We start from the raw sequence: 94,249 nt of genomic DNA, 5'->3' as shown, positions 1-94,249 counted from the left end.
AAAGTTGCACCCCCGATCTCTTTCCTGGCTCCAAAACCCTAAGCCAGCGGCCCTAAGTTCAACTCACTTCTAACGGCTACTTCTCTCCACGCACCAGTTCCACTGACCATCCTTCGAACGCTCGCCATCACCTGGCCGCAAGAAATGCTCAGCGAAGAAGAAAAGCTTACGGCGGCGGCTCAGGTGGATGGTGGTGTTAGCTGACCAGTGCCTTTACCTGGGGCGCTGGCGCACCTCGAAGCAGGCCATCCACACTTAAATCCTCATCGATATCTGGCCAGTGGATTCCGTAGCCAGCCCCAGCAATCTCCCAGTTGTCACGCTCCTGGGAAGTTGCATGAAGAAGCCGTGGGAACCAAGCCAACGGCACCGAGATAGATCGTCCATCCGCCAAGTCGACGATCAGCCTGTCCTCAGTCAAGGCAACGTCAGTGACCTGCTCACCAGGGTTAGCCATGAAACTCCTCCCATGCCTTCAGCAGGCTAGCTCTGTTCAAGCTGACCAGTCGTTCAATCTCTCGCTGCTCCCTGGCGCCAAAGCCAAGGCTCGATGCCAGTGCAACGGGAAAAAGCCAGACTTTGCATGACGCCTTATCTCTGTCAACATGAACATGGGGTGGCTCGTTTGGCTCGTGACTATAGAAGTAGATCCGGTAAGGTCCACTTCTGAGGATTGTGGGCATCCGAAATCGCTACCATCACCATGAGGATACCGACCACGGCCTTCCTGTGCAGCTAACGGCTGCCCCTGAGTGGCAGGCAAGGACTAATTGCGAAACGGGAAATGGGTGGTGGCCTGTCCACTCCAGGGGCTTGTTATCCGTTCCTTTATGCCGTGACACTTCTCTGGAGTGCTTCCTGCGCGAGCGTATTGAGACTCTTTCCCTGCACCTCCGCAGTCATCGCCAATTTCTCGTGTAGTTCAGGCGGAATCCGAAGATTGAATCTGCCAGAAAATTGTCTGCGGGGCTCGATTCCTTGCTCCTTGCAGACCTCAAGAAAGACATCCAATGACTTTTTGAACTCTCGGCGAAGCTCATCCGGACTGGATCCATAGAAGTCCGCTCCACCAGAAAGGCCAAGAATTTCCCCGCGAAACTGATTCGTTTCTTCGTCGTACTCAATTCTGGCGTGGTAGCCATCCACATTCATCAGGTTCATGGTGTCACTCCGTGTTCTTCAAACCATTTGCGGATTGAAGCAACAGCACCCTTGTCTGTATCAGGCGATGGGTGGGGTCTGTGAAAGACCCTGACTTCGCCAAACAGAACGACCGCGACTCGGCTGCCCGCCCGCTCACTGACATCCCCACCAAGCTCCTGAAACAGGGCTTCAATGTCCCTCCACGGCAAGCTGCCGCTTACGGGTCGGGAAAAGATCAGCTCAAGGGTGCGCTGGTGCTTCCGCTTCATCCATGCATGGTACTACCAATCGGTACCAGGTGCGACTTGCGGTCAACGGCTTGCTGGATACGGATAACTCTTTATTGGACGGTTCCGTGAACCGAGGCGCGCACATTGTGCCTTTCCGATAACCAAAGACGCCTAGCGTCGTTAATTCCCTGAGACTTTTTACCCTGCATAGGGTCTTTCAGAACTCCCTCCCAAGATAGCCGTGGTTCACGGGTCCGCGAACCAACTGTTCAGATGGTTACAGAGCGTCAGCGGGGCTGCGTACACCGTGAGGGCCTCTATTCAGGACGTGGGTATAGATCATGGTGGTACTGACGTCCTTGTGACCGAGCAGCTCCTGGATCGTGCGTATGTCCTGGCCCCTCTCCATTAGGTGAGTGGCAAAAGAGTGGCGGAAGGTGTGACAGCTGGCCGCCTTGGTCACACCAGCTTCAAGTAGTGCCCGCTTCACAGCCTTCTGTACCACGCTCGGATCGATGTGGTGTCGCCCCTGAGCACCAGAAACTTTGTCGCACCATCGCTTTTGCTGGGGAAACACCCACTGCCACGCCCATTCACGTTCCGCATTCGGATACTTGCGGGCCAAGGCATAGGGCATCAACACGCGGCCCCAACCCGCCGCCAAATCGCTCCGATACAGCTCGCGCACTTGCTCCAGATGCTCCTGGAGCCCAGGCACCAAGCTCTGGGGCACCATCGTCATCCGATCTTTGCCGCCTTTTCCATCGCGCACGGCGAGCTCCCGCCGCTGGAAATCCAGATCCTTCACCCGCAGCCTCAGTGCCTCCATTAGCCGGAGACCACTGCCGTACAACAACCCAACAACTAGCGCAGGCTCACCCTCCAGCCGTTCTCTCACCGCCCTCACCTCGCCTTCACTGAGCACCACCGGCACCCGCTGACGCGTCCGGGCACGCACCACCCCATCGAGCTCCAGCTCGCGCTCCAACAGATCTCGGTAGAGAAAAAGCAACGCCACCAGTGCCTGGTTCTGAGTGGAGGCACTCACCTGCTTCATATCTCCCGAGGGTGGCGCAGGTGATGAAAGCGCAGAAACCGCCGCAGCCACAGCTCATAGGTCTTCACCGTGCGGCGCGCGTAGTGGCGTGTCTGAAGTAATTCCCGATAGCGCTGTATCAGTCCAGGAGGTTTGACTACAGGGGCCATGGTTGTTGGTAGTGGGTTCTATACAGAGTTCCCCTACGCGACCATCAAGCTGCTTAGTCCCTTCCCCATCAACAGCACCCTGCTGGTGAACGGCAAGGCCTGGCTGGTAGGCAGGGATATTGAAGCCCCGACCGGTTTTATGGGGTACAACAGGTCAAAACCTAGCGAGTATCAATGCCCTCCTACTGGTGGGTGAATCACAAACAGACCTACCGGCAGGAGACCGACGGCGGCTACATCTGGTCGCCGAAGACCAATGCCAACGGCGCCCGCAATGTGACCTACGACAACCTCACCCGCTGCCAGCGGGGGGATGTGGTGTTCAGCTATGCGAATGGGCGCATTAGCCAGTTGGGCCTCGTGGAAACGGCGGCGGTCACGGCCACCAAGCCGCCGGAATTTGGCTCAGCAGGGGAGAACTGGAGCCAGGAGGGCTGGCTGGTGCGGGTGAACTGGCAGCCGCTGCGCCAGGCCCTGGTGCCGCAGACGTTCTTTGAGCTGCTGCAGCCCCTGCTGCCCGAACGCCACAGCCCAATCAGCACCAGCACGGGCCGAGGCAACCAGGGGGTGTACCTGGCAGGGCTGAACGAAACCCTGGGCCTGTTGCTGCTGAAGCTGATTGAAGACCACGCCGATCCGGCGGTGCGCGTGCACCTGGTGGTGCTGGCAGAAGAGGGCGCCTACACCGAGGCCCTGCTCGATGACATGCAGCTGCTGCGGGAGGTGCCCAGCAGCACCGAGCGCGATGCGCTCACCAAGGCGCGGCTAGGGCAGGGGTTGTTTCGCCATCGGGTGTCGGAACTGGAGCCGGCCTGCCGGGTTACGGGCCTGGCGCGGCAGGAGTTCCTGGTGGCGAGCCACATCAAACCCTGGCGATCCTGCGACAACAGCGAACGGCTCAGCGGCGCCAACGGCCTGCTGCTCTCCCCCCATGTGGACAAGCTGTTTGATCGCCATTGGATCAGCTTCGATTCAGGCGGAGAGCTGGTCTGGCAGCACGAGGCGGCAGGGGAGGCCTTGCGCTGCTGGGGCATCGAAGGGGCGAACCTGATCCGACCGTTTAGCCGGGAACAAGAGGCGTTCTTGAGTGCCCACCGGGATGCCTTGAGGCACTGAGTGTAATTAGGGCGCTGCTGCCAACATCGCCCGCGACCGCGCCACACCCGAGAGCCTTAGCCTGAAGATTGTCTTCGAATATTCCTTCAACTAACAGCTACTGGGCTAGATAAACAAGCCATTCTTCGCAACAGCATTGAGACAGGCAAGCGACAGCACAATAGGCTGAATTAAGCTGCTTCCAAGACGAGTGAAAATGCAGAACTGGGCGCTCAGCAGCTGGATGTTTCTCAAGCGGACGCCAACACTGGTGTTTGCCATGGCCGTGCTTGGACTCGGGCTCACCACCGCCAGTGGCGTCATGGTGAGGGGCATCCGCAACGCCAACGACACCATCACAGTTACTGGAGCCAGCACGGAGCGAATTACATCCGACTTCGTCGATTGGTCGGTGAAGGTCTCCCAGAGCGGGGCCAGCCAGCAAGCTTCTTACCAAGGGCTGCAGCCTGCAGTAGAGCAAACCGTGGCCTTCCTCAAGGCCCAAGGCATCGAGGCCGATGAGATGGAGCTCGACTCGGTCAAATCGGAAAGGCAGGAAGTGCGCGATCCCCGCACCGGGAACCTGCGCTCCACCACCTGGACCACCACGCAAGCAGTGCTGATCGGCAGCTGGAATGTCGCCAAGATCTATAAGATCTCCGGTCAGATTGGGCAGTTGATCGGCAAGGGCGTGCCTCTGGAGCGGGTCGACATGCTGGCAAAGGCCACAAAGGACACCCGGGCTAGGGCCGGCGCCGGCATCGGCGCGATCACAAACGCCGACAAAGGACATCACTGCGGTGATGGCCGTGACCTTCAGGGTTGAGTGAACCTGGCAAGATTTATTGGCTATCTGTGCATTGGCCAGGCTCACTCTCGGGGCCAAATGGGCGCCCGCAGGAGCTACAAATCCCCTTGTCTTCCCTACCACGCCGGATTTCTTCTTCATAGCCAGCTGCAATGATGCCAGCAGGTAGGGCAAAGATGGCAATCCCAAGCAGCTGAATTATACCGCCAAGGAATTTGCCAAGCGGTGTAACTGGAGCCATGTCACCGTAGCCAACAGTCGTAAGCGCCGAGATTCCCCACCACATCGCCGCAGGAATACTTGTGAATACCTCTGGCTGGCTTTCAACCTCAATAATGTAAATGGCGCTCGAAGCCAGGATGAGCATAACCACAACCAATGCGAGTGCCACACCAAGATCTCCGCGGCGTGCAGCGATCACGCGCTTCATGCGACCGATGGAATCCGAATAGCGACCCAACTTGAGCACCCGTGCGAATCTCAGTAGCCGGAGGACTCGGAGTATTCGCAGATCAATAGCGGAGGCAGGTAAGGCGAGCGTGATGTAGAATGGCAAAATCGCTAAAAAATCAACCACACCCAAGAAGCTGCTCACGTAGCGCAGCCGGCCAACAATCGGCTGCCGGTAGCGTGGATCAGCCGTACAGGACCAAATCCTGGCTGCGTATTCGACGCTGAAGACCGCTACCGAAAAGATCTCAAACGCCCAAAAAACCGTGCTGAAGCGCAGCTGCAGGCTCCGCACCGTTTCCAGGATGACGGCAAGCACATTCAAAAGGATCAGCACGAGCAGGGAAACGTCGACCCAATCCCACTCGGCCACCCCGCTTTGCTGATCCTCACTGACATCCAGGAGCTCCCAAACTCGCTGGCGCAGCTCTAAGCCAGTCATTTCCCTAATGCCCTTGAAACACGCTGAACCATAAGGAGAGGTGGCTGTGCCTGCCAAGGCGCGGCAGCAGGGTGCTGATACCTAAGGTCACATAGGCCTTTTCGGGGCCGTTTCCATTCCCCCTTGTCCTGCGGCAGCTTCATTGACTCCACCTGTTTCCCTGCCGTCCCTAGCCACCGCGCAGGTCGCCACGCCAGCAGCCACTTATCCCAGCAAAGCTGAGCTGCTTGCCTGCCTGCCCTCTGAGTTAACCAAGATCAACCCGGTTAAAGCCTGGGGAAGTCTGGCCATGTCCCTGGGCCTATCTGTTTTGGCCTATGGCCTGGGAACCCTGATCCCCCTGCAGTTCAGCGCTGCGCCCCTCTGGCTGCTCTATGCCGTAGTCACTGGAACGTTGGCGGGAGGTTGCTGGGTAATTGCCCATGAGTGCGGTCACCGTGCCTTCCATCCCAACCCCCGCGTCGAAGCGGTGGTGGGATTTGTGCTTCACAGCTTGCTTCTTGTGCCCTACTTCAGCTGGCAGCGCAGCCATGCGGTACATCACGCCAACTGCAACCACCTCGAAGCAGGTGAAACCCATGTGCCGCCTCGCTCCGATTCCAGCTCGGGACGCTTCGTGGCCGGAACAAGACGGCAGCTGGGCCAGGCCCTCTACGGCGTGGCCTCCCTGTTTACCCACCTGGTGTTGGGTTGGCCCCTTTACCTGATGTTTGGTGTTGCCAGCGGCGAAGAGTACGGCAGCCCCACCTCCCATTTCACTACGGCTGCACCCTTCCGCAACGGTGCCCGCCAGCTATTTCCCGACTCCTGCCGTCGCCTGATGGTGATCTCAAACCTCGGACTTCTGGCGATGGTTGCGGTACTGGTGTGGGCTTCCATCCACTTCTCCCCGGCGAGAGTGCTGCTGGTATACGGACTGCCCTATCTGGTGGTAAATGCTTGGTTGGTTGGCTACACCTGGCTGCAGCACACCGATACCGATATTCCCCACTTCTCCACCAGCGACTGGAATTGGGCAAAAGGTGCTCTACAGACGGTGGATCGTCCTTATGGCCCCCTGCTCAACCTGCTGCATCACGGCATCGGCTCAACCCATGTGTGCCATCACATCAACCCGAAAATTCCCCACTACAACGCTTGGCGGGCCAGCGCCTTGCTCAAGCAGCGTTTTCCCGAGCTAGTTCGCTACGACCCCACACCTATCCATCGCGCCTTGTGGCGGGTAGCAACTCGCTGCACCGTAGTTAGTCAGACTGGAGTGAATGGTGGCTTCTATTACAGTTCGAGGCCAGCCAGCCAAATCTAGCTAGATCTAGCTAGATCTAGACAACTGCCCATAAAAAAAGCCCGGAGTAAGAGCTTCGGGCTTTTATTTTAGGGATTAAAATCACTGGTAAAAACCAGAGATTATGAGCTCTAGCAATCAGCCTAGGCCCAGTTGAGCAGCGATGCTTTGACCGGTGAGCAGCTCGGTGCCAAGACCAATCACAAAGCCCATCATGGCCAAGCGGCCGTTCCAGGTCTCAGCAAAAGCAACAAATCCGAAGCGGGCGGTGGATTCGGTCATGAGTGTTGAGGAATGTTTCAACAACTATAACTGGTTGTAAAGACCTCGGCCAGCCCAGATGTTGAAAGCAAGAGAGGAGCTGCTGGTCCTGTTGCGTCGTGGCGCCAGGGGGGAAGCCCAACGCCAGGGGCCGCGGGTAAGGGAGCTGATTCTCGAGCTCGAGCGCACCTCTCCAGTAGATCTCGCCGCCCCAGGTGCCCTCGAACTGCTGGAGGGGGTATGGGAGTTGCGCTGGAGCAGCAGCAGCCAGCCCTATCTGCAGGCTGTGCCATGGCTGGAGAACCTGCAGATACTGGCTCCATCGCGGGGGCGCGCCCTGAATCTGTTGAGGCCGCCAGGGCAGCTGGCCGGCCTGGGTGGCATAGCTGTAGAGGCCAGCATCCAGCTCGAATCAAGCCCTGGCGATAACAGCTCAACTCCACAGCAGCGGGTGCAGGTGAGCTTCCAGAGCGGTGGCTGGCGCGGTCCTCTGCTGGGCACCACACGCTTACAGCTGCAACGGGAGGTGCAGCAAAGCTTTCCAGCCTGGCTCGACATCACCGTGCTCACCGAGGAGCTGAGGCTGTGCCGTGGCAACGCCGGCACCATCTTTGCCCTGCTGCGTCGCCCCGATCTAGCCGTTGCAGACTTTTTCGACAATCAATAAAAACGGTGCAAGACACCCCAAGCCTGAGCAGCTCCCTGGTGCTGGCTGCAGACAATCCCCCTGCCCTGGCAAGGTTTTACGCCGATTTGCTGGTGGTAGAGCCCCTGCAGGGGCTTGGGGCCAGCCATTGGCGGGTGCCCTGGCCCGCCGGTGGCTTCCTGGAGATCTACGCCCCATCCCAAAACCGGCCCCAAGCCAAACAACCAGGCCGGCTAGCAACGTGCCTGCAGCGCAGCGTGCCTGCCGGCAACGACCACGATGCTGCCATGGCCCTGCTGCAGGCCTGGCTGGCGAGCGCCATTGGGCTGGGCGCCACGCTTCTGGACGGTCCGCGCCAGGAGGCCTTCGGAGTGGAGGCCTGGCTGCTGGATCCGGAGGCAAACAGGCTGCTGCTGCTGGTGCAAAACCAGGTCAGTTAGAGCGGGCGTAGGGACCAAAGGCAACGGCGCACTCGGCACCGCAGCGGGCGCCCAGGTTGATTGCTGCGGCAGCGGTCCAACCAGCCGCCAGTCCCGCCATCACCCCGGCTGCAAAGCTGTCGCCGCAGCCATAACTGTCGACCGGCGGGGCCACCAGGGCCTGGGCAGCGAAGCGCCCGCCTGGTTCGCTCCAGCCACCAGCCGCCCCTTCGGTGGCAATTCGTAGTCGGGGGGGGCGCGATAGAGCGCCAGCGGGCACCTGCTCACCCGGGTCGAGGGCGCTGCCGATCAGGGCATCGCAGCTCACTCCGCTGGCCTCCAAGAGCGGCAAGCCAACCCGTGGCGTGGCGCCGAGCAGCCGGGCCCGGCGGCATTGCTGCAGAGCTGCCGCGTCGGCCGCGGTCACAAAGACGCAATCGCAGCAGGACAGATCAGCCCAGGGGAGTGGATCCCTAGCCAACGGGGCCAGTCGCTCGCCGATCACGGTGATGCTGCGGTCACCGGCCCGATCCACAAAGCTCACCCCCCGGCGGGTTGGGGCATCCCGCCAGGCCACCTGAAGATCAAGACCCAGCTCCGTGAGCCGCTCCGCTGAGCGCTCGCCGGTGGCGTCCCGGCCCAGGGAGGTGAAAAACCGCACCCGCTTGCCGCTGAGACGGGCCAGCTGCACCGCCACCACCGCCCCACCACCGGCGGGTTCCTCCAGAAAGGCGGTGGCCCGGTCGATCGAGCCAGCAACCGGCAGCTGCTCCACTGCCACAAAGCTCACCCACTCCACATGTCCCACCACCGCCAGGTTGAGGGCAGCGAGGGCGGAATCCGGGGCCATGGCAACAGGGCAACCTCACCAGCATGGGCCGGCGTAGCCTTGCACCCACCTATCTATATCTGCCATGCGTGCCGTGCCGCTGCACCTCGAAGCCGGCAGTGATGTGCGCCGCAGCCTGGAGCAGCTGGCCCTAGAGCACAACGCCGGCGGCTTTGTGCTGAGTGTGGTGGGCAACCTCTCCCAAGCCGCCTTTGCCTGCCCTGGCAAAAGCGCACCCACGGTTTTGGCTGGCGAGCTGGAAATCATCACCCTGCAGGGCACAATCAGCCCGGATGGGGTGCACCTGCACCTGAGCTTCTCCGATGCCAGCTGCCAGGTGTGGGGCGGCCACCTCGAGCCCGGCACCCTGGTGCTGCGCGGCGCCGATCTGCTGGTGGGCCTGCTCAGCACCGGCACCAGCCCAGCGCCTAGTGCATCGCCGACCACATCAGTCAACAGCGAACCGCGAGTTGAAATCGCCGGCCGGCCGGAATGCCCCTTTTCGCGCCGGGCCCTGCGCATGCTGCGCACCCTGGGCATTGCCTTCGTCGAAATCGAACCCGACGAGACGGGACCGGTGCCCCAGCTCTACATCGATGGCGTCGCCATTGGTGGCTACAACGAGCTGGCCGAACTGCACAGCCGCGGCGAATTAGACGCGCTGCGCAGCCTGTGAGCCCCGAGTTAGGGGTTGCCACGCTGCAGCTAGGCACCACTAAGGGCTGTGGCCTGGCCATCGGCGCCTATCCCCACTTCAGCTACGACGCCAGCGGCGGCGGCGGAACCGGTGAGCTCGGCCCCGGCCCAGCTGGCGGCCCGCAAACCGTGAGCTTCGAGCCCGCCAGCCTGTTGATTCCGCCACTCAACTGGCGCACCACCCGGGTGCTGGGGCTGCCCCTGCCCCCGGGCCTGGAGATCGCCATCGCCCCTGAGCAGCTGGCGGGCAGCATCGATTCAGCAACAGGTGCTGTTCAACTGCACTTCCAGGCCCGCTTTCGCTTCCGCATTGCTGGGCTCTACCGCGCCCCCGACCTGGTGATCGACACCCTGCTCAGCACGGGCGCAGCCCAGGGGCAACGCCACCGGGCCATGGGCCAGCCCCTCAGCGCCGATGGCACGGCCCTGCTGGTGGGAGTGGCAAGCGTGCCACCGTGCGGGGACCCCTGGCTGGATCGTCTGCTGGGCCTGCCTGATGAAGCCCTTGCCATGCTGCGCTGCAACTTCAAGTGCGAGCCGTGAGCGAATCTCTACCCCAACGTCTGGATCGCTTGATCGCCCGGGCCGGTTTCAATCTGCTGCTTCCGCCGCTGATTTTGCTGATTCCCTGGCTCCAGGAGCTGGTGGACCAGCTGGTTTTCGGTGGCAACTGGAACCTGCCGATGACGCCCGGAGGCTCCTTCCTCGGGGTGCTGACAGCTCCCTTCAGCCATAGCGGTTTTGGCCATCTCCTGGGCAATTCGCTCACCTTTCTGCCCCTCTCCTGGCTGGTATTGCTGCGCGGCCGCCGCGACTATCTGGCCGTTTGGTTGGGGGTTTATGCCACGGCTATTCCGGTATGGCTGCTCTGGCCCAACGGCAGTCACGGACTTTCCGGGGTCGTGTACGGGCTGCTGGGCTACCTGCTGCTGATCGGCTGGCTGGAGAAGCGGCCCCTCTCCCTGCTCCTTTCAGTGCTGGCCCTGGTCACCTATGCGGGGGTGCTGCCCAGCCTGCTGCCGATTTTTTCACCGCCAGGGGTGAGCTGGATCGGCCACCTCAGCGGTTTTGGCGGCGGCCTGCTGGCGGCCCTGGCCGTGGCTCGCGAGTCGCCATAGGTGACCAGGGCTAGCGGTTGAGCTGACGCATCTGCCAGGTAACCCAGGTGCCCACCGGGCTCCAGAGCAGGTAAGGCAGCAGCAAAGCAGCCGCCAGCAAGCTCTCGCTAGCCACAGCGAGGGTGAGGGCAATGCCCCACACCCAGCCAGAAAAGCCAATGACCGTGCCCCTGCCCAGGCTGCGGCTACGGCAAATCACAAGCGTGTAGCTCTGCACCAATACCAGCTGCACCAGGAAAGCCGCCATCCACAGGCCGCTCCAGCTGGCCTGCCAGGTGAGCCAAGCCGAGATGTAGAAGCAGGCGTAGATCAGCAGCCAAATCACGGGAATCAAGCCCTCAAACACCAGCCAGCGCGGGCGGCGCAGCCGCATAAACCAAGCAAAATCCTGCCGGCTTGGATTAAGGCCCCACGCCACCGCCACAATCACCAACAGAATCACCAGGGCGGCGAGCACTGCAAAAAGAATCAGCGGCACTCCAGCCTGCAGGTTCAACGCCCCCGATGCAGAAAACCAGGCCACGCCAACAATGACCCCAACCAGCAATTCAGATCAAGCCAGCGAAGTACCCAGCCAGGAAGTAATCCTTGCCGCCTCCAGCCCCTGGGTGGCTGTAGTGCTTAACCTGGTGCCTGGTTTAGGTACGGGATACATCTATCAACGCCGCTGGCGTGCCTACTGGATCAGCTCAGGCCTGGCAACGGCCTGGTTTGTGGCGGGAGGTGTCCTAAGCCAAAACGTGGACGAGGTGTTGATGCCCGATTTGGTGCAGCAAAATCAACTGATCGGTCTAGGCGGCCTGCTGCTGCTGGCTGTTGTTACTGCAACGGAGGCTGGCCTCGCCGCCCGCCGCGCTCAGCCCAGCTCCAGGCAGGCCAACCCGTAGACATCGCCCAGGGGAACCGCCGGCAGGATGCCCCGATACATCCTCAGCGTCTCGGCGACCACCGCAAAGCCCAACTGCAGCAGCAGGGGCCCGATCCGCCAACCCTCGCCTCGATGCAGCAGGCAAGTCCGGATCCGGCCAAAGCCGTGGCATGAGCCATCCGGGCCGATCAGGGCCAGCACCGTGCCGGCGGGATGGTGCAGCCAGTCGGCGAGGAAGTGGGGCCGGGGGCTGAGCTCCCGCTGGGCGTCGTAGGACTGCACGGCCCTGTCGGGTATGGCATTTCCCTCAAGCAGGCTGAGGCCCTCTGGAGTAGTGGCGGGCGGGAGGTTGCCATCACTGATCCGCTGCCAGCGCTGGGTTGGCGACGCCGGCGCAAAGCCCCAACTGGGGAAGTCACCGATGCGATCGGGGGCGGCCTCAATGCCGATGCAAGTAAGGCCCTCCAGATGCTGCAGGGCCCGCTGCCAAAGCTCACGGCCAAATCCCTGCCCCCGGTGCTCTGGTTGCACCAAAAACATGCTGATGAAACCGTATTCGGCGTTGTAACGGACCCCGGCAATACAGCCGATCGGACGACCGTTGAGGCAACCAACCCAAAGCCCCTGGCGGTCCGTATGGCGGTAGATGGCTAGGTCTCCCTGGCCCGGCGCGAAGTGTTCAGCGCGGGCCCAGGAGGTGACGTCAGCGAGATCGCCCTTATCCAGGGCCCGAATCCGCAAAAGGGATGGGGCCAGCCCGCTCAGTTGGAGCCGTAGGCGATGTGGCAGCTGGCATTGAGCACCTGGGCCTGGTCGGCCGTGGTCGGTGCCATGCCATTGATCAGCCCCTGCTTGCAATCGCTGGTGGCTGTCATCAGGGGCATACCGGCAACGCCGTAGGCAAACTGAACTCGATTAGGTGGCAGCGCTTGAACCGAGCCGTAGTCGAGCTGCAGGCTGGTTTGGGGCACCACGATCACGGTCGACTGCTGATACGTAGCTGCATTAACAGCACTGGTGATCGCAGCAGCCGTTGCCAAGCTGCCCACTCCCCAGGCCACTGAACTGGCTCGCCACCAGGGCCAGGCCGCTGGATAGGGCCGATACCAGCCGGTGCTCCAGGTGCGCGAGGACCAGTAACCCCCTTGGCGACCCCAGGCCGGATTCCAGGCAGAGGCCCCTGGGGCGCCGCGGGTAAGACCAGCGCCAGGGGCACCCCAGCCCACACCAGGGCGAGCTCCCGCTCCGGGCGCCCCTACTCCGGGTGCTCCCACACCAACGCCCGGTCTCGTTCCGGCGCCAGGAGCACCCCAGCCCGCCCCTGGACGCACCCCCGCACCGGAGCCCGCCCCACCAAAGCCGCCGCCGCCCATGGGGCGGGCCAGAGCGGTGAAGCTGCCCGCAGCTGCTACGACGAGCCCTAAGCCAATCGCCGTGATCAGGTCTGTCCGCTGGGCCATGGTGTTGCTGCTGCGTTCACTAAAGATGGTCTAACCGCGAACGGAGCCCACGGCACGGCAGCTAGTTGTATTCCCCAGGCAGGTCCTGCTTGGTAACCGTTACGCGGCCTACTTTTTTGCCTGAAAGCCGCAGCAGCTCGTCGCCGGAAAATTCAAAGCCCAGGCCTGCCCCGATCTTGGCCACATCATCCGCAGTAGCAGCGGCTTGCACGGCTTGCCGAAGCGACTGGTCATCCTGAACCTTGCCCAGGAAGGCCTTCAGCTGATCGAGGGACATGGGGTCTAGCCGACAGTGCGATCCAGGATTGCGACCACATCTGGATCGACCTGGGCCAGCCGCTCGAGCACTAGCTGCAGATCAAGGGCGGTGAGCTCGCCATCGGGCTGCCATTTGAGGCAGGTGCGTCCCAGGCAGCTGGTTGTCAAACCTTGGGTGGTATGGACCATGGCCCACCTCGGTTGTGTGTTCAATTCATCATCATCTGGATTGCTGCCCTTGTATGCCCCCATCTGGGGGTGATTTCCACAGAAACAAGCCAAGGGCTGGTCAAAATGGCGCTAAAGCCATCTCCTGCACCATGACCCTTGAAACCGGGCCCAGCAGCTCGCAGCGAGACCGTCAACTTGACCTGCTCAGGGTGGTTTGCTGCGTGGCCTGGGCCGATGGCGATGTTTCCGCAGACGAAAAGCGGCTGCTCGAGAAACTCGTGGCCAAGTACTTCCCCTCTGGAGATGGCTCGGGGGCAAACCAGGAAGCTGCGCTTCAGCTAGCTGCCTGGACAGTCGACTCGACCGTGCTGGACGAAGTGATTCCCAGGCTGAGTAGCGGGGAAGACCGGTCTCTGGCCCTGAAGCTCAGCTACATGATGGCCAAAGTGGGCCAACGACCTCAGGACAGTTCGCCGATCAACCCGGCAGAGAAGGTGCTTTACAGGCAGCTGGTGGAAGCTCTTGGCCTAAGCGAATCTGAAGTGGCTGAGGCCGAATGGGCCGCTGAACAGGAGCTGTCCAGCGGCAAGGGGCTATGGGCTGCCCTAGGGGCAGCCTTCGCAGGTCTCGGTGCCTGGCCCAGCCAGGAAATGCTGGAAACCCCGGGCATGCAGTGGCTTTGAAGCCAGCTGATCAGGCCCGATTGGTACTCAGCCCAGACCGATCTGGCTCAGGATGCCCTGGCCAGTAAGCAGCTCGGTGCCCAAACCGATCACGAAACCGAGCATGGCCAGGCGGCCATTCCAGGTTTCAGCAAAGGCAACGAAGCCAAAGCGGGTTGTGGAGTCAGCCATGAAAAGAATCCTTAAGGAAACATGAACTCAATGTAACGCCTCATGAAGCTGGCGTTTGTGTCCCCTGATGCAAAAGGGCAGCATCCAAGCTCGCCAGCAATGCCGCGCCATAGCGATCGAGCTTGGCCTGGCCCACACCGCCGATCCCAGCCAGCTGCTCCAGGGAGCGTGGCCGGCGGGCCACCACCTCCACCAGGGTGCGGTCGTGAAACACCACGTATGGCGGCACCCCCTGCTCCCGCGCCTGCTCGCGGCGCCAATCCTTCAGCGCCTGCAACACGGGCGCCTCATCAGGGTTCAGCTCTGCCGCAGCAGGAGCCGGGCTCACCCCAGGCTGGCGGCGGCGCTCACGCTTCGCTGGCGGCAGCCGCAGCAGTAGCTGGGTCTCACCCCGCAGCAACGGCTTGAGCCGCCCGTCCTCGCCGAATCCCAGAGCCCCATAGCGCTCGGAGTCGGCTTGGAGCAACCCCTGGGCCACCAGCTGGCGAAACAGGCTGCGCCACTGGCCGCGATCCAGCTCCTTGCCAATGCCATACACACCCAGCTGCTGGTGGCCGAGCTCGCGAATTCGGGCCGTATCTGCCCCCAGCAGCACATCCACCAAATGGGCGGCACCAAAGCGGCTGCCCGTGCGGTACACAGCCGATAGGGCCTTGCGCACCGACTCGGTGGCATCGACGGCCGTATCTGGCTCTAGGCAGAGATCGCAATTTCCACAGGGCTCGGGCAGGGTCTCGCCGAAGTGGCTGAGCAACACCTGACGGCGGCAGCCGCTCGCCTCGGTGAAGCCAATCAGGGCATCGAGCTTGCCGTGCTCAACCCGTTTTTGCTGCTGCTCCGCGTCGGAGTCGTCGATGAAGCGGCGCAACTGGGGCACATCGCCGCCGCCATGCACCATCCAGGCCAGGGCCGGCAGACCATCCCGGCCGGCGCGGCCGGTTTCCTGGTAGTAGGCCTCCAGGCTTTTGGGCAGGTCCACGTGGGCCACAAAGCGCACATCCGGCTTGTCGATGCCCATGCCAAAAGCGATCGTGGCAACCACCACCACGCCGCTATCGCGGCGGAAGCGCTCTAGGGCCACGCTGCGCACCGCCCCATCCAATCCGGCGTGATACGCAACGGCGTCATATCCAGCCGCCTGCAGGTCGCGGCAGAAGCCATCCACCCGGTTGCGGGAGCGGGCATACACAATTCCTGAAGCGCCGCGGTGATCGGCGAGCAGCTCAAGCAATTGGCGGCGGACGTCGTCCTTATCGCGCAGCAAATAGCGGATGTTGGGGCGATCAAAGCTGGCTAGGAACACCCGCCCCTGCTCCAACTGCAACCGGGCGCGGATCTCGTCTCTGGTGCGGGGATCGGCCGTAGCGGTGAGTGCCAGCCGGGGCACGGCGGGAAATCGCTGGGCCAGCACCGATAGCTGCAGGTATTCCGGGCGGAAGTCATGCCCCCACTGGGAAACGCAGTGGGCCTCATCAATGGCAAACAGGGCCAGGGGTAGGGCAGCAAGCCGCTCGAGGGTGTCCCCCGCCAGCAGGCGCTCGGGAGATAAATAGACCAAATCCAGTTGGCCCGCCCGCAGTAGGCGCCAGGTGTTGGCGGTTTCCTCAGCGCTACAGCCCGAGTGCAGCGCCGCAGCCCGCACCCCCGCCTGACGCAGCCCCTCAACCTGGTCTTGCATCAGGGCGATCAGGGGCGAAATCACCACCGCCGTTCCCGCTCGGCAGAGGGCCGGGATCTGGTAGCAAAGCGATTTGCCCCCACCGGTGGGCATCAGCACCAGGGCCGAGCCACCAGCCACCACATGCTCAACAATCTCCTGCTGGGGCCCCCGAAAAGCGCCGTAGCCAAAAACCTCGCGCAGCACCTGCCCGGGAGAGGCAGGGCTCGCCGCAACGAGCTCTGGCATGGGGATTTCCCTGATCAGACCTTGGCGAACTTCATCGCCGCCGGAGCACCCCAGTCACCAGTCACTTGATAGCCGCGGGGATTGGCGCAGAGGTGGCGCAGGATCCAGAACAGGCTCTCTGGGCTGTCCGTGCCCAGGGCCTGCTGCAACTCCTGCAAACTGCGCTCCTGGCCATCACTGAGCAGGGCTTCGAGCCGCTCCTGCAGGGCCAGGATCAGGGCTGCTGCCTTTTTGCCGGCCTCCACCCCAGGCTGGTCGTAGGCGTTGACATTTACCAGTTCGGCGTAGAGACCCACGGCGCGCTCAAACAGGGCGATCAGGGCACCTAGGGCTGTGGCATCAAAGCGGCGCAGAGTGATCGAGAGGCTCTGGCGCCCCCCCTCCATCAGGGCCGAACGGGTGCCCTGAAGGAAGCCATCGAGGAAGTCGCCAGGGATCTCATCACCGATGGGCGGGATATCGCTGGGCTCTTCTAAGGCCTCGATGAAGGTCACAAAGAAGTTGTCGATGCCATCGCGCAGCTGCTGCACATAGGCGTGCTGGTCGGTAGAGCCCTTGTTGCCGTATACGGCTATTCCTTGGTGCACCACCTCGCCGTCGCGGTCGTGCTTCTTACCAAGGCTCTCCATCACCAACTGCTGGAGATAGCGACTGAAGACCTCCAGCCGATCGCGATAGGGGAGCACAACCATGTCGCGTTTGCCCTGGCCATGGCCGGCGACAAACCATGCGGCAGCCATCAGGGCAGCCGGGTTATGGAGCAGATCTGACACCCGGGTCAGGGCGTCCATTCGGGCGGCGCCGGCCAGAAAGCCACGCAGATCGGCACCCACCAGGGCCGCCGGCAGCAGGCCAACCGCACTGGTGATGCTGGTGCGGCCACCCACCCAGTCGAACATGTCAAAGCGGCGCAACCACTGACCGGCGACGGCCACCTGGTCGAGCTTGCTGTCGAGCATGGTGACCGCCACAGCCTGGGCAGCCCATTGCCCGCCCCGGGCCTCGAGCCGAGCCTGGGCTTGCTCCATGCCGATATGGGGCTCAGGGGTGCCGCCCGACTTGCTCACCACCACCACCAAAGTGGTGGCTAGGCGGCCGTCCAGGCCCGCCAAGGTGCGGCTCATGCCCGCGGGATCGACGTTGTCGAAGAAGTGGAAGGGGAGACCCTGACCCTCTTCCTGTAGGGCGCGCACCATCAGCAGCGGGCCGAGGCCGGAACCGCCAATACCGATCCAAAGCACGTCGGTGAACGGCTGGCCATTGGGAGCACAAAGGCTGCCGTCGAGCACCTCACGGCCAAAGGTCTCGATCCGCTCCACCTCGGCATTGATGTGCGCGGTGGTGGCGGCGTCTGGTGCCAGCTCTGGGGTGCGCAGCCAGTAGTGGCCAACCTGGCGCTGTTCATCCGGATTGGCGATCGCACCACCCTCTAAGGCCGACATCGCCGCAAAGGCCAGCTCGAATCGGGGAGCCAAGGCATCGAGATCGGCCTGGCCGATCGCCATGCGACTCACATCGAGCCAGATACCAAGATCGCTCTCATACCAAAGCAAGTCGCAGAAGCGTTGCCATTGGATCTCGGCATTGGAGCCATCAAAGTTGGCAAGCATGGGCTTGCGGCTCAAGCCGCTCTCGTCGCCAGAACTTAGATCTGACCCCGCCCCAACACCAGCCCCAACACCACTACTAGCCCCAGCCCAAGCCCGAGGGACGGACGGAAGACCGTTCCGTAGTCAGGTGACTGGCCCAAAAAAATTCCGTAATATAAAACCAAATTAATAAGTGTTTGTGCCTAACCCCACCAGCTACCCGCGCTGGCTTGCCCTAGGCAAGCGGCTGGTAGGGGTCCGGCGTCTCACCGGCCTTACAGCAGCCCTACTGGCTGTTGCAAGCATCCCTCTCCTTAAGGGTCCAAAAACGCCCCTGCTGCTGCTAGATCCCGGGCTGAGCGGCAGTATCAGCTCCGCCCCTGGAGAAGGTCAACTTGGTGATCCACTGCAATTTTCCACAGACGAACTGAAGGAGCTGCAGCGCCGCTTTGGTGTCCACGGCCCCCAGCCCCGCTTGGCCCAGTTATTCACCAGTGGCATCGACCAATTAGAGCCGCTGCGCAGCCACACCCTGGGGCGCTTGGTAGAGCTTCGTCCCCTGATCCTGGCCGAATCCCAGCGCCAGAGGATCAATCCCGTGTTGGTGGCGGCAGTGTTGTTTGACGAAATGCGGCACGCCAAGCCGGGCGAAGATCTGCCCCTGGCGGCCCATTCCGGCTTATTCAGCACCCATGGCCCCGCCCAACTAAGCCTCGGCGAAATGGTGCACCAAGGCCTGCTGCCGCCCAATGCCTCCGAAGCCGAAATCACCGAGGCCCGCAACCAGCTGCTCGATCCCGAACGCAACGTGGTGTTGCTGGTGGGCAAATTCACCCGCCTCAGCCGCGCCCTCGAGCTGCCCCAGCGCCCCCTCCAGGCCAGCGGCAACCCCCGTGACGCCAAGGCCCTAGCCACCCTGGCTTACCTCCACAACGGCAAGCTCGACTATCCCCGCCGCATCCTGCGCACCATGCAGGATCCCGAACTCCATGCCCTGCTGTATGCCACCCGCAAACAGATCCCAGCACCACTGATCTAAATTAATTGCTTGACAATTCAATTAACTGTTTAATAATTTAATCAGCAGTTTAATTATTTAATCCATAGTTAAATAATTCAATCAAGGCTTGCAGAGCAGGCCGAGGTTTTGCATTCGGGTTTGCAACTCAGACCAACGGAAGCTGCGGGGATCAGCTCGCTCGCCGCCCAGGTCCACGGCCCGGTGGGTGGTGATGTGGGAGGCCGGTATGGGGAAACGCTGCATCCAGCCAGCTAACAGGGCCGCCAGGGCGTCGTATTGGGCTGAGGTGTAACCGCTATGGGCTGGTCCGTCGTCCTCGCCATCGAGGGGCGTTTCCAAGCTGATGTGCAGAGCGAAGTTATTGATCGAGCCGCCCACCTTGGCGTTCGTTACAACCCAGCGGCCGTTGAAGGCCGAATTGCCAGCACCGAAGGCCCGTTTGGAAGGGTCGAGCACCTGCACCACCGAGCCATCGCCACCAATCAAGGTGTGGTAACTCACCTGATCTTCATCGCGGGGATGGGGCGTCACAAAGGTGTTGATGGCTGAACCAATGCCATAAACCGTTTCGTGCAGCACCACCAGCTGGGGTGTGGGATCCACCGGATTGCCGTAGGCATCACGATTAGAGCGCTCGCCAAAGTTGGTGGGGTGGATCTGCACCCGCGCCGGGGAGGTTTGGACCCTTTCTGCCAATTGCTGCAGTCTTAAACGCTGGGCTGGATCGCCGGGAGCGCAACTCGCCTGCAGGGGGGATTGCCAAGCCGAGTGGGTGGGCGGCCCAGGTGCCGCCCGGCGGCCCGGCTCAGGTGCTGCCGGAGCTTGGCGCACCTCTTCCAGCAGCTCGAGCAGGCTGGGGCGCTTCTGGCCCCCACTCGGTTCGGCTGAGAGGTCCCTAGCCAGCCAGCCAAGCCCGCCCAGGGCGAGCATGGCGCCGGCGCCTAGGGCGATCCAGAGGGGCTGGCGGCTGGAACTCATGCAGCCTCAAGACCCAGCCAGCGGCGGCGGCGCTCAGCACAGCCGGAATCAGTAGTGGCGGGATCGAGCTGGAGCTGCCAGCTCTCCACTGCTGGTGCTGTTGGCAGCAGCACGGTGCTGCGCACCAAACCATCCCGGCAGAACAGTAGCTGGTGGGGAATCAGGGGAGCCTCCGGCCGCAGATGCACCATGAAATCGTCAATGCTGCGCAGGCGCAGGTCATCGAGGGCAATCCATTCATCGCCCACTACCAGCCCCGCCCGTTGGGCCGGTCCATCGCGACCCACCCGCTGCACAACTAAACCGCCGCTGCCTAGCTCCAAGCGGCAGCCCAGCTCCTGGCTACCGGCCAGCCGGGGTTCAAGCCGCAGGCCCATATCGGCCAGATAGCCATATAGGGGCGGATCCTCACAGGAGCTGAGCCAGCGGGGCAACAGCTCAGCTAAATCGGGCGCCTGGCTGGCAAAGGCAGCAATCAGGTCTGCCTCCTGGTAACCCCGGCCCACGGCGCCATGGCTGGCCCAAAGCTGCCGCAGCACCACGGGCAGACCGCTGCCGGCGCGGCGTAGGTGCAGGTCCAGCACCAGGGCCAGCACCGCGCCCTTGAGGTAGTAGCTCACCTGGCTATTGGGGGAGTAGGCATCTGGGCGGTAGAGCTTTACCCAGGCCTCCTCACTGCTGGCGCGCAGGCTCTGCAACCGCCGCCCAGCACTAAGCAGGTAGCGGCTCAGATCCGCGCCCAGATCCTCAAGCAGCTCCGCCTCGCTGCTGCAGCCAACGCTATGGGGCAAAAGCTGATCCACATAGCTGGTGATTCCCTCGGCAAACCAGAGGGTGGGCACCACCACCGCCTGGTCGTAGCGATAAGGGCTCAGCTCGGCGGGCCGCAGCCGGCGCACGTTCCACTGGTGCAGGTATTCATGGGCGGCTAGCTGCAGCAACTTGCGGCGGCCACCAGGCTTGGCCAGGGCCAGACGGCCAAACTGCAACACGGTGCTGCAATCGTGCTCCAGGCCGCCATAACCGCCTTCGGTGAGGTGCAGCACAAACAGGTAGTGGTCGGCCGCAGGTCGCTCCACGCCCATCAACCGGCAGCAGGCCAGGCAAACCTTTTCGAGATCGCTGAGCAGCTGGGGATCACTGTCAAGCAGATCGGCGCCTTGGAGATCGCGGCCCCAACTCACCCAGCGGTGGGGCACACCGGCGACGCTGAAGTGATGGGAGCGATGGGGACCAACCTCAATCGGCGTATCGATAAGTTGGTCGAAATCGACGGCAAGCCAGCCCTTCGCCGGGCCCGGCAGCTCTGGCAGGGGCACGAAGGCATCCCAGCTGGGCGGAAGGCTGAGCTGCAGCCGGTGGGGCGACCAACGCTCCCCCTCCAGCTCCAGAACCACGGCTGCTAAGGCCAGAAAGCCGTGGTCGCCATCGAGATGGCAGGTGCGCACCGTGAGCTCGGCGGCCAGCACCGCGTAGCTGATTTCGACTGGTTCGAGGCTGGGCAGCTCTAGCTGCCAACTGCTCGGGCTGGTGCGGCGCGGCTCCAGCTGGTGTCCAGCCTGAGTGATTTCCAGACTCTCAAGCTGCCGCACATAGTCGCGGATCAGGTAGGAGCCGGGAGTCCAGGCCGGCAGGGCCAGGCGCAGGCTCAGGTGAAGGGGGGTATGAAGCAGGCGGACCCGCACCAGGTGCTGGTGGCAGGCGGTGAGGTCAAGATGCAGGTCAGGCACGGCGTCAGGACGCCACGCTCACCTGGGCCCCAGGAAAGGCGCTGGCGGCCTGGCGCAGGGCCAGCTCGGCGGCGTAGCGGCGGGTGATGGCGCCAAGCAGGCGCTGCAGGCTCTGGGAGCGGCTAAGGCGCTGCAGGTCGCCAACCAGGGCAAGGGAGCCGTCGCGGTGGCGCTGCCAGCCCAGCCTTTCACCACCCGGCAAAACAACTTGCAGAAGAACGGGCTGGCGCTCGGTGGCAAAGCCCTTAAGCACCCCGCCATAGATGGGGGTGTGGCCCAGGGCCACCAAGCTGGCGGCGAGCCCCTCGGCATCGCGCAGCACTGTGGGCAGGATGGTGAGGTGGGACACGGCGTAATGCCCGCTTTTTCAGACCCTAGCGATCAAGAGACCTGCGTCCAGTGGCCATTGCCACCGGAATTGCATCCGGAATTGCCACCGGATTGGGCCAGGGCCCAGCCAATCCTGCGGCTGGGGGTGATGGCTTCGGGAGCCGGCAGCAACTTTGAAGCCCTGGTACAAGCCTGCACAGACGGCCAGCTCCAGGCAGAGGTGGCCCTGCTGGTGGTCAACAATCCCGGCTGCGGTGCCCAGCAACGGGCCGAGCGCCTGGCCATACCTTGCCAAGTGCATGACCACCGCAGCGTGGCCAGCCGCAAGGCCCTCGACCAGGCCCTGGTGGGGGCTTTTGAGGCAGCCGGCGTTGATGTGGTGGTGATGGCGGGCTGGATGCGCGTCGTCACGAGCACCCTGATCAGCGCCTTCCCCGAGCGTCTGATCAACATTCATCCCTCGCTGCTGCCCAGCTTCCGCGGCCTTGATGCGGTGGGCCAGGCCCTGGCGGCGGGGGTCACCCTGGCCGGCTGCACCGCCCACCTGGTGTGCGAGGAGGTTGATGCGGGGCGCATCCTGGTGCAGGCGGCGGTGCCGGTGTTAGCCACGGACGACCACGCCAGCCTCAGCGCCCGAATCCAGCGCCAGGAGCACCGCATCCTGCCCCTGGCGGTAGCCCTCACCGCCCAGCACCTCACCGCCCAGAACCTCTCAGCTCAGGGATAGAAGGGGAGTAAAGGCAGGCCGGCGGTGGGCTCAAGCCCAGCCATCAGGTTGAGACATTGCACCCCCTGGCCGGCCTGGCCCTTGACCAGGTTGTCGATGGCAGCCATCACGATCAGCTGGCCGGTGCGGCGATCCACCTGCACCGAGAGCAGGGCCCGGTTGGTCTGGCGCACCCATTTGGTGGAGGGGTATGTACCCACCGGCAGCACCTCAACGCAGGGGGCCTGGCGGTAGGCGGAAGCCAGCAGGGTGACGCAGTCTTCAGCGGTGAGGCCTGGGTCGCGCAGACGGCAGTAGACGGTGGCCAGCAGGCCCCTCACCATCGGCATCAGGTGCGGGGTGAACTGCAGCTGGATCTCATGGCCCGCCACCCGGCTAGCCAGCTGCTCAATCTCACTGGTGTGGCGGTGGCCCACCACCCCATAGGGAGCAACAGCTTCGGAGCATTCCGCCAGCAGCAGGTGCTCCTTGGCGGCCCGACCACCACCGGAGGTGCCGGTTTTGGCGTCGATGACGATCCCGGTGGTGTCGATCAGACCCTGCTTCAAGAACGGCAACAGCCCCAGCAGTGAGGCCGTGGGGAAACAGCCAGGAGCCGCTATTAAACGGGCGGTGCGAATCGCCTCCGCCTCCCATTCGGGCAGGCCATAGACGGCCTCAGCGCAGAGGTCGTCATCGCTGCGGGGCACCTCCCGGGCCTCGCTGGCATACACCTCCTGCCAGCGGCTGAGGCTGCTGAAGCGGTAGTCGGCGGAAAGATCAACCACCCGCACACCCCGCTGCAGCAGGGGCGGCACAAGCTGGGCCGCCAGGCCATTGGGCAGGCTGAGCACCGCGAAATCAGCCGCCGCAGCGATGGCATCGGGGTCTGGGGTTTGCACCACCGGGTCGCCGGCCAGGGGCAAAAAGGGCACCAGCTCACTCCAGCGCTTGCCGCTGCTGCGCTCGCCGCCCAGGAAGCTGATATCCAGGGCAGGGTGCTGGTGGAGCAGGCGCAGGGTCTGGAGGCCTCCGTAGCCACTGGCGCCGATTACCGCAACACGCTTGTTGGCCATGGCAAGGCCCGGGGGCAGGACGAAGGGGCTTTATAAAGGATGATTGCGCTAGGGCCCAGTCCCCGCACGCACTCCGTTGACCCTCCTGCGCGACTCGAGTTCCACGCCCTTGCCATCCGGTTCCAGCCCGGAGGTCGCTTTGAACGGGGAAGAGCGAATCGCTTTTGACTCAGTTGCCGATGGTCTAGCCGCGATCCGCAACGGCGAATCAATCGTGGTGGTGGACGATGAAAATCGTGAAAATGAAGGCGACCTGATCTGCGCCGCGCAGTTTGCAACGCCCGAGCAGATCAACTTCATGGCCACCGAGGCCCGGGGCCTGATCTGCCTGGCCCTGGAGGGTGAACGGCTCGATGCCCTGGATCTGCCGCTGATGGTGGATCGCAACACCGACAGCAACCAGACCGCCTTCACGGTGAGCGTCGATGCGGGCCCAGAAAACGGCGTCAGCACTGGAATTTCCGCCGACGATCGCGCCCGCACCATCCAGGTGGCGATCCACCCCCACACCCGTCCGGCCGACCTGCGCCGGCCTGGCCACATCTTCCCGCTGCGGGCCAAGCAGGGCGGCGTACTGAAACGCGCTGGACACACCGAGGCCGCCGTCGATCTGGCCAGGCTTTCAGGTCTCTATCCCGCCGGCGTGATCTGCGAAATTCAAAACAGCGACGGCTCCATGGCCCGGCTACCCCAGCTGGCTGCCTACGCCAAACGCCACGGGTTACGCCTGATCAGCATTGCCGAACTGATCAGTTACCGCCTCGACACCGAGCGCTTCGTGCAGCGCCAGGCGGAAGCGGCCATGCCAAGCGCCTTCGGCGACTTCCGCGCCATCGGCTACCGCAACGAACTCGATGGCAGCGAGCACGTTGCCATCATCAAGGGCCAACCACAGCTGGCTAAAGAGCCCGTGCTGGTGCGGGTGCACAGCGAGTGCCTCACCGGCGATGCCTTTGGGTCGCTGCGCTGCGACTGCCGGCCCCAGCTGGAGGCTGCCCTGCGCATGATCGAAGCCGCCGGCGTTGGGGTGGTGGTGTATCTGCGCCAGGAGGGCCGGGGCATTGGCCTGATCAACAAGCTCAAGGCCTACTCCCTGCAGGACACCGGCCTAGACACGGTGGAAGCCAACGAACGCCTTGGCTTCGCTGCCGACCTGCGCAACTACGGAGTTGGGGCTCAAATCCTCAGCGACCTGGCCATTCAGCGTCTGCGCCTGATCACCAACAACCCGCGCAAGATCGCAGGCCTTGGTGGTTATGGATTGCAGGTCGAAGACCGGGTGCCGCTAGTGATGGATGCCGGCAGCCACAACGCCGCTTACCTGCAAACCAAGCGCATCAAACTTGGCCATCTGATGGGTGATGGTCCCTCCTGCCCGATCGGCGGACCCACGGCAGTGCTGGCCTGGCACGGCCAGGCCCTGGCGAATGGCCAACTTGAGCAATTGCAACTCTGGGCCCTGAAGCAGGGGCTGCAGGTGGAGCGAGAGGAGCATCCAAGGCTGCTGGCCCTGCTCGACCAGCCCCAGCTGGCGGTGCTGCTGGGCGGCCTCGACCATGCCGGCAGCGGTGTGGGGGCCGTTGCTGCGGCGCTGGTGCTTATGGGCGACTGGCCCCACACCGAACGGCTAAGCCTGCTACTAGCCCCTGATGGCCAACGCAGCAGTCACCCCAGCGCTGATCTGGAGTCAGAGCAGCGGCCCCTTGCAGATTTGGGCACCAGCCTGATAGTTCAGCCCGGTGCCTTCCTGGTATGGCGCTGACCCAATCCTGGATCGTTAGCTTTTAGTCCTGGATTGTCACTTTGGTAATACGGCTGCCGTTCTTAAGGGCATTAACCACATCCATGTTGCCGGTGAGGCCAAACACGGTGTGTACACCGTCAAGGTGGGGCTGGGCTCCGTGGCAGATGTAAAACTGCGAGCCGCCAGTGTTCTTGCCGGCATGGGCCATGGCCAGGGTGCCCGCCTGGTGCTTCTGGCTATTGATCTCGCAGTCGATCTGGTAGCCGGGGCCGCCGGTGCCGGCGGTGCCACGGGCGCCTTCACGGCTATTTGGGCAACCGCCCTGGGCCATGAAGCCGGGAATCACGCGGTGGAAGGCCAGGCCGTCGTAGAAGCCCTCCTTGGCGAGCTTGGTGAAGTTGGCCACGGTGTTGGGTGCATCGGCCTCGAACAGTTCGAGTTCGATGGTGCCGGCGTCGGTCTCCATCAAGGCTTTGGTCACGGCGGCAGGGGATAAAGGCCGACTTTATGGGGTGGCACGGGCCAACCGGCTGAAACGCCATGCTGAGAATGGGGCAGGTTCAAGCCGGACCAACCCTTTTCAACGCCCCGTCGCCAGACCCCGCCGCCGATGAGCAGCCCCACCCCCAACTCACCTAACGGCATCGATCTCAGCCGCGCCCGCCTGGGGATCCTGGGGGGCAGCGGTCTCTACGCCATGGAGGGCCTCGAAGACATTCAAGAGCTCACGATCGAAACGCCCTACGGAGCCCCCTCCGATGCCCTGCGCCTGGGCCGTATCGGCGATCTGGAGGTGGTGTTCCTGGCCCGTCATGGCCGCCACCACAGCCACACCCCCACCGAGGTGCCCTACCAGGCCAACCTCTGGGCCTTGCGCTCCCTCGGCGTGCGCTGGATCCTGTCCCTGTCGGCGGTGGGCTCCCTGCAGGAGCGGGTTCGGCCCCTCGACATGCTGGTGCCGGACCAATTCATCGATCGCACCCAGCAGCGGCCACTGACGCTGTTTGGTGAGGGGCTGGTAGCCCATGTGGCTTTTGCCGAGCCCTTCTGCCCGGCGCTCAGCCGCCTGCTGGCCGATGTGGCCGAAAGCCTGATGCCCGAGGGCCGCAAGCTGCACCGCGGCGGCACCTATCTCTGCATGGAGGGGCCAGCCTTCTCCACCCGGGCCGAATCGGAGCTCTACCGCTCCTGGGACTGCGAAGTGATCGGCATGACCAATCACACCGAAGCCCGCCTGGCCCGGGAAGCCGAGATTGCCTACGCCACCCTGGCGATGGTGACCGACTACGACTGCTGGCACCAGGAACACGCCTCGGTGACGGTGGAAATGGTGATCGCCAACCTGCAGGCCAACGCCAGCCTGGCCCAGCAAATCGTGCGGCTAGCGGCCCAGCGGGTTGAGGCCCAGCGACCCACCAGCAGCGCCCACCAGGCCCTGCGCCATGCCCTGATGACCCCCAAGGAGCACGTGCCTGCCGCCACCCGCCGCAAGCTCGACCTGTTTACGGCTCCCTACTGGGGCCCATTCAGCTGAGCGCCGCAGGCCGCCAGCGCCTGGCGCAGGCTGGGGCCATGGCTGGCCAGGTGGGCTGAGGCTGAGGCCGCGTCCAGGCCAGTGGCCGCGATCAACAGGGCCAGCTTCACCGAGCCGCCGCTCTGCTGCAGCAGTTCCCGGCCGCGCTGCCGCTCCAGCCCAGCCAGATCGCGCAGGATGCGCAGGGCCCGATCCTCCAGCTTGCTGTTGGTGACGGCCACATCGACCATGCGGTTGCCGTGCACCTTGCCCAGGCGCACCATCACGCCGGTGGAGAGCAAATTCAGGGCCATCTTGGTGGCGGTGCCGGCCTTGAGCCGGGTGGAGCCCGCCAGCAACTCCGGGCCCGTCAGCAAGCGAATGTCGATGGAGCAGGGCATCGGCACCTGCTCGGCTGGCACGCAGGCCATGGCGATTGCCAGGGCTCCGATCGCCTGGGCGTGCTCCAGGGCCCCGAGCACGTAGGGGGTGGTGCCGCCAGCAGCGATGCCCACCAAACAATCGGCCGGACCAAAGCCGCGCTCCTCCAGGTCGCTGCGGCCAGCAGCTGCCAGATCCTCCAGGCCCTCGGAGCTGCGCAGCAGGGCTGGGGCGCCGCCAGCGAGCACCCCCTGCACCAGCTCGGGCGCGGTGCAGAAAGTTGGCGGACACTCGGCCGCATCCAGCACCCCAAGCCGGCCGGAGGTGCCGGCCCCTAGGTAAAAAAGTCGACCGCCAGCCTGCAAACGGGCAGCGATGGCATCAACGGCGGCAGCCAGGGCCGGGGCCGCCGCTTCCAGGGCCCGCTGGGGCTCCCGTTCGTTGGCACAAAAAAGGCCCACCAGCTCGTCGGTGGGCAGCTGGTCGAGCCGCTCGCTGAGGGGATTGGCCTGCTCGGTGAGCAGGTGGCCGCGATCAGAGCCGCTCACAGGAGGGATGCTCAAAGATGGGCCGGTCACAGCAGGCCCTCCAGTTGACGGCGGAAGGCTTCGAGGCTGGGGTCACCGCTGCTCTCGCTTGCCTGCTCCTGCTGCTCCCGTTGCTCCTGCCAGTTGGTGACGTCCATGTTGCGCACAGGCGGCGCAATCAGCAGCCGGTCTTCAGCGCTCTGGGGCAGGAAGCCCGCCGGCACAAAGCGAGCCTCATAGCCAGCCTCGCCGCAGAAAAGCTCCATCTCCTCGCGGTCCAGCGGCTCCACGGTGGGCACGGGGAAGTCCTGGGCTTCAAGCAGGCCGGCGTAGCGCTCCGCATCGTCGCTGTCTTCAAACAGCAGCACCACCGTGCGGCCGTTTAGCTCCAACGAATGGATGCCTTCCTGATCGGTTCCGGCATCAAACAGCAGCACATGCACCGGCATGGATCGCGGCATGGGGCAATGGCCCTCCAGTGTGTCACCGGTGCAGCTCGTCGGGGTCATCGGCGAGCTCCTGCAGCCGCTTGTAGAGGGCTGCCTCCGCCTCACCCAGCTGCTCCGGCACCAGGATCCGCACCTCCACCAGCTGGTCGCCGCGCTGCTCAGCCCACTCCTGGCCCCGCCCCCGCAGGCGCAGCAGGCGGCCGCTGGAGGAGCCGGCCGGCACCCGCAGCTTCACCGGCCCGCGCAGGGTGGGCACCACCACCTGGCACCCCAGGGCCGCTTCCGCTGGGGTCAGCTCGAGGGGGTAGAGCACCCGCAGGCCGTCGATGCGCAGGCCTTCCTCGGTGCGCACCCGCAACTGCAGGAAGTGATCGCCGCCGCCAGGGGTCACCCCCGCCAGCCGCAGTCGCCAGCCATCGCCGGCAAAAGGAGGGGTCCACACCTCCACCGCCGTGCCATCAGCCAGCTCCAGCTCCAGCCGCTCCCCCTGCAACGCCTGCTCCGGCGTGAGGTCCACCAGGCTCTCCTGGTCGCTGGAAGCCCGCACCGGTGGTGGTGGCGGCGGTGCGGCGGTTACCGATCCAGAAGCCTGAGGGCGATTTTCTGCAGGAGGCTCGGGCTCGGGTTCCTGCCACTCGGGTTCGGCGGCCCGGCGGGGACGGCGGCGCTCACCGAAAAGCACCTCGAGATATGCCTCGAAGTCGGGGAAACCGGAAGCAAAGGGATCCTGGGACTCCCGGCCCGGGCCGTCAGCGGGCATACCGGCCTCCCAGGCCTGGCGGCGGCGCGGATCTGAGAGCACCGCATAGGCCTCGTTGACCAGCTTGAAGCGCTCCTCCGCCAGCGGGTCGTTGCCGTTGAGATCGGGGTGCCAGCGGCGGGCCTGGGCCCGGAAAGCCCGCTTGAGGTTGCTGGCATCGGCGCCAGGCTCTAGGCCCAGCACCGACCAGTAGTCGGCAGGGGCGGCGGGGCTAGAGGTCACCGGTAGGAACTATCCCCCCAGGGATCTGAGTCGCTGCGGGGCCGGCGCTCGCGGGCTACCGGTTCAGGTTCGCGATAGGGCTCTCTATAGGGATCCCTGTAGGGCTCGCGATAGGGATCCCGGTCGTAGCGACTGGGGGGAGCAGCCCAGGGATCGCTGCCAGGGCGGTTCCAGTCATCCCAATCGTCATCGGCAAACAACTCATCTTTGAGCGAGCCCAGGGTGTTCTTGAGCCCCTGCAGCGGCCCCTGCTCTGCCTTGCGTTCACTCTGCAAGCGACGGTTGAGGCCAAACAGAGCTTCCTGCAGCTGGCTCACGGCCAGCTCCAGCTCCACCAGGTCGTCGGCAGCCAGCAGATCCTGCACATCGCGCAGGGCCATCTCCACGGAGCGCTGCTGGCGCTCGGCGCCGTAGGGGCCCAGTTCAAGGGATGCGTCACGCAGCCGGCGCTCCGCCTGGGCCACCAGGGTTTGGGCGCGGTTGCGGCGATCAATCTCGGCTCGCTTGCGCCGATCCTCGCTGGCCTTGAGATCGGCCTCCTCAATCAACTTGGTGATCTCCTCCTCGCTGAGGTTGGAGCCCCCCTGGATGCTGACGCTCTGTTGGCGCCCGGTGGTGCGGTCGGTAGCCGACACCTGCAGCAGGCCGTTGGCATCGATGTCGAAGGACACCTGCACCTGGGGCACACCCCGGGGCGCCGGCGGTATGCCAGAGAGACGAAAACGCCCCAGGCTCTTGTTATCAAACGCCATCTGCCGCTCCCCCTGCAGCACGTGGATCTCCACCGAGCTTTGGTTGGCCTCGGAAGTGCTGAACAAGTCGCTCTTGCGCACCGGGATCGAGGTGTTGCGAGGAATCAGCACCTTCATCACGCCGCCAATGGTTTCAAGGCCAAGCGATAGGGGCGTGACGTCGTTGAGCATCAGATCGCGCAGCTCACCGGTGAGGATCCCAGCCTGCACTGCAGCACCAATCGCCACCACCTCATCGGGGTTCACCGACTGGCAGGGCTCCAGCGGAATAAGGGTGCGCACCATCTGCTGCACCATCGGCATGCGGGTGCAACCACCCACCAGCACGACGTCGTCGATGTCTTCGGCCGCGAAGGCCGAATCCCGCAGGGCCCGCTGCACCGGCCGCAGCAACCGATCCAGCAGATCGGGGCAGAGGCCCTCAAACACCCGCCGCTCCAGAGTGGTTTCGATATGCAGCGGCCCGTCGGGGCCGGTGGCAATAAAAGGCAAGGAAATCGGCGTGCTCTGCACACCGCTGAGCTCGATCTTGGCTTTCTCAGCTGCTTCGGTGAGCCGCTGCAGGGCCTGGCGGTCGCGGCGCAGATCAATGCTGTGCTCCGCCAGGAAGGCATCGGCCAACCAATCAACGATGCGCCGGTCCCAGTCGTTGCCGCCCAGCTGGGTATCGCCGCTGGTGGCCTTCACATCGAACACCCCTTGGGCGATGCGCAGCACAGAGACATCGAAAGTGCCACCGCCCAGGTCAAACACCAGCACCCGCTTGACGGTGCTGCGATCAAATCCGTAGGCCAGGGCTGCGGAGGTGGGCTCATTGAGGATCCGCTCAACGCTGATCCCAGCCAGGCGGCCGGCATCGCGGGTGGCCTGGCGCTGGGCGTCATTGAAGTAGGCCGGCACGGTGATCACCGCCGCCTCCACGGGCTCGCCGAGGTAGGTGGCGGCGTCATCACAGAGCTTGCGCAGCACGCTGGCAACCAGCTCTTCAGGGGCGTATTCCCGTTCAGTGGCTGGGCACACCACCCGCACGTTGCCCTGGTCGTTGGCCCGCACGCTGTAGGGCACCGACAGGCTGTCTTCCTCAAGCTCGTCCCACTGACGACCAACGAAACGCTTGAGGTTGGCGAACGTATTACGGGGGTTGAGCACAAGCTGACGCCGGGCCAGCTGGCCGACGAGCAACTCCTGGTCGCGGCTGAAGCCCACCACCGAGGGGGTGGTGCGGCCGCCTTCAGCGCTGGCGATCACCTGGGGACGGCCGCCCTCCAATACCGCCACCACTGAGTTTGTGGTGCCAAGGTCGATGCCAACTATCCGGGACATGCCACCCCTTTACTTAGAAGCATGCGCCTAGAACCCCGTCGACCCATGAAAACGGCGGCTCAGCCCCGCGCTGTTGGTCCCCAAACTAACGGTCTCCCAGACGTTAATCACTGCTTAAACGGAGGCAAGGGTTGCTCTTCGTAGATTTCGATTGATCGGCCGTTCAGCGTTGTCCGATGCAAAGCCATCCCTACCCATGCTGACGGACTCCAGCCAAGCGGGCTCAGGCCCAACGAATCCCAATCGCAATTTGGATGCTGACGCCTTCACCCTGCGTCGCCGCCCACCTTCGGAAAAGTTGCTCGACCTGGGCTTTCGCCAGCTAACCCTGGTGCTCGCCTCAGTCGTCGCGATCGTCCTGTTAGGCATTTTCATCACAGTGTTCCAGGGTGCGCGGGAGGCGATGGCCAGTTTTGGCCTCAGCTTCCTAACCATCTCCAGCTGGGATCCCGTCAACGAGCAATACGGGGCATTCACCGCCATCTACGGCACTTTGGTGACCTCGATCCTGTCTCTCGCCATCGCCATCCCTCTGGGTGTGGGCACGGCGATCTTCATCACCGAAGACCTGATCCCCAGCTCCGTGCGGGAGGCGATTGGCCTGATGGTGGAACTGCTTGCCGCGATTCCATCAGTGGTGCTCGGACTTTGGGCAATCTTTGTGATGGGGCCCGCCATCCGGCCTGTCCTCAATTGGCTGCACGAACTGTTGGGCTGGAGCCCATTCTTTGACACCGCTCCCCAGGGCCCTGGCATGGCCCCGGCCATTCTGATCCTGGTGGTGATGGTGCTACCAATCATCACGGCCATCTCACGAGATGCCCTGAATCAAGTGCCTATTGAACTGCGGCAGGGGGCCTACGGGGTAGGAACCACCCGTTGGGGAGCCATATTCAGCGTGATCTTGCCGGCAGCTATTTCTTCCATAACCGGCGGCGTGATGCTTGCCCTAGGCAGGGCCATGGGGGAAACCATGGCGGTCACGATGATTATTGGCAACTCCTTCAACTTCAGCTTTTCACTGCTGGCACCTGGTAACACGATCGCCTCGATGCTCGCCAATCAGTTCGGAGAAGCCGATGGCATCCAGGTTTCGGCCCTTATGTATGCAGCCCTCATCCTGATGGTTCTCACATTCACGGTGAATGTGGCTGCCCAGTGGATCGTCCGTCGCCTCAGCCTGCGTTACTGATCACCACCATGGCCAATCCTTCTCCGATCACTTACGACAACACCGCCCTTTTTGACCGGCGGCCATTGCGCTTCGACCCCTGGCTGACGCGCAACTTACGCAATCTGCTGTTCACTGGCATTGCTTCCATATTTGCTGCTATTGCGGTTTTACCGCTAGTTTTAGTTTTGTTCTACGTGTTGATGCAAGGCGGCCGCCTGATCAGCGTGGGCTTGTTCACCCAACTGCCACCCGACATCGGAATGGAGGGTGGCGGTATTGGTAACGCCATCATCGGCACCTTACTTGTAACCCTGATCGGCTCTCTGATTGCCATCCCCGTGGGGGTGGGTGGCGGCATTTTCCTCAGCGAATACTCCAACCGCGGCTGGTTTGCCAAGTTCGTTGGTTTCGGCAATGACGTTTTGGCCGGCGTGCCTTCAATCATCGCCGGTGTATTCGTCTACGGCACTATTGTAACCACCCGTGTGTTTTTCGATCAGAGTTATAGCGCCATGGCTGGCGGTATTGCCCTGGCCGTGTTGATGCTGCCGACTGTGATTAAAACCACCGATGAGGGGCTCAAACTGGTGCCCCAGGAGCTGCGATGGGGTGCCTACGGCGTAGGTGCTTCCAAATTTGTGACCGTGATGCGGATCACCCTGCCATCGGCCTTCACTCCGATCGCCACTGGCGTAGTGCTGGCAATCGCCCGAGCCGCCGGTGAAACGGCTCCGTTGATCTTCACGGCTCTCTTCTCCTCGTTCTGGCCTGATGGGGTGTTTGATCCGATCGCCACCATGTCGGTGTTGATCTTCAATTTCGCGATCATGCCCTATGAAGCCCAAAACGAACTCGCCTGGGCTGCCTCCTTTGTGCTGGTGATGATGATCCTGGCCGCCAACCTGCTGGCGCGCTGGATAGCCCGGATGACCAAAGTCTGAAGACCGAACCTCCAGCCCCTCCGTTTCCCCCATTCCCTCCAGAGCAATGACCAGCAGCTCCCACTCCAGCCAGGCCGCCGATTCCTCCAAAGGGGATGCCTGCATGTCCCTGCAGAACGTCACCATCTCCTACGGCAAGTTTGAGGCGGTGAAAAATGTGTTCATGGATATCCCCCGCGGCCGGGTGACCGCCTTTATCGGACCTTCAGGGTGCGGTAAGTCGACCGTATTGCGCGGCCTCAATCGCATGAACGATCTGATTCCGGGCTGCAAGCTCAAGGGCAGAGTTGTTTTTGACGGCCACGATCTCTACGACCCCAAGGTGGATCCAGTGGAGGTGCGCAGGCGCATTGGCATGGTGTTCCAGAAGCCCAATCCCTTCCCAAAATCGATCTACGAGAACATCGCCTTCGGCGCCCGGATCAACGGCTTCAAGGGTGATATGGATGAGCTGGTGGAGCGCTCCCTGCGCAAGGCTGCAGTGTGGGACGAATGCAAGGACAAGCTTAAGGAGAGCGGATTTGCCCTCTCGGGCGGCCAGCAGCAGCGCCTCTGCATCGCCCGGGCCATCGCCACCGAACCCGAGGTGATCTTGATGGACGAGCCTTGCTCAGCACTTGATCCGATCTCCACATTGAAGATCGAAGAAACAATGCATGAGCTGAAGCGCAGCTACACGATCATCATCGTGACCCACAACATGCAGCAAGCCGTGCGTGTGGCTGATCAAACAGCCTTCTTCAATGCCGAAGCAGTGGAAGGTGGCACTGGCAAGGTGGGCTACCTGGTGGAGTTCAACGACACCGAACGGATCTTCAATGCCCCCGGCCAGCAGGCCACCCAGGACTACGTGAGCGGACGTTTCGGCTGAGATACAATGATAAGGGTTTAAAATTAAATTTATATCAAAATCAACAACTTGGCTAAGTATGGATTGATTCATTCAATCCCTGAAGGCCATGAAAAAGCCGGCCGCAAGGCCGGCTTTATAACGGAGAGGGAGGGATTCGAACCCTCGATAGAGTTGCCCCTATACAGCATTTCCAGTGCTGCGCCTTCGACCACTCGGCCACCTCTCCAGGGGCAAAATGGGGCAACCAGATGGCAATGTAGCAGCATGACTCGCACCCATCCGATCACGGTTCACTGGCTCCAAACCGGCCAGGTGATTCGCCATGAGGTTCCCGAAGGGGAATACATCCTGCGCAGCTTTGAGCAGCAAGGCGATCCCTTGCCTTTTAGTTGCCGCAACGGCTGCTGCACCGCCTGCGCCGTGCGCGTGATCAGCGGCGAAATCGATCAGCGCGAGGCCCTGGGGCTGTCGCGGGAGCTGCGCGGGCGTGGCTACGGACTTCTCTGCGTGGCCCGGGCCACCGGCCCCTTGGAGGTGGTGACCCAGGAGGAGGACGAGGTCTACGAACTGCAGTTTGGGCGGCACTTTGGCCGCGGCAAGGTGCGCAGCGCCCTACCCCTGGAGGAGGAATGAAAGCAGCCAGCACCGCGGTCTACGAGCAATCGGGCCTGAGCAGCGGCGAGCTCGAACACCTATCGGCGGTGGCGCGCCGGGCGGCGGAGGTCGGTGGCGAGCAACTGCGCCAGCACTTTGGCCGCCTGCAACAGGTGCGTGAGAAGGGGCGCTCCGGCGATCTGGTCACCGAGGCAGACCATGCCGCTGAAGCAGCGGTGCTGGCGCTGCTCGAGGCTGAAACACCGCAGATTGGCGTTCTGGCAGAGGAGAGCGGACGCCGCCCCAGGCCCGGCGAGCTGGAGTGGTGCGTCGATCCCCTAGATGGCACCACCAACTACGCCCACAGCTACCCGCTGTTTGGCACCTCGGTGGGCCTGTGCTGGCGCGGCCAGCCCCTGCTCGGCGCCCTAGCCGCACCAGGCCTGGAGCAGCTCTACTGGGCCGCACCTGGCCTGGGCTCCTGGTGCAATGGCAGCAGGTTGGCCGTTACTAATTGCCCCAGCCTTGAGCAGGCCCTGCTGGTGACAGGCTTTGCCTACGACCGCCGCAGCCGACTCGACAACAACTACGCCGAATTCGCCTGGTTTACCCACCGCAGCCAGGGCGTGCGCCGCGGCGGCTCGGTGGCCCTGGATCTGGCCTTCGTGGCCGCCGGCAAGCTCGATGGCATTTGGGAACGGGGCCTATCACCCTGGGATCTGGCCGCCGGAGCGGTGCTTGTGGAGCAAGCCGGCGGTGTGGTGAGCGCCTACGACGGCTCGGCATTTGCGATCGACTCGGGGCGGATCCTGGCCTGTGGAGCGACCCTGCAACCAGCCCTGATCGAGGGCCTGGCTTCCTGCCGCCCCCTTGCCGGCGCCAGCTATGGCGCCCCCGAACTCGACTCCCCCTGATTCGATCCATAGGATCAGCCCACCCCATCCCACCTTCAACGCCGCAATGGCCCTGCAACCTGCCGCTGGCGTTCGGGATCTCAACCCCCGTGAAGTTGAGGGCAACCGGCGCATCGCCGATCAGCTCGCTGCTGTGTATCGGCTCTGGGGCTACCAGGAGGTGGCGCCGCCCAGTTTTGAGCGGCTCGACACCCTGGAGGCTGGTGGTGGCATCGACGGCCGCGAGCTGGTGCGGCTGGCAAGTGATGAGCCCCTGGGGCTGCGTCCGGAACTGACCGCCTCGATCGCCCGCGCCGCCAGCACCCGCCTGGCCGAGCGGCCCCGCCCCCTGCGGCTCTGGGCCATGGGCAGCACCTTCCGCAGCTCCACGGCTGAAGGCGGCTCCCAGCGGCTGCATGAACAGTTGCAGAGCGGCGTGGAGCTGCTCGGGGCCCAAACCGCCGCCGCCGATGTGGAGCTGATGCGGCTGCTGCTTGCCGCCGCCGGAGCCCTTGGACTGCAGGCCCATCACCAACCCCGGCTGCTGGTGGGGCACCACGGGGTGCTCAGCGCCCTGCTGCGCCAGCTGCCCGAGCAGCAGCAGGGCGCTGCCCGCGCCGCCCTCACCAACTTCGATCCCCTGGCTCTGGCCCAACTGGCCCTCCCCGATTCTGATCGGCAGCGCCTGGGCAACCTGATGCGCCTGCGCGGCGAGCCAGCCAAGGTGCTGTATCAACTGGAGCAATGGCTGGGCCCCATCCCCCTGCTAACGGAGCTGGGCGAGACCCTGGCTGCGGTAGCCCCGGCCGCCGAGCGCCTGGGAGTGCAATTGCAGCTCGACCCCAGCTTCCAGCCCCACTTCGCCCTCTACGACGGCCTGGTGCTGAAGCTGGTGTGTCAGGGCCAGGAGGTGCCGGTGGAGATTGCCAGCGGCGGTCGTTACGACGCCCTGGTGGGTCGCTTTTGTCCAGAGCCAAGCGAGGCTGCGGGAGTGGGCTTTGGCTTCGATGTGGGAGCGGTGCGGGAGCTGGTGGCACCTGCCATAGAGAGCCCTTCGCCGGTACTGGTGGCCTATGGCAACCCCCAACACCTGGCCGCAGCCCTCGATCAGCTGGAGGCCTTGCACCAGATGGGCACCTGCGCTGAACTGCTCAGCGGGGCCTGCACCAACCAAGCGGAAGCAGAAGCCCTCGGCCAAGCCCGCGGCTGCGGCCGTACCCTCTGGATCGATTCCTAAAGTTCGAAGATGGCTCACACGATCGTCACCAACGTCTGCGAGGGCGTAGCCGATTGCGTTGATGCCTGCCCCGTGGCTTGCATCAACCCCGGCCAAGGTGCCAACAGCAAGGGCACAAACTTTTATTGGATCGACTTCGACACCTGCATCGATTGCGGCATCTGCCTGCAGGTGTGTCCCGTGCAGGGGGCCATCCTTCCCGAAGAAAAGCCCGAGCTGCAGCAGGCAGGCTGAGCGGCGCAGCAGGCAGGCTGTGCGCTGTGCCGCTTAGCTTAGCCAAGACTTAGCCAAGACTTAGCCAAGACTTAGCCAAGCCAAGATTTAGCCGAGATCCCGCTTATCCAAGCGACCACTTAGGCAACCCACCACTTAGCTAAGCCAAGACTTAGCCAAGTCAAAGTTCGGAGACCCCTCCCTCAGAGCCATTGAGCCGGAAGGCCCAAGCTCCGTAAGGTTTGGCCCAACGACCTAACGCTTGCCATGACGGTGCTGGAACAGGGCCAGATTCAGATCCACACCGAAAACATCTTTCCGATCATCAAAAAGGCCGTCTACAGCGGCCATGAGGTGTTTCTGCGGGAGCTGGTGAGCAATGGCGTGGATGCCATCAGCAAGCGGCGCATGGCGGCGATGGCTGGCGACTGCAGCGAAGGGCCTGAAGCCAAGATTTCGATCCGCATCGACCGCGAGGCCAACACCCTCACCATCTCCGACAACGGCATCGGCATGAATGTCGATGAGGTGAAGCGCTACATCAACCAGGTGGCCTTTTCCAGCGCCGAAGACTTCCTCGAGAAATACAAGCAAGAAAACGACGCGATCATCGGCCACTTCGGCCTGGGCTTCTATTCCAGCTTCATGGTGGCTAAGCAGGTGGAGCTGGTGACCCTCTCGGCCAGTGCTGGCGCGGAGGCGGTGCGCTGGAGCTGTGATGGCTCCCCCAACTTCAGCCTGGAGGTGGCCGAGCGCAGCGAGCCCGGCACCGACGTGATCCTGCACCTGATGGAGGAGGAGCTCGAATACATCGAGCCGGCCCGTATCCGCACCTTAATAACCACCTACTGCGACTTCCTGCCGGTGGAAGTGCAGCTGGAAGGCGAAACCGTCAATAAGCGCGAGGCCCCTTGGCGCAAGAGCCCCAGGGACCTCACCGACAACGACTACATCGAGCTCTACCGCTACCTCTATCCCTTCCAGGGCGATCCCCTGCTGTGGGTGCACCTCAACACCGACTATCCCTACAACCTGCAGGGCATCCTGTTTTTCCCCAAATCCACTGGCCGGGCCGATTGGGAGAAGGGCGAGATCAAGCTCTACTGCAACAACGTGTTTGTGAGCGACTCGATCAAGGAGGTGGTGCCCCGCTACCTGCTGCCCCTGCGCGGCGTGATTGATTCGCCCGACATCCCCCTGAACGTGAGCCGCTCCGCCCTGCAAACCGACAGGCGGGTGCGTTCGATCGGCGGCTTCGTGGCCAAGAAGGTGGGCGACCGGCTCAAGGAGCTACATCGCGACGACCCCAAGCGCTACGCCGAAAGCTGGGAGTCGCTGGCCCCCTTCATCAAGATCGGCGCCATGGAGGATGAAAAGTTCGCCGACCAGGTGGCCGATCTGGTGCTGTTTGGCACTAGTGCTTCCCCCACGGAGCAGGAGCCTGGTGAGGGCGAGAGCATTGACCCCATCCCCGGCGAAGGCGGCAAGGCCTACACCACCCTGGCTGGCTACCGCACCCGCCTGGATGGCGCCAACGACAAGCGCATCCTCTACTGCACCGATGAAGCAGGCCAGGCTGGGGCCCTTGCCCTATGGAAGAGCCAGGGGGCCGAGGTGCTGCTGGCCGACACCTTCATCGACACCCAGTTCATCCCCTGGCTCGAATACCGCCACGAGGAGCTCAAATTCCAGCGGGTGGACAGCGAGCTGGATGAATCGCTGCAGGAGAAAGAAAGCGAGATCAGCGACGCAGACGGCAAGGACAATTCCGAAAAGCTGCGCGATTTATTCAAGGCAGCTCTGGCCAACGACAAGATCACCATCCAGGTGCAGGCCCTCAAGGGTGACAACGCCCCCGCCGCCTTGATCCTGCTGCCGGAGCAGATGCGCCGCCTCAACGACATGGGCGCCCTGATGGAGCAGCGCCTGCCGGGCTTGCCCGATCACCACGTGCTGCTTGTGAACCGCAAACACAAGCTGGTGGAGGGCCTGCTCAAGCTCTCTGCCGGTTCGGTGATCACAACCGGTGGCAGTGGCGGCAGCTCCCCCAGCCAGCAGCTGGCCGATGATCTTGGCCGCCATGTCTACGAGCTGGCCCGTCTGGCCGTGGGCGGCCTGGAGCCCAATGAGCTTGCTGGCTTCCAGCAGCGCAGCGCCGATTTGATGGGCAAGCTGATGGAGCGGGGGCTCTGACTCTCTCCTGCCGCTAGCGGCAGGCCCGGCCAAGGCTGGATCTGCCGTTTGGTAGGATGATTTTTCGGGCTAGGGCCTGCAAGTCGTTTAGGAAATCGTTCATGTCCCGGGTCTGCCAGCTCACAGGCAAGCGCGCCAACAACGGCATGGCCGTCTCGCACTCCCACGTGCGCACCAAAAAGCTCCAGCAGGTGAACCTGCAAGAGCGCCGTCTGTGGTGGGCTGAAGGCAACCGCTTCATCAAGTTGCGCGTCTCCACCCGCGCTCTGAAAACCATCCAGAAGAAGGGCCTGGGCGCTTACGCCAAAGAGTTGGGCGTCAACCTGGCCAAAATCTGAGCCTGCGATGCGGCGTCGGGCACTTCTGCAGGGCCTAGTTGCTCTTCTGCCCGCAGCTGCGGGTGCTGCAAGCCTGTTGGCATCCAGCCGACAGGCTTTTGCTTTGGGAGGCACCCTGCCCGCACTCAACCAATCCGCCCCTGATTTCGACCTAGCCGGCATTGCGCCAGCAGCCGATGGTGAAGCCGTACCTACTCGGCTGAATTTGGCCGACTTCCAGGGCAAATGGTTGGTGCTCTACTTCTATCCCCGTGATTTCACCGGCGGCTGCACCATCGAAGCTCGTGGTTTTCAAAAAGACCTGGCCAGCTTCCGTGCCGCCAATGCGGCCGTGGTTGGAGTGAGTGCCGACGATGCCGAATCCCACGCCGATTTCTGCAGCAGCGAGGGGCTGGCGTTTCCCTTGCTATCTGATCCAGCTGGCACTGTGAGCCGCGCCTATGGCAGCTGGATCGCTCCCTTCTCTCAGCGCCACACCTTCCTCATCGACCCCTCGGGCATATTGCGCTCCACCTGGGTGGCGGTCCGTCCCAGCGGCCACAGCGCCGAAGTGCTCACCAGCCTTCGGGAGCTTCAGGCCAGCTGATCAGGCGCTAACGCAGCCAATTGGTCATAAAACACCCAATAGGTCATAAAACAGCCAGTGGCGCCAGACATGCAAATACTTGCTGGTGTACTTCGCTCTGCTGGCGCAGCTCCAGCAGCCTTGAAGCGGGTGGAGGGGTGTCTAGCGCCCTATCCCAGCTGGCCACCAGCCCAGGGCCGGGCGCCATATCCAGATTTTGACAGGGGCAGCCCAGGTTGGCGGCGGCGGCGGCCACCTTGGGGTCGTAGCTGAGGGCGGCGCAGGGCGCGCCGGAGAGGGCCGCCAGGATCAGGCCGTGCAGCCGCATCGCCACCACCAAGCCAGCGCCGCTGCATATGGCCATCGCCTCCTGGGGCCGCTCAGCCAGCACCTCCCGACTGCGGGCTGCCAGCCCTGGCGGCAGCAGCTGCTCGCGGCGCAGCTGCTCCAGCAGGCCCCGGTCCTGGTTGGCGTGGAAAGGCAGCCAGATCACCTCCCGGTTCTGGCTGGCGGCCAACTGATCCAGGGCTGCCAGATAGGGCCTCCAAGCTGAACCCTGCAACTGGCGGGTGGGGCGAAAGCAAAGCACCAAGGGGCCGCCCCTACCCCGCCATTGCTGGGGAGGTAGGCCCCAGACCGGATCGCTGCCCACGGGTCCGTCACGCCCCAGGCTCCTGGCCAGGGCAGCCGACTCCGGGTCGCGCCAGCTCACAGCCGTTGCCAATCGCAGCAGGCGGCCCACCAGCAATCGGCTGCGCCGCCGCTGCAGGGGTCCCAGCCCCTGGCCCCAAAGCAGCACAGGCTTGGCCTGCAAGCGGGCGGCCCCAATCAGAGCTGCGTAATAGAGCAGGCTCTTGAAACTGGTGGAATCCTGCAACAGGCTGCCGCCGCCAAGCACCAAGGCATCACAGTGGCGCAGCGCCTTGAGCACCAGGGGCAAGCTGCGGCGCGCCACCGTATCAACCCCAAAGCGCTCCCGCACGAGGGCACCGTCGTGGGCCGTAACCGTGGCCTGATAACCCCCTGGCAACTGGCTCAGCAGCACCTCCAGCAGGGCGTCGTCGCCCAGGTTGTGCTCGCCGTAGTAGCCGCAAAGCAACAGCCGCGGGGTCGGCTCCGAGATCTCCTGGCGGGTTGCGACCACAGACCGCTCGAAAGCACCCAAATAGCCTTTTAGCCTACCTAAGTTCTCCGCAGCATTTCCACTATTGCGGTTGGTGAGCACTGACTCTCAATGCCCTGACCCTCAATGCCCAGACCCGCGATGCAGTGACCCGCAACTTACGCGCCACATCCGCAATCACCACTTCGATAGCCAGCGCTGGAATGGGCTGAACCTGCGCGACGACGACATCATCATCGCCAGTCCGTACAAGAGCGGAACCACTTGGCTGCAGTCGATCGTGGCCCATCTGCTCTTTGAGGGCGAATTGCCTGCCTCGCTGGCAGAGCTCTCTCCCTGGCTGGAGGCGAATTATCACGATCTTGAGGCCCTGCAGCAAACCCTGGAGCAGCAACGCCACCGCCGCTTCATCAAGAGCCATCTACCGCTGGATGCCCTCCCCTGGGACCACCAGCGCTCTTTTTTATACATCGCCCGCGATGGACGGGATGTGGCGATGTCACTCTGGAATCACTACATCAATTGGAGTGACGAAGCCCACCAGCTGGTCAACCAAGTGCCCAACGAGCGGGGCGACACCTTTCCGCACCCCCCCGCCGATGTGCACACCTTCTTTGATGACTGGCTGCAACGCGGCTGGCTGGGTTGGGAGCAGGACGGGTGGCCCTACTGGTCGTTCTTTCACAACGTGCAGTCTTGGTGGGATCACCACCAACAACCAAACATTCTCTTGCTCCACTACAACGACCTCAAGGCCGATCTCCTTGCTCAGGTGCAGCGGATCGCCTGCTTCCTGGGCATAGACCCCGACCCGGAGCGCTTAGAAATGGTGTGTGCCGCCGTCGACTTCAAAGCTATGCGGCGGCGCAGCGCCACCTATGTGCCCTGCGGCGGGCGTCTCTGGAAGGGGGGCGCCGAATCTTTTCTCTACCGGGGTACCAACGGGCGTTGGCGGGGGGTGCTGCGGCCGGAGCAGCTGGAGGCCTACGAGCGGGTGAGCCGCAGCGCCCTTAGCCCCGACTGCCACCATTGGCTCCATCGAAGCTGCGATCAACAACTGCCCACGGTGGCTGGCTAGGCGCGATGGTCACCGTTGAGACACTGGAAGCTCTGGATCTTTTGATCTGGCTGGGGAGTGGTGTCCTAGCCGGAGACCGGGCCCGCTGCAATCAGAGCACGGTCTCCCGTCGGGTCAGTCAGGCCGAGTCCAACCTCGGCCTCAAGCTGCAACGCAGAGGCGGCCAGTGGCACCTGAGCGGAAATTCCCTGCTGGTGCGAATGGAGAGAGAGGTGCACCAACTCAATCGGATCCATGGCCATCGCCCCCTGCGGCTTCAGGCTCCAGCCTGGAGTCAAGACCACCTACTTAGGCCGCTGCCGAAGAACTGGATCATCAACCCCAGCGACGCGCCGGGGTCGCCCCATCACTGTCTGGACCTGCTGAAGGAGCGGGTGGTCGACGCCTGCCTGGCAACCCTGCCCGAACGACCGTCCTGCGACGACCATCGCTTCACCTGTTTCGACCTCTACCGCTCGCCAATCCATCTGGTGACCCCGGCGGACTCTCGTGTGGTTGATATCTCCAGCCCAACCCGACTGGAGATCGGATCGTGCTGCCAGATCGCGACCTTCCCGTTCAATCCCCACGCCCAGAAGCTGTTCATCCAAAACTTCTTCCAGCATCACTTCCAGCCAGACCAGACCCAAGCCGTAACTAAAAAACAACAGAAAGAGGCCGTGTACTTCGCCAATAGCCTGATCCTCAAGACCCTGAGAACCACCCTGCCGGTCGTTGAACTCGATGTCGCCGTGCCCTCCCATTACGTCGAGAGCCTGGTGGTGCTGCACGACAACCGAAACGCGCCGGCCATTGCCGAACTGGTCGACACCCTGCGCCGTCGCATCCAGGACCTGTCACGCTCCGAAGAGAAGCTCACGCCCCTGCTCTGACCCCATGCATGCCCTCTCCCTACCCACCTGGTGGATTCACGTCACCTCGGTGCTTGAGTGGGTGGTAGCGATGGTGGCCGTGCAGCGCCTGGGGGTGGCGCGCCGGGAGGGTGGTTGGCGTTGGTTGAGCCTGGCAATGTTGCCTGCCTTGGTGAGTGCCATGGCTGCCTGCACCTGGCATCTGTTTGACAACAGCCCAAACCTGCAGGGCCTGGTGGTGTTTCAGGCGGGCCTCACCACCATTGGCAATGCCGCCCTGGCCCTAGCAGCCTGGAACCTGCTGCGCCAGCAGCGGCAGGCGGCGCCATGAGCGGTCCTCTCGGCTGGCTTGCCGGCATCGACCCCACGCCTTTGTTTGTGCTGTCGCTACTCCCCTATCTGGCCTTCCTTTGGTGGGCAGGGCGGATTGAGGGGTTCCCCAAGCTGGCCCTGCGGGGCTTTCAATTCACCCTGGTGTTTGTGGCCGTAACCATTGCCGCCGCCATCGTGGCCCAACTGCGCTACGGCGAGCTGCTGGCCAATGTGGATTCCCTACATGGGGGAGCTGAATCGCTGCTCACGATCTCCAACCTGCTGGTGGTGCTTGGCTTCAGCGGCATTGGCGCCGTGATCACGGCCCAACCGCCCCGATCCTGATGCTCTGGCTTCTGGCGATCGTCGTCAGCCTTGCCGCTGGGCCCAGCCAGGCTGCACCCGTATTGAGAGTCGGCGTGGCGGATGGCTCCCAGCCCTGCTCCTATCGCCAGCGGGGCAGCTGGAGTGGCATGGCCGTGGAACTGTGGCAACAGGTCGCCGACCAGGAGCAGATCCCCTACGTACTGGTCCCAGCTGACAACACAACCGAGCTGCTGGCGGCCACCAAGCGCAACGAAGTGGACGTTGCGATCGGCTGCATCACCATCTCACCAGAACGCATCCGCCAGAACCGCTTCAGCCTGCCCTTTCAGGAATCGGGCTTGGGGGTGATGGTCAAACGCAACCAGCTGGAGCTAGGCAGTTCCCTGCTGCGCAGCCTGCTGGCGCCTGATCTGATCAGGCTGCTGCTGGCCTACGTGGTGCTGATAGGCATGTTGAGCGTGGCTGTCTGGCAGGTGGAGCGCAACGGCAGCAAACCCAGCAGCTGGGAGATCGGGCCGCGACGCGCCTTCGCCCTGATCTTCCAGGTGCTGGCCACCGGCCCTGGCACAAACACCGTTGTTGTTAGTACACGGGGCCACACCTTTGTCTTTATGGCCTACTTGGTGCGGATCATCACGGCCTCGCTGCTGGTCAGCTACGTCACCTTGAACGTCGTGCGGGGCAACCAGGAATTGGCGAGCCACAACATCCGCAGACTCAACGATCTCGCCGGCCAGCGGGTTGCCGTGCGGCCTGGCACCGTCAGCGACGATCTACTGCAAAGACTCAACGACTCCGGCCTGCAGCCGCCGATTCAGCTGCGCGAGCTCGATCAGGTGATACGTGCCGACACCCTGCTGGCTGCTGATGCCGTGGATGCGGTGCTCGCCGACGACATCCAGCTCGACTTTTTGCTGCAGCAACTGCCCCACAAGCTCTACGGGCTGGCGCTGCGCAACCTCAACCCCCAATCCCAGGCATTCGCCCTCTCACCAGGCATCAGCAAAGACCTGGAAACCCGGATCAATGAAGCGCTTGGCAGGCTCAAGCGCGATGGCGTAGTCACCCGGCTGCGGCAGCAGGCAATGAACAAGTCTTAAGCCGGGTCATCCATAGGCGGTGCTGCCCGGAAGATGGGGCGTTGGCACCTGCTCCATGATCGCTCCCCTCCTGGCCCTTGCCCCCGCCACCATCAGCTGGTCACCCAAGGTGGCGCTGGTGATGATTGTCTGCAACGTGATTGCCATCGCCCTTGGCAAGGCCACGATCCAACATCAAAACGTTGGTCTGAAGCTGCCCAGCGCCGGCCTATTTGGCGGTTTCAGCCACGGCGCCATGCTCGGCACCTTGAGCCTCGGCCACATCCTCGGCATGGGCGCCATCCTTGGCCTGGCCTCCCGCGGCGTGGTTTAAGGGCCTGGGTTCCAACCTCAGGGCTCAGCGCCAACCCAGCAAGTAGGGCAGCGCTTTAAGCCCGTAGCGCTCAAAGCGGTAGTCAAACAACAGGGCGGAGAGATCCTCCGCCCGCCGGGTTTGCAAACCAGCCAGCAGACGCTCCAGGCGCGCATCGGCCCTGGCATCAGCCAGTCCTAGCCAGGTGCGCCTAGCTAGGCGGCCACTCAGGCTCCAGCGCCAGCCCAACTCCCGCCTTAGCAGGCTTTGGTATTGGTCTAGGACGGCCAAGCCAGCTGGCTTGGCCAGGGCCTTCAGCAGCAGCGGTGCCAGCACCCGGGCACTGGCTAGGGCGTGGCGGATGCCCTCCCCACCCAGCAGGTTGGCCGTGCTCACAGCATCACCCAGGCCGATCAACCTGCCCAGCCGGTGTGGTTCATGGCGGCGGACCGTGCTGCGAATGCGGCCCCCATGGCGATCGAGCACCTCGGCTTGGCCTAGGCCGCAGCGCTGCACCAGGGCGCCCAGCTCCAGAGCCAGCGCTGGCTGGGCACGGCTGGGATCGGCCAAGCGGCACACCCCCACCTTGAGCTGGCCCGGTGCCATCGGAAATATCCAGCCGTAACCCTGGCGTACCCAGTCGCTGCCAAGGAAAAAACTGAGCCGGTCTGCCCAGGGCCGGTGCTGCTCGGGATGCACCTGCAGCAACCATTCCACCCCCAGGCCGGCCACCAGCGGATCGGCCAGCTTTGCCTGCTCGCCAATCAGGGCTCGGCCCTCGCCGCTGGCATCCACCAGCCAGCGGCTGCGCAGCAAGCGGCGACCAGCAGCGCCATCCCGCACCACGGTGCAAACGCCAGCGCCATCTTGATGCCAGCCAATGGCCGTGACGCCGAGCTGCAGGCGAGCGCCCCAGGCCTGGGCCTGGCCAGCTAGCCACTGGCGCAGGGCGCCAAAATCGAGCACGGCGCCGAGGGGTTGCTCTGCGCTCCACAGCCGCCGCTGCTCTCCTGGTCCCACCAGTTGCCAGCCACTCCAGCGCGCCGCCACAACGTGAGCGGGTATGCCAAAGCGATCGAGGGTCTCAAGCGGCAGGGCCGCACTACTGAAAGCGGCCTGACCCAAATTCTTAAGCCGATCAACCAGCAGCACATCAACCCCAGCCTGGGCAAGTAGGCGGGCTAGCTCAGCACCCGAAGGGCCAGCACCCACCACAAGCACCTCGCAGTCGTAGGGCTCCGGTTCAGACAGCAACGGGCGCAGCCGAAGCAGGGAGACTGCTTTGAAGCGGAACACCAAAACGACTGATGATCCGCTCCGCCATCTGGGGTGGGGTGAGGCCCAGGCTCTGCTTGCTCTGCTCCGGGCTGGCGTGGTCCACGAGCACGTCGGGGATGCCGATGCGCAACACGGGCACCAGCACGTCGTGGTCGCTGAGGGTTTCCACCACGGCGGCACCGAAGCCACCAGGGAGGGCGCCCTCCTCCATGGTCACCACCTTGCCGATGCGCTTGGCCATGGGAAGAATCAAGGCCTCATCTAAGGGCCGCAGGAAGCGGGCATTGATCACGGCCGCCCTCAGACCCTTTTCCTGCAGCAATCCGGCTGTAGCCATCGCCGGGGCCACCATGGCGCCGTAGGCCACGATCAGCAGGTCGTCGCCGTCGGTAAGCAGCTCGCCCCGGCCGATCTCCAGGGGTTCAAAGCCCTCTTCTGCCAGGGGCACCCCCTCGCCTTCGCCGCGGGGAATGCGCAGGGCGCAGGGGCCGCTGTGGTGAATTGAGGTCACCAGCATGCGCTGCAGCTCAGCCTCATCCTTGGGGGCCATCACCGTGAAATTGGGGACGGAGCGGAAGTAGCTGATGTCGTATTGACCCTGGTGGGTAGGGCCGTCAGCGCCAACGATGCCGGCCCGATCCAGCACAAAAGTGACCGGCAGATTCTGAATGCCGACGTCGTGAATCAACTGGTCGTAGGCGCGCTGCAGGAAGGTGCTGTAAATCGCCAGCACTGGCTTGAGCCCTTCACAGGCCATGCCAGCCGCCATGGTCACAGCGTGCTGCTCGGCGATGCCCACATCAAAATATTGATTGGGTAGGGCCTTCTCCAGCAGATCAAGGCCGGTGCCGGTGGCCATGGCAGCGGTAATACCCACCACTGTGGGGTCCTGTTCGCAGAGCTTCACCAGTGTCTGGCCAAACACCTTGCTGTAGCTGGGAGGCTTCGGCTTGCTGGAGGGATAGGCCTTGCCAGTGGCCAGATCAAAGGCGCTCTGGGCGTGATAGCCCACCTGATCGGCCTCGGCGTAGGCGTAGCCCTTGCCCTTGGTGGTGGCCACATGCACCAGCACAGGCCCCTCGGTGCGGTGGGCCTGTTCAAAGGTGCGCACCATGCCGGCGATGTCGTGGCCATCGATGGGGCCGATGTAGGTGAAGCCCAGCTCCTCAAACACCGCACCCACCTTGGGCACCGCCAAACGCTTCATGCTCTCTTTGAGCGTCTTGAGCTCGTTGGGCAGCTCACCGTGCAGGAAGGGCAGGTGCTTGATCGCCTCCTCGGCATTGCCCTGCAGAAATTGCAGGGGTGGGCTCAGCCGCATGCGGTTGAGGTAGGTGGAAAGGGCCCCCACCGGAGGGCTGATCGACATGTCGTTGTCGTTCAGCACTACCAGCAGCTTGGTTTTCGGCAGGTGGCCGGCGTGGTTAATCGCCTCTAGAGCCATGCCACCAGTGAGGGCGCCATCGCCGATCACCGCCACACATTTGAAGTCTTCCCCGCGGCGATCGCGGGCCAGGGCCATGCCTAGGGCAGCCGAAATCGAGGTGCTGGCGTGTCCGGCACCGAAATGGTCAAAGGGGCTCTCGCTGCGCTTGAGATAGCCGGCCACCCCGTTCTTCTGGCGCAGGCTGTCGAAATCCTTGTAACGGCCAGTTATCAACTTGTGGGGATAGGCCTGGTGACCCACGTCCCACACCACTTTGTCGTGGTCGAGATCGAGGGTTTGATAGAGGGCGAGGGTGAGCTCCACCACTCCCAGCCCAGGGCCTAGGTGCCCGCCGCTGGTGCTCACCACCTCCAGATGGCGCTCACGAATCTGGCGGGCAATTGCTTCAAGCTCTGCCGTGCTCAGGCCGTGCAGCTGATTCGGGTGACTCAGCTCGCTGAGATGCATGCACAACCCTGGAGGTGGGGTGCAATCTAGGCCTTGGCTTCCGCCCAGGGGTGCGAATTGCGACACTGGTGGGATGAGCGAGGCCCCTGAGAGCTATCTGCAACGGATCCTGCGGGCGCGGGTCTACGACGTGGCGATTGAATCGCCACTGGATCCTGCGCCGAATCTCTCGGCGCGCCTGCACAACCGGGTGCTTCTGAAGCGTGAGGATCTGCAGCCCGTGTTCAGCTTCAAGCTGCGCGGCGCCTACAACAAAATGGCCGGCCTCTCGCCTGCCGAGCTGGAGCGGGGCGTGATCGCCGCCAGCGCCGGCAACCATGCCCAGGGAGTGGCGCTAGCCGCCCAGAAGCTGGGCTGCAGGGCCGTGATTGTGATGCCTGTCACCACACCGGAGATGAAGGTGAAGGCGGTGGCGGCCAGGGGCGCCGAGGTGGTGCTGCATGGCGACAACTACGACGCCGCCTGCACGGAAGCCACGCGCCTGGGCATGGAGCGGGGGCTCAGCTTCATCCATCCCTTTGACGATCCCGATGTGATCGCCGGTCAAGGCACGATCGGGTTGGAGATCCTGCGCCAGTGCTCCTCGCCGCCTGACGTTATCTACGTGGCCGTAGGCGGTGGCGGCTTAATCGCCGGCATTGGGGCCTACGTCAAAACCCTCTGGCCCCAAGTTCAGATCGTTGGCGTTGAGCCAGTGGACGCCGATGCCATGACCCGCTCCCTAGCCGCCGGGGAGCGGGTGCAGCTTGAGCAGGTGGGCCTTTTCGCCGATGGCGTGGCGGTGCGCCGCGTCGGTGAGCTCACTTTTGAATTGGCAAAGCAAACGGTGGATCGCATGGTGACAGTCGACACCGACGCCATCTGCGCAGCCATCAAGGACGTGTTCGAAGACACCCGTTCGATCCTGGAGCCTGCCGGAGCCCTTGCCATAGCCGGCATGAAGCGCGATGTGGTGCAACAGGGCTTGCACGGCCAAACCTTGGTGGCGGTTGCCTGCGGCGCCAACATGAACTTCGACCGGCTGCGCTTCGTGGCCGAGCGCACTGAGATCGGCGAAGACCGCGAAGCGATGCTGGCGGTGGAAATCCCCGAGCAGACCGGCAGCCTGCGGCGCTTCTGTGGTGTGCTGGGCCAGCGCAGCCTCAGCGAGTTCAGCTACAGGCTGGCCGATCCCAGGGTTGCTCACATTTTTGTAGGGGTGCAAACCAGTGGCACGGCCGACGAGCAGCAACTGATCAACGACGTGCAGAACGCCGGCTTCCCCTGCCTCGACCTCTCCAACAACGAGCTGGCCAAGCTGCACCTGCGTCACATGGTGGGCGGCCGCCTGCCCGCCAGCGCCGGCCCGGCTCTCGCTCAGGGCGAAGAGCTGCTCTATCGCTTCGAGTTCCCCGAAAAACCAGGCGCCCTGATGGCGTTCGTAAACGCTTTACACGCCAACTGGAATATCAGCATTTTTCACTACCGCAACCACGGCGCCGACGTGGGGCGGATCGTGGTGGGGGTGCAGGTGCCTCGCGCTGACAGACCCGCCTGGCAGGAGTTCCTCGATGGCCTGGGCTATCAGCATTGGGACGAATCGGCAAACCCTGCCTACAAACTGTTTTTGGGGCCCAGCTCAGCGCCCCTGCCAGCCCTGGCATGAGCCAAAAAAGCTGCGGTAACCTGCGGCCATGCAAAGCACGGGGCTGATTCAGGGCCTATCCCTGCCCGCCCGGATGGAGGCGATCCTCTACTTGAAAGGCCGGCCCCTCAGCCTGGCAGAACTTGCTGAGATCGCTGCGGTTAGCCGAGAGGAGGCGGAGCTTGGCTTGATCACCTTGATCACCGACTACGCCCACCGGGATACGGCCCTGGAGGTGCGCCAAGAGGGCAACCGGTACAGCCTGCAGCTGCGCGATGGGCTGGCAGACCTGGTTCAAAACCTCCTGCCCGTGGACCTATCCACGGCCGCCCTGCGAACCCTGGCCACGATTGCCTTAAAAAAGCGGATCTTGCAATCGGATCTAGTCGAGTTGCGCGGCTCCGGCGCCTACGACCACATCAAGGAGCTACTGGCCCAAAATTTCATCGAGCGCAAGCGCCAAAGCGAGGGCCGCTCCTACTGGCTCACCCTCAGCGAGAAGTTCCACCGCACCTTCGCCATCAAGGCTGAGGCTGACCTCTGGAAGCAAGCTGCCTAGAGTTGGCCCACTAACAAAATTCCATGGACGCCCTGAGTTTCCTGCTGCAGGTTCTGGCCCAGACCCTCAGCATCTACACCCTGGTGTTGCTGGTGCGGGTGTTGCTGAGCTGGTTTCCCAATCTCGACTGGAGCAACCCCGTGCTTTCGACGGTGAGCTCGATCACCGATCCCTACCTGAACGCCTTCCGCGGCCTGATTCCGCCCCTAGGCGGCCTAGACCTTTCGGCGATCGTGGCCTTCATTGCCCTGCAATTGGTGCAGAGCCTGCTCGAAGGCGCCAGCGTTTCGGTGCTCGGAGCTGGTTACTGATCAGCTAATGCCTGTTCAAGGGGCAGCAGCTCGTCATCGGCGCCAGCGCGGCTGCGCACCGGGGCACTGAAACCCCTTGCCTTGACATTTCTGAAGCTGAGCGGTCCAGGGGTGCCAGCCGGCACCGATAGGCGCAGGGCAAAGGCAGAGGTGCCTGGTGGCACATCACCAATCGAACCCACCCGGGTGCGGTTTTGCAGCACCGGCTCGCCACTTGAATCAACGATCAGGGCAAAGACGTCGGTATCAACAACGGGCTTGCGGGTGGGATTCACCACGCTGCCGCGCAGGGCGTAGCAGCTGGCGCCAGCAGGACGCCGCAATTCCGGCTGGGCGCCGATGTCCTCTGCGGGGCAGGGCTCGATGCTCAGGTCAGATACCTGCAGATCAGCTGCCCAGGCAGGAGCTGGCAGCACCAGAGCACAAATGACTAGTAGGCCGAGCAGCCGCCCCAGCCACTTGGCGAGTGCATGCCGTGGCCCAAGCTCCATACCTTGCTTGCTCACCGCCTGTCACCACTGCCTCCGATCACGTTACGGGCGGCGCGGCTGGCCAGTTTGTCGAGGTTGGTCTGGGCAATTTGCTCTAGCTCCAGGCCAAGTTCAGTAGCGAGCTGGGCCACGTACCAGAGCACATCACCAAGCTCGAGCTGCAGGTCTGCAATCACCTCCGGCGAGAAGCTGCCCTGACGGTCGCGCAGCACCTTTTTGACCTTGTCGGCCACCTCACCAGCCTCACCGCACAGCCCCAGGGTGGGATAGATGGGGTTGGCGCCGGCATCTGGGTAGCGGGCCGTGGCGCGGCAGCGCTCTTGGTACAGCTGAAAATCCACCTATGGCAGCCCATCGCAGGCCTGGATGGTAGTTTCCAGTCGTCTGTTGGCGTTTACATGCCCCAGCCCGATCTCATGCGTCGCACCAAGATCGTGGCCACGATCGGGCCTGCCACGGAATCCGCCGAACGTCTGCGCGAGTTGGTTGCCGCCGGCGCCACTACTTTCCGGCTCAATTTTTCTCACGGCGACCACAGCGAGCATGCGGCTCGCATCGCCACGATTCGTCAGGTGTCAACGGAGCTGGGCATTGAGCTCGGCATCCTTCAAGACCTGCAGGGTCCCAAAATTCGTTTGGGCCGTTTTGCCGATGGGCCGATCACCCTGGCCAAGGGCGATCAGTTCACCCTCACATCTAGGGATGTGGCCTGCAATCAGAAAATTGCCACCGTCACCTACGCATCTCTGGCCGATGAGGTGGTGCCAGGCAGTCGCATCCTGCTGGATGACGGTCGGGTGGAGATGGTGGTCGACAGCGTCGACAAGCCCGAGCAGACCCTGTTCTGCAGCGTCACCGTTGGTGGAGTGCTCTCTAACAACAAGGGGGTCAATTTCCCCGATGTGCAGCTCTCTATACGTGCCCTCACCGAGAAAGACCGCATTGATCTGGCATTTGGGCTGAAGCAGGGGGTTGATTGGGTGGCCCTCAGCTTTGTGCGCAACCCCTCGGACATGCGCGAGATCCGGGAACTGATCCGCAGCCATGGCCACGAAACCCCCGTGGTGGCCAAGATCGAAAAGTTTGAGGCCATCGATCAGATCGACGACATCCTGCCCCTCTGCGACGGGGTGATGGTGGCTCGGGGCGACTTGGGCGTCGAGATGCCCGCCGAAGAAGTTCCCCTGTTGCAGAAGGAGCTGATTCGCAAGGCCAACAGTCTGGGCATCCCGGTGATCACTGCCACCCAGATGCTCGATTCAATGGTGAGCTGCCCCAGGCCCACCCGGGCCGAGGTGAGCGACGTAGCCAACGCCATCCTTGATGGCACCGATGCCGTGATGCTCTCCAATGAGAGCGCTGTGGGCGATTTCCCCGTAGAAGCGGTGGCCACCATGGCCATAATCGCCCGGCGCATCGAGCGGGATTACCCCCGCCGGGTGCTCGATAGCCACATGGCAACCACCATCCCCAATGCCATCTGCCAGGCGGTGAGCAGCATTGCTCGCCAGCTGAATGCGGCCGCAATTTTGCCGCTCACCAAGGGGGGCTCTACGGCTCGCAATGTCAGCAAGTTCCGCCCCAGTACCCCAATTTTGGCGATCACCAGCGAGGTGAATGTGGCCCGGCAGCTGCAGCTTTGCTGGGGCGTCAACCCCTTGGTGGTGGAGGAGCAGAGCTCCTCCACCAGCACCTTCAGCCTGGCCATGGGCATGGCACGCGAGCTGGGCTTTCTTCGTGATGGTGACCTAGTCGTTCAAACCGCCGGCACCCTCTCGGGAATCAGCGGCTCCACCGACTTCATCAAGGTGGGCATCGTCTCCGCGGTGCTCTCTAAGGGAACCGGCGTCGGCACTGGATCCGTGAGCGGTCGAGTTCGCCTGGTTGACAGCCCAGAGGCAGCGGCGGCAATCCAATCTGGCGAAATCCTGGTGGTGCATGAAACCTGCGCCGATTACGTCGAGGCGATTCGCAAAGCCAAAGGGGTAGTTACGGAAGCCGGTGGCCTCGAGAGCCATGCCGCCTTGATCGCCGAGCGCACTGGCGTACCAACGATTGTGGGTGTCTGTAACGCGATCGCAAACCTGCGTCAGGGGGAAATCGTGACCCTGGATCTGCAGCGCGGCGAGGTGCATCGAGGCGCCCGCAGCCACGACGCTGACGACAGACCCGCCATCGTTTAGGGCCAGCAGCCGCCACCGCAGCCATGCCAACCAAGCTCCCCATGCGGGAAACCGTCGGCATGGCCCTGAGCACCCTGCGCTCCAATCGGCTGCGCAGTTTGCTGACCATGCTCGGCATCGTCATCGGCAATGCCTCCGTGATCACCTTGGTGGGGGTGGGGCGAGGCGCCCAGAACCTGGCCGAAGGGCAGCTAAGCAATCTCGGCGCCAACGTGCTGTTTGTAGTGCCTGGCAGCAACGACACCCGGCGCCAGGGCATCGACTTCCCCAAAAACCTCGTGCTTGAAGACGCGGTCGCCATCGGCGAGCAGGTACCAAGCGTAAAGCGGGTAGCCCCCCAGATCACCTTGAGCGGGGTGGTTCAGGCGGGCGGCCTGAGCAGCAGCACGTCAATTTTCGGTGTTACACCGGAGTTTCTGCCGGTTCGTCAATTTGAGATCGCCCAGGGGCGCTTCTTCACCGCCAGCGATCTCAACGGCGCTCGCAATGTCACCGTTGTGGGGCCCGACTTGGGCACAAAGATGTTTCCAGGCAAGGCGCCAGTGGGGCGCCAGCTGCGTATTCGCAACCAGCTGTTCGAAGTGATAGGCGTTCTTGAACCCAAGGGCGCCGTATTTGGTCAAAACCAAGACGAGAACGCCTACGTGCCCCTCAGCACCATGGTGAGCAAGCTTTCAGGACGTGACCCCACCTACGGGGTCAGCCTTAATTTCATCAGCGTCGAAGCCCGCGACGAGCAGAGCACGGGGGCCGCGAGCTTTCAAATCACCAACCTGTTGCGCCAGCGGCATCGGATCCTGCGGGAAGACGATTTTGCCGTGCGCTCCCAGAAAGATGCCCTCACGATTGTGAGCACGATCACTGGTGGCCTCACCTTGATGCTGGCTGCCATTGGTGCCGTGTCGCTGCTGGTGGGCGGCATCGGCATCATGAACATCATGTTGGTGTCGGTGAGTGAGCGCACCGAAGAGATCGGCCTGCGCAAAGCCCTCGGCGCCCGCAGCGGCGATGTGCTGCTGCAGTTTCTGGTGGAGTCGCTGGTGCTGGCCAGCCTGGGGGGCGTGATCGGCAGCGCGGTGGGCATTGGCACGGTGGCTGTGGTCGGCGTTCTTACACCCTTACCGGCATCGATTGGTGCGGCCACGGTGCTGGTCACGGTGGGGCTATCCGGTTCGATTGGCCTTTTCTTCGGCGTAGTGCCCGCCCGCCGGGCTGCGCGCCTCGACCCAATCGTTGCCTTGCGCAGCCTTTGAAACGTTCTGGTGAGCCGGCAACGACGGGACGAAACCAGAAAGAACCATTAAAAATCGAAAACAGTGGCGTACGTCACTAAACCCGCACTCAAGCCAGTGGCTTTATGGGTGGAGAAATCGGGATTCAGACGTGGCCCAATTGGCATGCAGTTACCGCAATACCAGCGATCGGATGGTGATACTGCGCTGCATCGGTCCCGAGCAGTTCTTCCTCGAACGAGTGGTGTTTCCCTTCGAGCTACTCAGCTTCCAGTGCCCACAAAGCAGCGTGGTGAAGATCTGGACCCACGGCCTTGGTGGGCCCGAATTGGTGGAGACCGTTAACTCCGGCGATCTGCTCAACGATCCACCGTCCCTACCAGCTCAAGCGGCCCAATTCGAAGCGCTGCCCAGTTCCCGCGGCTACGTCCCCGGTCTGCTGGATGGCGAGCTGCCCTGGGCAACGGCGAGCTGAAGCTCGGCGCGGGGAGGGGGCCTGGCGCCGTTACACTTGTCAACAAAGTGTCTCAGCTATGAACCAGCGCTGGCGTCTGATTGCCCTCTGGCTGCTGCCCCTGGCAGTGGTCGCATTCCTCGGCTGGCAGCTGCTTGGTAACGGCGGCACGGCCCGTTTCAAACCAGAAGGCGCCACGGTTGCTCCCCGCAATGCGGCCATAGCCCGCATGAGCTACGGCCGCTTCCTCGATTACGTGGATGCGGGCCGGGTAACGGCGGTTGATATTTTCGACGGCGGTCGCAGTGCAGTTATCGAGGCTGTGGATCCTGACCTCGACAATCGGGTGCAGCGTCTGCGCGTAGACCTGCCCGGTGTTGCTCCAGAGCTGGTCAACAAGCTCAAAGAGCAGGGCATCAGCTTCGATATCCATCCACCCAAAACAGCTCCACCAGCTCTTGGATTGCTCGGCAATCTCCTCTTCCCATTGCTCCTGATCGGTTCGCTGATCTTCCTTTCACGCCGCGGCAACGGCATGCCCGGGGGCCCCGGTCAGGCGATGCAATTCGGCAAAACCAAGGCCCGCTTCGCAATGGAAGCTGAAACTGGCGTCAAATTTGACGACGTGGCTGGTGTTGAAGAGGCCAAGCAGGACCTCCAGGAGGTTGTCACCTTCCTAAAAACCCCCGAGCGCTTCACTTCAGTTGGCGCCAAGATCCCCAAAGGTGTGCTGCTCGTAGGACCTCCCGGTACCGGCAAAACCCTGCTAGCCAAGGCAATTGCTGGTGAAGCCGGAGTTCCCTTCTTCTCGCTTTCAGGATCTGAATTCGTTGAAATGTTTGTTGGCGTGGGCGCCAGCCGGGTTCGCGACCTGTTCAAGCGGGCTAAGGAAAACAGCCCTTGTTTGATCTTCATCGACGAAATTGATGCGGTGGGACGCCAGCGTGGTGCTGGTGTCGGCGGCGGTAACGACGAGAGGGAGCAAACCCTCAACCAGCTGCTCACCGAGATGGACGGCTTTGAAGGCAATAGCGGCATCATCATCATTGCCGCAACAAACCGAGCCGATGTGCTCGATTCAGCCCTGTTGCGCCCAGGTCGTTTCGATCGCCAGGTTCAAGTTGATGTGCCAGACATCAAAGGGAGGCTGTCTGTGCTCAAGGTGCACAGCCGCGATAAAAAGCTGGCCGATGATGTGAGCCTTGAAGTGATTGCTCGCCGTACACCAGGCTTCTCCGGCGCCGATCTCGCGAACCTGCTCAATGAAGCGGCAATCCTCACGGCCCGGCGCCGCAAGGAGGCAACTTCACTTGCCGAAATTGATGATGCCGTCGATCGGATCATTGCCGGCATGGAGGGCAAGCCCCTCACCGATGGGCGCAGCAAGCGCCTGATCGCATATCACGAGGTTGGCCATGCCCTGGTGGGCACCCTGGTGCAGGCCCATGACCCCGTTCAGAAGGTCACCCTGATCCCACGTGGCCAGGCCCAAGGACTTACCTGGTTCTCCCCCGACGAGGAGCAGATGTTGGTGAGCCGGGCCCAGCTCCGAGCTCGCATCATGGGTGCCCTCGGCGGCCGGGCTGCCGAGGATGTCGTCTTCGGCCACGCAGAGGTCACAACTGGTGCAGGTGGTGACATCCAGCAGGTAGCCTCGATTGCTCGCCAAATGGTTACCCGGTTTGGCATGAGCGATCTAGGCCAGGTCTCCTTTGAAGCAGGCAACCAGGAGGTTTTCCTGGGCCGCGACCTGATGACCCGCAGCGATGGCTCCGATCGCCTTGCCAGCAAGATCGATGATGCCGTGCGCCAAATGGTTCACAGCTGCTACGCAGACACGGTCAAGTTGGTGGCAGAGCACCGCGCCTGCATGGATCGGGTAGTGGAGCTACTGATCGAGAAAGAGAGCCTCGATGGCGAAGAATTCCGCGCCATTGTGGCCGAATTCACGGCAATTCCAGAGAAGGAGCGCTTCTCGCCCCTGCTAGCCGGCTGATCAAGCAGTAGCACTAGCCATCACAGGACCGGCATCCACGCGACTCGTCGTGGGTGCACTTTGTGGGTGCTCCGCTAGCCAGCGAGCCACCCAGCCCGCCGCCACTCGATTCGACTCCTCAGCTGCCTCACTGCTCTCAAACACGCTGAGGGAGATCATCCGGTCACCGGCCTCCCCCACGTCCACGAAGTAGTAAGCAATAAAACCCGGCAGGGCTTGCATTTCAGCTAGTAGCCCATCAAGCAAGGGCTGGGTGGCCTGAGCTGGATCCTTAATTCCCTCGTATTCGCGCAGAGTGGCGTACATACGGCAGTTCTGAAGTGCGCCCCAACTTGGCCGCGCTTTTCCGATCCGTCAACCAACCCGTGTTCGAAGCTGCCTGCTCCTCTGCTGCCTGGCCGGCACTTAAGGGAAACGGCCCCAACCCAACTAAAGTTCAAACCACGCACTCAATTGGACTTCTTGGTATGGCAGCAAGCGATCCCACAGAAATGCTGGTAAAGCAGCCCGAACCGCAGTGGATCGGCGAAGCTCTCGGCACCAATGTCAAAAGCCTGGAGGCGAAGCTGCTGGGGGAGGGCAGGGGGTTTCAATCGACCACTTGGCGCCTGGAGCTGAACTGTGATCCACCTGAAGAAGGGCCAGCAAGCGTAATTCTCAAAAGTGAAACCTCCAATAAGGACTTCAATGAGTTCAGCCGGCTGAATAATGCCTTTGGTCGTGAGGTGGGTGTTTACACTCACTGCACACCAAGATTAGAAAATCACAAACCCTCGGTCTTTGCAACCAATTCCTCTGAGCCATATTGGTTGCTGATCGAGGATCTGACCCACCTACGTTCAGGTGATCAAGTCATCGGACTCAGCTACCAGGAAACGTTGGCGACGATTAAACGCATGGCAGCTATCCACGCCGAATTCTGGCTTGATCCTTCCTTGAACCAGCACAGCTGGTTGCCAAACCATGGCTTCTGGTTTGCAGACCCCAAAGCCGAAATCGTTGATGATTTCTTTGCCACCTACGGCGTGCGCTTCGGCACGGATGTTTGCCGGTTATATCGCGCTGTACTGGAGCAAAGCTCTGACATTGATCAGGCTCTCAATGACAGGCCTTGGACCCTCGTCCATGGTGATCTGCGCGCCGACAATTTGCTATTCGGCCATACGCTGGAAGATCCGGAGTCGGTGATAATTGATTGGTCCTGGGCCAGCCGCAGTTCAGCCGCTATTGATATCGCCTTTTTGATTGGCGGCAGCACGCCCCAGGCTCAGCGGCTTGGACGTCATGAAGACCTGCTGCTGGGTTGGCACCAAGAACTACTCAAGCTTGGAGTTTGCGATTACTCGCTTGAAGAGGCCAGGTACGACCTGCAATTGGCAGCTCTACGGACCATCACTGCCGGCATAGCCATGCATTCCTTCACGGGCCCAGATATTCCGATCCGGGCAGCCCTGTTCATGGATGACGCGATCCAGCGTCATGCGGCCTACGCCTTGGAAATTGACGCCTGGCAAGCTCTGCCCGATCCGAGTGCCTGGAATGCCTGATATTGATGTAAATCTCGCCAACCCACCGCTGGCTTCCGGCCCCTATGTGCGCCTGGGGGCAGGCAGCGATTGGCCAAAGGCAAACGGTTTTAGTGACAACAACTGTGCCAGCCAGCAGCCACCTTCCCTGTTTGGTTGTCGCACTGGCAATAACGGCCAACCCCTTGGGGCATCAGGCAGCTTCAAGCCGGCAGCAGTGATCGATGCAGCGGCTGGATATCGCTTCAACAGCTGGTTGCGGGCCGAAGCCCTGCTCAGCTGGCGGCCAGAGCTTGAGTTCAGCGGCCAAAGCAACTTCTTGGGCCGTGCTGGGGCCAACCAGCCTGTGACTGGCTCCGCCTCCTCGGTGGCCGGTTTTGGGGTTGCCTATGTGGATCTACCCAAAGTGGGCCGGGTTCGCCCTTTCCTTGGCGCCGGCCTGGGTGTCGCCCGCAACAGCCTTAGCTCCGTTAGCTATCGCTTCCCTGGCATCGCTGCCAATGCTGCAACGGTCACCCCCGATGGCAGCTCCAGCGATCTGGCCTACCTACTCACCGCCGGCATCAGCATTCCCCTTAATAAGCGGCTAGATCTCGACCTGGCCTATCGCTTTAGCGACCTTGGGGATGTGCGCACCAGCAGTGGTCAAGCTGGCTTGTCGCGACCGACGCTGCCAGCAGGCACCACGATCCCTATCGGAGGAACCCAGGCGGCATTGCAATCCCATGGGGTGCAGCTGAGTTTGCGCTACTCGTTTTAATAAAACCTTTTAAAAAATCCTTTTTAAAAAATCCTTTTTAAAAACTCTTTTAAAAAAACCTTTAATCAGATCTTGACTGGAAATGCCAGCCAGTCCCTTAAACGGGACGCACGGGTCTCTTTTCGATCACCTTGTCGATTAGGCCGTACTCAACAGCCTCCGCGGGTGACATGAAAAAGTCGCGGTCGGTGTCTTCCTCGATGCGGGGCAGGGCTTGGCCCGTGCGATCGCTGAGCTCCTGGTTGAGCTTCTGCTTCAAGTAGAGGATTTCGTTTGCCTGAATGCGGATGTCGCTGGCCTGGCCGCGGGCGCCGCCCAAGGGCTGGTGGATCATGATCCTCGAGTGGGTGAGGCTGCTGCGCTTGCCCTTGGTGCCGGCGCAAAGCAGAAAGGCACCCATCGAAGCGGCCAGACCCACGCAGACGGTTTGGACATCTGGCTTGATGTGCTGCATGGTGTCAAAAATTCCCAGACCGTCGTATACCGATCCACCCGGTGAATTGATGTACATGAAAATATCCTTATCGGGATCTTCTGCCTCTAGGAAGAGCAGCTGGGCCACAACCCGGTTGGCCGACTCAGCAGTGACCGGTTCACCCAAAAAGATGATGCGCTCCCGCAGTAGCCGGGAATAGATGTCAAATGCGCGCTCACCCCGGCCCGACTCTTCAATCACGATCGGGATCATGGAGCTGAATTCGCAAGTGATTCCGATCCTACTGAGCCTGGGCGGCTAGGGTCGACCAACCTTGGCCTAATCCAGCGTGAGTGCAGCCCTCACCGTTGCCGACAGCAAGCGGGAGTTTCACCGCGCCTTCCCCCACGTGATCGCGCCGCTCTACCGCCGCATGGTGGATGAGCTGCTTGTGGAACTGCACCTGCTCAGCCGTCAAACCGGCTTTCGCAGTGACGCCCTGTTTGCCTGCGGCCTGATCCAGGTGTTTGACAGTTTTGCCCGGGGTTATCGCCCTGACGCCCAGCGCCTCCCCCTGCTCCAGGCCCTTTGTTCCGCTTCCGGCTTCGATGCCAACCAGTTGCGCCAGCAGCGTGACAGCGCCATGGCAGCCATGGGCAGCCACAGCGTCGAGCAGGTGAAGCAATGGATCGAACAGGAGGGTTCGGGCGCACCCGAACCCCTTGCGGCAGCTCTTGCTGACATCCGCCGCCCCGATTTCCACTATTCACGGTTGATGGCCGTAGGCCTGCTGAGCTTGTTGGAGCAGGCGCAGGGCGCAGACGGCTTGGATGCCTCCGCCCTGCGCAGCTATGCCCACGACCTGGGCGGCGCCATGGGCTTGCTGCGCGAGCGACTCGACAAGGACCTGAGTCTTTACGCCACCAACCTCGAGAAAATGGCCCAGGCCGTGGAACTAATGGCGGAAACGGTTGCTGCTGAACGCCGTAAACGGGAACGGCAGCAACAGGAAGCCACCGAGGCACCTACCGAGATTGCAGCTGAAGCCGCCCAGTCAGCTGGCTGAGGGCTGAGCCAGGAGCAGCTGGCACTGCCGTCAGGCTGAGCTGGCTTGCTAGTTGGACGGGCTTGGGCAATTCGGGCGGCAGCAAGCCCCGCTCTGCAAGCGCTGCAGGCCGCAGTCGCAACTGCATCGAAGCGCCGAGGCCAGGCTGTTTCAGCACAGGCGTGGCTGCTGCAGGAGTAGCGGCAGGTGGTTCGGGTCCAAGGAACAGCAGCAACTGGGGGCTGCCTGAACCAGCCAGCACCCAGCGCCAACCTCCCACGACTCGCCCATCCTGCTGACGCCAGAGCGTCGCGGCTAAGGCCTTGGAGCCAGATTGCGTTGCCTCGAGTCCCTGGGTCTCCAGCGGTTCAACCAGCCCGGCGAGCATCTGGTTCCAGGGACGCCGATCCCCGGAGACCGCCAACTGCAGCTCCAGACCCGTCTGGAAGGGCCCCTGGGCCAGTGGGCGCAGTCGTAATGCAAAGGGCACACGACGCAGCATGGTTATTTGGGCATCACCGATGCCGTAGCGAGCCGACAGCGGTTCCCTGATCAGCTGGCGGCTCAGCAGCCCCTGCAGTAAGCCCTCAAGGCCAGGACCGCGCCACTCCAGCAGCAACTCTGAAGGCAGGGGGGGAGGAACAACAGCTGGTGCCGCACGACCTGGGGCGGCCAGCAGGCCGCTGGCTGCAGCTGCTTCTCCAGCGAGCCCCAGGTTGGCCCCCTCGAGCTCGAGACTCAAACATCCCTCCTGGAAGCGTTGCAGCAAAGGGGCTGCAGGGCCCGCCATCACGCCGAGGCCAAGGGGGGCCCAGAAAACCGCTTGCTCCTGCTGCAACCGCAGCAGACAGCGCTGCTCTAGACCGCGGCGTTGACGTTGGGCCAACTTGAGCTGGTCTTGAAGTAGCCGCTTGGCAAGGGGATCGGCTGCCACGACCACGAGGTCATCAACCCGAATTCCATGGGGAGGCAGGGGGCTTCCTACTTGAAACTGATAGGCCAAAAAGGCGCCACCATCGCCATCGCGCCCCCAGAACTGCCACCAGAAGCGGCGCTGCTGACGCCAAATCTGACGCGCCTGAGCAGCGCCGAGGCGCTGGCTCCACAGGGCTGGCACCGGTCGCTCCGGGGCGGCGGGAAAGCTCTGCAGCAGGGCAGCCTGGCCAATCAACCGCTCCAGGCCCTCGGCCCGGGGCCGGGGGGATCGCAGCAGCAAGCCGGCGGGAAGCAGCAGCAGCAGAACAGTCAGGGTGAGGGTCCAGCGCAAGCGGGTCACGCCACAGCTCCGTAGAGGGTGGTGCGGCGCCGCACCGGACGGCCAAGCCGCTTGGCAGCCGCCTCAAGCGCCTGGGGGGACTGGCGGGTGCCGCCGCTGGCACCGGCCATCGTGGTGATGTGCTCCTCCATCAAGGTGCCGCCCAGGTCATTGCATCCCCAGCGCAGGGCCTCGGTGGCTCCAGGGAGGGTGAGCTTCACCCAGCTGGGCTGGTGGAAGCGAAACCAGGGCCCCAGTAACAGCCGGGCCTGGGCCGTGAGCCGCAACATCGCTGCAGGGTCGGGCTGGTCCCGTTGCACCCGGGAGCGCAGGGCAGCTGGCGCCGAGGCGCCCACAAAAGGCAGCAGCACAAACTCAGTGAAACCCTGGCGCTGATGCTGCCAGGCGTAGCGCTGCACCGCCACCAGGGTGAGCAGGTGAGCCACCACGTCTGCCGGGGACTCGATGTGGCCTGCCATCAGGGTGCTGGTGGCAGGCAAGCCGTGCTGGTGCACCTGGAGCATCACCGCCACCCACTCCCGGGCCGTGAGTTTCTCCGGACAGAGCACCTGCCGCACCGGCTCACTAAGCACCTCTGCCGCCGTACCCGGCACCGATCCCAGACCAGCCGCTTGCAGCCGCGCCAGCACCTGATCGAGGGGCAGCCTGTCGTGCTGGGCGAAATAAAGCAGCTCCTGGGGCGAAAAAGCATGAAGGTGCAACCCCGGTGCTGCCTGCTGCAACAGACCAAGCAACCGTTCGGCATAGGCCAGCTGACTGCCTGCCACCGTGGCGGCTGGGTTGAGTCCACCCTGGATACAGAGCTCAGTGGCTCCAGCCTCAAGTGCCTCGGCGGCTTTTTGCTGCAGGTCGGCTTCGCTAAGCCAGTAGGCGCCGGGGTCGCCAGCATCGCGGCGGAAGGCGCAGAAGCTGCAGTGCTTGATGCAGTGGTTTGAAACGTTGAGGTTGCGGTTCACCACGTAGGTGACGATGTTGCCCGCTAGTTGTTGACGCAAGCCGTCTGCAGCGCGGCGCAGCAATTCATCCTGCTCGGCATCAGCGGGGCGGCTGAGCAGGGTCAGACCGAGGGAGGCAAGCAAGGCCGGATCCCAGCTGCCCTGGTCGTACTTGTCGGTATCACTACTGAGCGACAGCTTCGGCTGGGCCGAGTCAATGGCCGCAACTAGTGCCCCTAGGTCGAGGATCTCTAGGTCAAGAGCATCTTGGTCAGGGGCTGCCGAATAGCTAGAGGGCTCAGCGGGGGGAGACACCAGCAACTCTGCTGCGCTCTGCCAGGCCCAATCCGCTAACCCAGCGGGAGTGGGGGATGGTGGCGAAGAGCCAGCTGGGCTCACTTGCGGCGCTTGGTTTCAAGGGCGTTGCGACGCCGACGATCGCTCCACTCGATGATGGAGAGATAGATCACGCCTCCGCTGACAAACACCAGCAGCAACACCGCGATTGCGGAAAGCACCTGGGAGGCGGAGAGGTTCAGCTCAGGCACAGAGGATCGTCAAAGCCAGGTCAGAACTTGATGCTGTTGTCGCCGTGACGACCCCAGACCACCATGGCGATGGAAAAGCTGAAAAGAGCAGCCAAGGAGGCCCAACCCGCAGAGATCAACATGGTGCAGCTTGCAGTCGTTGAAGGCACTTTACCTAGGCTGGAGCCCTAAAGGTGTTCGTCGTTGCAGTCCGTGGTTGTGGTCCTTTCCTCCGCCAGCCCCGTTCAGGAGCGACAGCGCCTGCGCCAGCCCTACCCCGATTTCAAGGTGGTGGTGCTTGACGACGACTTCAACACCTTTCAGCACGTGGTGGAAACACTGGTGCGCATCATCCCGGGCATGCTCGCTGATAAGGCCTGGGAGCTGGCCCACCGCATCGACGGGGAGGGTTCGGCGGTGGTGTGGTGCGGCCCCCAGGAACAGGCTGAGCACTACCACCAGCAGCTGGGAGCAGCCGGCCTGACCATGGCTCCTTTGGAGCGGGCCTGATGGGCCGGGTGGTCATCACCCACAGCACCTACGTGGAGGGGCTGATACCGCTGCTCAAGCAACTTGCGCTCTGCCCCGGCATTGACACCGTCACCCCGGCGGTGATCAGCCGCGTGCGTGGCCGCAGCAGCCAGATGCGGCTGCGGGTTTCAGCTCCCATCACCGGGGGGCACAAGCTCGTCGCCCGCCGCGGCAGCAGCGTGCAGGAGGTGTTTGTAGTCACAGGCTGGAGCCGCGAGCAACTGCAGCAGTGCCTAGATCGCTTGCTGGGTCAGACACCACCCAACAGCAACTCACCGGAGGGGGAACGCTCGTAGGACGCCGCTGCCTGAAAGCGGGCAAAGGCGCCTCCCTCCCGAAACCAGGGCTCGATTTCAAGACTGAGCCCAGTCGGCTGCAGCTGCCAGCGCTGCTGAAGGTAGGCGGCATATTCCTCGGGGGCGCTCTGGGCGGCCTGCCAATGCACCACCGCGAAGCTCAGGGCGCTTACCCGCACGGTGCCCCCTTCGGATTCCTGAATCTCCTCTTCAAACAGGAAGGTGCGGAAGCGATCCTGGGCGTCGCGTCCCTCGAGGCAGTATTTGCGCAAGTAGAGCTCCCGGGCGCGAGGAAAAACCGGGCCAGGCGCGAGGGCCAGAAGGGCTTCAAAGGCCTGCTGAAAGGACTCCATCGAGGCTGGCGGCCGAACCCGACCACGGCAGTAACAAGGTCCAGAATGGCCCCTGATCCCCACCGTTGTCGCCACCCCACCATGCCGATCTCCCCCCAGCAGCTCAATGGGGCCATGGCCTGGCGCTACGCCACCAAGGTGTTTGACCCCAGTCGCCGCATTGACGACACCACCTGGGCCGCCCTGGAGGACGCCCTCGTGCAAAGCCCATCGAGCTATGGCTTGCAGCCCTGGAAATTTCTGGAGATAAACGACCCCGCCCTGCGCCAGCAGCTGCGCCCCGAGTCGTGGAACCAGAGCCAGATCACCGACTGCTCCCATCTGGTGGTGTTCCTGGTGCAACGCCAGATCGGCGCCGCCGAAGCCGATCGCCTAATCGAAACGATGGCAGCCGTTCGCGGCCTCGATTCAGCCGCCCTGGCCACCTACCGCCAGATGATCGATGTCGACCTGATCAATGGCCCTCGCAGCCAGCAGATCGACCGCTGGGCAAGCAATCAGGTGTACATCGCCCTGGGCACCTTCATGACAGCTGCTGCCCTGCTCGAAGTGGACACCTGTGCCATCGAAGGCTTCGATCCGCTTGCTTACGACCGCATTCTCAACTTGGCAGACTCGCCCTACCGCAGCTGTGTGGTGTGTGCGGCTGGCTATCGCGACAGCAGCGATAGGTACGCCTCACTGGCGAAGGTTCGCTACGCCCCCGCCGAACTCATCGAGAGGCGTTGATTTGAAAGGGGTGGACCGCCGTGCCGTTTTGCCCCAGTGTTCGACCTGGTGGAACCAGAAGAGGGTCAAGGACGGGGCGCCGTTTCCGACTACGAGGCCGGTTTACGTTGCTTCCGCTGCAGACCCCCATGTCGAAAAGGGAGTCAGATCAGAAAACTGTAAAAGGCAGTCACCAACAAGGCAGTCCTCTGGAATACTAGACCGATTACGGGTTTTGCGGGGGCAGGGGCCAGATTGATCTGACCCGCTCTAAAAGCTGCTCCGCCTGGCCAGCCCGTTCCCCAGCTGTGACCCCGTGCAGCAGCAGGGTGACATGACCAAGTTTGCGTCCTGGACTGGAGCCCTCCTTGCCGTACCAGTGCACCGTGGCCTCCGGTATGGCTGCCAGATCATCCCGCTTAGCCTGGTAGTCGGCTTCCGAACTTTCAAAGCCCAACAGATTCACCATTAGTGCCCCCGGCACCTGCAGCTCTACAGACCCCATCGGCAGGCCAGCAACGATCCTCACCTGCTGCTCGAACTGGCTTGTATGGGCTGCCTCAATCGTGAAATGGCCGGAATTGTGGGTGCGGGGGGCGATTTCATTAACCTGCAAACCGCCCGGGCCATAAAAAAGCTCAATGGAGATCACGCCCACGTAATTGATCGCCGTGAGCAGGGAAGCGGCGATATTGCGGGCATAGGCCTGCACCGCATGGGGCACTGAGGCCGGCGCCAGCACCCAGTCGCATACCTGCTGGTGCTGGTTGGTCTGCACCAACGGATAACAGCGCACGTTGCCAGCCCGGTCGCGGCAGGCGAGCTGGGAGAGCTCCTGCTCAAAATTGACAAACTCCTCAAGAATCCAGTCGCCTAGGGGCACCCTTGCCAGCAGGGCCGTGAGATCTTCAGGGCAGCGCAACACGGCTGTCCCCTTGCCGTCGTAGCCGCCGGTGGAGGCCTTGGCCATCAATGGGTAGTTGAAGCCTTCAGGCAACAGGCCACTGGTGGGCAGATCACACCAGCGCGGGCAAGGCAGCCCCCGATCCTGCAGCAACTGTCGCTGGCCCCGCTTACTGACTAGGGGAGCGAGGGCCTCCAGGCTTGGCAGAAAGACGACTCCGTCAAAACTGAGCGGCGCCAGGGCCGGCAGGTCTACCCATTCGTTTTCAAAGGTGATCGCGCCACTGCGGCGCGCCAGCTCCCGGGTGGCCGCCACATCGTCGAGTTCAGCCAGCACCACACTGCTGGCAAGGGCAGTGGCGGGATCCTGAGCCCCTGGTGTCAAAACATGCAGGGGCACATTGAGCTTGCGGGCAGCGGCGGCAAGCATCAAGGCCAATTGGCCGCCACCAACTACACCGATAGCAACTGCAGCGCTAGCAACTGGCTCAGTCACAGGGTTGGCACCAGTCACAGGGTTGGCACCAGCCACGGATCTTGGAACTCGCCGCGTGCACCGTATGAATCAGGAAGCCCCGTTGAACTCGTACCAAGCCACAAGCAGCTGATAGGCAGCATTGCGGCGGACCCAAAGCCTGGAGTCACCACCCTGATCTGGATGCCAATCCATCACTTTACGGCGCCAGGTAGCGCTCACATCTTGCCAACCGCTGCCTGGTAGTACTCCCAGCTCTTCGCAAGCCTCTCGGTAGCAACTCAGGAAGGCATCGGGACCGGTAGCGGCTGTTGGGGCGGCAGCCACAAAAGCTGGCGCGCCCTGCTCCAAAAGGTCCACCACTGCCTGGGCTTGCTTGCTGGCCTGAACCGCCGCCGCCAGCTGCTGGCGGGCCGTATCCATCTGAGCCGCCAGGGTGCCGGCCAGCTTCTCCACCTGGCGTTGGGCTTGCTGGGCCTCCACCAACTGGACGGCCGCCAAAGCACGGCTGGTGTCGGCTGTTTGGGTAACCAGATCGCGGCGCAAGTTGGCCTCTAACTGAATGTGAGCCTGCTTGGCGGCAGAGAGCTCAGCCTGCAAAGCCCTAATTTTTGCGCCCGCATGGGCTGCGGTTCGGTCCTGTTCGCCCTGGAGCGACTCCAACGCTGCCAGTGCCGCCGCCGCCTCGGCGCGAGCCTGGGCCAGCTGCTGGCTAGCTCCCTCATCAACCCTGGCTAGGGAGGCCTGGGCCGACTGGGTGGTGCGCTGCGACTGCTCCAGCGCCCGTCCCCGGGCACGAGCCCCAGCCTTAGGGGAGCGCAACCACACCACACCAAAAGCGGAAAACACCAGTGGCGAAACCAGCACCCAGTAGGTGTCGTTGCTGAACTCCTGGTTTCCCTCGCGGGCGGCCTGCTGGCCCCGCATCAGGATCAGTAGAAACAGCACCACGCCCAGCCCAAGGCTGAACAGGCCCAACATCTGGCGCTCGCTGAGTCTGGAGCGGGGTTTGCCACCGGAGGAAGTCATGGCCTTCATTTCAGGCGGCTGAACCCTAGGCAGGCTTCCGGGACTGGTCTAGTAACAGGCTCTTCAAGTGAGGCCGCGATCACCGGCGAAGAGATAGCGCACCAAACTCAGCATCAACACGATTAAAAACAGTGCCAAACCAATCGTGCAGGCGTAGCTGATCTCGAGCTCAGCAAAAGCCTGGTCGTAGACGTAGTAAACGAGGGTGCGGGTCGAATCGGCAGGGCCACCTTGAGTCATTAAATACACCTCTTCGAACACCTTGGTGGCCGCAATTGCGGAAATAACCGCCACCAGGGTGATGTAGGGCCGCAGCAGCGGCAGGGTGATATCTAGGTGCTTGCGCAAGCCCTCACTGCCATCGAGGGCCGCCGCCTCGTAGAGATCGGGGGAGATGCCCTGGAGCCCGGCCAGAAAGATCACCATGTAGTAGCCGAGGCCCTTCCAGAGGGTCACGAGCATCACCGACGGCAGGGCTAGTAGCGGCGAGGTGAGGAAACCGATGGGATCGAAGCGGCTGCCCAACAGGGCGGTGAGCCAGCCGTTTATTAGGCCGTTTTCGGCATAGATCCAGCGAAAGGCAATGGCCGCCACCACGATCGACACCAGCACCGGGGTGTACAGAGCACCGCGAAACCAGTGGATCCCAGGCAACTGGCGGTTGACCAGCACGGCCAGGGCCAGGGCGCCGACCACGATCGGGGGCACCACTCCCAGCAGATACAAAAAGGTGGTGCCGGTGACCCGGAAAAACATCGGGTCGGCCAGCAGGCGCTGGATATTGGCCAGGCCAACGAAGCGCAGCGGCTCGCTGACATCGAGGCCGGCCTGGCTGAAGCTCATCACCAATGCCATCGCTGCCGGGATCAGCACCGACAGCCCGATCAGCACCAGGGCAGGGATCAAAAAGCCCCAGGCCGTTGCGGTGCGCTTGCGGAGATTTGCCTCGCTCATACAAGGCAAAGTACCTGGGCTAGATAATGATCGCCCTATGGATCTGCAAACGATCAGGGTGGAGCTGCAGGCTTCCCCTTACCCGGTGATCATCGGCTCGGCAGCCTTGCTGAGTCTGGGCGACCAGATTCGGGGCCTGGGCTTTAAAGCAGGAACCAAGGTGCTGCTGGTGACAAACGCTGTGGTGGAAGCCCATTACGGCGCCACTGCCCTGCAAAGCCTCAGCGAGGCTGGCCTCGATGCCAGCACCCTGGTGATCGAGGCGGGAGAAGATCAGAAAACCCCAGCCACCGTGGGCCTGATCCATAACGCAGCCTTTGCCCGCCGGCTGGAGCGGGGCTCGCTGATCGTTGCCCTTGGCGGTGGCGTAGTGGGCGACATGGCGGGATTTGCAGCCGCCACCTGGCTGCGAGGCATTGCCGTGGTTCAGGTGCCCACCACCCTGCTGGCCATGGTGGATGCGGCGATCGGCGGCAAGACCGGCGTCAATCACCCCGGCGGCAAAAACCTGATCGGCGCTTTTCACCAGCCGCGCCTGGTGCTGATCGACCCCAGCAGCCTTGCCACCCTGCCGGAGCGCGAATTTCGCGCTGGCATGGCCGAGGTGATCAAATACGGCGTGATCGGCGACCCCGAGCTGCTTGCCGACCTAGAGGCATGCGGCGCCCAGCTGGCCAGCTTGACCTCATTGCCAGCCGAGCTGCTGCAGCGAATCCTGGTGAAATCCGCCGCCGCCAAGGCGAAGGTGGTGGCCGCCGATGAACACGAAGGGGGCCTGAGGGCGATCCTCAACTACGGCCACACCCTGGGCCACGTGGTGGAGACCCTCTGCGGCTATGGCACCTACCTCCATGGGGAAGCCGTTGGCTTGGGCATGCTGGCGGCCGGCGAAATCTCCCTGGCCATGGGCCTGTGGAGCACCAGCGACCAGGCCCGCCAGCGGGCCGTAATCGCCGCCGCAGGTCTGCCGCTGGCCTGGCCAGCCCTCGATACCAACACCGTGCTGGCCTGCCTGCAGGGCGACAAGAAGGTGAGGGAGGGTCAGGTGCGCTTCGTGCTGCCCACCGGCATCGGCAGGGTTGAGATCCGCAGCGACGTCAGCGAAGCAACCATCCGCAGCGCGCTCGCCAGCTGCGCCTAGAGGGCGTTGCGTGGTGGGTGGCCGTCGCCGCGCAATAGCTGGCGCTCCCAGCGGTTTAGCTGCCGCAATAGCAGGGCGCTGCCGCCAAGCAGCACCAGCAGGGTCAACCGCGCCGGCAGCCCGGGCAGCCAGGCCGCCAGCAGCAGCTCCACCCCCAGGGCCACCAGCACTAACGGCCGCCAGCGGCGTATCTGCCGCAGGGCACCGGAGCAGGCACGGCAGTGGCGGGTGTGGCTGTCGTAGCGATCCATCAGGGCTGCCCGACCCAGCCGGGGTGGCAGGGCGGAGCCTGGGCATGGCTGGCCAGCAACATCTTTGACCCATTTGTGCAACGCCCGCACGTAGATGTCGGCGCCGGTGGGCAGAAAGCTCGCCTGGCTTTGAACCCGTTCCTGCCAGTGCAAAAACACCTGGTCGTCTTCGAGCACCGTGTGGTTGCCGATGTGCTGCAACCACACCGGCCGAGCCCGCAGCAGCAGCCTGGGCAACAGCGAGCGGAACTGAAATGGGAAACGGGCAAACAAGCGGCATTCCCCAGCCCGGATCGGCGTGGCATACACAACCGTGAGGAAGCGGGCAAATCCCTTCGCCGTGAGGTCGTGCCACATCAGGCCCGGCGCCTGAAAGGTGGTGAACTGGCTGCCGAGGCGCCCCCGGCGCGGGCCCTCGGGCCAAGTGGCGGTGAACCCCTCCGGCCCGAAACTGGTCAGCTCCGCCACCACCGGAGCGGCGTTCTGGCGCTTACCCACCGTGCGGTGGTGGGTGAAGGGCACATGGCTCACATCGAGCACGTTCTCCAGCAGGGTGAGGGCATCCATCGGCAGATCGCGGAAGGTGTCCTGCACCAGCCAGCCGGGTTCCTCGAGCAGGGGCACCAGCGGCAGGGGCACCGCCGCAGCCGCGGCATGGTCGCCGGCAAACACAAACAGCAGCCCCTGGGCGCTGGCTGTGGCGTAGCGGCGGCAGGAGCTGCGGGGGTTGGCGCCGATTGCGGCTTCGGCCTGGGGGATCGCGGTGCAGCTGCCCTGGGCGTTGAAACTCCAACCGTGATAAGGGCACTCCAGCTCACCCCTTTCGTTGAGACGGCCTTCACTCAAGGGCACGAGCCGGTGGGGGCAGACGTCGGCAAAGGCGCACCACTGCCGGCCTGCAGCGTCCCACCACAGCACCAGATCCATCTCCAGCAGGGTGAAGGCCGTAGGGCGGCGAGGGTCGAGATCCTGCAGATAGGCCACCGGATACCAACGCTGCAACCAGTGCTCCTCCCTGATGCTGGAGGTGGGATTGGCAGGAGCGGGGATCACCATGGGGTGCGGCAGCAACTGGGGAGAGCCGGTGGATCGATGATGGCGCGCTGACCCGCTGCTCCGCTCAACTAGAAGCCGAGGTGTAAAAGCGCTGGGCGTAGCGCCACAGCAGGCGACTGCCAGCCAGGCAAAGCCCGGCGGCCAGCAAAGAACCGAAAGCCCAGATGGCCGAACCCCGCCCCAGCAGCGCCTCGGCCGGCACGGTGGTGAGGAAGGCCACCGGCAGCACAAAGGTGAACAGCAACCGCAGCGCCGGCGGATAGGCACTCACCGGGTAGCGGCCAGCCACCAGGGTGTAGCGCAACACCTCGGTGGCATTCCACACCTTCACAAACCAGATGCTGAGGGCCGCCAACACAAACCAGAGGCTGTAGAGAATCACCAGGGCTGCAAACAGCAGCGCCAGGGAGAGCAGCACGGGCCCAGCCGCCGGCAGGCCGGATGGAGCCCCAGGCCCCCTGTTTAGTAACGCCCAAACGATCAAGCCAAGGCCAGCCAATATCCCTGGCAGCCCCCAGGGCGACACGGTGCGGGCCGACAGCCAGAACTGGCTATCAATCGGCTTGAGCAACACGTAGTCGAGGGTGCCGGTCTGCACGTGGTTAACGATGCGGCTGAGGTTGGGCTGCAACACGCAGGTGGTGAACCCATCCAGCAGCGTGTAGAGGCCCAGCACCACCAAAGCGCCACTCCAGCTCCAGCCCCCCAGCTGGGGCCCACCACCAAACAGCAGCTGCAGCACAAAGACGCTGCCTGCCAGGTTGCCCAGCACCGACAGCAGCTCGATCCAGGCATTGAGCGGATATTCGAGTTCGGCAGCCAGGGAGGTGCCCCAGAAGCAGCGCAGGCTGCGCCAGTAGCGCGCAAACTCCCTCACGCTCCCATCGCCGAGTAGCGGCGCAGGCCCGCCCGCCACAGCCAGTGGCCGATCGGCAGCAGCAGCAGGCACCAGGCGGCGATCGCCCCAAAACCCAAAGCCACATTCACTGGTTCGCCGGCCAGCAGCCGGGCGGGGAAGTCGACCATCCAGGGGAAGGGCGTGGCCAGGGCCAGCCGCCGCACCGCTGGAGGAAAGGTGTCCAGGGGTGCAACTATGCCCGATAAAAACAAATAGGGAATCATCAACAGCCGGTCGAGGGCCGCTGCCCGCTCACTCCAAAAACAAAGAGTGGTAACGAGCACCTGCAGCAGAAAGCGCAGCAGAAAGGCCGCCACAATCGCCAGAATTCCCAGCAGCAAAGCTCCCGCTGACGGCAGCCACAGCAAGCCGGGCGCCGCAAGCCCCACCACCAGCACCATCACGGCCACAAACGGGATTCGCGACGCCTGTTCACTGAAATGGGCCGCCAGGTATCGCCAGAGCGGCGAAAGCGGCTGCAGCAGGAAGGGCGACAGGCGGCCCTGCAGGGCGTCGTCTTCGAACACCTGAATCAGCCAAACCACCGTGAACTGGCGCACCACAAAGGCAGCCAGAAAGTAGTGGCTGAGCTGCTGGGGTGAGAGGCCAGCCGCCGCCGCCGCGCCCGAGCCGCTCCAGACGCCGAGCATGATCAAGGGCAACACCCCAGATAGCGCCCAGAGGGCGATCTCGGCCCGGTATTCGAGCATCAGCGCGTACTGACTGCCTAGCAGCGCCCGCGCCACCCGCCAGGCCCAGCTCACTGGGAAGCCTCGGAGTTTGAATCACGCTGGCGAAACAAACCGCCGATCAGCTCCTCCACCGGCGGATCACTCACCTCCAGATCCACCACCGCAAAGCGCTCCAGCAGCGCCGCCACCTGCTCGGCGAGCTGGGCCCGCGGCACCAGCAGCCGCACCAGGTGGCCCTGATGGGCCTCGAGCTGGCCGAAACCGGCAAAGGCCTCCGGTGGGTGGAGGTCGGCAAGCTCCAGCCGCACCTGGCGGCAGGGGGCCAACCGCTGGGTGAGATCGGCCAGGGAGCCATCGTGGAAGAGCTGGCCCTGGTGGATCAGCAGCACCCGCGGGCAGAGGGCGGTGATGTCACCCATGTAATGGCTGGTGAGCAGCACGGTGGCGCCGGTGCGGCGGTTGTAGTCGGCGAGGAAATCCCGCACCCGCGCCTGGGCATTCACATCCAGACCCAGGGTGGGCTCATCGAGAAACAACACCGCCGGCTCGTGCAGCAGGGCCGCCAGCAGTTCGGCCTTCATCCGCTGGCCCAGGGAAAGCTTGCGCATCGGTCGCCGCAGCTCCTGGCCCAGCTCCAGCATCTCGGCGAGTTGGCCTATGCGCCGCTGGGCCTCCGCCTCCGCAATGCCGTAGACCGCGGCATTAACCCGCAGCGAATCGAGGGCCGGCAGGTCCCAGATCAGCTGCTGGCGGTTGCCCATCACCAGGGTGATCTGGCGCAAGAAGCGGGCCTGACGCCGAAAGGGCTGGTGACCTGCCACCTCCAGCTCGCCGCCGCTGGGGTGGATCAGGCCGGTGAGCATCTTCAAAGTGGTGGTCTTACCGGCACCATTGGGGCCCAGGAAGCCAACGATCTCGCCCGGCTCGATCGTGAAGCTGATTCCATCCACCGCCAGCACATCGCGATGGCGCCGCCGCAGCAGATGCTGAATTGTGCCTGCCAGGCCAGGCTGCTTCTCGCTGATTCGGTAGGTCTTGCTCAACCCACTGGCGCGAATGATTGGCCCTGCCACAACGTTTTGCTATCAAGTGCACCGTAGGCAGCCAGCTGGGCTGATTAGGGTTTAGGCATCGGATCCCTTCAGCCTCCAAAACGATGACCAGCGTTGACTGGCTCTGGCTGCTACACCCCGCCCTTGCTGTAGCCCTGGTTTTTCCCCTGCTGGGCGCTGTCTTGCAGCTGGCCCTCCAGACCCGACGGCGCCGCCTTAACCCAGGCAAGGCGCCGGCAAGCTCCGGCAGCGAACACACCGCCTTGGGGCGCTGGCTCACCAGCTCGGTGGTGGCCATCCAGCTGCTTGCCTACGCGGTGGTGATCCTCACCCAGAAGCCCAGCCAGCTCGACGCCATGCGCAGCTCCCTGCTGCTGCTCGTGCTGGCTGGCAGCGTGCTGGCCCTGGTAGCTCTGTGGCGGGTGCGGCAAGCCAGCTACCGGGCCAGCTTTGCCCTGCTCTGCTGGATCGGGGTGATCGGCCTGGGCATGCAGCCTGAAATCTGGCGGCTCAGCGACAACCCCCTCGATCCAGCCTTCTGGCAATCCCATTTCTGGGGCGGCATGGGGCTCACCGGCTTGCTGCTCTTCTCCCTAGCGGCCCGTCCGGAGATCCTGCGCCAACTGCGCTGGCGGCGCCTGCACCTCAGCGCCAACGCCCTGGCGACCCTGATCTTTCTGGCCCAGGGGATCACGGGCCCGAGGGACCTGCTGGAAATTCCCCTGAGCTGGCAAAAGGCCACCATCTGGAGCTGTGACTTCAGCTTGCGCGTCTGCCCGCCCCTGGCCCCACCCGGCTGAAGCGCAGCCTGCTGCCAGCCAATCCCCCAAACGAGCAACATGGGGCTGTGATGGCTGAGATGCAGCAATGAGCCTGGTGGCAGTGACGGGAGCATCCGGAAAAACCGGTTGGCGGGTGGTGGATGAAGCCTTGAAGCGGGGCCTGGCGGTGCGGGCGATCGTGCGGCCCGGCTCGGTGCTTCCAGCGGCCCTAGCCGCAGCAGAGCAGCAAGGGCAGCTGGATGTGCGGCGTCTGGATCTCAATGCCACCGAGGCCTTGCACGCCGCCCTGAGCGGCTGTGACTCCCTGGTGATCGCCACTGGCGCCCGGCCATCAGTCGATCTGGCCGGCCCCCTCAAGGTGGATGCCTTCGGTGTGCGCGACCAGATCCGCGCCTGCCAGGCGGTGGGTCTGAAGCGGGTGGTGCTGGTGAGTTCGCTCTGCGCCGGTCGCTGGCAGCACCCCCTAAACCTGTTTGGCTTAATCCTGGTGTGGAAACGCCTGGGCGAGCGCTGGCTTGAAGAAAGCGGACTCGACTGGACCGTGGTGCGCCCCGGCGGCCTCAGCGAGGACGACAGCCGCAGCGAAAGGGAGGAGGTGGTTTTTTCCGGCCCCAACCAGCAGGAGAGCAGCAGCCTGCCCCGCCGCCTGGTGGCCCGGGTGTGCCTCGAGGCCCTGGAAACCCCGGCCGCCAGCGGGCGAATCATCGAAATCACCAGCAGTCCCACCCAGCAGCCCCAAGCCCTCAACCAGTGGCTGGAGGCAGCGATCCCGGCTCCCGGCTGAAGCTGGGCAGCACTGGGGCCACACCCCGGCCGTAGGCCAGCCAGCGGAAATCCCCCAGAGCCACCGGATCCACCAGCCGCAGCAGGGCCTCGCGCCTGGCCAGCACTGTGGCCAGCTCAGCCGGGGCCTCCTGCTGCAGCCCGTGCAGCCGCTCGGCCAAGCCCAGGGCGAGCAGGGCCTGACCCTGGCGGCACTGGCCCAGGGGCAGCCAGCCGCTGGCGGCGGCGGCGACATCGACGCTCTCAACACACAAATGGGCGGTGAGATCCCAGGCGCCTGGCTCCAGCAGCGGATCGCCGCTGGCCTGCTGGCCCCGATAAGCCATCAAGGTGCCGCCAGAGCGCTGGGGGGCGTAGTAGCGCCAGGCCTCCAAGGCGTAGTCGATCACCAGCAGCTGGCCCTCGGCCACGGCTGCGGCGCACTCGCCAAGCCAGGGGGCCAGGCCCGGGTGCAGCTCGCTGCACCAGCCGGAAGGGCGCTGGGGCGATGGGGGCAGGAGTCCGAGGGGCTCGAGTTGGGCGGCAGCTGCCGGCTCCAAGGGCCCGCCGGGCTCCAGCCGCAGCGAGAGCTCCGCCCCAGGGCCCTCGTGCAGCGCCACCATTTGCTGGCGCCAGAGCGCCCCGTCCCACTCGATCCGCTCCACCGCCAGGGCATCGAGCACCTCATGGGCGAGCACCACACCGCGCAGCGGTGATGCCGCCAGCTCGGCGAAGCTGGCCCAGCGACAGGGCAGGGGGCAGTCCTGCAGCAGGGCTCGCTGACGGGCCGCCATGCCCTCGTTGGGCTCCACCAGCACCAGCTCCAGGCGCTGCGCCAGCTGGGGCCAGCCAGCCACCAGGGCCTGGGCCAATTGCAGAGCCAAGCTGCCCTCGCCTGGCCCTGCCTCAACCAGGGCCAGGGGCCCGGGACCGGCCGCCAGAGCAGTGAGCCACTCGGCCAGCTGGGGTGCCAGCAGGGCGGCGAAATCGGGACCGAGGGAGGGAGCGGTGGCGAAATCACCCGCCGGGCCGATGCGCAGCCGGCCAGCCCCATAGGCGCCGTGCAACGGATCGTGCAACACCCATTCCATGTAGGTGCGGAAAGGCACCGCCCCGCCGACGGCCTCGAAGCGCTGCAACAGCCAGGGGGGCAAGCTCACGCTCAGACGCCTGCTCAGGGAGAATGCATCTTCGCTGAGGCTGGTGAATGGGTCGCGCTTGGAACGCCGTGCTGCCTGCGCTGGTGTCGCTGTTGCTGGTGTTGGCCTGCTGGCTGGGAGTGGGCATCGCGCCGGCCCAGGCCTACGACAACCCCGACCTCCTACCCGACCACCCCACCCCGGTGATCGACCTGGCCAAGGCCCTCACCGATGGTCAACGCATCAGCCTGGAAGAAAATCTCACTCGCTTCGAGGCCGATACCGGCTGGAAACTGCGGGTGCTCACCCAGTACGACCGCACCCCCGGCCAGGCGGTGAAGGACTTCTGGAACCTCGACGAACGCAGCCTGCTGCTGGTGGCCGATGAGCGCGGCGGCAACCTGCTCAACTTCAACGTGGGTGATGCCCTGTTTGCCCTGATGCCCCGCACCTATTGGGTGGAGCTGCAGACCCGCTTCGGCAACCAGTACTACGTGCGCGACAACGGCCAGGACGCCGCCATTGTCGATGCCCTAGCAGCGGTGGAGATTTGTTTGGAGCGGGGTGGTTGCCAGGTGGTGCCGGGCCTGCCACGCGAGCAGTGGCTGCTCACCCTCTCCACTTCCATGCTCGGCGGCCTGGTGGCGGGCTTCGCTTCCTACCCGCGCAAAGAGGGTCGCAAGGTGGAGTGGGCCTGGGTGCTGCTGCTCTCACCTTTGTGGCTGATCCTGTTTGGCGCCCTAGGGCTGGGCCCGATCCTGACCCGCACCAACGACCTGCTGCCGGTTGCCCGCAATACCCTGGCCTTCCTCGGGGCAGCTCTTGGCGCCTACCTAATCGCCGGAGCCACCGTGGGTAAGGCCAGGCTCAAAGATGCCGATCAGGGTTAGAACTTTCAGCCGGGATTTTGACTGCGGCTGCGCGGTCCCAGCTTTTCAAGCCCCTCGAGCTGACAGCGCAGGGAGCCCGCAGGCGCGCAGGCGGGCTTGGTTTCAACTTTGGCTGTTACCAGGGTCTGCTGATCGCGCAGACGGCTGAGGTTGTCGTCGTAGAAGCGCTTGAGGTCGTGGAAGCGCTTCACCGGCTGGCCGTAGAAGCTGCGGCCGGCGAGGGTCGGGAAGCTGGCCCACTCGGGGGCCAATTTGGCCGCCAGCAGCGGCGAGAACACGCCTTGATCAGCCAGGGCCAGGGCACCACGACGCTGGATTAGGTAGATGGCGCCCTGGTCTTGGACCTGGGGGCCAAAGGCCGCGATTCCCAAGGACCGCGAAACCATGGTCCAAGTGAAGGGCATGAACTGGTAAGCACCCGCCGCGGCACTGGCATAGCGGGCAGTGCGAACCACCCGGTCGGGATGGCGCTCCAGGGAGGGCATCAGGCCGCCACCAAACATGATCCGGTAACCGATGTCGTCGCCATCGGCCCAGGTGCCTTCGGCGTAGCGAATGGTGTTGAGCAGGGCGCGGCGCTCAGCCGTGATCGCGAAGATCCGCACCGGCGGTGGGGGCAGGGGCAGGGCCAGAGCCGTGGGGAAGCTGGGCTGAGAGGTCCCAGAGGCTTGGAGCAGCTCAGAGGCCTCGGCCATCGGAGCCGTCAGGGAAAGGGTGCCCAGGCCTACAGCCAAGGCCAGGGCGGGTCGAAAAAAGGTGCTGGGCAAGGTCATACCGGAGCGGATCAAACGGCAGACCGCCTGCAGGCGGCCAAATCTTGAAATGCGTAGAAAAGATTTGTTCGTGCCAATTTGCCTATCAATCCACCCAGACACGATGGAGTTAGTGCCAATCACACAGGTGTCTACCAGTGTCAATAACTACAGCGAACGGTTCAGATCACTGTGACCCAGGCGAATTGCACCTGAATTTTTGACTAAAACGAACGGCCCGCTACAAAAGCTGCCAGCGCCTCGGCCGCCTGCGCCGCACCATTGCCAGCCAATGGCTCACCAGTGGGAGGCTGCAAAGGCTGGTCGAGCTGCCAATCGCCCTGGCGGGCCTGGTCCTGGCTGAGTAGCCGGTGCCAACCGTGGCGCACCAAAGCCGCCTCCAGCACGGGCGCCTCGGCAAAACCATCGCGATGCACTAAGTGCACCCCCACTCCAGCGCTCAAGGCCTCGCAAAAGGAGCTGTATCCGGGCTTGGTGATCAGGCGGGCGCAGTGCCCCAAAACCTCCAGCGGCCGCACCCCGACAGGCAGCAGGCGGCAGTTGGCGGCTGTAGCCAAACGGGGATCGGGACTAACAAACACGTGATCGGGCCAGAGCTGCAGCAACTCCGGATCCAGGTCGTAGCCCAGCCCCCCAAAACTCACCAGCACGCAACGATCACGCTCTTCCGGCAACTGCAGCTGGCGGGCCAGGCTGCCCGGCTCAAGCCGGGGGCTACCGGCGGTGAGCCCAATCGACAGCTCGGGGATGCCCCAGTCGATCGGCATCGCCAGGGGGCAGCGCAGCAACAGGTCGCCCTGGCGGTAGGCCGCCAGGCAACGGTCGGCCCAGGGGCTGAAAGCGGCACCCATAGCCCCGTAGATGGCCTCCCAGCCAAAGCTGGCCAGCCAGATCAGAGGCGCCCCGAGGCCTCGAGCCAAGGCCGCCGCCGCTGGGGGCACGTCTGCAAGCACAAGCAGCGGCATCGCTTGGGCGGCCAGCCAGGCTTGCTCAGCCGCCAGCTGAGCGGGCAGCTCAGCTTCCAGGGCCGATAGGGCGGCCAGGGTTGCCCCAGCGTCGGCCCCTAGGGCATCGGCCTGCACCACGCCCACGTCCCAACGACAGGGGCGGTGTTCAAAGGGCACGGGGCCCAGGGCGGAGCGCAGAAAGGCCTCAGGTAGGGCCGTGGACAACACCAAGCGCCAGTCGGGCCGCAGCCCATGCAGGGCGGTTAAAACGGAAGCGGTGCGGGAGCCATGGCCAAAACCATGGGCACTGACGCAGGCATAAATCAGCACGGCGCCAGTTCGGGAGCTGGGTTGGGGGCCGGGTTAGGGGCCGGTTTGGGAGCAGTCCAGAGGCGCTCTTCGTAGAGCAGCTCACCACCAAGGCCAAACCAGCGATGGCTGGCACTCACGACCTCCTGGCCCACCAGCTCCACCCAGCTGAAGTGACGCAGGGACTGGCCGGCGCCATCGGTGCCGTGGCGGGGAACGCAGGCGGTGTTGAGGTAGGAGGTGCCGGCCCGGTCGCGGCAGAAGCTTTGGCGATCCCCCTGGCCGCGCCTAAGGGCGTGGTGCATGTGCCCAAACACCACCAAGGGCACCGGTCGATTGAGGCGGATCTGGCGGATGGCCAGGGCTAGGTCGAGATCACCCCAGTCGCAGGCGGGTGGCTTCCAGTCGCGGCCGCAGGGGGAGGTGGCATCGCTGCCGAGGCCGGAGGGTCCGCTATGGCTCAGCAACACCAGGGGCCAGTCGGGGGGTGCGATGGCGGCGGCGGCCGTGATCCGATCGGCCGACTCCTGCAAGCTCACCGGGCCGAAGGCAGCCAGCGCCGCCCGAGAAAGCTTGAAACCACCACCGGCGGTAGCCGGCCGCCCCCCCACCACCGCCAGATCCGGCGGGCTCAGGGCTCGCATTTTCCAGCCGCAGTGAACCTCGCCCAGCAGGTCGATCTGGTGCTGCAGCGTGCGCCCAGAAGCGTCCTTGCCGGTGTCGTGGTTGCCAAGGATGCAGGCCACTGGCATGGGCAGTTGGCGCAGCAGGGCCGGAATCCGCTGCTGACCATCGCTTAGGTCGCCCACCACGAGCAGGGCATCGGGGGCCAGGCAGTCCAGTAGCGCATGGTCGCTGTGGTCCCATTCACCATGCAGATCTCCGGCGATGGCAATGCGGAGCCTTTTCCCCCCGCCGGATACCGCCATCACTGCTGCCTAGGCTCATGCCATCCTGCATCAGCTGAGGCCCCCGGTTGGTTTTCACCGCCACCAAGAACCACGCACCGCAAGATCTGCCCGCCGCGATCAGCGCCCTAAAACAGGAGCGCAAGGCTGTGATCCTGGCGCACTACTACCAAGACGAAGCCGTTCAGGACATTGCCGACTTCATCGGCGACTCGCTGGAGCTCTCGCGCAAGGCCGCCGCCACCGACGCCGAGGTGATCGTTTTTTGCGGCGTTCACTTCATGGCGGAGACCGCCAAGATCCTCAGCCCGGACAAAACCGTGCTGCTGCCAGATCTGGAGGCCGGCTGCTCGTTGGCGGATGCCTGCCCGGCCGAGGAGTTTGCCGCCTTCCGCGCCGAGCATCCAGACCACATCGCCGTGAGCTACATCAACTGCTCGGCGGCAGTGAAAGCCCTCAGCGACCTGATCTGCACCAGCAGTAACGCCGTGGATCTGGTGAAGCAGCTGCCAGCCGACCGGCCGATCCTGTTTGCCCCCGACCAAAACCTGGGCCGCTGGGTGCAGCGCCAGAGCGGCCGCCAGCTCACCCTCTGGCCGGGCAGCTGCATCGTGCATGAGACCTTCAGCGAGCAGGCGCTGCTGCACCTGAAGCTCGAGCACCCAGCGGCTGAGGTGCTGGCGCACCCTGAATGCCAGCAGCATCTACTTGATCTGGCGGATTTCATCGGCTCCACCAGCAAGCTGCTGCACCGCGCCGAAGCCAGCTCAGCAGAGAGCTTTATCGTGCTCACCGAGCCGGGAATCTTGCACCAGATGCGGCTGAAGCTGCCCCAAAAGACCTTTTTCGAGGTGCCCGGCGCCGACGGCTGCAGCTGCAACGCCTGCCCCTACATGCGGCTCAACACCCTGGAAAAAGTCTGGCAGTGCCTAGATCGAATGGAACCAGAAATCGTGATGGATGAGGCCCTGCGGCTTAGGGCCCTGGCACCGATCGAAAAGATGTTGGCCATGAGCCGATGAGCTGTCTGCTCTCGGACGCATCGGAGCCAGATCCGACCCTCCACAGTGCGGTGAAACGCCTGGCCAACTGTGCCAGTTGATCAAGGGCTCTGGTCTGGCCGCTGCATCAAACTGCTGCCATCTCGATCAAGGCTGAAGTCCAGATTCCTCCGCTGCTACTAGATAGAGATCAACATTTTCACCCTGCAGTCGCTGTTGCAGCTGTTCCGGAAAGGAGTGACGGAACAGCGCATGACGTCGAGAACGTCTTGTCTGGCTGAGAACAATCTGTGTGACGGCCTTCTGCCGCGCAAATCGAGCGATCGTCTCAAGAGCATCGGAACTTTCCTCCTCAAGGTAGCTCCCACCTACATCGAGGCAGAGCTGCTGACATTGCTCCATCAACAGCAATTCTTCCCTGCCTAGAAAACGGCTCGGGTCGTGCACCGTGAGAGCGATCAACTGAGCATCCATCGCCAAAGAAAGTTGGGAAGCACGGCGCAGCAGCCGTTTGCTCTGCTCGCCAGGGGCCACTTTCAAACACACCATCATGCGTTCTCGAACTGGCTTAACAGCAGCTTCATCATTAACGCGATCGGCGACCTGCCGCAAAGCGAGCTCCCTGAGCGAAACTAGGTGGTGGCGTTGAAAAAAATTAGTGAGTGCCTGGTCGACCTTCTCTCTGGCATACACCTTGCCATCCTTGAGCCTTGATTGAAGCGTTTCAGGGGTCACGTCGACCAATACCACCTCCTCGGCATTAGCCAGGACATGATTGGGAACACGTTCGCGTACGACAACTCCCGTAATCCGAGCAATTACATCATTCAGGCTTTCAATATGCTGGATATTCAATGTTGAATAGACATCCATTCCTGATAGCAACAGGAGCTCAACATCTTCCCAGCGTTTGTCCCGCTGACTCCCCGGAACGTTTGTATGGGCAAGCTCATCCACCAGCACCAGTTGGGGCTGGCGATCGAGAATTGCTTCAACATTCATTTCTTCAAGATCAACATCCTGGTAGCGCACGCGCTTGCGGGGAATCAGCTCCAGCCCTTCCGAGGCACTGATCGTTTCAACGCGGCCGTGGGTTTCCAGCAGACCCACCATCACATCAGTACCGTCTCGGAGGGCCGAACGGCCTTCAAGGAGCATGCGGTAGGTCTTACCTACCCCGGGAGCCATCCCTATGAAAATTTTGTGCCTTCCACGCCGGCGAGGGCTGCTGCTCATCCCTTGGGGCCCTCACTGGATGCTGCGGTCAAACGATCGAGAGCCAAGTTGAAACCCAATACATTCACCACCGGCCGGATGGTGCGCAGCGTGATCGGACTTTCCTGGTTCTGCTTTAGCAGGACCTCCAGTTGGCTGAGGGTAACTCCACGCTCCTGAACCAGTCGTGGCAACTGCTCCCTTACCGCCTCAAGGCTGATATGAGGGTCGGCCCCCGAGGCTGAGGCCAGCAACAGATCGGCCGCCGGCCTGCTTATCCCGAGCTGGTGCCAGGCGTCAGCAGCGGCTGCCACACGCTGCTGCAGCCGAGGGTTGGCCGCAGCCAGACTTGTCTCTCCCATCGGCCTGCTGTTCAGGTAGCGCCCTGAGCTGAACTGTTGACCGATCAGCCGCGAACCAACCACAACACCTTGGCGAGAAACCAAGCTGCCCTCAGCCGAAGCACCGGCCAGCAGGCGCGCCAGACCAAGCATCGGCACCGTGATGATCACAACAGTGATCAGCCAGAGCACCAGAGTGAGACGAGCTGCACGCAGGAATTGAACAGCGAATGACATCAGAATTTCTCGGGATTGGCAATCACAGCAAACAGATAGCCAGACATAGCTATCGTGACGCAGAGCAAAAAGGCCATGGCGTGACTTTGCAATGGCGGCTGCGAACTAGCAATCTGTGGAGCGAGGATTAAGGTGCCTGCAAGAATCAGGCACGGCAACCAGAATCGCACGTGCAAAAGAGACTTCACAGGATTCCTCTCAGACCAGGCGCAAGGCCGACGACGACAATATCAATCAACTTTATCCCGACAAACGGAGTCACAACACCGCCGACCCCATAAACAAGGAGGTTTCGCCGTAGCATCTGATCGGCACTCATCGGGCGAAACTCCACGCCCCGCAGCGCTAGTGGAACCAAAGCCGGAATCACTAGGGCATTGAAGATCATGGTGGAGAGGATGGCTGATTGATAGGAGGCAAGATGAGTGATATTCAGCGCTTCCAGTCCCAGGTTCGCAAACAATGCAGGCAGAATCGCAAAATACTTCGCAATATCATTGGAAATCGAAAATGTTGTCAAGGCACCACGTGTAATCAGCAATTGTTTGCCGATAGTCACAATGTCAATCAACTTGGTGGGATCACTGTCCAAGTCCACCATGTTGGCGGCTTCCTTAGCCGCCTGGGTACCTGAATTCATTGCCACTCCCACATTGGCCTGAGCCAGTGCAGGTGCATCGTTGGAACCATCTCCTGTCATCGCAACTAGTTTTCCAAGCTTCTGTTCTCGCTCGATCACACCGATCTTGTCCTCTGGCGTGGCTTCGGCGATGAAATCGTCCACTCCGGCTTCCCGAGCAATCACTGCCGCTGTGATCGGGTTATCACCAGTGAGCATCATCGTTCGGATGCCCATGCGACGAAGCTGCTCAAAGCGCTCGCGCATTCCCGGTTTGATGATGTCCTTGAGGTAGATCACGCCATACACCTCCGAGCCACAGCAGACCGCCAAGGGTGTGCCACCGAGCCCAGCTACCTGTTCAAACAGGTGGCTGGGCTCTTCGCTCAGTTCACCGCCGCGCGACCGCACAAAGCCCTTCACGGCGTCGACTGCACCTTTGCGAAATTCAAGGCCATCCGGAGTATCACAGCCGCTCATGCGGGTGCGAGCTGAGAAATCGATAGCCGTGGCATTGGAAGGATCAAACGGAAGAACAGCCCCCAGTTTCTCGGCGAGTCGCACAATCGAACGGCCTTCCGGAGTCTGGTCAAAGCAGCTCGAGCCAAGCGCCACCATGGCCAATTCATTCACTGTGCGGCCAGACACTGGCAGAAATTCTTCGGCCAAGCGATTGCCAATTGTGATCGTGCCTGTCTTGTCGAGGATGAGGGTGTTGACGTCTCCGCAGGCTTCCACGGCACGCCCTGATGTGGCTATCACATTGAACTGGGCAACACGATCCATACCGGCGATCCCGATTGCACTCAGCAAACCTCCGATGGTTGTGGGAATCAGCGCGACCAGCAGGGCCACCAGCATCACCACCGAAGGTCCTTCCTCCAGAAAATCCGCCACTGGCGAAAGCGTGACCACACTGATCAGGAACACCTGGGTGAGCACAGCCAGCAACACCGTCAGGGCGATCTCATTCGGTGTCTTAGTGCGTTCCGCCCCTTCCACCAGGGCAATCATGCGATCAATGAAACCCTTGCCGGGATCCGAAGAGATGCGCAGCGTGAGCTGATCGGAAAGGATTTTGGTTCCGCCCGTTACGGAACCAGCCACATCCGAGCCGGCCTCCTTGAGAACGGGTGCCGATTCACCAGTGATGGCCGATTCATCAACCGAAGCCACCCCAGCCACCACTTCTCCATCCGCCGGGATTACATCTCCGGCCTGAACCAGAACTACATCTCCGCGCCGAAGCGCGGAGGAATCCACCAGTTCGATGGTTCCGTCCGCTGCCTGACGTCGTGCCCTTGTACTGGCCTGGGTGCTGCGCAGGGCATCTGCCTGAGCCTTACCCCGACCCTCCGCCAGCGCCTCGGCAAAGTTGGAGAACAACAGGGTGGCGAGCAGCGTAAGGCTGATCAGGGCATTGAATCCCCTCTCCTGGCCGCTCGCTTGAGCATCGAACAGGCTTGGTTCAATCGTGAGCAGCAGGCACACCGCCGTACCAATCCACACCACAAACATCACAGGGTTATGGATAGCCAACCTGGGATCGAGTTTCACGAAGGCATCAACCAGCGCCCGCTTCAGCAGGCCCTTCTGATGGGGTTTCTCAAGATGGTGTCGCTGATCCCGTGGCCCCCGCGGCATACGTGGAAACTGAAATCGGAGCGAGGTTGTCATGGGCTCAGCTCAAGAAGTGAACGAGAGGGCTTCTGCAATCGGCCCGAGCGCCATCACCGGAAAGAAGGTGAGTACACCGAGTATCACAACCACGACAGCCACCACACCAGTGAAGAGGGCCGTGTCTGTATGCAGGGATCCTGGGCTTGGTGCCACGGCTGGCTTACGACGAAAGCCATCGGCCAGCACCAACAGGGCCAGGATCGGCAAGTACCGACCACCCAGAATCGACAAACTCGAGGCTACGTTCCACCAAGGCGTGAAATCAGTAATACCGCCCATGGTGCTGCCGTTGGCGGAAGCCGCCGAGGCGAATTGGTAGACCACCTGGGAGATGGCGTGAGATCCCTCTCCGCTGAGTGTGCTGCGCACGGTTTCGGAGATCAAGGCGAAGGCCGTGGGAATCAGCACGAAGATCGGATGAATCAGCAGCACAACACTTGCCAGGATCACCTCCGACCTTTCGACCTTACGGCCAAGAAATTCAGGGGTGCGCCCAACCATCAACCCCGTGAGAAACACAGAAAGCAGAATGAAAACGATCAGGTTGGCAAAGCCGATGCCCGGCCCTCCGAGCAGCACTTGAAGGAGGAGGTTGAAGATCGCCAGCAGAATTGTGACTGGCATCGAAGACTCCACTGACCCGTTCATGGAGCCAGTCATCGTGCCGGTGCTAAGCATCGTCCAAAACGCCGAAAGTTGAGCGCCAAACCGCAGGTCCTTGCCTTCCAGATTCACCCCATCAAGCCATTTGCTCAGTAAAGGATTACCTGCCTGTTCCGCCGACATCGCGAGTACACAAGTCACGCTCAGCAGGCCGAAAACCAGCACCAGCAGCAGGTTGCTCTGGCGCCTGTTCGCCGCGAACCGACCAAACGTATCGATCGTGGCGGCTGGGATGATCAACATCGCCCAAATACAGATCAGGTTGCTTAGCAGATTGGGATTTTCATAGGGATGGCTTGAGTTGGCCATAAAAAAACCGCCGCCATTAACACCGAGTTGCTTGATCGCTTCAAATAGGGCGATCGGTCCTCGCACGAGCAACTGTCGGCTTCCTTCCAGTGTTGTGATCTCAACCGGCGCACTTAGGGTCATCGGCACACCGCAGATCACCAGCGCAACCGCCAACAGGACGGATCCCGGAATCAACACCCTTGTGTGAGCTCGGATCAGATCGCGGTTGTAATTTCCCAGAGGCCTGCCGGTGAGGCCACGGATGAATGCAAACCCCACGGCCACTCCGGTGCCGGCTGACACAAACATCAGGAACTGAATCGCCCCGAGCTGGGCCAGGTTGCCCAGGCTCTGCTCTGGCACAAGATGCTGTTGATCAGCGCCGGCCACAAACGAAATGGCGGTATGCAGGGCCAGGTCCCAGCGCAGCCCTGGCCAGGCCAGGGGATTAAGCCACGCAGGCTGCTTGAGCAACAGCAGCAGGCCCACGCCCGCAAATAAAACATTGCTGATCAACAAGGCCCCTGCATACCCCAGGGCTGAATCGATCCTGGTGCCACGCTCACCGATCCAGCGCAGTAGCTGCTGCTCAAGTGGATTCAGCCAGCGATCCCAGATCGGCTGAGGGCGGTCGTCAAAGACGTCGAAGAGGTATCGACCCAACGTTGGTGTGGAAAGAATCACCACCACCAGTGTCAGCAAGGCGATGAGCCAGGGGAGCAACTGCACCTCGTGAAATCCGACCTCTACTGACCCTCAACACTACGCTCTGGACTGTTATGTTCTGGTTGGTGCGCAAAGAAAAGTCGAAGTAGATATCATTTTTTATTGGTTCGGCAGCGGTATTTCACAACAAACAGACTGGCATGTTCGAAGGGTTCAGATCCCGGAACTTCGGCCCCACCGCTTGCTGATCTGTTTGTTCGTGTCCTAGCCAGCAACGCCGCCGGGCAGTGGTTCCACACCCTGATTCACCTTGATGCTGGGCAAGAGACATGCTGCCGAAACAGCTCAACGATCTAGACGCAGCCAGCAAGCCAGTACCAGGTCAGCCAGGGCCGCAGCTGCTGCCTGTGGGACACCCCCTGGCTAAACGCGGCGCCGCTGGTCATCAACGACGGGGATCAGCCGGACGTGTGTTGATGGGCCAGTCACTTTTTAACGCTACCTAAGGTGCCCTAGGTCATGCCCCTCCATCCGCCGTCCATGCGCACCGCCACCTTCGTCAATGGCGACGCCATGCCCCTGCTTGGGCTTGGCACCTGGAAATCGGCTCCAGGGGAAGTGGGGGCCGCGGTGCGGGAGGCCATCCGGCTGGGCTACCGCCACATCGACTGTGCCAGCGTTTACGGCAACGAGCCAGAGGTGGGCGAGGCCCTCCGCGGCGCCATCGAAGCTGGCGAGGTGAAGCGGGAGGAGCTGTGGATCACCTCCAAGCTCTGGTGCAATGCCCATGGACGCGACAACGTCGCAGCGGCGCTGCGCCGCAGCCTCACCGATCTGGGCCTGGCGTGGCTTGATCTCTACCTGATCCACTGGCCGGTGCCGATCAAGCCGGGCGTGGCTTTTCCCACCAGCGGCTCTGACCTGCTGCCACCGGCGCAGGTGCCGCTCGAATCCACCTGGGAGGGGATGGAAGCGGCCATGGAGGCGGGCCTCACGCGCCACATCGGGGTGAGCAATTTCTCCAGCCGCAAGCTGCACGATTTACTGGCCCACTGCCGGATCCGGCCGGAGGTGAATCAGGTGGAACGGCACCCCCTGTTGCAGCAGCCTGCCCTGGTGGCCGACTGCGCGGCCGAGGGCGTTCACCTCACCGCCTACTCACCGCTCGGCTCCCAGGACCGGCCCGCCGCCCTGAAGGGCGCCGATGAACCGGTGCTGCTGGAAAACCCATTGATCGGCGCGATCGCCGCCGCCCATGGCTGCAGCCCGGCCCAGGTGCTGATCGCCTGGCAGCTGCAGAGCGGCATCTCCACCATTCCCAAATCGGTGCGCCCAGCGCGACTGCTGGAAAACCTGGCGGCAGCTGAGATCACACTCACACCAGCCGATCTCGAGCTGATCGCCTCACTGGATCAGCAGCGCCGCCTGGTGGATGGCTCGTTCTGGCTGCTGGAGGGCGGCCCCTGGTCGCTGCAGACCCTCTGGGACGAAACCTAATAACCGCTTACCCATGCCCCTCCCCACCGGCAGCCTGCTGGAGCACACCCCCCAGGGGCTCTACTGCCGGGCGGCGGCGGCCTGGATAGACCCTGTGGGGCCGGTACCCCGGGCCCTGATCACCCACGCCCACGCCGACCACGCCCGGCCCGGCTGCGGCGAATATTGGGCGGTGGGCGCCAGCGAAGCGATCCTGCGGCAACGCCTGGGGGCCACGATCAACCTGATCCCGGTCGACTACGGCGCCGCCCATCGCATTGGTGAGGCCAGGGTGTCGTTTCACAGCGCGGGGCATGTGCTGGGCAGCGCCCAGATCCGACTGGAGGCGGGCAGTGAGAGCTGGCTGGTGAGCGGCGATTACAAGCGCTGCGCCGACCCAAGCTGCTCCCCGTTTGAGCCGGTGCAGGCAGACGTATTTATTACTGAGGCCACCTTCGGCCTGCCGATCTACCGCTGGCAGAACGGCGCCGAGGTGGCCGGCGAGATCCTGAGCTGGTGGCAGGCGGCGCCGGAGCGCCCTTCGATCCTGTTTGCCTATGCCTTCGGCAAGGCCCAGCGGCTGCTGGCGGAGCTAGCCGCCATCGGCGTCAAAGATGAGATCCTGTTGCACGGCGCCGTGGAGGCCCTGATGCCGGCCTACCGGGAGGCGGGGGTGCGGCTGCCGCCCACCCTGCCAGTGAGCTCGGTTGCCAAGGGGGAATCGCTGGCGGGCCGCCTGGTGATCGCGCCGCCCTCAGCGCACCGCTCGGTGTGGATGAAGCGGTTCAAGCTGCCGCAGACGGGGTTTGTAAGCGGCTGGATGGCCGTGCGCGGTGCCCGCCGCCGCCGCGGCTATGAACGGGGCTTTGTGATGAGCGACCACGCCGACTGGCCCGGCCTGATCCAGAGCGTCAAGCAGAGCGGCGCCCGCCAGGTGTACGTGACCCACGGCAACAGCGACGGCCTGGCCCGCTACCTGAGCGAGGTGGAAGGCATCAGCGCCGAACCGCTGGCGGGCTGAGACCGGCATGCGTCGCTTCGCCGATCTCTACAGCGCCCTCGATGCCAGCAGCGGCACCCAGGCCCGAGTGGATGCCCTCGTCGCCTACTTCAGTGGTGTTGATGCCGCCGATGGCGCCTGGGCCCTGCACGTGCTGCTCGGCAAGCAGGGCAAGCGCCTGATCACCGGGCGGAGGCTGCGCCAGATCTGCCTGGAGGAATCCCCCCTGCCGGAGTGGTTGTTCGACGACTGCTACGCCCACGTTGGTGATTCGGCCGAAACGATCACCCTGCTCTGGGCCCAGGTGGGCGCTGGGGCGAGCCAACCCCTGCAGCACTCCCTACACACCTGGATGGAGCAGCTGCTGCCGGCCGCCGCCGCCCTGGAGGGCAGCGAGCAGGCAGAAGCGGTGCGGCAGCTTTGGCGGGGCCTCAGCAGATCCGAACTGCTGGTAGCCAACAAATTGCTCACCGGTGGCCTGCGGGTGGGCGTGGGCCAGGGGCTGGTGGTGCGCGCCCTGGCACGCCTCAGTGGGCTGGAGGAAGCGCAGCTGCAGCACCGGCTGATGGGCGGCTTCAAGCCCAGTGCTGCCGCCCTCACCGCCCTGCTGGCCCCAGCCGATGGAGCCGAAGCGGTGCCCAGCCGCCCCTACCCCTTCTACCTGGCATCGCCCTTGGAGCAGCAGCCGGCCGGCCCCGCCAGCGATTGGCAAGCGGAGTGGAAGTTCGACGGCATCCGCGGCCAGCTGATCCGCCGCGCCAACGAGGTTTTTTTATGGAGCCGCGGCGAAGAATTAATAGGTGCCGCCTTCCCCGAATTGCTCGCAGCGGCAGGGTGCCTGGCCAACGGCACCGTGCTCGACGGCGAGATCCTGGTGTGGCCCGCAGGCTCCGACCAGCCCGCCCCCTTCGCCCAGCTGCAGCGCCGCCTGGGCCGCAAGGCGCCGGGCCGCAAGCTGCTGGCGGAGTGCCCGGCGGTGTTTATGGCCTACGACCTACTTGAGCAGGGGGGGGACGACTGGCGCCCCAAGCCCCTGAGCCAGCGCCGCGCCGCCCTGGAAGTACTGATCCGAGGCCTGCCTGAAACGACACCCACCCCGGCAGCCGGGCTCCTGCGCCTATCCCCCCGCCTACCCCTAACGGCCTGGGAGCAGCTGGAGCCTTTGCGCCAGCAGGCCGCCAGCGCCGCCGCCGAAGGGCTGATGCTCAAGGACCTCGCTTCGCCCTACCTGGCCGGCCGCAAGCGGGGCCACTGGTGGAAGCACAAGCGCGACCCGTACACGCTCGATGCGGTGCTGATCTACGCCCAGGCCGGCAGTGGCCGCCGCGCCAACCTGTTCACCGATTACACCTTTGGGCTCTGGAACGCCGAGGGGGAGTTGGTGAGTTTCGCCAAGGCCTACTCCGGCCTCAACGATGGCGAGATCACGGCGCTGGATCGCTGGATCCGCAGCCACACCAGCGAGCGCTTCGGGCCGGTGCGGGCAGTGCAGCCGGTGCAAGTGTTTGAGCTGGCCTTTGAGGGGCTGCAGCGCTCCAGCCGCCACAAAAGCGGCATCGCCGTGCGCTTCCCCCGCATCGCCCGCTGGCGCCAAGACAAACCAGCCGCAGAAGCCGACAGCCTGGCCAGCGCCCTGTCCCTACTGGAAGCCCAGCCATGAGCCGGAAGCCCCGTCGCCAATCAGGGGCCGGCAAACTCCTGGCCCCGATCGAAGCCTGGTTTGAGCTTCAGGGCTGGACGCCCCTGCCCTTTCAGCGCCAGTGCTGGCAGGCCTATCTGGCCGGCGAGAGCGGCCTGATCCAGGTGCCCACCGGCTCGGGCAAAACCTATGCCGCCGTAATGGGTCCGATCGCCGAGCTGCTGGCCGAGCCCAGCGCCGGCTTGCGCCTGCTGTACCTCACGCCCCTACGGGCCCTGAGCCGGGATCTGGCCCTGGCGATCCAGCAGCCAATCGAGGCGATGGGCTGGCCGCTGCGGGTGGGCATCCGCAATGGCGACACCTCCAGCTACGAGCGCGGCAAGCAACTGCGCAGCCCGCCCGAAATCCTGATCACCACGCCGGAATCGCTCAGCCTGCTGCTGGCCAATCCCAAGGCCCCTGCCCTATTTGCGAGCCTTCAGGCGGTGGTGCTGGATGAGTGGCACGAGTTGATGGGCAGCAAACGCGGCAGCCAAACCGAGCTCTGCCTGAGCTGGCTGCGCAGCCAGCAGCCGAGCCTGCGCACCTGGGCGATCAGCGCCACGATCGGCAATCTCGAAGAGGCCGCCCGCAGCGCCCTGGGTGCCGCCAGCGAACCCCGCCTGATCACCGCACCGATTGCCCGGGCCACGGAGATCCGCAGCCTGCTGCCCGAGTCGATCGACGGCTTTCCCTGGGCCGGCCACCTCGGGTTGCGGCGCTATGAGGATCTGGTGGCGGCCCTGGAGCCCGGCGTCTCCACCCTGCTGTTCACCAACACCCGCAACCAGGCCGAGCGCTGGCACCAGTGCCTCCGCTACGCATGCCCGGAAATGGAGGGCGCCCTAGCCCTGCACCACAGCGCCATCGACCGGGCCGAGCGCGAAGCGATCGAAGCCGGGGTGAAAGCAGGAGCCCTGCGCTGGGTTGTGTGCACCAGCTCCCTCGATCTGGGCGTGGATTTCCAGCCGGTGGAGCGGGTGGTGCAGATCGGCTCTGCCAAAAATGTGGCCCGGCTGCTGCAGCGAGCTGGCCGCAGCGCCCACCTCCCCGGCGGCACCTCCCAGGTGTTGTTCATGCCCACCCACGCCTTAGAGCTGCTGGAGCTGAGCGCCCTGCGTCGGGGCCTGAGCGAGGGGCTGGTGGAGGCGCGCCGACCACCGACGGCACCGATCGACGTGCTGCTCCAGCACCTCACCAGCCTGGCCTGCGGCCCAGGCTTTGAGCCGGATCAGGCACTGGCAACGGTCCGCACCGCCTGGAGCTACCGCCAGCTCAGCGATAGCGACTGGCAGTGGTGCCTGCGCTTCCTCGAGCACGGCGGCGACTGCCTTGGTGCCTATCCGCGCTACCGCAAGCTCGAGCGCGATGGCGATCTCTATCTGGTGAAGGAAAAGACCATTGCCCGAATGCATCGCCTGCACATCGGCACCATCACCGCCGACCGGGCCGTCACGGTGCGCTTTGTGCGCGGCGCCGTGCTCGGCCATGTGGAAGAGGCCTTCATCGGCCGGCTCAAGGCCGGCGATGTGTTCTTCTTTGCCGGCCGTCAACTGGAATTCGTGCGGCTGCGGGAGATGACGGCCCAGGTGAAGGCCAGCTCCAAAAAGAGCAGCACCGTGCCCGCCTGGTCTGGCGGCCAGATGGCCCTTTCCGACCTGCTCAGCCAGCACCTGCGCGCCGAAGTGGATCGTTGCGCCCGCGCCCTGGCGGGGGAAGCCAAGCTCGATAGCCCCGAACTTATGGCCCTGGAGCCCCTGCTTCAGCGCCAGGTGCAGCTCTCAAGGCTGCCAAGGCAACACGAATTACTGGTGGAGGTGTGTAACAGCCGTGAGGGCAGCCACCTCTATGCCTATCCATTTGATGGGCGCTTTGTACACGAGGGCCTGGGTTTTCTCTGGGCCTGGCGCCTGGCCCGCCACCAGCCCAGCACGATCACGGTGTCGGTAAACGACTACGGCTTTGAACTGCTAGCGCCAAAAAACTATCCATTTGAAGAGTTATTTGAGCTACACGCCGAAGAACTGCTCGACGCCACCAATCTCAAGGACGACTTGGAGCAAGCAATCAACCTCTCAGAGCTATGCCGGAGGCGTTTCCGCGCCATTGCCCAGATCAGCGGCTTGGTGCTGAACGGCTACCCCGGCCAGTCCAAATCCGGCGGTCAACTGCAGATCAGTGCCGCCCTGCTTTTTGATGTGTTCAGCCGCCATGAACCTGCCAACCGCCTCCTAGCCCAGGCCAGATCGGAAGTGCTCACCGACCAGCTGGATCTGCCCCGGATCACCCTGGCCTTGCAGCGGCTGCAGCGATGCAGTTTGCAGCTGGAGCGCACCGCCCGGCCCGGCCCGCTGGCCTTCCCCTTACTGGCAGAGCGCCTTAACAACCGCATGAGTAATGAGTCGCTGCTGGACAGGCTTCAGCGGCTGATCAAAGAAGCAGGGGCAGCGGAGGGGAGGTGATACATCAAAGATCCCAGCACCGAGGGCGAACTTGGCCTTCCAGAACATCCCTAGGTTCTATCGATCTTGATCAACCCCTCTCAAACAACTCCGAACGGATTCGAGGCCACCTGGATCAACATGATCACCGCAGGTTCCGAGCCCACAGCTCCAGAAAGATGACCTCTACGACCTTCAATAAGTCGACAGTTCTGATCAGCACCAAACGATATCTCGCCGGGCCCCATCTCTACCC

The 94,249-nt window shown here is 63.3% G+C and carries 103 protein-coding genes, 1 tRNA gene, 1 other RNA gene and 1 pseudogene; 52 read left to right on the top strand and 54 right to left on the bottom strand.

What is annotated here, in order from left to right; translation table 11 throughout:
* Positions 1-196 precede the first annotated feature (196 nt).
* The 5 genes and pseudogenes from KBY99_RS12310 to KBY99_RS12290 all read right to left on the bottom strand — a co-directional run bounded on the left by KBY99_RS12310 (position 197) and on the right by KBY99_RS12290 (position 2,579).
* Positions 197-457 carry a DUF2442 domain-containing protein gene (locus KBY99_RS12310; RefSeq protein ID WP_254999336.1) on the bottom strand — a complete coding sequence of 87 codons (261 nt, stop codon included), beginning with the start codon at positions 455-457 and terminating at the stop codon, positions 197-199.
* On the bottom strand, positions 450-683 hold the full coding sequence (locus tag KBY99_RS12305) for a DUF4160 domain-containing protein (RefSeq protein WP_254999335.1): 234 nt from the start codon (positions 681-683) through the stop codon (positions 450-452). Before KBY99_RS12305 ends, KBY99_RS12310 begins: the two co-directional genes overlap by 8 nt.
* Positions 684-828: 145 nt before the next feature.
* A complete protein-coding gene (locus tag KBY99_RS12300; RefSeq protein WP_254962381.1) occupies positions 829-1,161 on the bottom strand; it encodes a type II toxin-antitoxin system HicB family antitoxin in 333 nt (110 codons plus the stop codon).
* Positions 1,158-1,412 (bottom strand): type II toxin-antitoxin system HicA family toxin, encoded by a 255-nt coding sequence (locus KBY99_RS12295; protein WP_193913882.1) that lies wholly within the window; start codon positions 1,410-1,412, stop codon positions 1,158-1,160. The genes KBY99_RS12300 and KBY99_RS12295 overlap by 4 nt, the downstream gene beginning before the upstream one ends.
* A 238-nt stretch (positions 1,413-1,650) precedes the next feature.
* A pseudogene (locus KBY99_RS12290) lies at positions 1,651-2,579 on the bottom strand (integron integrase).
* 174 nt (positions 2,580-2,753) lie between these two features.
* Between KBY99_RS12290 and KBY99_RS12280 the strand changes: the two are divergent.
* Together KBY99_RS12280 and KBY99_RS12275 are read left to right on the top strand one after the other, a co-directional pair.
* Positions 2,754-3,695, top strand: coding sequence for an HNH endonuclease (locus tag KBY99_RS12280; RefSeq protein WP_254999332.1), 942 nt, complete (start codon positions 2,754-2,756; stop codon positions 3,693-3,695).
* Between the two features lie 196 nt (positions 3,696-3,891).
* Positions 3,892-4,500: an SIMPL domain-containing protein gene (locus KBY99_RS12275; RefSeq protein ID WP_315857994.1), complete on the top strand. Its 609-nt coding sequence runs from the start codon at positions 3,892-3,894 to the stop codon at positions 4,498-4,500.
* Positions 4,501-4,516: 16 nt separating this feature from the next.
* Here KBY99_RS12275 and KBY99_RS12270 read toward each other — a convergent pair whose 3' ends face one another.
* Complete coding sequence (locus KBY99_RS12270; RefSeq protein ID WP_254999331.1) at positions 4,517-5,374, bottom strand: ion transporter; 858 nt, start codon at positions 5,372-5,374, stop codon at positions 4,517-4,519.
* 289 nt (positions 5,375-5,663) lie between these two features.
* Here KBY99_RS12270 and KBY99_RS12265 point away from each other — a divergent pair, with 289 nt between their 5' ends.
* Complete coding sequence (locus KBY99_RS12265) at positions 5,664-6,680, top strand: fatty acid desaturase (RefSeq protein ID WP_254999330.1); 1,017 nt, start codon at positions 5,664-5,666, stop codon at positions 6,678-6,680.
* 117 nt (positions 6,681-6,797) lie between these two features.
* Here KBY99_RS12265 and KBY99_RS12260 read toward each other — a convergent pair whose 3' ends face one another.
* Positions 6,798-6,941, bottom strand: a complete 144-nt coding sequence (locus KBY99_RS12260) for a chlorophyll a/b-binding protein (protein ID WP_254993856.1) — start codon at positions 6,939-6,941, stop codon at positions 6,798-6,800.
* A gap of 58 nt (positions 6,942-6,999) precedes the next feature.
* Between KBY99_RS12260 and KBY99_RS12255 the strand changes: the two genes are divergently transcribed.
* Together KBY99_RS12255 and KBY99_RS12250 are read left to right on the top strand one after the other, a co-directional pair.
* Positions 7,000-7,587, top strand: a complete 588-nt coding sequence (locus KBY99_RS12255) for a PAP/fibrillin family protein (RefSeq protein WP_254999329.1) — start codon at positions 7,000-7,002, stop codon at positions 7,585-7,587.
* A gap of 5 nt (positions 7,588-7,592) precedes the next feature.
* A complete protein-coding gene (locus KBY99_RS12250) occupies positions 7,593-8,006 on the top strand; it encodes a VOC family protein (RefSeq protein WP_254999327.1) in 414 nt (137 codons plus the stop codon).
* On the opposite strand, the gene KBY99_RS12245 is transcribed toward KBY99_RS12250, so the two are convergent.
* Positions 7,999-8,835, bottom strand: coding sequence for a PfkB family carbohydrate kinase (locus tag KBY99_RS12245; protein WP_254999324.1), 837 nt, complete (start codon positions 8,833-8,835; stop codon positions 7,999-8,001). The two genes, KBY99_RS12250 and KBY99_RS12245, sit on opposite strands and share 8 nt — an antisense overlap.
* A gap of 64 nt (positions 8,836-8,899) precedes the next feature.
* Between KBY99_RS12245 and KBY99_RS12240 the strand changes: the two genes are divergently transcribed.
* Genes KBY99_RS12240 through KBY99_RS12230 form a run of 3 tightly spaced genes read left to right on the top strand, consistent with a single transcriptional unit; the run spans position 8,900 to position 10,628 of the window.
* A complete protein-coding gene (locus KBY99_RS12240; protein WP_254999323.1) occupies positions 8,900-9,490 on the top strand; it encodes a PCC domain-containing protein in 591 nt (196 codons plus the stop codon).
* Complete coding sequence (locus KBY99_RS12235) at positions 9,487-10,053, top strand: hypothetical protein (protein WP_254999322.1); 567 nt, start codon at positions 9,487-9,489, stop codon at positions 10,051-10,053. Before KBY99_RS12240 ends, KBY99_RS12235 begins: the two co-directional genes overlap by 4 nt.
* Positions 10,050-10,628, top strand: coding sequence for a rhomboid family intramembrane serine protease (locus KBY99_RS12230; RefSeq protein WP_254999321.1), 579 nt, complete (start codon positions 10,050-10,052; stop codon positions 10,626-10,628). Before KBY99_RS12235 ends, KBY99_RS12230 begins: the two co-directional genes overlap by 4 nt.
* 10 nt (positions 10,629-10,638) lie before the next feature.
* Here KBY99_RS12230 and KBY99_RS12225 read toward each other — a convergent pair whose 3' ends face one another.
* The gene (locus tag KBY99_RS12225; protein ID WP_254999320.1) at positions 10,639-11,151 is read right to left on the bottom strand and encodes a TspO/MBR family protein; all 513 of its coding nucleotides are present in this window, start codon (positions 11,149-11,151) and stop codon (positions 10,639-10,641) included.
* Positions 11,152-11,158: 7 nt separating this feature from the next.
* Here KBY99_RS12225 and KBY99_RS12220 point away from each other — a divergent pair, with 7 nt between their 5' ends.
* Positions 11,159-11,515, top strand: a complete 357-nt coding sequence (locus tag KBY99_RS12220) for a hypothetical protein (RefSeq protein WP_254999318.1) — start codon at positions 11,159-11,161, stop codon at positions 11,513-11,515.
* On the opposite strand, the gene KBY99_RS12215 is transcribed toward KBY99_RS12220, so the two are convergent.
* The 4 genes from KBY99_RS12215 to KBY99_RS12200 form a co-directional block, all read right to left on the bottom strand.
* On the bottom strand, positions 11,485-12,237 hold the full coding sequence (locus KBY99_RS12215; RefSeq protein WP_254999317.1) for a GNAT family N-acetyltransferase: 753 nt from the start codon (positions 12,235-12,237) through the stop codon (positions 11,485-11,487). The two genes, KBY99_RS12220 and KBY99_RS12215, sit on opposite strands and share 31 nt — an antisense overlap.
* Before the next feature lie 20 nt (positions 12,238-12,257).
* Positions 12,258-12,956, bottom strand: a complete 699-nt coding sequence (locus KBY99_RS14835) for a hypothetical protein (RefSeq protein ID WP_261352637.1) — start codon at positions 12,954-12,956, stop codon at positions 12,258-12,260.
* 61 nt (positions 12,957-13,017) lie between these two features.
* Positions 13,018-13,233 (bottom strand): Nif11-like leader peptide family natural product precursor, encoded by a 216-nt coding sequence (locus KBY99_RS12205; RefSeq protein ID WP_106501664.1) that lies wholly within the window; start codon positions 13,231-13,233, stop codon positions 13,018-13,020.
* Between the two features lie 5 nt (positions 13,234-13,238).
* A complete protein-coding gene (locus tag KBY99_RS12200; protein WP_254999316.1) occupies positions 13,239-13,403 on the bottom strand; it encodes a hypothetical protein in 165 nt (54 codons plus the stop codon).
* A 131-nt stretch (positions 13,404-13,534) separates the two neighbouring features.
* Here KBY99_RS12200 and KBY99_RS12195 point away from each other — a divergent pair, with 131 nt between their 5' ends.
* Positions 13,535-14,068, top strand: a complete 534-nt coding sequence (locus KBY99_RS12195; protein WP_254999315.1) for a TerB family tellurite resistance protein — start codon at positions 13,535-13,537, stop codon at positions 14,066-14,068.
* A 27-nt stretch (positions 14,069-14,095) separates the two neighbouring features.
* Here the strand turns inward: KBY99_RS12195 and KBY99_RS12190 are convergent, their stop codons facing one another.
* The 3 genes from KBY99_RS12190 to KBY99_RS12180 are packed head-to-tail and all read right to left on the bottom strand — an operon-like array spanning position 14,096 to position 17,755.
* Positions 14,096-14,239: a chlorophyll a/b-binding protein gene (locus tag KBY99_RS12190; protein WP_106501661.1), complete on the bottom strand. Its 144-nt coding sequence runs from the start codon at positions 14,237-14,239 to the stop codon at positions 14,096-14,098.
* Positions 14,240-14,279: 40 nt separating this feature from the next.
* The gene (recQ, locus tag KBY99_RS12185) at positions 14,280-16,145 is read right to left on the bottom strand and encodes a DNA helicase RecQ (RefSeq protein WP_254999314.1); all 1,866 of its coding nucleotides are present in this window, start codon (positions 16,143-16,145) and stop codon (positions 14,280-14,282) included.
* Between the two features lie 14 nt (positions 16,146-16,159).
* Positions 16,160-17,755, bottom strand: a complete 1,596-nt coding sequence (locus tag KBY99_RS12180; protein WP_254999313.1) for a glucose-6-phosphate isomerase — start codon at positions 17,753-17,755, stop codon at positions 16,160-16,162.
* 178 nt (positions 17,756-17,933) lie between these two features.
* On the opposite strand from KBY99_RS12180, the gene KBY99_RS12175 reads away from it, so the two are divergent.
* Complete coding sequence (locus tag KBY99_RS12175; protein ID WP_409996568.1) at positions 17,934-18,773, top strand: helicase DnaB; 840 nt, start codon at positions 17,934-17,936, stop codon at positions 18,771-18,773.
* Positions 18,774-18,854: 81 nt separating this feature from the next.
* Here the strand turns inward: KBY99_RS12175 and KBY99_RS12170 are convergent, their stop codons facing one another.
* The 3 genes from KBY99_RS12170 to KBY99_RS12160 are packed head-to-tail and all read right to left on the bottom strand — an operon-like array spanning position 18,855 to position 21,812.
* Positions 18,855-19,733: an N-acetylmuramoyl-L-alanine amidase gene (locus KBY99_RS12170; RefSeq protein WP_254999312.1), complete on the bottom strand. Its 879-nt coding sequence runs from the start codon at positions 19,731-19,733 to the stop codon at positions 18,855-18,857.
* Entirely contained in the window at positions 19,730-21,463 is a 1,734-nt protein-coding gene (locus KBY99_RS12165) for a M61 family metallopeptidase (protein WP_254999310.1), read from the bottom strand. Before KBY99_RS12165 ends, KBY99_RS12170 begins: the two co-directional genes overlap by 4 nt.
* 4 nt (positions 21,464-21,467) lie before the next feature.
* Positions 21,468-21,812, bottom strand: a complete 345-nt coding sequence (locus KBY99_RS12160) for a DUF1257 domain-containing protein (RefSeq protein ID WP_254941509.1) — start codon at positions 21,810-21,812, stop codon at positions 21,468-21,470.
* Between the two features lie 6 nt (positions 21,813-21,818).
* Here KBY99_RS12160 and purN point away from each other — a divergent pair, with 6 nt between their 5' ends.
* Complete coding sequence (gene purN, locus KBY99_RS12155; protein ID WP_254999309.1) at positions 21,819-22,520, top strand: phosphoribosylglycinamide formyltransferase; 702 nt, start codon at positions 21,819-21,821, stop codon at positions 22,518-22,520.
* On the opposite strand, the gene argC is transcribed toward purN, so the two are convergent.
* Complete coding sequence (gene argC / locus KBY99_RS12150) at positions 22,511-23,575, bottom strand: N-acetyl-gamma-glutamyl-phosphate reductase (RefSeq protein WP_254999308.1); 1,065 nt, start codon at positions 23,573-23,575, stop codon at positions 22,511-22,513. The two genes, purN and argC, sit on opposite strands and share 10 nt — an antisense overlap.
* A gap of 157 nt (positions 23,576-23,732) precedes the next feature.
* On the opposite strand from argC, the gene ribBA reads away from it, so the two are divergent.
* Positions 23,733-25,337, top strand: a complete 1,605-nt coding sequence (gene ribBA / locus KBY99_RS12145; protein ID WP_254999340.1) for a bifunctional 3,4-dihydroxy-2-butanone-4-phosphate synthase/GTP cyclohydrolase II — start codon at positions 23,733-23,735, stop codon at positions 25,335-25,337.
* Positions 25,338-25,359: 22 nt separating this feature from the next.
* Here the strand turns inward: ribBA and KBY99_RS12140 are convergent, their stop codons facing one another.
* Entirely contained in the window at positions 25,360-25,800 is a 441-nt protein-coding gene (locus tag KBY99_RS12140; protein WP_254999307.1) for a peptidylprolyl isomerase, read from the bottom strand.
* A 129-nt stretch (positions 25,801-25,929) separates the two neighbouring features.
* On the opposite strand from KBY99_RS12140, the gene mtnP reads away from it, so the two are divergent.
* Positions 25,930-26,853 carry an S-methyl-5'-thioadenosine phosphorylase gene (mtnP, locus tag KBY99_RS12135; protein ID WP_254999306.1) on the top strand — a complete coding sequence of 308 codons (924 nt, stop codon included), beginning with the start codon at positions 25,930-25,932 and terminating at the stop codon, positions 26,851-26,853.
* Here mtnP and murQ read toward each other — a convergent pair.
* Genes murQ through dnaK form a run of 4 tightly spaced genes read right to left on the bottom strand, consistent with a single transcriptional unit; the run spans position 26,832 to position 31,246 of the window.
* The gene (murQ, locus tag KBY99_RS12130) at positions 26,832-27,761 is read right to left on the bottom strand and encodes an N-acetylmuramic acid 6-phosphate etherase (RefSeq protein WP_254999305.1); all 930 of its coding nucleotides are present in this window, start codon (positions 27,759-27,761) and stop codon (positions 26,832-26,834) included. The two genes, mtnP and murQ, sit on opposite strands and share 22 nt — an antisense overlap.
* A 26-nt stretch (positions 27,762-27,787) precedes the next feature.
* Positions 27,788-28,189 carry a DUF3110 domain-containing protein gene (locus KBY99_RS12125; protein ID WP_254999339.1) on the bottom strand — a complete coding sequence of 134 codons (402 nt, stop codon included), beginning with the start codon at positions 28,187-28,189 and terminating at the stop codon, positions 27,788-27,790.
* A 34-nt stretch (positions 28,190-28,223) separates the two neighbouring features.
* The gene (locus KBY99_RS12120; protein ID WP_254999304.1) at positions 28,224-29,171 is read right to left on the bottom strand and encodes a DnaJ domain-containing protein; all 948 of its coding nucleotides are present in this window, start codon (positions 29,169-29,171) and stop codon (positions 28,224-28,226) included.
* Positions 29,168-31,246, bottom strand: coding sequence for a molecular chaperone DnaK (gene dnaK / locus KBY99_RS12115; protein WP_254999303.1), 2,079 nt, complete (start codon positions 31,244-31,246; stop codon positions 29,168-29,170). Before dnaK ends, KBY99_RS12120 begins: the two co-directional genes overlap by 4 nt.
* A gap of 250 nt (positions 31,247-31,496) precedes the next feature.
* Here dnaK and pstC point away from each other — a divergent pair, with 250 nt between their 5' ends.
* The 3 genes from pstC to pstB are packed head-to-tail and all read left to right on the top strand — an operon-like array spanning position 31,497 to position 34,232.
* Entirely contained in the window at positions 31,497-32,438 is a 942-nt protein-coding gene (gene pstC / locus KBY99_RS12110; RefSeq protein WP_254999302.1) for a phosphate ABC transporter permease subunit PstC, read from the top strand.
* 8 nt (positions 32,439-32,446) lie between these two features.
* Entirely contained in the window at positions 32,447-33,361 is a 915-nt protein-coding gene (pstA, locus tag KBY99_RS12105; protein ID WP_254999301.1) for a phosphate ABC transporter permease PstA, read from the top strand.
* Between the two features lie 46 nt (positions 33,362-33,407).
* Complete coding sequence (gene pstB, locus KBY99_RS12100; RefSeq protein WP_254999300.1) at positions 33,408-34,232, top strand: phosphate ABC transporter ATP-binding protein PstB; 825 nt, start codon at positions 33,408-33,410, stop codon at positions 34,230-34,232.
* A 121-nt stretch (positions 34,233-34,353) separates the two neighbouring features.
* Here the strand turns inward: pstB and KBY99_RS12095 are convergent.
* A tRNA-Ser gene (locus KBY99_RS12095) sits at positions 34,354-34,440 on the bottom strand.
* A 38-nt stretch (positions 34,441-34,478) separates the two neighbouring features.
* Between KBY99_RS12095 and KBY99_RS12090 the strand changes: the two genes are divergently transcribed.
* The 7 genes from KBY99_RS12090 (at position 34,479) to KBY99_RS12060 (ending at position 40,268) form a co-directional block, all read left to right on the top strand.
* The gene (locus tag KBY99_RS12090) at positions 34,479-34,847 is read left to right on the top strand and encodes a 2Fe-2S iron-sulfur cluster-binding protein (protein WP_254941498.1); all 369 of its coding nucleotides are present in this window, start codon (positions 34,479-34,481) and stop codon (positions 34,845-34,847) included.
* Positions 34,844-35,722 (top strand): inositol monophosphatase family protein, encoded by an 879-nt coding sequence (locus KBY99_RS12085; RefSeq protein ID WP_254999298.1) that lies wholly within the window; start codon positions 34,844-34,846, stop codon positions 35,720-35,722. The genes KBY99_RS12090 and KBY99_RS12085 overlap by 4 nt, the downstream gene beginning before the upstream one ends.
* Before the next feature lie 46 nt (positions 35,723-35,768).
* Complete coding sequence (locus tag KBY99_RS12080; RefSeq protein ID WP_254999296.1) at positions 35,769-36,938, top strand: ATP phosphoribosyltransferase regulatory subunit; 1,170 nt, start codon at positions 35,769-35,771, stop codon at positions 36,936-36,938.
* Positions 36,939-36,947: 9 nt separating this feature from the next.
* Positions 36,948-37,172: an indolepyruvate ferredoxin oxidoreductase subunit alpha gene (locus tag KBY99_RS12075; protein ID WP_106501642.1), complete on the top strand. Its 225-nt coding sequence runs from the start codon at positions 36,948-36,950 to the stop codon at positions 37,170-37,172.
* Positions 37,173-37,418: 246 nt separating this feature from the next.
* Positions 37,419-39,344, top strand: a complete 1,926-nt coding sequence (gene htpG, locus KBY99_RS12070) for a molecular chaperone HtpG (protein ID WP_254999294.1) — start codon at positions 37,419-37,421, stop codon at positions 39,342-39,344.
* Positions 39,345-39,445: 101 nt separating this feature from the next.
* Positions 39,446-39,682, top strand: a complete 237-nt coding sequence (gene rpmB / locus KBY99_RS12065) for a 50S ribosomal protein L28 (protein WP_106501739.1) — start codon at positions 39,446-39,448, stop codon at positions 39,680-39,682.
* A gap of 7 nt (positions 39,683-39,689) precedes the next feature.
* Complete coding sequence (locus KBY99_RS12060; protein ID WP_254999292.1) at positions 39,690-40,268, top strand: peroxiredoxin; 579 nt, start codon at positions 39,690-39,692, stop codon at positions 40,266-40,268.
* A 43-nt stretch (positions 40,269-40,311) separates the two neighbouring features.
* On the opposite strand, the gene csaB is transcribed toward KBY99_RS12060, so the two are convergent.
* Positions 40,312-41,391: a polysaccharide pyruvyl transferase CsaB gene (csaB, locus tag KBY99_RS12055; protein WP_254999290.1), complete on the bottom strand. Its 1,080-nt coding sequence runs from the start codon at positions 41,389-41,391 to the stop codon at positions 40,312-40,314.
* Between the two features lie 73 nt (positions 41,392-41,464).
* Between csaB and KBY99_RS12050 the strand changes: the two genes are divergently transcribed.
* The 6 genes from KBY99_RS12050 to psaK are packed head-to-tail and all read left to right on the top strand — an operon-like array spanning position 41,465 to position 45,351.
* Positions 41,465-42,448 (top strand): sulfotransferase domain-containing protein, encoded by a 984-nt coding sequence (locus KBY99_RS12050; RefSeq protein ID WP_254999289.1) that lies wholly within the window; start codon positions 41,465-41,467, stop codon positions 42,446-42,448.
* Positions 42,449-42,453: 5 nt separating this feature from the next.
* Entirely contained in the window at positions 42,454-43,320 is an 867-nt protein-coding gene (locus tag KBY99_RS12045) for a hypothetical protein (RefSeq protein WP_254999288.1), read from the top strand.
* 4 nt (positions 43,321-43,324) lie between these two features.
* Positions 43,325-43,630 carry a DUF2499 domain-containing protein gene (locus KBY99_RS12040; protein ID WP_254936304.1) on the top strand — a complete coding sequence of 102 codons (306 nt, stop codon included), beginning with the start codon at positions 43,325-43,327 and terminating at the stop codon, positions 43,628-43,630.
* A complete protein-coding gene (locus KBY99_RS12035) occupies positions 43,627-43,956 on the top strand; it encodes a DUF3593 domain-containing protein (protein WP_106501637.1) in 330 nt (109 codons plus the stop codon). Before KBY99_RS12040 ends, KBY99_RS12035 begins: the two co-directional genes overlap by 4 nt.
* Positions 43,956-45,038 carry a transporter substrate-binding domain-containing protein gene (locus tag KBY99_RS12030; RefSeq protein WP_254999287.1) on the top strand — a complete coding sequence of 361 codons (1,083 nt, stop codon included), beginning with the start codon at positions 43,956-43,958 and terminating at the stop codon, positions 45,036-45,038. Before KBY99_RS12035 ends, KBY99_RS12030 begins: the two co-directional genes overlap by 1 nt.
* A gap of 55 nt (positions 45,039-45,093) precedes the next feature.
* Positions 45,094-45,351, top strand: a complete 258-nt coding sequence (gene psaK / locus KBY99_RS12025; protein WP_254941486.1) for a photosystem I reaction center subunit PsaK — start codon at positions 45,094-45,096, stop codon at positions 45,349-45,351.
* Between the two features lie 24 nt (positions 45,352-45,375).
* Here psaK and KBY99_RS12020 read toward each other — a convergent pair whose 3' ends face one another.
* Complete coding sequence (locus KBY99_RS12020) at positions 45,376-46,584, bottom strand: NAD(P)/FAD-dependent oxidoreductase (protein WP_254999286.1); 1,209 nt, start codon at positions 46,582-46,584, stop codon at positions 45,376-45,378.
* On the bottom strand, positions 46,574-48,502 hold the full coding sequence (gene dxs / locus KBY99_RS12015; RefSeq protein WP_254999285.1) for a 1-deoxy-D-xylulose-5-phosphate synthase: 1,929 nt from the start codon (positions 48,500-48,502) through the stop codon (positions 46,574-46,576). Before dxs ends, KBY99_RS12020 begins: the two co-directional genes overlap by 11 nt.
* A 73-nt stretch (positions 48,503-48,575) precedes the next feature.
* On the opposite strand from dxs, the gene ilvA reads away from it, so the two are divergent.
* The 3 genes from ilvA to KBY99_RS12000 are packed head-to-tail and all read left to right on the top strand — an operon-like array spanning position 48,576 to position 50,996.
* Positions 48,576-50,147 (top strand): threonine ammonia-lyase, biosynthetic, encoded by a 1,572-nt coding sequence (ilvA, locus tag KBY99_RS12010; protein WP_254999284.1) that lies wholly within the window; start codon positions 48,576-48,578, stop codon positions 50,145-50,147.
* Between the two features lie 28 nt (positions 50,148-50,175).
* Positions 50,176-50,685 carry an SMC-Scp complex subunit ScpB gene (scpB, locus tag KBY99_RS12005; protein WP_254941483.1) on the top strand — a complete coding sequence of 170 codons (510 nt, stop codon included), beginning with the start codon at positions 50,176-50,178 and terminating at the stop codon, positions 50,683-50,685.
* Positions 50,686-50,708: 23 nt separating this feature from the next.
* A complete protein-coding gene (locus KBY99_RS12000; protein ID WP_106501631.1) occupies positions 50,709-50,996 on the top strand; it encodes a YggT family protein in 288 nt (95 codons plus the stop codon).
* On the opposite strand, the gene KBY99_RS11995 is transcribed toward KBY99_RS12000, so the two are convergent.
* Both KBY99_RS11995 and KBY99_RS11990 read right to left on the bottom strand, forming a co-directional pair.
* Positions 50,990-51,487, bottom strand: coding sequence for a hypothetical protein (locus tag KBY99_RS11995; RefSeq protein WP_254999283.1), 498 nt, complete (start codon positions 51,485-51,487; stop codon positions 50,990-50,992). The genes KBY99_RS12000 and KBY99_RS11995 overlap by 7 nt on opposite strands.
* Positions 51,488-51,498: 11 nt before the next feature.
* Entirely contained in the window at positions 51,499-51,828 is a 330-nt protein-coding gene (locus KBY99_RS11990) for a nucleoside triphosphate pyrophosphohydrolase family protein (RefSeq protein WP_254999280.1), read from the bottom strand.
* Positions 51,829-51,885: 57 nt separating this feature from the next.
* Between KBY99_RS11990 and pyk the strand changes: the two genes are divergently transcribed.
* From pyk to ftsH, 4 genes are all read left to right on the top strand, one after another.
* Positions 51,886-53,670, top strand: coding sequence for a pyruvate kinase (gene pyk / locus KBY99_RS11985; protein WP_254999279.1), 1,785 nt, complete (start codon positions 51,886-51,888; stop codon positions 53,668-53,670).
* A gap of 23 nt (positions 53,671-53,693) precedes the next feature.
* Entirely contained in the window at positions 53,694-54,923 is a 1,230-nt protein-coding gene (locus KBY99_RS11980; protein WP_254999278.1) for an ABC transporter permease, read from the top strand.
* A gap of 130 nt (positions 54,924-55,053) precedes the next feature.
* Positions 55,054-55,377 (top strand): DUF1830 domain-containing protein, encoded by a 324-nt coding sequence (locus KBY99_RS11975; protein ID WP_254999277.1) that lies wholly within the window; start codon positions 55,054-55,056, stop codon positions 55,375-55,377.
* A gap of 58 nt (positions 55,378-55,435) precedes the next feature.
* Entirely contained in the window at positions 55,436-57,352 is a 1,917-nt protein-coding gene (gene ftsH / locus KBY99_RS11970; protein ID WP_254999275.1) for an ATP-dependent zinc metalloprotease FtsH, read from the top strand.
* On the opposite strand, the gene KBY99_RS11965 is transcribed toward ftsH, so the two are convergent.
* Positions 57,353-57,658 carry a hypothetical protein gene (locus KBY99_RS11965; RefSeq protein ID WP_254999274.1) on the bottom strand — a complete coding sequence of 102 codons (306 nt, stop codon included), beginning with the start codon at positions 57,656-57,658 and terminating at the stop codon, positions 57,353-57,355.
* Between the two features lie 59 nt (positions 57,659-57,717).
* Here KBY99_RS11965 and KBY99_RS11960 point away from each other — a divergent pair, with 59 nt between their 5' ends.
* A complete protein-coding gene (locus KBY99_RS11960; RefSeq protein ID WP_254999273.1) occupies positions 57,718-58,899 on the top strand; it encodes an ecdysteroid 22-kinase family protein in 1,182 nt (393 codons plus the stop codon).
* Entirely contained in the window at positions 58,892-59,638 is a 747-nt protein-coding gene (locus KBY99_RS11955) for an outer membrane protein (RefSeq protein WP_254999272.1), read from the top strand. Before KBY99_RS11960 ends, KBY99_RS11955 begins: the two co-directional genes overlap by 8 nt.
* Before the next feature lie 97 nt (positions 59,639-59,735).
* Here KBY99_RS11955 and clpP read toward each other — a convergent pair whose 3' ends face one another.
* On the bottom strand, positions 59,736-60,326 hold the full coding sequence (gene clpP / locus KBY99_RS11950; RefSeq protein ID WP_254999271.1) for an ATP-dependent Clp endopeptidase proteolytic subunit ClpP: 591 nt from the start codon (positions 60,324-60,326) through the stop codon (positions 59,736-59,738).
* Between the two features lie 76 nt (positions 60,327-60,402).
* Between clpP and psb29 the strand changes: the two genes are divergently transcribed.
* A complete protein-coding gene (gene psb29, locus KBY99_RS11945; protein ID WP_254999270.1) occupies positions 60,403-61,119 on the top strand; it encodes a photosystem II biogenesis protein Psp29 in 717 nt (238 codons plus the stop codon).
* Here the strand turns inward: psb29 and KBY99_RS11940 are convergent.
* The 4 genes from KBY99_RS11940 to petN all read right to left on the bottom strand — a co-directional run bounded on the left by KBY99_RS11940 (position 61,079) and on the right by petN (position 63,979).
* The gene (locus tag KBY99_RS11940) at positions 61,079-62,374 is read right to left on the bottom strand and encodes a hypothetical protein (RefSeq protein ID WP_254999269.1); all 1,296 of its coding nucleotides are present in this window, start codon (positions 62,372-62,374) and stop codon (positions 61,079-61,081) included. The genes psb29 and KBY99_RS11940 overlap by 41 nt on opposite strands.
* Positions 62,371-63,624 (bottom strand): CofH family radical SAM protein, encoded by a 1,254-nt coding sequence (locus KBY99_RS11935; protein WP_254999266.1) that lies wholly within the window; start codon positions 63,622-63,624, stop codon positions 62,371-62,373. The genes KBY99_RS11940 and KBY99_RS11935 overlap by 4 nt, the downstream gene beginning before the upstream one ends.
* An 80-nt stretch (positions 63,625-63,704) precedes the next feature.
* Positions 63,705-63,857 (bottom strand): hypothetical protein, encoded by a 153-nt coding sequence (locus KBY99_RS11930; protein WP_254936322.1) that lies wholly within the window; start codon positions 63,855-63,857, stop codon positions 63,705-63,707.
* A gap of 20 nt (positions 63,858-63,877) precedes the next feature.
* A complete protein-coding gene (gene petN / locus KBY99_RS11925; protein WP_106501620.1) occupies positions 63,878-63,979 on the bottom strand; it encodes a cytochrome b6-f complex subunit PetN in 102 nt (33 codons plus the stop codon).
* A gap of 70 nt (positions 63,980-64,049) precedes the next feature.
* On the opposite strand from petN, the gene clpS reads away from it, so the two are divergent.
* Together clpS and KBY99_RS11915 are read left to right on the top strand one after the other, a co-directional pair.
* The gene (gene clpS, locus KBY99_RS11920) at positions 64,050-64,346 is read left to right on the top strand and encodes an ATP-dependent Clp protease adapter ClpS (protein ID WP_254999263.1); all 297 of its coding nucleotides are present in this window, start codon (positions 64,050-64,052) and stop codon (positions 64,344-64,346) included.
* Entirely contained in the window at positions 64,346-64,663 is a 318-nt protein-coding gene (locus KBY99_RS11915) for a DUF2103 domain-containing protein (RefSeq protein WP_106501619.1), read from the top strand. The genes clpS and KBY99_RS11915 overlap by 1 nt, the downstream gene beginning before the upstream one ends.
* Here the strand turns inward: KBY99_RS11915 and KBY99_RS11910 are convergent.
* Entirely contained in the window at positions 64,618-65,016 is a 399-nt protein-coding gene (locus KBY99_RS11910) for a hypothetical protein (protein ID WP_254999261.1), read from the bottom strand. The two genes, KBY99_RS11915 and KBY99_RS11910, sit on opposite strands and share 46 nt — an antisense overlap.
* A gap of 81 nt (positions 65,017-65,097) precedes the next feature.
* Between KBY99_RS11910 and KBY99_RS11905 the strand changes: the two genes are divergently transcribed.
* On the top strand, positions 65,098-65,745 hold the full coding sequence (locus tag KBY99_RS11905; RefSeq protein WP_254999260.1) for an NAD(P)H-dependent oxidoreductase: 648 nt from the start codon (positions 65,098-65,100) through the stop codon (positions 65,743-65,745).
* 8 nt (positions 65,746-65,753) lie between these two features.
* Here the strand turns inward: KBY99_RS11905 and ssrS are convergent.
* From ssrS to KBY99_RS11885, 4 genes are all read right to left on the bottom strand, one after another.
* Positions 65,754-65,935: non-coding RNA, 6S RNA (gene ssrS / locus KBY99_RS11900), on the bottom strand.
* Positions 65,936-65,950: 15 nt separating this feature from the next.
* Positions 65,951-67,123, bottom strand: coding sequence for a 5-(carboxyamino)imidazole ribonucleotide synthase (locus KBY99_RS11895; protein WP_254999259.1), 1,173 nt, complete (start codon positions 67,121-67,123; stop codon positions 65,951-65,953).
* Between the two features lie 69 nt (positions 67,124-67,192).
* Entirely contained in the window at positions 67,193-68,131 is a 939-nt protein-coding gene (locus tag KBY99_RS11890; protein WP_254999258.1) for a hypothetical protein, read from the bottom strand.
* 63 nt (positions 68,132-68,194) lie between these two features.
* Positions 68,195-69,085: a carbohydrate ABC transporter permease gene (locus tag KBY99_RS11885; protein ID WP_254999257.1), complete on the bottom strand. Its 891-nt coding sequence runs from the start codon at positions 69,083-69,085 to the stop codon at positions 68,195-68,197.
* 37 nt (positions 69,086-69,122) lie between these two features.
* Between KBY99_RS11885 and aroB the strand changes: the two genes are divergently transcribed.
* Positions 69,123-70,226, top strand: coding sequence for a 3-dehydroquinate synthase (gene aroB / locus KBY99_RS11880; RefSeq protein ID WP_254999256.1), 1,104 nt, complete (start codon positions 69,123-69,125; stop codon positions 70,224-70,226).
* Here aroB and KBY99_RS11875 read toward each other — a convergent pair.
* The 4 genes from KBY99_RS11875 to KBY99_RS11860 all read right to left on the bottom strand — a co-directional run bounded on the left by KBY99_RS11875 (position 70,223) and on the right by KBY99_RS11860 (position 74,184).
* Positions 70,223-71,533, bottom strand: a complete 1,311-nt coding sequence (locus tag KBY99_RS11875; protein WP_254999255.1) for a Rieske 2Fe-2S domain-containing protein — start codon at positions 71,531-71,533, stop codon at positions 70,223-70,225. The genes aroB and KBY99_RS11875 overlap by 4 nt on opposite strands.
* A gap of 64 nt (positions 71,534-71,597) precedes the next feature.
* The gene (locus KBY99_RS11870; RefSeq protein ID WP_254999338.1) at positions 71,598-72,410 is read right to left on the bottom strand and encodes an ABC transporter permease; all 813 of its coding nucleotides are present in this window, start codon (positions 72,408-72,410) and stop codon (positions 71,598-71,600) included.
* Entirely contained in the window at positions 72,407-73,141 is a 735-nt protein-coding gene (locus tag KBY99_RS11865; RefSeq protein ID WP_254930774.1) for an ABC transporter permease, read from the bottom strand. Before KBY99_RS11865 ends, KBY99_RS11870 begins: the two co-directional genes overlap by 4 nt.
* A 50-nt stretch (positions 73,142-73,191) precedes the next feature.
* Entirely contained in the window at positions 73,192-74,184 is a 993-nt protein-coding gene (locus KBY99_RS11860; protein WP_254999337.1) for an ATP-binding cassette domain-containing protein, read from the bottom strand.
* 95 nt (positions 74,185-74,279) lie between these two features.
* On the opposite strand from KBY99_RS11860, the gene KBY99_RS11855 reads away from it, so the two are divergent.
* Entirely contained in the window at positions 74,280-74,975 is a 696-nt protein-coding gene (locus KBY99_RS11855) for a DUF4079 domain-containing protein (RefSeq protein ID WP_254999253.1), read from the top strand.
* Positions 74,976-75,042: 67 nt separating this feature from the next.
* Positions 75,043-75,741, top strand: a complete 699-nt coding sequence (locus tag KBY99_RS11850) for an SDR family oxidoreductase (protein ID WP_254999251.1) — start codon at positions 75,043-75,045, stop codon at positions 75,739-75,741.
* Here the strand turns inward: KBY99_RS11850 and KBY99_RS11845 are convergent.
* Positions 75,701-76,879, bottom strand: a complete 1,179-nt coding sequence (locus tag KBY99_RS11845) for a class I SAM-dependent methyltransferase (protein ID WP_254999248.1) — start codon at positions 76,877-76,879, stop codon at positions 75,701-75,703. The two genes, KBY99_RS11850 and KBY99_RS11845, sit on opposite strands and share 41 nt — an antisense overlap.
* 47 nt (positions 76,880-76,926) lie before the next feature.
* Here KBY99_RS11845 and KBY99_RS11840 point away from each other — a divergent pair, with 47 nt between their 5' ends.
* Positions 76,927-77,748 (top strand): TPM domain-containing protein, encoded by an 822-nt coding sequence (locus KBY99_RS11840; RefSeq protein ID WP_106501610.1) that lies wholly within the window; start codon positions 76,927-76,929, stop codon positions 77,746-77,748.
* A 5-nt stretch (positions 77,749-77,753) separates the two neighbouring features.
* On the opposite strand, the gene KBY99_RS11835 is transcribed toward KBY99_RS11840, so the two are convergent.
* From KBY99_RS11835 to KBY99_RS11825, 3 genes are all read right to left on the bottom strand, one after another.
* Positions 77,754-78,521, bottom strand: coding sequence for a glycoside hydrolase family 104 protein (locus KBY99_RS11835; protein WP_254999246.1), 768 nt, complete (start codon positions 78,519-78,521; stop codon positions 77,754-77,756).
* Between the two features lie 203 nt (positions 78,522-78,724).
* Positions 78,725-79,798: a hypothetical protein gene (locus tag KBY99_RS11830; RefSeq protein WP_254999244.1), complete on the bottom strand. Its 1,074-nt coding sequence runs from the start codon at positions 79,796-79,798 to the stop codon at positions 78,725-78,727.
* Positions 79,792-80,706, bottom strand: coding sequence for a TIGR04168 family protein (locus tag KBY99_RS11825; RefSeq protein ID WP_254999243.1), 915 nt, complete (start codon positions 80,704-80,706; stop codon positions 79,792-79,794). The genes KBY99_RS11830 and KBY99_RS11825 overlap by 7 nt, the downstream gene beginning before the upstream one ends.
* A 47-nt stretch (positions 80,707-80,753) precedes the next feature.
* Here KBY99_RS11825 and nadA point away from each other — a divergent pair, with 47 nt between their 5' ends.
* Positions 80,754-81,707: a quinolinate synthase NadA gene (gene nadA / locus KBY99_RS11820; RefSeq protein ID WP_254999242.1), complete on the top strand. Its 954-nt coding sequence runs from the start codon at positions 80,754-80,756 to the stop codon at positions 81,705-81,707.
* Between the two features lie 126 nt (positions 81,708-81,833).
* Here nadA and KBY99_RS11815 read toward each other — a convergent pair whose 3' ends face one another.
* The 4 genes from KBY99_RS11815 to kdpA form a co-directional block, all read right to left on the bottom strand.
* Positions 81,834-82,922, bottom strand: coding sequence for a sensor histidine kinase KdpD (locus KBY99_RS11815; protein ID WP_254999241.1), 1,089 nt, complete (start codon positions 82,920-82,922; stop codon positions 81,834-81,836).
* Positions 82,919-83,479: a potassium-transporting ATPase subunit C gene (locus KBY99_RS11810; protein WP_254999240.1), complete on the bottom strand. Its 561-nt coding sequence runs from the start codon at positions 83,477-83,479 to the stop codon at positions 82,919-82,921. The genes KBY99_RS11815 and KBY99_RS11810 overlap by 4 nt, the downstream gene beginning before the upstream one ends.
* Before the next feature lie 184 nt (positions 83,480-83,663).
* A complete protein-coding gene (gene kdpB / locus KBY99_RS11805; protein ID WP_254999238.1) occupies positions 83,664-85,775 on the bottom strand; it encodes a potassium-transporting ATPase subunit KdpB in 2,112 nt (703 codons plus the stop codon).
* A 9-nt stretch (positions 85,776-85,784) separates the two neighbouring features.
* On the bottom strand, positions 85,785-87,461 hold the full coding sequence (gene kdpA / locus KBY99_RS11800; RefSeq protein ID WP_254999237.1) for a potassium-transporting ATPase subunit KdpA: 1,677 nt from the start codon (positions 87,459-87,461) through the stop codon (positions 85,785-85,787).
* 456 nt (positions 87,462-87,917) lie between these two features.
* Between kdpA and KBY99_RS11795 the strand changes: the two genes are divergently transcribed.
* Genes KBY99_RS11795 through KBY99_RS11780 form a run of 4 tightly spaced genes read left to right on the top strand, consistent with a single transcriptional unit; the run spans position 87,918 to position 94,014 of the window.
* Positions 87,918-88,895: an aldo/keto reductase gene (locus KBY99_RS11795; protein ID WP_254999236.1), complete on the top strand. Its 978-nt coding sequence runs from the start codon at positions 87,918-87,920 to the stop codon at positions 88,893-88,895.
* A gap of 13 nt (positions 88,896-88,908) precedes the next feature.
* Positions 88,909-89,895 (top strand): ligase-associated DNA damage response exonuclease, encoded by a 987-nt coding sequence (locus KBY99_RS11790; RefSeq protein WP_254999234.1) that lies wholly within the window; start codon positions 88,909-88,911, stop codon positions 89,893-89,895.
* Positions 89,896-89,902: 7 nt separating this feature from the next.
* On the top strand, positions 89,903-91,534 hold the full coding sequence (locus KBY99_RS11785) for an ATP-dependent DNA ligase (RefSeq protein ID WP_254999233.1): 1,632 nt from the start codon (positions 89,903-89,905) through the stop codon (positions 91,532-91,534).
* Positions 91,531-94,014: a ligase-associated DNA damage response DEXH box helicase gene (locus KBY99_RS11780; RefSeq protein WP_254999232.1), complete on the top strand. Its 2,484-nt coding sequence runs from the start codon at positions 91,531-91,533 to the stop codon at positions 94,012-94,014. The genes KBY99_RS11785 and KBY99_RS11780 overlap by 4 nt, the downstream gene beginning before the upstream one ends.
* The last annotated feature ends 235 nt before the right edge of the window (positions 94,015-94,249 follow it).

This window comes from Cyanobium sp. Maggiore-St4-Cus (assembly GCF_024345615.1).
GTDB lineage: Bacteria > Cyanobacteriota > Cyanobacteriia > PCC-6307 > Cyanobiaceae > Cyanobium_A > Cyanobium_A usitatum.
The sequence above is the reverse complement of the archived record's forward strand: the minus strand, read 5'-3'. Positions and strand labels throughout refer to the sequence as shown.

Bases quoted from the DNA above. Each gene is read 5' to 3' on its own strand.
- KBY99_RS12310 (WP_254999336.1), bottom strand. From the start codon at position 457: ATGGCTAACCCTGGTGAGCAGGTCACTGACGTTGCCTTGACTGAGGAC.
- KBY99_RS12305 (WP_254999335.1), bottom strand. From the start codon at position 683: ATGCCCACAATCCTCAGAAGTGGACCTTACCGGATCTACTTCTATAGT.
- KBY99_RS12300 (WP_254962381.1), bottom strand. From the start codon at position 1,161: ATGAACCTGATGAATGTGGATGGCTACCACGCCAGAATTGAGTACGAC.
- KBY99_RS12295 (WP_193913882.1), bottom strand. From the start codon at position 1,412: ATGAAGCGGAAGCACCAGCGCACCCTTGAGCTGATCTTTTCCCGACCC.
- KBY99_RS12280 (WP_254999332.1), top strand. From the start codon at position 2,754: ATGCCCTCCTACTGGTGGGTGAATCACAAACAGACCTACCGGCAGGAG.
- KBY99_RS12275 (WP_315857994.1), top strand. From the start codon at position 3,892: ATGCAGAACTGGGCGCTCAGCAGCTGGATGTTTCTCAAGCGGACGCCA.
- KBY99_RS12270 (WP_254999331.1), bottom strand. From the start codon at position 5,374: ATGACTGGCTTAGAGCTGCGCCAGCGAGTTTGGGAGCTCCTGGATGTC.
- KBY99_RS12265 (WP_254999330.1), top strand. From the start codon at position 5,664: ATGTCCCTGGGCCTATCTGTTTTGGCCTATGGCCTGGGAACCCTGATC.
- KBY99_RS12260 (WP_254993856.1), bottom strand. From the start codon at position 6,941: ATGACCGAATCCACCGCCCGCTTCGGATTTGTTGCTTTTGCTGAGACC.
- KBY99_RS12255 (WP_254999329.1), top strand. From the start codon at position 7,000: ATGTTGAAAGCAAGAGAGGAGCTGCTGGTCCTGTTGCGTCGTGGCGCC.
- KBY99_RS12245 (WP_254999324.1), bottom strand. From the start codon at position 8,835: ATGGCCCCGGATTCCGCCCTCGCTGCCCTCAACCTGGCGGTGGTGGGA.
- KBY99_RS12240 (WP_254999323.1), top strand. From the start codon at position 8,900: ATGCGTGCCGTGCCGCTGCACCTCGAAGCCGGCAGTGATGTGCGCCGC.
- KBY99_RS12220 (WP_254999318.1), top strand. From the start codon at position 11,159: ATGACCCCAACCAGCAATTCAGATCAAGCCAGCGAAGTACCCAGCCAG.
- KBY99_RS14835 (WP_261352637.1), bottom strand. From the start codon at position 12,956: ATGGCCCAGCGGACAGACCTGATCACGGCGATTGGCTTAGGGCTCGTC.
- KBY99_RS12205 (WP_106501664.1), bottom strand. From the start codon at position 13,233: ATGTCCCTCGATCAGCTGAAGGCCTTCCTGGGCAAGGTTCAGGATGAC.
- KBY99_RS12200 (WP_254999316.1), bottom strand. From the start codon at position 13,403: ATGGTCCATACCACCCAAGGTTTGACAACCAGCTGCCTGGGACGCACC.
- KBY99_RS12195 (WP_254999315.1), top strand. From the start codon at position 13,535: ATGACCCTTGAAACCGGGCCCAGCAGCTCGCAGCGAGACCGTCAACTT.
- KBY99_RS12190 (WP_106501661.1), bottom strand. From the start codon at position 14,239: ATGGCTGACTCCACAACCCGCTTTGGCTTCGTTGCCTTTGCTGAAACC.
- recQ (WP_254999314.1), bottom strand. From the start codon at position 16,145: ATGCCAGAGCTCGTTGCGGCGAGCCCTGCCTCTCCCGGGCAGGTGCTG.
- KBY99_RS12180 (WP_254999313.1), bottom strand. From the start codon at position 17,755: ATGCTTGCCAACTTTGATGGCTCCAATGCCGAGATCCAATGGCAACGC.
- KBY99_RS12170 (WP_254999312.1), bottom strand. From the start codon at position 19,733: ATGAGTTCCAGCCGCCAGCCCCTCTGGATCGCCCTAGGCGCCGGCGCC.
- purN (WP_254999309.1), top strand. From the start codon at position 21,819: ATGCCCGCTTTTTCAGACCCTAGCGATCAAGAGACCTGCGTCCAGTGG.
- argC (WP_254999308.1), bottom strand. From the start codon at position 23,575: ATGGCCAACAAGCGTGTTGCGGTAATCGGCGCCAGTGGCTACGGAGGC.
- mtnP (WP_254999306.1), top strand. From the start codon at position 25,930: ATGAGCAGCCCCACCCCCAACTCACCTAACGGCATCGATCTCAGCCGC.
- KBY99_RS12125 (WP_254999339.1), bottom strand. From the start codon at position 28,189: ATGCCGGTGCATGTGCTGCTGTTTGATGCCGGAACCGATCAGGAAGGC.
- dnaK (WP_254999303.1), bottom strand. From the start codon at position 31,246: ATGTCCCGGATAGTTGGCATCGACCTTGGCACCACAAACTCAGTGGTG.
- pstA (WP_254999301.1), top strand. From the start codon at position 32,447: ATGGCCAATCCTTCTCCGATCACTTACGACAACACCGCCCTTTTTGAC.
- pstB (WP_254999300.1), top strand. From the start codon at position 33,408: ATGACCAGCAGCTCCCACTCCAGCCAGGCCGCCGATTCCTCCAAAGGG.
- KBY99_RS12090 (WP_254941498.1), top strand. From the start codon at position 34,479: ATGACTCGCACCCATCCGATCACGGTTCACTGGCTCCAAACCGGCCAG.
- KBY99_RS12085 (WP_254999298.1), top strand. From the start codon at position 34,844: ATGAAAGCAGCCAGCACCGCGGTCTACGAGCAATCGGGCCTGAGCAGC.
- KBY99_RS12080 (WP_254999296.1), top strand. From the start codon at position 35,769: ATGGCCCTGCAACCTGCCGCTGGCGTTCGGGATCTCAACCCCCGTGAA.
- KBY99_RS12075 (WP_106501642.1), top strand. From the start codon at position 36,948: ATGGCTCACACGATCGTCACCAACGTCTGCGAGGGCGTAGCCGATTGC.
- htpG (WP_254999294.1), top strand. From the start codon at position 37,419: ATGACGGTGCTGGAACAGGGCCAGATTCAGATCCACACCGAAAACATC.
- rpmB (WP_106501739.1), top strand. From the start codon at position 39,446: ATGTCCCGGGTCTGCCAGCTCACAGGCAAGCGCGCCAACAACGGCATG.
- KBY99_RS12060 (WP_254999292.1), top strand. From the start codon at position 39,690: ATGCGGCGTCGGGCACTTCTGCAGGGCCTAGTTGCTCTTCTGCCCGCA.
- KBY99_RS12045 (WP_254999288.1), top strand. From the start codon at position 42,454: ATGGTCACCGTTGAGACACTGGAAGCTCTGGATCTTTTGATCTGGCTG.
- KBY99_RS12040 (WP_254936304.1), top strand. From the start codon at position 43,325: ATGCATGCCCTCTCCCTACCCACCTGGTGGATTCACGTCACCTCGGTG.
- KBY99_RS12035 (WP_106501637.1), top strand. From the start codon at position 43,627: ATGAGCGGTCCTCTCGGCTGGCTTGCCGGCATCGACCCCACGCCTTTG.
- KBY99_RS12030 (WP_254999287.1), top strand. From the start codon at position 43,956: ATGCTCTGGCTTCTGGCGATCGTCGTCAGCCTTGCCGCTGGGCCCAGC.
- psaK (WP_254941486.1), top strand. From the start codon at position 45,094: ATGATCGCTCCCCTCCTGGCCCTTGCCCCCGCCACCATCAGCTGGTCA.
- dxs (WP_254999285.1), bottom strand. From the start codon at position 48,502: ATGCATCTCAGCGAGCTGAGTCACCCGAATCAGCTGCACGGCCTGAGC.
- ilvA (WP_254999284.1), top strand. From the start codon at position 48,576: ATGAGCGAGGCCCCTGAGAGCTATCTGCAACGGATCCTGCGGGCGCGG.
- scpB (WP_254941483.1), top strand. From the start codon at position 50,176: ATGCAAAGCACGGGGCTGATTCAGGGCCTATCCCTGCCCGCCCGGATG.
- KBY99_RS12000 (WP_106501631.1), top strand. From the start codon at position 50,709: ATGGACGCCCTGAGTTTCCTGCTGCAGGTTCTGGCCCAGACCCTCAGC.
- KBY99_RS11995 (WP_254999283.1), bottom strand. From the start codon at position 51,487: ATGGAGCTTGGGCCACGGCATGCACTCGCCAAGTGGCTGGGGCGGCTG.
- pyk (WP_254999279.1), top strand. From the start codon at position 51,886: ATGCCCCAGCCCGATCTCATGCGTCGCACCAAGATCGTGGCCACGATC.
- KBY99_RS11980 (WP_254999278.1), top strand. From the start codon at position 53,694: ATGCCAACCAAGCTCCCCATGCGGGAAACCGTCGGCATGGCCCTGAGC.
- ftsH (WP_254999275.1), top strand. From the start codon at position 55,436: ATGAACCAGCGCTGGCGTCTGATTGCCCTCTGGCTGCTGCCCCTGGCA.
- KBY99_RS11965 (WP_254999274.1), bottom strand. From the start codon at position 57,658: ATGTACGCCACTCTGCGCGAATACGAGGGAATTAAGGATCCAGCTCAG.
- KBY99_RS11955 (WP_254999272.1), top strand. From the start codon at position 58,892: ATGCCTGATATTGATGTAAATCTCGCCAACCCACCGCTGGCTTCCGGC.
- clpP (WP_254999271.1), bottom strand. From the start codon at position 60,326: ATGATCCCGATCGTGATTGAAGAGTCGGGCCGGGGTGAGCGCGCATTT.
- petN (WP_106501620.1), bottom strand. From the start codon at position 63,979: ATGTTGATCTCTGCGGGTTGGGCCTCCTTGGCTGCTCTTTTCAGCTTT.
- KBY99_RS11915 (WP_106501619.1), top strand. From the start codon at position 64,346: ATGGGCCGGGTGGTCATCACCCACAGCACCTACGTGGAGGGGCTGATA.
- KBY99_RS11910 (WP_254999261.1), bottom strand. From the start codon at position 65,016: ATGGAGTCCTTTCAGCAGGCCTTTGAAGCCCTTCTGGCCCTCGCGCCT.
- KBY99_RS11905 (WP_254999260.1), top strand. From the start codon at position 65,098: ATGCCGATCTCCCCCCAGCAGCTCAATGGGGCCATGGCCTGGCGCTAC.
- KBY99_RS11890 (WP_254999258.1), bottom strand. From the start codon at position 68,131: ATGACTTCCTCCGGTGGCAAACCCCGCTCCAGACTCAGCGAGCGCCAG.
- KBY99_RS11885 (WP_254999257.1), bottom strand. From the start codon at position 69,085: ATGAGCGAGGCAAATCTCCGCAAGCGCACCGCAACGGCCTGGGGCTTT.
- aroB (WP_254999256.1), top strand. From the start codon at position 69,123: ATGGATCTGCAAACGATCAGGGTGGAGCTGCAGGCTTCCCCTTACCCG.
- KBY99_RS11875 (WP_254999255.1), bottom strand. From the start codon at position 71,533: ATGGTGATCCCCGCTCCTGCCAATCCCACCTCCAGCATCAGGGAGGAG.
- KBY99_RS11865 (WP_254930774.1), bottom strand. From the start codon at position 73,141: ATGCTCGAATACCGGGCCGAGATCGCCCTCTGGGCGCTATCTGGGGTG.
- KBY99_RS11855 (WP_254999253.1), top strand. From the start codon at position 74,280: ATGACCAGCGTTGACTGGCTCTGGCTGCTACACCCCGCCCTTGCTGTA.
- KBY99_RS11850 (WP_254999251.1), top strand. From the start codon at position 75,043: ATGAGCCTGGTGGCAGTGACGGGAGCATCCGGAAAAACCGGTTGGCGG.
- KBY99_RS11840 (WP_106501610.1), top strand. From the start codon at position 76,927: ATGGGTCGCGCTTGGAACGCCGTGCTGCCTGCGCTGGTGTCGCTGTTG.
- KBY99_RS11835 (WP_254999246.1), bottom strand. From the start codon at position 78,521: ATGACCTTGCCCAGCACCTTTTTTCGACCCGCCCTGGCCTTGGCTGTA.
- KBY99_RS11825 (WP_254999243.1), bottom strand. From the start codon at position 80,706: ATGGCGGTATCCGGCGGGGGGAAAAGGCTCCGCATTGCCATCGCCGGA.
- KBY99_RS11815 (WP_254999241.1), bottom strand. From the start codon at position 82,922: ATGAGCAGCAGCCCTCGCCGGCGTGGAAGGCACAAAATTTTCATAGGG.
- KBY99_RS11810 (WP_254999240.1), bottom strand. From the start codon at position 83,479: ATGTCATTCGCTGTTCAATTCCTGCGTGCAGCTCGTCTCACTCTGGTG.
- kdpB (WP_254999238.1), bottom strand. From the start codon at position 85,775: ATGACAACCTCGCTCCGATTTCAGTTTCCACGTATGCCGCGGGGGCCA.
- KBY99_RS11795 (WP_254999236.1), top strand. From the start codon at position 87,918: ATGCCCCTCCATCCGCCGTCCATGCGCACCGCCACCTTCGTCAATGGC.
- KBY99_RS11790 (WP_254999234.1), top strand. From the start codon at position 88,909: ATGCCCCTCCCCACCGGCAGCCTGCTGGAGCACACCCCCCAGGGGCTC.
- KBY99_RS11785 (WP_254999233.1), top strand. From the start codon at position 89,903: ATGCGTCGCTTCGCCGATCTCTACAGCGCCCTCGATGCCAGCAGCGGC.
- KBY99_RS11780 (WP_254999232.1), top strand. From the start codon at position 91,531: ATGAGCCGGAAGCCCCGTCGCCAATCAGGGGCCGGCAAACTCCTGGCC.